At 61.3% G+C, this 94,623-nt stretch carries 89 protein-coding genes and 2 tRNA genes; 78 read left to right on the top strand and 13 right to left on the bottom strand.

Going from position 1 to position 94,623, the window contains the following annotated elements; all coding sequences use genetic code 11:
- On the top strand, positions 1 to 375 hold a 375-nt coding region (locus I2D57_RS01895; RefSeq protein ID WP_195361287.1), incomplete at its 5' end, for a GDP-mannose 4,6-dehydratase.
- A 121-nt stretch (positions 376 to 496) separates the two neighbouring features.
- Positions 497 to 1,951, top strand: coding sequence for a sugar nucleotide-binding protein (locus I2D57_RS01900; RefSeq protein ID WP_195361288.1), 1,455 nt, complete (start codon positions 497 to 499; stop codon positions 1,949 to 1,951).
- Between the two features lie 105 nt (positions 1,952 to 2,056).
- Here I2D57_RS01900 and I2D57_RS01905 read toward each other — a convergent pair whose 3' ends face one another.
- Complete coding sequence (locus I2D57_RS01905; protein ID WP_195361289.1) at positions 2,057 to 3,025, bottom strand: glycosyltransferase family 2 protein; 969 nt, start codon at positions 3,023 to 3,025, stop codon at positions 2,057 to 2,059.
- Positions 3,026 to 3,185: 160 nt separating this feature from the next.
- Between I2D57_RS01905 and I2D57_RS01910 the strand changes: the two genes are divergently transcribed.
- From I2D57_RS01910 to I2D57_RS01920, 3 genes are all read left to right on the top strand, one after another.
- Positions 3,186 to 4,031, top strand: a complete 846-nt coding sequence (locus tag I2D57_RS01910; RefSeq protein WP_233503787.1) for an ABC transporter permease — start codon at positions 3,186 to 3,188, stop codon at positions 4,029 to 4,031.
- A gap of 11 nt (positions 4,032 to 4,042) precedes the next feature.
- A complete protein-coding gene (locus tag I2D57_RS01915; protein WP_022094777.1) occupies positions 4,043 to 4,810 on the top strand; it encodes an ABC transporter ATP-binding protein in 768 nt (255 codons plus the stop codon).
- Between the two features lie 54 nt (positions 4,811 to 4,864).
- Positions 4,865 to 4,941 (top strand) — tRNA-Arg (locus I2D57_RS01920).
- 103 nt (positions 4,942 to 5,044) lie between these two features.
- Here I2D57_RS01920 and aroQ read toward each other — a convergent pair.
- From aroQ to aroF, 8 genes are all read right to left on the bottom strand, one after another.
- Positions 5,045 to 5,482, bottom strand: a complete 438-nt coding sequence (aroQ, locus tag I2D57_RS01925; RefSeq protein WP_055309849.1) for a type II 3-dehydroquinate dehydratase — start codon at positions 5,480 to 5,482, stop codon at positions 5,045 to 5,047.
- Between the two features lie 64 nt (positions 5,483 to 5,546).
- A complete protein-coding gene (locus I2D57_RS01930) occupies positions 5,547 to 6,797 on the bottom strand; it encodes a shikimate kinase (RefSeq protein WP_195361290.1) in 1,251 nt (416 codons plus the stop codon).
- Positions 6,798 to 7,943 carry a prephenate dehydratase gene (pheA, locus tag I2D57_RS01935; RefSeq protein WP_195361291.1) on the bottom strand — a complete coding sequence of 382 codons (1,146 nt, stop codon included), beginning with the start codon at positions 7,941 to 7,943 and terminating at the stop codon, positions 6,798 to 6,800.
- 39 nt (positions 7,944 to 7,982) lie between these two features.
- Positions 7,983 to 9,080, bottom strand: coding sequence for a chorismate synthase (gene aroC / locus I2D57_RS01940; protein WP_195361292.1), 1,098 nt, complete (start codon positions 9,078 to 9,080; stop codon positions 7,983 to 7,985).
- A 1-nt stretch (position 9,081) separates the two neighbouring features.
- Positions 9,082 to 10,401, bottom strand: coding sequence for a 3-phosphoshikimate 1-carboxyvinyltransferase (gene aroA, locus I2D57_RS01945; RefSeq protein WP_195361293.1), 1,320 nt, complete (start codon positions 10,399 to 10,401; stop codon positions 9,082 to 9,084).
- Positions 10,395 to 11,501, bottom strand: coding sequence for a 3-dehydroquinate synthase (gene aroB, locus I2D57_RS01950; protein ID WP_195361294.1), 1,107 nt, complete (start codon positions 11,499 to 11,501; stop codon positions 10,395 to 10,397). Before aroB ends, aroA begins: the two co-directional genes overlap by 7 nt.
- Positions 11,502 to 11,537: 36 nt before the next feature.
- A complete protein-coding gene (locus I2D57_RS01955) occupies positions 11,538 to 12,452 on the bottom strand; it encodes a prephenate dehydrogenase (protein ID WP_035138596.1) in 915 nt (304 codons plus the stop codon).
- Positions 12,453 to 12,455: 3 nt separating this feature from the next.
- Complete coding sequence (gene aroF / locus I2D57_RS01960; protein WP_035138595.1) at positions 12,456 to 13,478, bottom strand: 3-deoxy-7-phosphoheptulonate synthase; 1,023 nt, start codon at positions 13,476 to 13,478, stop codon at positions 12,456 to 12,458.
- Positions 13,479 to 13,682: 204 nt separating this feature from the next.
- Between aroF and I2D57_RS01965 the strand changes: the two genes are divergently transcribed.
- The 19 genes from I2D57_RS01965 to rsfS all read left to right on the top strand — a co-directional run bounded on the left by I2D57_RS01965 (position 13,683) and on the right by rsfS (position 33,562).
- A tRNA-Arg gene (locus I2D57_RS01965) sits at positions 13,683 to 13,759 on the top strand.
- A gap of 76 nt (positions 13,760 to 13,835) precedes the next feature.
- On the top strand, positions 13,836 to 16,559 hold the full coding sequence (locus I2D57_RS01970; RefSeq protein ID WP_195361295.1) for an HAD-IC family P-type ATPase: 2,724 nt from the start codon (positions 13,836 to 13,838) through the stop codon (positions 16,557 to 16,559).
- 103 nt (positions 16,560 to 16,662) lie between these two features.
- The gene (locus I2D57_RS01975; protein ID WP_195361296.1) at positions 16,663 to 17,805 is read left to right on the top strand and encodes a zinc ribbon domain-containing protein; all 1,143 of its coding nucleotides are present in this window, start codon (positions 16,663 to 16,665) and stop codon (positions 17,803 to 17,805) included.
- Positions 17,806 to 17,912: 107 nt separating this feature from the next.
- Positions 17,913 to 18,455, top strand: coding sequence for a peptidylprolyl isomerase (locus I2D57_RS01980; RefSeq protein WP_006236059.1), 543 nt, complete (start codon positions 17,913 to 17,915; stop codon positions 18,453 to 18,455).
- Between the two features lie 11 nt (positions 18,456 to 18,466).
- Complete coding sequence (locus tag I2D57_RS01985) at positions 18,467 to 19,771, top strand: tetratricopeptide repeat protein (RefSeq protein WP_229055572.1); 1,305 nt, start codon at positions 18,467 to 18,469, stop codon at positions 19,769 to 19,771.
- 127 nt (positions 19,772 to 19,898) lie between these two features.
- On the top strand, positions 19,899 to 20,930 hold the full coding sequence (mreB, locus tag I2D57_RS01990) for a rod shape-determining protein (RefSeq protein WP_006236061.1): 1,032 nt from the start codon (positions 19,899 to 19,901) through the stop codon (positions 20,928 to 20,930).
- 78 nt (positions 20,931 to 21,008) lie between these two features.
- Positions 21,009 to 21,950, top strand: coding sequence for a rod shape-determining protein MreC (mreC, locus tag I2D57_RS01995; RefSeq protein WP_195361327.1), 942 nt, complete (start codon positions 21,009 to 21,011; stop codon positions 21,948 to 21,950).
- 11 nt (positions 21,951 to 21,961) lie between these two features.
- Positions 21,962 to 22,528: a rod shape-determining protein MreD gene (locus tag I2D57_RS02000; protein ID WP_022094761.1), complete on the top strand. Its 567-nt coding sequence runs from the start codon at positions 21,962 to 21,964 to the stop codon at positions 22,526 to 22,528.
- Between the two features lie 13 nt (positions 22,529 to 22,541).
- Positions 22,542 to 24,611 (top strand): penicillin-binding protein 2, encoded by a 2,070-nt coding sequence (mrdA, locus tag I2D57_RS02005; protein WP_138374980.1) that lies wholly within the window; start codon positions 22,542 to 22,544, stop codon positions 24,609 to 24,611.
- 9 nt (positions 24,612 to 24,620) lie between these two features.
- Positions 24,621 to 25,847: an FtsW/RodA/SpoVE family cell cycle protein gene (locus I2D57_RS02010; protein ID WP_195361297.1), complete on the top strand. Its 1,227-nt coding sequence runs from the start codon at positions 24,621 to 24,623 to the stop codon at positions 25,845 to 25,847.
- Positions 25,848 to 25,865: 18 nt separating this feature from the next.
- A complete protein-coding gene (locus I2D57_RS02015; RefSeq protein WP_006236071.1) occupies positions 25,866 to 26,795 on the top strand; it encodes a YcjF family protein in 930 nt (309 codons plus the stop codon).
- A gap of 10 nt (positions 26,796 to 26,805) precedes the next feature.
- Positions 26,806 to 28,683, top strand: a complete 1,878-nt coding sequence (locus tag I2D57_RS02020) for a TIGR03960 family B12-binding radical SAM protein (protein WP_055309861.1) — start codon at positions 26,806 to 26,808, stop codon at positions 28,681 to 28,683.
- Positions 28,680 to 29,492 (top strand): TIGR03936 family radical SAM-associated protein, encoded by an 813-nt coding sequence (locus tag I2D57_RS02025; RefSeq protein ID WP_195361298.1) that lies wholly within the window; start codon positions 28,680 to 28,682, stop codon positions 29,490 to 29,492. The genes I2D57_RS02020 and I2D57_RS02025 overlap by 4 nt, the downstream gene beginning before the upstream one ends.
- A 67-nt stretch (positions 29,493 to 29,559) precedes the next feature.
- A complete protein-coding gene (gene rplU, locus I2D57_RS02030) occupies positions 29,560 to 29,934 on the top strand; it encodes a 50S ribosomal protein L21 (RefSeq protein ID WP_035138585.1) in 375 nt (124 codons plus the stop codon).
- Positions 29,935 to 29,967: 33 nt separating this feature from the next.
- On the top strand, positions 29,968 to 30,225 hold the full coding sequence (gene rpmA, locus I2D57_RS02035; RefSeq protein ID WP_006236075.1) for a 50S ribosomal protein L27: 258 nt from the start codon (positions 29,968 to 29,970) through the stop codon (positions 30,223 to 30,225).
- Positions 30,226 to 30,310: 85 nt separating this feature from the next.
- Entirely contained in the window at positions 30,311 to 31,777 is a 1,467-nt protein-coding gene (obgE, locus tag I2D57_RS02040; protein WP_172676293.1) for a GTPase ObgE, read from the top strand.
- A 3-nt stretch (positions 31,778 to 31,780) separates the two neighbouring features.
- Positions 31,781 to 32,458, top strand: a complete 678-nt coding sequence (gene nadD, locus I2D57_RS02045; protein WP_035138584.1) for a nicotinate-nucleotide adenylyltransferase — start codon at positions 31,781 to 31,783, stop codon at positions 32,456 to 32,458.
- An 87-nt stretch (positions 32,459 to 32,545) separates the two neighbouring features.
- Positions 32,546 to 33,079, top strand: coding sequence for a bis(5'-nucleosyl)-tetraphosphatase (symmetrical) YqeK (gene yqeK / locus I2D57_RS02050; RefSeq protein ID WP_193221482.1), 534 nt, complete (start codon positions 32,546 to 32,548; stop codon positions 33,077 to 33,079).
- Positions 33,080 to 33,106: 27 nt separating this feature from the next.
- Positions 33,107 to 33,562: a ribosome silencing factor gene (gene rsfS / locus I2D57_RS02055; RefSeq protein WP_022094751.1), complete on the top strand. Its 456-nt coding sequence runs from the start codon at positions 33,107 to 33,109 to the stop codon at positions 33,560 to 33,562.
- A 95-nt stretch (positions 33,563 to 33,657) separates the two neighbouring features.
- Here the strand turns inward: rsfS and dinB are convergent, their stop codons facing one another.
- On the bottom strand, positions 33,658 to 34,911 hold the full coding sequence (gene dinB, locus I2D57_RS02060; protein ID WP_195361299.1) for a DNA polymerase IV: 1,254 nt from the start codon (positions 34,909 to 34,911) through the stop codon (positions 33,658 to 33,660).
- A gap of 201 nt (positions 34,912 to 35,112) precedes the next feature.
- On the opposite strand from dinB, the gene rpsP reads away from it, so the two are divergent.
- From rpsP to I2D57_RS02190, 26 genes are all read left to right on the top strand, one after another.
- Positions 35,113 to 35,454, top strand: coding sequence for a 30S ribosomal protein S16 (gene rpsP, locus I2D57_RS02065; protein ID WP_022094749.1), 342 nt, complete (start codon positions 35,113 to 35,115; stop codon positions 35,452 to 35,454).
- 42 nt (positions 35,455 to 35,496) lie between these two features.
- On the top strand, positions 35,497 to 35,742 hold the full coding sequence (locus I2D57_RS02070; protein WP_171021534.1) for a KH domain-containing protein: 246 nt from the start codon (positions 35,497 to 35,499) through the stop codon (positions 35,740 to 35,742).
- A gap of 34 nt (positions 35,743 to 35,776) precedes the next feature.
- Positions 35,777 to 36,268, top strand: a complete 492-nt coding sequence (gene rimM / locus I2D57_RS02075; protein ID WP_226812527.1) for a ribosome maturation factor RimM — start codon at positions 35,777 to 35,779, stop codon at positions 36,266 to 36,268.
- Positions 36,269 to 36,278: 10 nt separating this feature from the next.
- Positions 36,279 to 37,037 (top strand): tRNA (guanosine(37)-N1)-methyltransferase TrmD, encoded by a 759-nt coding sequence (gene trmD / locus I2D57_RS02080; protein WP_055285126.1) that lies wholly within the window; start codon positions 36,279 to 36,281, stop codon positions 37,035 to 37,037.
- A gap of 2 nt (positions 37,038 to 37,039) precedes the next feature.
- On the top strand, positions 37,040 to 37,603 hold the full coding sequence (gene lepB, locus I2D57_RS02085; RefSeq protein ID WP_195361300.1) for a signal peptidase I: 564 nt from the start codon (positions 37,040 to 37,042) through the stop codon (positions 37,601 to 37,603).
- A gap of 59 nt (positions 37,604 to 37,662) precedes the next feature.
- Entirely contained in the window at positions 37,663 to 38,574 is a 912-nt protein-coding gene (locus I2D57_RS02090; RefSeq protein WP_006236091.1) for a glycine--tRNA ligase subunit alpha, read from the top strand.
- Between the two features lie 3 nt (positions 38,575 to 38,577).
- Positions 38,578 to 40,674, top strand: a complete 2,097-nt coding sequence (glyS, locus tag I2D57_RS02095; protein ID WP_195361301.1) for a glycine--tRNA ligase subunit beta — start codon at positions 38,578 to 38,580, stop codon at positions 40,672 to 40,674.
- 34 nt (positions 40,675 to 40,708) lie between these two features.
- On the top strand, positions 40,709 to 41,584 hold the full coding sequence (locus tag I2D57_RS02100) for a pyruvate, water dikinase regulatory protein (RefSeq protein WP_195361302.1): 876 nt from the start codon (positions 40,709 to 40,711) through the stop codon (positions 41,582 to 41,584).
- A 297-nt stretch (positions 41,585 to 41,881) separates the two neighbouring features.
- Positions 41,882 to 44,632: a pyruvate, phosphate dikinase gene (ppdK, locus tag I2D57_RS02105; protein WP_271748230.1), complete on the top strand. Its 2,751-nt coding sequence runs from the start codon at positions 41,882 to 41,884 to the stop codon at positions 44,630 to 44,632.
- A 210-nt stretch (positions 44,633 to 44,842) separates the two neighbouring features.
- Positions 44,843 to 45,184, top strand: a complete 342-nt coding sequence (rplS, locus tag I2D57_RS02110; RefSeq protein ID WP_006236098.1) for a 50S ribosomal protein L19 — start codon at positions 44,843 to 44,845, stop codon at positions 45,182 to 45,184.
- A 93-nt stretch (positions 45,185 to 45,277) separates the two neighbouring features.
- On the top strand, positions 45,278 to 46,066 hold the full coding sequence (locus I2D57_RS02115; RefSeq protein WP_055250018.1) for a ribonuclease HII: 789 nt from the start codon (positions 45,278 to 45,280) through the stop codon (positions 46,064 to 46,066).
- 189 nt (positions 46,067 to 46,255) lie between these two features.
- Positions 46,256 to 46,741, top strand: a complete 486-nt coding sequence (locus I2D57_RS02120) for a YraN family protein (RefSeq protein ID WP_035138570.1) — start codon at positions 46,256 to 46,258, stop codon at positions 46,739 to 46,741.
- Positions 46,741 to 48,264, top strand: a complete 1,524-nt coding sequence (locus I2D57_RS02125) for a YifB family Mg chelatase-like AAA ATPase (RefSeq protein WP_195361303.1) — start codon at positions 46,741 to 46,743, stop codon at positions 48,262 to 48,264. Before I2D57_RS02120 ends, I2D57_RS02125 begins: the two co-directional genes overlap by 1 nt.
- The gene (locus tag I2D57_RS02130; RefSeq protein ID WP_195361304.1) at positions 48,264 to 49,196 is read left to right on the top strand and encodes a DNA-processing protein DprA; all 933 of its coding nucleotides are present in this window, start codon (positions 48,264 to 48,266) and stop codon (positions 49,194 to 49,196) included. The genes I2D57_RS02125 and I2D57_RS02130 overlap by 1 nt, the downstream gene beginning before the upstream one ends.
- Before the next feature lie 14 nt (positions 49,197 to 49,210).
- On the top strand, positions 49,211 to 50,548 hold the full coding sequence (gene trmFO, locus I2D57_RS02135) for a methylenetetrahydrofolate--tRNA-(uracil(54)-C(5))-methyltransferase (FADH(2)-oxidizing) TrmFO (RefSeq protein WP_195361305.1): 1,338 nt from the start codon (positions 49,211 to 49,213) through the stop codon (positions 50,546 to 50,548).
- Positions 50,549 to 50,556: 8 nt separating this feature from the next.
- Positions 50,557 to 51,465 (top strand): tyrosine recombinase, encoded by a 909-nt coding sequence (locus tag I2D57_RS02140; protein WP_229055575.1) that lies wholly within the window; start codon positions 50,557 to 50,559, stop codon positions 51,463 to 51,465.
- Positions 51,466 to 51,684: 219 nt separating this feature from the next.
- On the top strand, positions 51,685 to 52,413 hold the full coding sequence (gene rpsB / locus I2D57_RS02145) for a 30S ribosomal protein S2 (protein ID WP_195361306.1): 729 nt from the start codon (positions 51,685 to 51,687) through the stop codon (positions 52,411 to 52,413).
- Between the two features lie 45 nt (positions 52,414 to 52,458).
- Positions 52,459 to 53,328: a translation elongation factor Ts gene (tsf, locus tag I2D57_RS02150; RefSeq protein ID WP_022094736.1), complete on the top strand. Its 870-nt coding sequence runs from the start codon at positions 52,459 to 52,461 to the stop codon at positions 53,326 to 53,328.
- A gap of 117 nt (positions 53,329 to 53,445) precedes the next feature.
- The gene (gene pyrH, locus I2D57_RS02155) at positions 53,446 to 54,168 is read left to right on the top strand and encodes a UMP kinase (protein ID WP_195361307.1); all 723 of its coding nucleotides are present in this window, start codon (positions 53,446 to 53,448) and stop codon (positions 54,166 to 54,168) included.
- 2 nt (positions 54,169 to 54,170) lie between these two features.
- Positions 54,171 to 54,707, top strand: coding sequence for a ribosome recycling factor (gene frr / locus I2D57_RS02160; RefSeq protein WP_006236112.1), 537 nt, complete (start codon positions 54,171 to 54,173; stop codon positions 54,705 to 54,707).
- Position 54,708: 1 nt separating this feature from the next.
- Positions 54,709 to 55,503 carry an isoprenyl transferase gene (locus I2D57_RS02165; RefSeq protein WP_055285137.1) on the top strand — a complete coding sequence of 265 codons (795 nt, stop codon included), beginning with the start codon at positions 54,709 to 54,711 and terminating at the stop codon, positions 55,501 to 55,503.
- 2 nt (positions 55,504 to 55,505) lie between these two features.
- Complete coding sequence (locus tag I2D57_RS02170; RefSeq protein ID WP_253276017.1) at positions 55,506 to 56,405, top strand: phosphatidate cytidylyltransferase; 900 nt, start codon at positions 55,506 to 55,508, stop codon at positions 56,403 to 56,405.
- On the top strand, positions 56,405 to 57,592 hold the full coding sequence (gene dxr / locus I2D57_RS02175) for a 1-deoxy-D-xylulose-5-phosphate reductoisomerase (RefSeq protein ID WP_195361308.1): 1,188 nt from the start codon (positions 56,405 to 56,407) through the stop codon (positions 57,590 to 57,592). The genes I2D57_RS02170 and dxr overlap by 1 nt, the downstream gene beginning before the upstream one ends.
- Positions 57,593 to 57,616: 24 nt before the next feature.
- Positions 57,617 to 58,978 (top strand): M50 family metallopeptidase, encoded by a 1,362-nt coding sequence (locus tag I2D57_RS02180; protein ID WP_195361309.1) that lies wholly within the window; start codon positions 57,617 to 57,619, stop codon positions 58,976 to 58,978.
- A 13-nt stretch (positions 58,979 to 58,991) separates the two neighbouring features.
- Positions 58,992 to 60,074 (top strand): flavodoxin-dependent (E)-4-hydroxy-3-methylbut-2-enyl-diphosphate synthase, encoded by a 1,083-nt coding sequence (ispG, locus tag I2D57_RS02185; RefSeq protein WP_195361310.1) that lies wholly within the window; start codon positions 58,992 to 58,994, stop codon positions 60,072 to 60,074.
- Positions 60,075 to 61,796 carry a proline--tRNA ligase gene (locus I2D57_RS02190; RefSeq protein WP_229055573.1) on the top strand — a complete coding sequence of 574 codons (1,722 nt, stop codon included), beginning with the start codon at positions 60,075 to 60,077 and terminating at the stop codon, positions 61,794 to 61,796.
- A 177-nt stretch (positions 61,797 to 61,973) separates the two neighbouring features.
- Here the strand turns inward: I2D57_RS02190 and I2D57_RS02195 are convergent, their stop codons facing one another.
- Positions 61,974 to 62,738, bottom strand: coding sequence for an aminoglycoside phosphotransferase family protein (locus I2D57_RS02195; protein WP_006236119.1), 765 nt, complete (start codon positions 62,736 to 62,738; stop codon positions 61,974 to 61,976).
- An 88-nt stretch (positions 62,739 to 62,826) separates the two neighbouring features.
- Positions 62,827 to 65,475 (bottom strand): bifunctional acetaldehyde-CoA/alcohol dehydrogenase, encoded by a 2,649-nt coding sequence (gene adhE / locus I2D57_RS02200; RefSeq protein WP_055285142.1) that lies wholly within the window; start codon positions 65,473 to 65,475, stop codon positions 62,827 to 62,829.
- A 332-nt stretch (positions 65,476 to 65,807) separates the two neighbouring features.
- Here adhE and I2D57_RS02205 point away from each other — a divergent pair, with 332 nt between their 5' ends.
- A complete protein-coding gene (locus tag I2D57_RS02205; RefSeq protein ID WP_195361311.1) occupies positions 65,808 to 66,584 on the top strand; it encodes a transposase in 777 nt (258 codons plus the stop codon).
- 196 nt (positions 66,585 to 66,780) lie between these two features.
- Here the strand turns inward: I2D57_RS02205 and rpmB are convergent, their stop codons facing one another.
- Entirely contained in the window at positions 66,781 to 66,969 is a 189-nt protein-coding gene (rpmB, locus tag I2D57_RS02210; protein ID WP_022094725.1) for a 50S ribosomal protein L28, read from the bottom strand.
- A gap of 451 nt (positions 66,970 to 67,420) precedes the next feature.
- On the opposite strand from rpmB, the gene pyrR reads away from it, so the two are divergent.
- From pyrR to I2D57_RS02345, 27 genes are all read left to right on the top strand, one after another.
- Positions 67,421 to 68,005: a bifunctional pyr operon transcriptional regulator/uracil phosphoribosyltransferase PyrR gene (pyrR, locus tag I2D57_RS02215; RefSeq protein ID WP_195361312.1), complete on the top strand. Its 585-nt coding sequence runs from the start codon at positions 67,421 to 67,423 to the stop codon at positions 68,003 to 68,005.
- Between the two features lie 4 nt (positions 68,006 to 68,009).
- Complete coding sequence (locus I2D57_RS02220; protein ID WP_195361313.1) at positions 68,010 to 68,954, top strand: aspartate carbamoyltransferase catalytic subunit; 945 nt, start codon at positions 68,010 to 68,012, stop codon at positions 68,952 to 68,954.
- Positions 68,938 to 70,227 carry a dihydroorotase gene (locus I2D57_RS02225; protein WP_195361314.1) on the top strand — a complete coding sequence of 430 codons (1,290 nt, stop codon included), beginning with the start codon at positions 68,938 to 68,940 and terminating at the stop codon, positions 70,225 to 70,227. Before I2D57_RS02220 ends, I2D57_RS02225 begins: the two co-directional genes overlap by 17 nt.
- A gap of 116 nt (positions 70,228 to 70,343) precedes the next feature.
- Positions 70,344 to 71,111, top strand: coding sequence for a dihydroorotate dehydrogenase electron transfer subunit (locus I2D57_RS02230; protein ID WP_195361331.1), 768 nt, complete (start codon positions 70,344 to 70,346; stop codon positions 71,109 to 71,111).
- A gap of 14 nt (positions 71,112 to 71,125) precedes the next feature.
- Positions 71,126 to 72,034, top strand: a complete 909-nt coding sequence (locus I2D57_RS02235) for a dihydroorotate dehydrogenase (RefSeq protein ID WP_006236128.1) — start codon at positions 71,126 to 71,128, stop codon at positions 72,032 to 72,034.
- The gene (gene pyrF / locus I2D57_RS02240) at positions 72,028 to 72,744 is read left to right on the top strand and encodes an orotidine-5'-phosphate decarboxylase (protein WP_035138533.1); all 717 of its coding nucleotides are present in this window, start codon (positions 72,028 to 72,030) and stop codon (positions 72,742 to 72,744) included. Before I2D57_RS02235 ends, pyrF begins: the two co-directional genes overlap by 7 nt.
- A gap of 239 nt (positions 72,745 to 72,983) precedes the next feature.
- Positions 72,984 to 73,292 carry an integration host factor, actinobacterial type gene (gene mihF / locus I2D57_RS02245; RefSeq protein WP_006236130.1) on the top strand — a complete coding sequence of 103 codons (309 nt, stop codon included), beginning with the start codon at positions 72,984 to 72,986 and terminating at the stop codon, positions 73,290 to 73,292.
- Complete coding sequence (gene gmk / locus I2D57_RS02250; RefSeq protein WP_138374178.1) at positions 73,293 to 73,862, top strand: guanylate kinase; 570 nt, start codon at positions 73,293 to 73,295, stop codon at positions 73,860 to 73,862.
- A 5-nt stretch (positions 73,863 to 73,867) separates the two neighbouring features.
- Complete coding sequence (locus I2D57_RS02255; RefSeq protein WP_035138532.1) at positions 73,868 to 74,149, top strand: DNA-directed RNA polymerase subunit omega; 282 nt, start codon at positions 73,868 to 73,870, stop codon at positions 74,147 to 74,149.
- Positions 74,150 to 75,394: a tRNA uracil 4-sulfurtransferase ThiI gene (thiI, locus tag I2D57_RS02260; RefSeq protein ID WP_195361315.1), complete on the top strand. Its 1,245-nt coding sequence runs from the start codon at positions 74,150 to 74,152 to the stop codon at positions 75,392 to 75,394.
- Positions 75,395 to 75,607: 213 nt separating this feature from the next.
- Positions 75,608 to 76,321: a ComEA family DNA-binding protein gene (locus I2D57_RS02265; protein ID WP_055285147.1), complete on the top strand. Its 714-nt coding sequence runs from the start codon at positions 75,608 to 75,610 to the stop codon at positions 76,319 to 76,321.
- Entirely contained in the window at positions 76,318 to 78,621 is a 2,304-nt protein-coding gene (locus I2D57_RS02270; RefSeq protein WP_195361316.1) for a DNA internalization-related competence protein ComEC/Rec2, read from the top strand. The genes I2D57_RS02265 and I2D57_RS02270 overlap by 4 nt, the downstream gene beginning before the upstream one ends.
- A gap of 78 nt (positions 78,622 to 78,699) precedes the next feature.
- Positions 78,700 to 79,665, top strand: a complete 966-nt coding sequence (gene holA / locus I2D57_RS02275; RefSeq protein ID WP_195361317.1) for a DNA polymerase III subunit delta — start codon at positions 78,700 to 78,702, stop codon at positions 79,663 to 79,665.
- Between the two features lie 130 nt (positions 79,666 to 79,795).
- Positions 79,796 to 80,062: a 30S ribosomal protein S20 gene (gene rpsT / locus I2D57_RS02280; protein ID WP_022094714.1), complete on the top strand. Its 267-nt coding sequence runs from the start codon at positions 79,796 to 79,798 to the stop codon at positions 80,060 to 80,062.
- 96 nt (positions 80,063 to 80,158) lie between these two features.
- Positions 80,159 to 81,970: a translation elongation factor 4 gene (lepA, locus tag I2D57_RS02285; protein ID WP_055285150.1), complete on the top strand. Its 1,812-nt coding sequence runs from the start codon at positions 80,159 to 80,161 to the stop codon at positions 81,968 to 81,970.
- A gap of 4 nt (positions 81,971 to 81,974) precedes the next feature.
- Complete coding sequence (dusB, locus tag I2D57_RS02290) at positions 81,975 to 83,018, top strand: tRNA dihydrouridine synthase DusB (RefSeq protein ID WP_156062754.1); 1,044 nt, start codon at positions 81,975 to 81,977, stop codon at positions 83,016 to 83,018.
- Positions 83,019 to 83,020: 2 nt separating this feature from the next.
- Positions 83,021 to 84,253: a radical SAM family heme chaperone HemW gene (hemW, locus tag I2D57_RS02295; RefSeq protein WP_195361318.1), complete on the top strand. Its 1,233-nt coding sequence runs from the start codon at positions 83,021 to 83,023 to the stop codon at positions 84,251 to 84,253.
- Positions 84,254 to 84,311: 58 nt separating this feature from the next.
- Positions 84,312 to 85,415 (top strand): DnaJ domain-containing protein, encoded by a 1,104-nt coding sequence (locus I2D57_RS02300; RefSeq protein ID WP_195361319.1) that lies wholly within the window; start codon positions 84,312 to 84,314, stop codon positions 85,413 to 85,415.
- Between the two features lie 81 nt (positions 85,416 to 85,496).
- Positions 85,497 to 86,645 carry a molecular chaperone DnaJ gene (dnaJ, locus tag I2D57_RS02305; RefSeq protein ID WP_195361320.1) on the top strand — a complete coding sequence of 383 codons (1,149 nt, stop codon included), beginning with the start codon at positions 85,497 to 85,499 and terminating at the stop codon, positions 86,643 to 86,645.
- A gap of 9 nt (positions 86,646 to 86,654) precedes the next feature.
- Positions 86,655 to 87,947, top strand: coding sequence for a MiaB/RimO family radical SAM methylthiotransferase (locus I2D57_RS02310; protein ID WP_195361321.1), 1,293 nt, complete (start codon positions 86,655 to 86,657; stop codon positions 87,945 to 87,947).
- A complete protein-coding gene (locus I2D57_RS02315) occupies positions 87,928 to 88,914 on the top strand; it encodes a PhoH family protein (protein WP_195361322.1) in 987 nt (328 codons plus the stop codon). Before I2D57_RS02310 ends, I2D57_RS02315 begins: the two co-directional genes overlap by 20 nt.
- Complete coding sequence (ybeY, locus tag I2D57_RS02320) at positions 88,911 to 89,420, top strand: rRNA maturation RNase YbeY (protein WP_156600837.1); 510 nt, start codon at positions 88,911 to 88,913, stop codon at positions 89,418 to 89,420. Before I2D57_RS02315 ends, ybeY begins: the two co-directional genes overlap by 4 nt.
- Before the next feature lie 9 nt (positions 89,421 to 89,429).
- Positions 89,430 to 89,807, top strand: a complete 378-nt coding sequence (locus I2D57_RS02325) for a diacylglycerol kinase family protein (RefSeq protein ID WP_022094706.1) — start codon at positions 89,430 to 89,432, stop codon at positions 89,805 to 89,807.
- A gap of 12 nt (positions 89,808 to 89,819) precedes the next feature.
- Positions 89,820 to 90,890 (top strand): GTPase Era, encoded by a 1,071-nt coding sequence (gene era, locus I2D57_RS02330; RefSeq protein WP_195361323.1) that lies wholly within the window; start codon positions 89,820 to 89,822, stop codon positions 90,888 to 90,890.
- Positions 90,891 to 90,902: 12 nt separating this feature from the next.
- Positions 90,903 to 91,652 carry a DNA repair protein RecO gene (gene recO, locus I2D57_RS02335; protein ID WP_195361324.1) on the top strand — a complete coding sequence of 250 codons (750 nt, stop codon included), beginning with the start codon at positions 90,903 to 90,905 and terminating at the stop codon, positions 91,650 to 91,652.
- 138 nt (positions 91,653 to 91,790) lie between these two features.
- A complete protein-coding gene (gene rpsO / locus I2D57_RS02340; protein WP_006235963.1) occupies positions 91,791 to 92,069 on the top strand; it encodes a 30S ribosomal protein S15 in 279 nt (92 codons plus the stop codon).
- A gap of 150 nt (positions 92,070 to 92,219) precedes the next feature.
- Complete coding sequence (locus I2D57_RS02345; protein ID WP_195361325.1) at positions 92,220 to 94,466, top strand: polyribonucleotide nucleotidyltransferase; 2,247 nt, start codon at positions 92,220 to 92,222, stop codon at positions 94,464 to 94,466.
- Positions 94,467 to 94,623 lie beyond the last annotated feature (157 nt).

The following is a 94,623-nucleotide window of genomic DNA, read 5'->3' on the forward strand; positions in this document are numbered from 1 at the left end:
GAGAACGTCCGCGACTGGATCCACACCGAGGACCACTCCTCGGCCGTCTGGGACATCCTCACCAAGGGCCGCATGGGCGAGACCTACCTCATCGGCGCAAATGGCGAGAAGAACAACATCACCGTGCTGCGCATGATCCTGGAGGCGATGGGAAAGGACCCCGAGGACTTCGACTGGGTCGCCGACCGCCCCGGCCACGACCGCCGATACGCCATCGACTCCACGAAGCTCCAGCGCGAGCTCGGCTGGAGGCCGGCACACACCGACTTCGCCGAGGGGCTGAAGGCCACCATCGACTGGTACGTCGCCAACGAGTCCTGGTGGCGCCCGGCCAAGGAGGCCACCGAGGCCCGCTACCGCGCGCAGGGGCAGTAGGCCGAACCCCGGCGAACCGCACCGCGGGGCGCCCGCGCGGGGCCGCAGGGCATGGGGATGATCCTGCGTCCCCGCGCGGGCGCCCCGGTTTCCCAACCTCTTCGATAGGAGCTTTTCCCACATGGCTGACATCGCATTCGAGAAGGACCTCTCCGTCGCCGAGACCGGCATCGAGGGCCTCAAGGTAGTCGACCTCGCCGTCCACGGCGACTCGCGCGGCTGGTTCAAGGAGAACTGGCAGCGCGCCAAGATGACCGCCCTGGGCATCCCCGACCTCAGGGTCGTCCAGAACAACATCTCCTACAACGACAGCCGCGGCGTCACCCGCGGCATCCACGCCGAGCCCTGGGACAAGTTCATCTCCGTCGCCCGCGGCTCGGTCTTCGGCGCCTGGGTGGACCTGCGCGAGGGCAGCGCCACCTACGGCAAGGTCTACACGACCGTGCTGGACCCCTCCAAGGCCATCTACGTCCCGCGCGGCGTGGGCAACTCCTTCCAGGCCCTGGAGGACGGCACCGCCTACACCTACCTGGTGGACGCCCACTGGTCGCTCGAGCTCAAGAGGACCTACACCTTCGTGAACCTCGCCGACCCCGAGCTCGCCATCGAGTGGCCGATCCCCCTCGACGAGGCCACCGTATCCGAGGCCGACCTCAACCACCCGTACCTCAAGGACGTCGTCCCCATGGCGCCGAAGCGCACCCTCGTTATCGGCTGCAACGGCCAGCTGGGCCATGCGGTCCGCGCGCTGGCGGAGGAGCGCGGCGTCGCCAAGGACTTCGACTTCTGCGACATCGACACCTTCGATATGTCAGACCCGGACGCCTACTCCAAATACGACTGGTCGCTCTACGGCACCGTGATCAACTGCGGCGCCTACACCGCCGTGGACAGGGCGGAGACCCCCGAGGGCCGTGTCATCGCCTGGAAGGCCAACGCGACCGGCCCGGCCCTGCTCGCCCGCACCTGCGCCGGGCACGGGATCACCCTCGTGCACGTGTCCTCCGACTACGTCTTCGACGGCACGGCCGAGGTCCATACCGAGGACGAGCCCCTCAGCCCGCTGTCCGTCTACGGCCAGACCAAGGCCGCGGGCGACATTGCCGTGGCCGGCTGCCCCCGCCACTACGTCATGCGCAGCTCCTGGGTCATCGGCGAGGGGCACAACTTCGTCAAGACGATGAAGGCGCTCTCCGACCGCGTCGCCGACCCGGACGACAAGCTGGACCAGGTCACCGTCGTGGACGACCAGCTGGGCCGCCTGACCTTCACGCGCGACATGGCGCGGGCCATCTTCCATGTGCTGGGGACGCACGCCCCCTACGGCACCTACGACTGCACCGGCTCCGGCGCCGTGAGGTCCTGGGCCGACATCGCCCGCGCCGTCTTCGAGGCCGCCAACGGCAACGGGGACAAGGTCGTGCCGGTCAGCACCGCCGACTACTACGGCGGCGCCGGGGGACCCGTCGCCCCGCGCCCGGTCCACTCCGCGCTCGACCTTTCCAGGCTCGAGTCGGTCGGGTTCCACATGCCCGACTGGGAGGAAGAGCTTGGGGAGTACCTCAAGACGCTCTAGCCGCTATCAACTTTTCGAGAGTAAAAGCCGCCGTTCTTTAACGGCGGCTTTTCTTGTTGATGGCTATCTGCGCAGTGGTGCCAATAGTATTTTGCGGAAGATCTTTCACTCGCTTGGCGTGGTGGCGGACCTGCCGGGCTGGTCATCGTAGGCGTATTTGCTGTACACGTTGACCTCCCACTGCTTTTTTTCGACCTTTGCCACGGAATCGAGGATGAAGCCGGTCGCAAGGCTCAGACCGCACAGGAACATAAACGACGCGGCGAGCATGGCGGTGGGGAAGCGCGGAACGAGGCCGGTCTGGAAATACTCGACAACGATGGGCGTGCCCAAGGCGAGGCCGATCACCGCAAGCAGAAGCGCGACGAGGCTGAAGAACTTCAGAGGGCGGTAGTCCTTGAACAGCGTGCCAATCATCGCAACGACTTTAATGCCGTCGCTTACGGTATTGAGCTTGGACTCGGAACCTTCCGGACGGTCGCGGTACTCGATGGGCACATCCTTGATGCGCCAGCGGTGGTCGACGGCGTGGATCGAGAGCTCGGTTTCGATCTGGAAGCCCTCGGAAAGCACAGGGAAGGTTTTAACGAACGGGCGGCTCATGGCACGGTAGCCGGTCATGACATCATCGAAGCTGTAGCCATAGATCCACTTGATCATGGCACGGACCAGATTGTTGCCAAAGCCGTGGAAGGCACGCTTGTTCTCCTCGGCATAGGTGCCGTTGGAAAGGCGATCGCCTACGGTCATGTCGGCCGTGCCGCTGAGGATAGGCTCGCAGAGGGCTTTGGCCGCCTCGGCGGGGTAGGTGTCGTCGCCGTCGACCATCAGGTAGCAATCGGCGTCGATGTCGCGAAACATCTGGCGGCACACGTTGCCCTTTCCCTGACGGGGCTCAAAGCGGACCGTGGCGCCGTGCTCGGTGGCGATGCGTGAGGTATCGTCCGACGAGTTGTTGTCATAGACATAGACCGTCGCTTGCGGAAGCTCGCGGTGAAAGTCGTCGATGACTTTGCCGATCGTGAGCGCTTCGTTGTAGCAGGGGATGATGACGGCGATAGATTCAGAATTCACTCAATGCTCCTTACACATTCAATCCTTGAAAGTATAGCCGTTTGGGCTTGGCATCCTTAGATGTGGGTTAGTTCTCCAGTTTTGTTGCGCGAATCGTTTGCAGGGCCGTCGGGTCTATACTGTTCGTTTGTCAACGATTACGAGTAAAGGAGTTGCATCCGTGTCGGATCAGACAAAGCAACAAGAAGCTCGCAGTCTGCCTGCGACGTTTGCTAAGAACGAATTTGAGAAGGACGCGTTTATCCTTCGTCAGCTGGTTACCAAGGATTTTAAGATCAAGTATCGCCGTAGCGTTCTGGGCGTCGCATGGTCGGTGCTCAACCCGCTTCTGATGATGATCGTCATGGCCATCGTGTTCTCGACGATTTTTGCCCAGGGCCGCAATGGCTCGATTACGCCCGAGATGTACCCGCTGTACTTGATCGTGGGTAACGTTACCTTTGCCGTCATGTCCGAGTCTACGAACCAGGCCCTGACGTCGATCGTGGGTGCTGCCCCGCTGCTCAAGAAGGTTAAGGTGCACCGTTGGGTCTTCCCAGTACAGAAGGTGCTCTTCTCGCTGGTTAACTTTGCCTTCTCGCTGGTCGCCGTTGCCATCGTTATGCTGTGGTTCCATGTTATGCCTTCTTGGCACCTGATTCTGCTGCCGGTCTGCCTGCTGCTGCTTATGTGCTTCTGCATGGGCTTGGGCATGATGCTCTCGGCCCTCACGGTCTTTTTCCGCGACGTTATGCATCTGTGGAGTGTTGTCATCACGGCTTGGACCTATATCACGCCTATTTTCTGGACGACCGACTTTGTTGCTCAGATGCCGCATATCGTTCGGATCTTGGTGTATGCGAACCCCATGTACAACTACCTGCAGTTTATGCGTGATATCTTCCTGTTCCAGACTACGCCCTCGCTTTTGACGTTTGGTATGTGCGTCGCTTGGGCGGTCCTTGCGCTTGTTATTGGCTACACCGTGTTCCATAAGTCCGAGCGCAAGTTCATCCTCTACATCTAAGGAGTGCTGTGATGACTGAATCTGTTGTTGATTACAGCGAGCAGCCTCTGGCTGTCGAGGTCGACGACGTCACCATGATCTTTAACATGGCGTCCGAGTCGCTGACCAACCTCAAGGAGTACTTCATCAAGCTTGCCAAGCACGAGCTGTTCTTTGAGGAGTTTAGGGCGCTTAAGCACATCTCGTTCGATATTCATCGTGGCGAGGTCGTGGGTCTGGTCGGCACCAATGGCTCCGGCAAGTCTACGATGCTCAAGATTATCGCTGGCGTGCTTGAGCCTAGCGAGGGCAGTGTTAAGGTGCACGGTAACATCGCGCCGCTGATTGAGCTTGGTGCCGGCTTTGACCCCGAGCTGACTGCCCGCGAGAACATCTATCTGAACGGTGCCCTGCTCGGCTATACCAAGGAGTTCATCGACGCCAACTTTGACGGCATTATCGAGTTCGCTGAGCTGCAGAACTTTGTCGATATGCCGCTTAAGAACTTCTCCTCGGGCATGGTGGCGCGTATCGCCTTTGCAATCGCGACGATTACCGAGCCCGATATTCTGATCGTTGACGAGACGTTGTCCGTCGGTGATGTGTTCTTCCAGCAGAAGTGCGAGGACCGTATCCAGCACTTTATCCAGAGCGGCGACGTGACGGTTCTGTTCGTTTCGCACTCTATGGAGCAGGTTGAGCGCATCTGCCAGCGTGCCGTTTGGATTGAGAAGGGTGACCTTCGCATGGACGGCCCGGTTGATGAGGTCTGCAAGGCGTATCGCGAGCAGTTCAACTAGGTTATAATTACTTGCGCCTGACAGGCTTGCGCTTGCTTGGGCGTGCGGCTATTTGCTCCATTAGCTCAGTTGGATAGAGCAGGGGACTTCTAATCCCAAGGTCGACGGTTCGAATCCGCCATGGAGCACCATCGTTTATTAAGCCCAGACCGCTTGTTGGTCTGGGCTTTTTCGTTTTGTATGCTGCTTGAGCCGAGTGCGAGCAAGCCGCTACTGTTCGTTGGGGTTGGCATTTTACTTTTCGAGACGTTCCCTCAGCAGCTCCAGCGCGTGGGCGTAGCCTTGCAGGCCCTCGCCGGTGATGGTGGCGAAGCAGGCTAGGCGGGCGTAGCTCACCTGGCGGAAGTCTTCGCGCGTCTCTACGGCGCTGATGTGTACCTCGACGGCAGGGATGGCGACGGCCTTGAGGGCGTCGAGGATCGCGACGCTCGTGTGCGTGTAAGCTGCCGGGTTGATGACGATGCCGTCGACCTTGCCGTAGGCCTCCTGGATCTTGTCGACGATGCTGCCCTCGTGGTTAGACTGGAAGACCTCGACCTCGTCGAAGCCCTGTGCGGCGCCCGCTTCCTGGCAAATCTGGACCAGGCGGTCGTAGTTGTCGCTGCCGTAGATGCCCGGCTCGCGAATGCCGAGCATGTTTAGATTGGGGCCGTTGATGACGAGTGCTTTCATGGTTGCTTCCTTTGCGGTTGAAAAACCACCACAAAGGTGCCTGTCCCCTTTGTGGTGGTTTTGGTTAGAGAGCGGGTGGGAGGGTGTCGAGGAGGGCATGGGCGGTGTTGGCGGCGCAGTCGCGTGAGTCGATGATGTAGTCGGCCCAGGCGCGGTAGCGCGGCATACGCTGCTCGGCCAGCTTGTCGATGCCGTCGCGCGCGGTGATGGGGCGGCCCTTGTGGGCGAGCTCGTCGAGCTTGCGGTTGAGCATCACGATCTGGCTGTTTTGGTGCAGCAGAGGGTAGTTCTCGTCGCGCGTAACCACGCCGCCGCCGGTGGAGAGCACCAAGCCGCTGCGCTTGGAGATGTCGGCCAGCGCTGCCGTCTCCTGCTCGCGGAAGGCCGCCTCGCCGCACTTGACGATAAAGTCGGCGCAGGGCATGCCCAGGCGCTCCTCGAGGGCGCGATCGAGGTCGATGTGCTCGCGGCCCGTGAGCTTAGCGATCTGCTCGCCCACGCGGGTCTTGCCCGAGCCCGGCATGCCAATCAGGGCGATGTTCTGCTCATGGCGCGACAGGCGCTCCGTTACGTCCAGGATGCGCTCGCGCGGGGTGACCTGGCCGGTATAGCGCTCGACGGCCTGTGCCGCCTGTGCCACGAGCATCAGCAGTCCGCCGATGTAGGGGATGCCGCGGCGCTCGGCCTCGAACATCAGACCCGTGCGGGCGGGGTTGTAGACAATGTCGATGACGCCTTCGAGCGCATCGAGTCCTTCGAGCGTGCAGGGGGCGTCGGGGCAGTGGGGGAACATGCCGGCAGGCGTGCAGTTGACGAGCAGCGCGGCATCGGATTGCTGCGCGATGTTGTCGTAATTGACCTCGCTTGTGCGACCCACGGGTACGACGATGGCGCCCAGGTCGTCGAGTACCATGCTGGCCGTAGTGCCGGCACCGCCGGTGGCGCCGAGCACGAGGGCCTTCTTACTGGCAACCTCTACGCCCAGCTCCTCGACCAGGCACTGAAAACCGAAGTAGTCGGTGTTATCGCCGCGCAGGCGGCCGTCGGGCAGGCGCGTGATGGTGTTGACGTTGCCCATGCGCTCGGCGAGCGGGCTCAGCTCGTCCAGGTACTCCATGACGGCGCGCTTGTAGGGGATGGTCACGTTGGTGCCCTCCCACTCGTCGCCCGTCATAAAGGCCGCGAGGTCCTCGGGCTCGCGCTCAAATCGCACGTAATCGAGCCCAGCGAGCTCTTTGTAGATGGTTGGGGTGTAGCTGTGGCCCAACACGCGGCCCAGCACTCCGTAGGGGCGGGTTGCGGCGGTATCGGTCATCTAGAGCACCTCCGTGTAGCTGCCAAAGTAGGTGAAGCTTTCGCACACGTCGTCGATGGAATCGAGCAGGTCGTCGAGGGCCTTGCTGCCAAAGGGGCAGTCCAGATCAAAGTAGAACATAAACTCAAAATCGCGGCCGGGGATGGGGCGGCTCTCGAGCTTGATGAGGTTGATGTTGAGTGCGTAGAAGCGCTCGAGCACGCGATAGAGGGCGCCCGGCTCGTTGGCCGTGGTGATCATGAGCGAGGTGCGATTAGCGCCGGGGTAGACGCGCGGCTCGCGGCTGATGACGACAAAGCGCGTGTAGTTGTTGTCCGAGTCTTGGATATTGGGCTCCAACACCTCGAGGCCATACAGCGTGGCACAGCTGCGCGATGCGATGGCGGCAACATCGGTGCGTTCGGAGTTGGCGACCATCTCAGCCGACATGGCCGTGTTGGGGTACTTGGTGGCGCGCAGGCCGTGGTTCTCGATAAAGCCGGCGCACTGGGCAATGGCTTGGCCGTGGCTGTAGACCTCGCGCACGTCGGCGAGCTTGGTGCCGGGCTTGACGAGCAAGTTGTGGTCGATCTTGAGGCGAAGCGAGCGCACGATGTGGAAGTCGAACTGGGCGAGCAGGTCGTAGACGGCGTTGACCGAGCCGGCGGTGGAGTTCTCGATGGGCAGCACGCCAAACTCGCAGAAGCCGTCGCGCACAGCGCGCATAACGCCTTCGAAGGTCTCGAAAAACGCGATGTCGGGCACGTCGAAGAGCTTGCACGCGGCGATTTGACTGTAAGCGCCCTCAACGCCCTGGCAAGCGACGGTGGCAGTTTGAGGGAAGGGCGTGTCGGAGGCTGCAGCCGTGGCGTGGGCCTTTTGCGAGACAGTGATGCCCTTGAGTTCGTTGATGTAGCGCTGCTGCTCGGCCTTGCTCATGCTCATGAGGAGACGGAACAGGGTGATGGTCTGCGCCTCGTAGCGCTCGGGCGCGCGGCTGGCGAGGTTGTTGAGCTTGGAGCGCTCGCGGGCGGGGTCGAAGACGGCCTTGCCCATCTCGATTTTTGACTTGGCGACTTCGGTGGCAATGTCCATGCGCTCGATAAAGCTGTTGAGGAGCGTGGTGTCGATGCCATCGATGGCCTGGCGGATGTCAGCAAGGTCCATAGGGACCCCTTTCGTGAATCATTGCCCGGGGTGGGCTGGTTAGCGCTGGGCGGCGTCCTCGAGGAGGGCGTCCCAGATGGCGAGCGCCGCGGCTGCCTCGGCTACGGGGACGGCTCGGGGGACGATGCAGGGATCGTGACGGCCGTGGACCGAGAGCTCGGCATTTTCCATGGCGTCCATGTCTACGGTCTGCTGCTCGCGGCCAATTGAGGGCGTCGGCTTTACGGCCATGCGCCACATGACGGGCGCGCCGGTCGAAATACCGCCCAGGATGCCGCCGGCGTTATTGGACTCGACTTCGATCTCGCCGGTCTCGGCATCGATGCGATACGGATCGTTGTTCTCGCTGCCGCGCATGGCGGCCACGGCAAAGCCCATGCCAAACTCCACGCCCTTTACGGCGGGAATGCCAAACGCGATTTGCGCGATGCGGTTCTCGATGCCGTCGAACATGGGGTCGCCGATGCCCGTGGGAAGCCCGTAAATGCCGCACTCCACGATGCCGCCGATGCTGTCGAGTTCATCGCGCGCGGCCAGAATCTCCTCGCGCATGCGGCCGGCTGCGGCGGCGTCAATGCACGGCAGGTCGTTCGTAAGGATCGCCTTGCGGTCGGCCTCTCGATAGACCATATCGTCCATCGGCAGGTCGGAGATGCCGCCGATCTGCGCGACGTGCGCCATGACCTGAATGCCGCGGGCCTCGAGTGCCTGTAGCGCAATGCCGCCGGCGATGCATAAGGGTGCCGTTAGGCGGCCGGAAAAATGCCCGCCACCAGCAACATCGTGCATGTTGTGATACTTCACGCGCGCGGGGAAGTCCGCATGTCCGGGACGGGGCTTGCAGCGCAGCTCGGAGTAATCATTGGAGCGCGTGTTGGTGTTCTCGATAATCGCGGCAATGGGCGCGCCGGTGGTATGTCCATCGACCACGCCGGCAATGATATGCGCGGCGTCGGCCTCGTGGCGCTTGGTTGCGGTCTCGTCGCGACCGGGGGCACGACGGTCCAAAAAGGCCTGCAGCTGCTCCTGGTCAACGGCGATACCTGCCGGAATGCCGTCGAGTGAGCAGCCGATAGCGGGGGAGTGCGACTGGCCAAAGATACTCAGATGCAAGACGTTGCCAAAGGTCGAGGACATGCTATTCCTCCTCGAGCGTGACCTTGCCGCCCAGCAGGCGGTAGTGGTCAAAGAAATCGGGATAGGACTTGTTGACGGCCTCGGCGCCGTGGATCACAACTTCGCCAGTGGCGCGGCTCGCAGCGATGGCAGCCATCATGGCGATGCGGTGGTCGTTGTGCGAATCGACCTCGCCGCCAGTAAAGGCGTTGACACCCTTGATGATGAGGTCGTCGCCGGCAATGCGCACCTGTGCGCCCAGCGCGGTGAGCTCGCGGGTGGTAGTGGCCAGACGGTCGGATTCCTTGATGCGCAGGCGGGCGCAATCGCGGATGAACGTGCGGCCCTGCGCCAACGATGCCACGGCCGAGATAACGGGCACCAGGTCGGGGATGTCGTGGGCGCTCATCTCAAAGCCGGCGAGCTTGTCGGACTGCACGGTGGCGGCGTTGGTGGAGCGCACGATGCGGGCGCCAAAGCGCGAAAGCGCGGCAAGCACGTTGCGGTCGCCCTGCGCGGAGCTCAGCGACACGCCCTCCACGGTGATGGGGTCGGTGCCGATGGCGCCAGCGCACAACCAAAAGGCGGCGTTGGACCAGTCGCCCTCGACGGCCACGCTGCCGGGCGTGCGGTACGAGCCACTGCTCACGCGGAAGTTCGTGACCTCGGGCTGACCGTCCTTGGCGGGAATGCGCTCGACGTTGACCTCAACGCCAAAGGCCTTCATGGCCTGGATCGTTAGGTTGATGTAGGGGCGGCTCTCGATGAGGCCGGTCACCTGCACGCAGGAGGGCTGGACCAGCAGCGGAGCCGCCAGCAGCAGGCCCGAGATGTACTGCGAGCTCACGTTGCCCGGCAGCACAAAGGTGCCCGGGCGCATGCGGCCGCTCGTCTTGAGCGGAAAACCGCCCAGACCCTGCAGGTCGCAGCCGGCGGCGATGATTTCGTCCGAGAGCGGGGAGAGCGGGCGGGCGCCTAGGCGACCTTGGCCCACAAAGGTGGCCTCCGCACCCAGCGCACAGGCGACAGGCAGCATAAAACGCAGCGTGGAGCCGCTCTCGCCGCAGTCGAGCGTGCCACCGGTAAGGGCCTTGAGCAGGCCAAACTCAACGCTCTTCATAGTGGGGTGGACCTGGAAGCCGTCCTCGGCGGTCTCGATGCGGGCGCCGAGCGCCGTGAGGCAACGCACCGTGGCCTCGATGTCGGCGCAGGTGGTGTTGCAGGTAACGTGCGTCTCGCCGTTGGCAAGCGCAGCGCAGATGATCAGGCGATGCGCCATCGACTTGGACGCGATGGCGGGAACGGTGCCCTTGAGCGGGGACGGGGTAATGCGGGCTAACATGCGGAAGCGTCTCCCTTCTGGCCGAGGCCCTCGGCAATCAAATCGTGGAAGGTGGAAAGCGGCATGCGGTCGATGCTGCAGCGGCCAATGCCGTGCGGAATCACCAGGTCGATGGTGTCGCCCGCGCGCTTCTTGTCGTGGAGCGCCTCGGCAAAGACGGCATCGGCATCTAGGTCGCAGCGGGTCTTGAGGCCATGGCGGGCGCAGAGTTCCTCAATACGATCGGGCAGTGCAGCATCGCAAATGCCGTGCAGGGCCGCGGCGCGCGTGATGATGCCCATGCCGATCGAAACGCAGTTGCCGTGTCCGAGCTCAAAGTGCTCGCAGGCCTCGACGGCGTGTCCGGCGCTGTGTCCAAAATTGAGGAGCTTGCGCTGGTTGGTTTCGCGCTCGTCGGCGACGACCACGGCGCGCTTGATGTCGATATTGCGGGCGATGATGAGCGCTACGCGGGCCACATCGCGGTTGAGCAGCTCCAGCGTGAGCGGGGTCTTCTCCAGCTCGGCGAAAAGCTCCGGGTCGGCGATCACGGCGTGTTTCACAACCTCGCCGCAGCCGTCGGCGAACTGCTCGGGCGTGAGGGTGGCCAGGCACCCCACGTCGGCGATAACCACGCTCGGCTGCCAAAAGGCGCCGGCCAAGTTCTTGCCGGCAGCCAGGTCGATGGCGGTCTTGCCGCCCACCGACGAATCCACCATGGCGAGCAGGCTCGTCGGGATCTGCACAAACTTGCAGCCGCGCATGTAGGTCGCGGCCACAAAGCCCGCCACATCGCCCACGACGCCGCCCCCGAGTGCCACGATCACGTCGGAGCGCGAAAGCTCGTGCTCGGCCACAAACTCCAAAATGGCAACATAGGTTTCGGCGCGCTTATGGGCCTCGCCGGCCTCGAAGGTGCAGATGCTCACCTCGTAGCCTGATGCCTCCAGGCTCTGCTTAACGGGCATCTGGTAGAGCGGGCCTACGTTGGTGTCCGTCACGATGACGGCCTTGGTGCCGCCGGCAGTGGCGCGCACGAGCGGTCCCGCCTGCTCCAGCAAAAAAGTGCCAACATGCACCTGGTAGGGGCGTGCGGTGTCGATATCGATGGTAATCGCCATAAGCTTCGGTCCTTTCGACCTGGCGTGATAGGTGGTCTAGTGGGAGGCCTCGTCGTCGAGTGCGCGCTTAATGCGGTCGCCCTCGGCAAGGAGATTCTCCAGATAGCGCTGGTCGCGGTTCTTGAGCGCACGGCTGTAGGCGCCAAGCGACTCGATCAGATGGTCGATCTCGAAGGCGAGCGCGTCGGCGTCGTCGATCATGAGCTCGGACCACATTTGCGGGTTGAGGTGCGCCACGCGGGTGAGATCGCGGTAGCTACCGGCCGAAAAGCCGTGGTGGACCTGGGCGGTGGGGCTTTTGACGTAGGCGTTGGATACCACGTGCGCAAGCTGGCTCGTGAAGGCGATGACGCGGTCGTGCTCGGCGGCGCTGGTCACGCTGAACTTGCCAAAGCCCAAGGGGCGCACCATCTCGCGCACCTGGCCCAAAAGCTCCAGCTTGAGCGCATCGTCTACCGCGGGCGGTACGAGCACCAGCGGGGCGCCCTGGAACAGGTCGGCACGAGAGTTAGCGTAGCCCGAGAACTGGGTGCCCGCCATGGGGTGCGCGCCCACAAAGTAAAAGCCGTGCTCGCGGGCAAGCTCAAAGGCACGTTCGCACACGATGCCCTTGACGCCCACCGTGTCGATCACCACGGGGCCCATGATGGCGTCGGTGTCGGTGGCGTCGGCGAGCGCCTTGGCGTGCGTCTCGAGCCACTCGATGCATGCCTCGGGGTAGCAAGCCAGGACGATGATGTCGCATTCGCCGAGTGTCTTGTCGTTGAGCTCTCCGGCGACAGTGCCCATGCTGGCGGCCGTCATGACATCGTCATCGGGGTCCCAGGCCAGCACGCGGACGCCCGCCTGTGCATAGCCGCGGGCAAAGCTACCGCCGATGAGGCCAAGGCCGACGATGCCGGCGCACTTGGGGCCGCCCTGGTTAACGCGCGCGTTTCTCACCGTACCCATGGGCTACTCCATGGTCTCTTGGCAGACAACCTCGCGGATGGCTCGGATGCGGCGCATGGTGTCGTCGAACTGATCGGGGGTGAGGGCCTGGGCGCCGTCGGACCAGGCGCGGCTCGGCTCGTCGTGGACCTCGATCTCCAGGCCGTTGGCACCGCAGGCGGTCGCGGCGAGCGCCATGGGCTCGACGTAGCGGGTGTAGCCGGTGGCGTGGCTGGGGTCGGCGACGACGGGCAGGTGCGACAGGTGGTGCAGCACCGGCACGGCGTTAAGGTCGAAGGTGTTGCGGGTGCGGGTCTCGAAGGTGCGGATACCGCGCTCGCACAGGATGACGTTGTCGTTGCCCTCGCTCATGATGTACTCGGCTGCCATAAGCAGCTCGTCGATCGTGCCGGACATGCCGCGCTTGAGCAGAATCGGGGTCTGGGTCTTGCCGACCTCCTTGAGCAGGGGGAAGTTCTGGGCGTTGCGGGCGCCGATCTGCATGACGTCAATCTTCTTGTCAAGGAAGACCTGCACGTCGCGCGGGTCCATGATCTCGGTGACGATCGGCATGTCGAGCTCGGCAGACGCCTCGCACAGCAGGTCGAGGCCGGCGGGGCCCATGCCCTGGTAGGCGTAGGGGGAGGTGCGGGGCTTGTAGGCACCGCCGCGCAGCATCGTGGCGCCGGCGGCCTTTACGCGGCGTGCGATGCGAATGAGGTTCTCGCCCTCGACGGAGCAGGGGCCGGCGATGACTTGGAACTGGTCGCCGCCGATCTTGACGCCGTGGCCGCAGTCGATGACGGAGTCCTCGGGGTGGAACTTGCGGTTGGCACGCTTAAAAGGCTCGGAGACGCGCTGCACGCGCTCGACGACATCCATGGACTCGAGCAGGAACGGGTCGATCTTGGTCGTATCGCCCACCAGGCCGATGATGGTCTCGTTCTCGCCGCGCGAGACATCGGTCTTCAGGCCTTTTTTCTCAATCCAGCTGACGATATGGCCGACGGCCTCGTCGCTGGCGCTTTGCTTTAGAATTGCAATCATGGTGTGCCTCTCACCTCGATGGATAACCCTTGCAAAAACGGCCCGCATCGCGAGCCGTGTATATATGGTGCATGAGAGTTTATACTATCTGACTCGCTTTTGCCTTCTAAAGTGGGCCGTTGCACCGCGTCTTCCTCGGAATTGCAAAGCTTTTTCTTTTTTTTTGATAGCCCGTGGCGCACTTGGGTATAATGCCAAACGTTGGCCCTATTAGCTCAGGGGATTAGAGCGTCTGCCTCCGGAGCAGAAGGCCGTTGGTTCGAATCCAACATGGGGCACCATCGAACGTAAGACCGTCCGAACCTCGCATGGTCCGGGCGGTTTTTCTTATACCGACGCGACGTGATGGGACGTGGTATGGCAGCAACGGATATCGAGCGCGGACTCTCAACCGCCGAGGTCGAGGAGCGCATCGCCGCCGGTAAGATCAACCGCAACATGGAGCTCAAGACCAAGTCGGTCAAAGAGCTCATCATCGAGAACCTCTGCACGCTGTTCAATTTGATCAACGTGATCTTGGCGTTCCTGGTCATTTTGACCGGTTCGTTTAAGAATCTGACGTTCCTGTTCGTGGTGTTCCTCAATACCGCTATTGGCGTCATTCAGTCCATGCGTTCCAAGAAGATGGTCGATAAGCTCACGCTGCTGACCTCCAAGAAGGCCATCGCGGTGCGCGACGGCGTCGAGGTGGAGCTCGACTTGGACCAGATCGTGCTCGACGACATCATCCGCCTGGGGCGCGGCGACCAGATTCCCGCTGACGCCGTGGTGGTTTCGGGTGAGGCGCTCGTGAACGAGAGCCTGCTGACGGGCGAGAGCGACCTTATTAAGAAACAGCCCGGTTCTGAGCTCATGAGCGGCAGCTTTATCGACTCGGGCCTGCTGCGCGCCCGCGTGATTCATGTCGGCGCCGACAACTATGTGGCCAAAATTAATAACGAGGCCAAGTACGTCAAAAAGGTCAATTCCGAGATCATGAACGCGCTTAACGCCATCGTGCGCTTTGCGAGCATCATCATGATCCCGCTCGGTTTGGCGTTGTTTGCCTCGAGTGTGAGCGAGCTGTGGGATGCCGCGGGAACCCCGGGCGATAGCGCGCTTTCGTGGTGCTTCTCCGAGCTGTTGGCTGGCCATGTGCCTTCGTCGGCGCTTCTGTCCACGGTGGGCGCCCTGCTGGGCATGATTCCGCAAGGCTTGGTGCTGCTGACCTCGTCGGTGCTCGCCATCGCCACGGTTCGCCTGGCCCGCCGCAAGGTGCTGGCGCAGCAGCTCTACTGCATCGAGACGCTCGCTCGCGTCGACGTGCTGTGCCTGGACAAGACGGGCACCATCACGTCGGGCTGCATGGAGGTCGAGGGCACGTATCCGCTGCCGGTTGAGGGCGTTAGCCTAGGCGCCGGCTCGGACGAGGCGGTCGTTCCCGCCGATACCACGGTGCTCGATTTTGCGCTGGCTAACGTCGCGCGTGCGACTTCGGCCGATGCCAACGAGACCTGCCAGGCGCTGCTCAACTATTACGCCGATCGCCCGGTCGAGGTGTCTGAGCCGCTGTCGGTCATTCCGTTCTCGTCCTCCAAAAAGTGGAGCGGCGCGTCGTTTGCGCAGGGCTCCTATGTGATGGGTGCGGCGCAGTTTGTGCTCTCTGATCGTGTGTTTCCGCAGGTCGAGAACCGTGTCGCCGAGCTTGCCGATACCTGCCGCGTGCTCGTGGTGGCGCGCGTGGACGGCTTTACGCCCGATGGCGATATGGTGGGCGAGGCCGAGCCCGTGGGCTTTGTGACCATCCGCGACGAGATTCGTACCTCGGCGGCCGAGACCATCGGCTACTTTAACGAGCAGGGTGTGACCCTCAACGTGATCAGTGGCGACGACCCGCGTACGGTGTCGTCGATCGCGCGCGTGGTGGGCGTGCCGGGGGCGGACGCTTATGTGGACGCCACGACGCTCGATACGCCTGCCAAGCTCGATGCCGCAGTGGACCGCTACCATGTCTTTGGTCGTGTGACCCCGCAGCAGAAGCGCGAGCTCGTGCAGGCGCTCAAGCGCCGCGAGCACACCGTGGCCATGACGGGCGACGGCGTCAACGACGTGCTGGCGCTCAAGGAGGCCGACTGCTCCGTCGCCATGGCGGCCGGCTCCGATGCCGCGCGTAATGTGGCCGAGATCGTACTCGTCGACAACGACTTTGCCTCGATGCCCGCCGTGGTGGCCGAGGGCCGTCGCTCCATCAACAACCTGCAGCGTTCGGCCTCGCTGTTCCTGACCAAGACGCTGTTCTCGATGGGGCTGGCGGCGCTGTGCATTGCGCTGCCGCCGTACCCCTTCGAGCCCATCCAGATGACACTCATCAACTTCTTTTGCATCGGCGCGCCGGGCTTTGTGTTGGGCCTGGAGCCCAACAATGCTCGCATGAAGGGTGCGTTTTTGACGAATGTACTCAAGCGTGCACTGCCGGCGTCGATTGCGGTCATTCTGGCTGCGGCGCTCGATATCTTTGTGGCGCGCGTGTTTGGCTTTAGCCAGCTCACGCTGTCTACGATGTGCCTGCTTACGTCGTGCGCGGCGAGCGTCAGCCTGATCTGGCGCATCTCGCAGCCTCTCACGCCCCTACGTGTGGTGCTTTTTGTGTTTGTAGTAGCCGGCATCCTGGTGGGCGTTATCGGATTCCCGGAGCTGCTGTCTATTGCCAACCTGTCGATGGGCCAGATGGTTATCTTGGCTGTCATCGTGGTCTTTACCTGCTCGGTGTTCTTTAAGCTCGCCACGATGATGGATTCGCTCAAGCCGCGTCGTCGTCGTGCCGCAACTGGTTTTGGCCGCGGTGTGCGCGTCCGCCTGGGTCGCGGTGGCGGCAAGGTGAGCTCGACGGGCTCGACGGCCGAACGTTTTGCCAAGCGCGTCGCCGCCGACATGGCGCAGCGCCGCGAAGATCGCACCGCTCGCGAGGCCGAGGCCCGTGCACTCGAGGGCGTGGCTCAGGCCCAGCCCAAGAAAAAGAAGGGTACCGGAGCCAAGCGCTCTCGCGTGACCAAGTCCGCCCAAGGCATCAAAGTCTCGATGCCAAGCAAAAAGAAGAAGTAGCTACGCGCCCTGCCGATGTTGAATTGGTGCCTTGTTCCTGTGGGGCCGTGGCGATGTTATGCTCTAACCTCGATTGTTTGAATTGCTTCGAAAAGAGGATGCCGTGATCTGCCCGCATTGCCTTAAGACTATCGAGGACGGCGCCTCGTTTTGCCCCTACTGCAACGCCTATGTGGGTCCGGGCGATGGTCCCGAGCACACCGAGTTCGTGTTCTGTGAGGGCTGCGGTGCCCGTCTTTCTCCGCATGATCGCACGTGCCCAAAATGCGGACGCCCTGCTCCGGGTATCCTCTCCGAGGACGCGGCCGCATCCGACCTGGCAGCGGGCCGCACAGCGGGCTTTCCGCGCCTAACGCAAGAGCAGATCGATACCGAGGTGCCTCATGCGCCCGCCTCGGCTGCCGCGGTTCTTTCGGACGCCGCCGATCCTAACGAGACCTGCGTGCTGCCGGCTTTCGATAAGGATTTCGGTATCCCCAAGGTCGATATTCCCACGCCCGTTTCCCTGCATGACGATGCTCAAAAACCCAAGCGCAAGGTGCATCCCGACGAGGACGCCTATCACAAGCACAAGCGTCATATCCCCAAGCCGCTCATCGTCATCGCGGTCCTTGCCGTCGTTTGCGGCGGTGCCTATTGGTTCGTGACGGCCGATCCCATGGGTGTCATGCCTGCCTTCTACGACCAGTTTGGCCAGGCTGCGCAGACGACCTTCCCCACGCGCCAAAAGGGCGAGGCGACTGAGGACGATACCAAGCAAGACGATTCTGCCGAGGTGGTCCAGGAAGAAACCGTGCTGACCGATGATCGGCTCTATACCAGGCTCGACGGTCTGTATCAGACCATCGTGTCCTACGGTGACGAGGACCAGATCGGCGAGGTCATCGATTCCTTTAACAACGGTTATCTCCGAACGCCGCTGTCCACCCGTCAGGAGCTGTCGCAGAGTGCCTACGCCCTGCGCGACCAGATCAAAAAGACGCAAGATGAGCTCAACAACCTTAAGTATCAGGACGATACGGTCTATGCGGACGACATCGCCCACTTAAAGCAGCTTGCCGAGTGGATGTACGAGCGTGTCGACGTGATCTGCCAGAGCTGGGATATCTCGCTGGCCATTCCTGATGGTGAGTCGATGAGTTCCCACCAAAGCGAGATCCTGGCGCCCATCGCGCAGAGCGGCAACAGCGCGCTGAACCAGTACGACGCCAATGTGGGCTCCTGGAAGCCGCAGCAGCGTTCCTAAAATTAGTTCGCCATAGTCGGCATAACCTACGTGCGCAATTGATGTAAGCGCATGCTTATTGCTACAATTCGTACAAATATGCTTTAAACGCACGAGGAAGGAACCACATGTTTGGTTTTAAGAAAGAGCTCTACACGCCCGAGTATCAGCTTGCCGGCGACGAGTGCGCCGTTATCGAGACGTCGAAGGGTACCATCAAGGTCAAGTTTGACGGTGAGGGCGCTCCCATTCATGTCGCGAACTTCTGCGAGCTTTCCACGATGGGTTTCTATGATGGCCTTAAGTTCCATCGCTATGTGCCCGGCTTTGTCATTCAGGGCGGCGACCCCAATACCCGCGATATGTCCGGCGCCGACGTCGCTGCCGGTCTTGAGGGCCCTGACGGCATGCCCGGTACCGGTGGTCCCGGCTACTGCATCAAGGGCGAGTTTGCCACCAATCCGCGCAACAGCCATGTCGATGGTGCCCTTGCCATGGCACGCTCCATGGACCCCGATTCCGCGGGTTCGCAGTTCTACTTCTGCCTGGGTGCCCAGCATAACCTCGATTCCGGTTACACCGTCTTTGGTACCACGGTCGAGGGTCTCGATGTGATTTCGCAGCTGCGTGCCGGCGACGAGATCGTCCATGTCGAGATCGTTCACGAGTAAAGGGGACTTCCTTGAATAGCCAGCTGATCCAACAGGGCCGCGCCGCTTACCGCGCGGGTGATTTTTCCGCTGCAGCCCAGATGCTTGGGGCGGCAAAAACTCCCGATGAGATTATGGGCGAGGCCGATCACCTTCGTGGCAACGCCTTGATGCACCTGGGCATGTATGCCGAGGCCGCCGAGGCCTACGCCGCTGCCCTCAATGACGGCACCTACGGCAAGCGCGGCGCGCTGCTCACCAACCGCGGCAAGGCACTCGCCGCCGTGGGCGACTACACGACGGCCGCCCAGGCGTTCTCTGCTGCTACGCAGGATGCTTCCTATGCCACGCCGTTCAAGGCCTATCTGGGCCTGGGTAACGCGCTGTTCCAGTCGGGCGACTATGCCAACGCGGGTACTGCCTTCCGTCAGGCTGCCATCGACGGCGCCAATCCGGCTCCTGCCGCCGCACTGGGCGAGCTTGGTCGTTGCTTCATTAAGCTTGGCCGTCCGGCGGATGCCGTGGAGACCTACCGCACGGCTATCGACTTTGCCGGCCCCCGCGACGACACGCGTGCGCTCAACGCCGGCATGGGTCAGGCGCTTTCTGCCGCCGGCCGTCCCTCCGACGCACTCGACGCCTTTAACGCCGCTACTGCAGATGGCATCTACCAGCTCACCTCCGAGCAGGCCGATGAGCTTGCCCGCGTGCACGATTCGCTTGCCGCGCTGTCTGCCCAGACGGCTATGGCCACGGCTCCGACGCCCGCGATGGACGCTCCTGCCGTCGATCCGCTCGATCCTACGGGCGCGACCGGTCAGTTTATGCCCGATCCCTCGGACACCGGCTTCTTTACGCTGTCCGAGTCCGAGATGGTCCAGCAGGACCGTCAGGATCGTAAGCAGGCCAAGGTCCGTCGTCGCCATCGCCACACGGGTCTCAAAGTCTTCATCGTGCTGCTTCTGCTCATTTTGATCGCCGCGGGCGGTCTGGGCTTTGCCTACACGCGCGGCTTTGGCTTCCCGTCTCAGGAGTCTGTCGTTTCCGATCTGTTCCAGGCTGCCGGGGACGGTGACACCGCAAAGGCCGAGTCTTGCCTGGCCTCGAGTCTGTCCGAGGACGCCAAGTCGATGATCATCTCTTCGATTCCGCAGGGCGCCACCGTGTCCGTCGAGGGCATGGATCAGTCCATGACCGAGACGACCGCTAAGGTGAAGGCATCGCTGTCCAAGGGCGGCGAGCAGGAGTACACCGTCAAATTCGTGCGCTCCGACAACCATATCGGCTGGGCCGTTTCCTCGCTCGATATGGATTTCTCGGCTGCTGACAACCAGTAGTGACCTTATGAGATTTAGCTTTGCCCGGCGCTTCACCGCAAGTGAGGTGCCGGGCTTGCGCTAGTATGATGAGCTAGTAGTTTTCCAGCAATCATCCAACACATCAGGAGTTGCGTTGTTTTCTTTGATGGATATGTTCTTCGGTAGCTATGCGGGCGATCTTGCCATCGACCTCGGCACCGCAAATACGCTTGTCTCCGTGCGCGGCAAGGGCATCGTCATTCGTGAGCCCTCCGTCGTCGCCATCGACAAGAACGACGAGCGCATCCTGGCGGTCGGTATCGAGGCAAAGCGCATGCTTGGCCGTACGCCCGGCAACATCGTGGCCGTTCGTCCCCTGAAGGACGGCGTCATCGCCGACTTCGATGTTACCGAAGCCATGCTTCGCTACTTTATCGACAAGGCTTCCGAGAAGCGCTATCCGTGGACCCCGCGTCCGCGCGTTGTCGTCTGCGTTCCCTCCGGCGTCACGTCGGTCGAGAAGCGTGCCGTCTTTGAGGCCACGATCCAGGCCGGCGCTCGCCAGGCCTATCTGATCGAAGAGCCTATGGCCGCCGCTATCGGCGCCGATCTGCCCGTCGAGGAACCCACCGGCTCCATGGTCATCGACATCGGTGGCGGTACCACCGAGGTTGCCGTTATCGCCATGGGAGGCATCGTCGTCTCGCAGTCCATCCGTATTGCCGGTGACGAGTTCGATCAGGCCATCCTCACGCACGTTCGCGATGCCTATAACCTGGCCATCGGCGAGCGTACGGCAGAGGACATCAAGATCAAGGTCGGCTCCGCCGTGCCGCTCAAGGACGAGCTCGACGTCGAGGTCAACGGCCGCGACGTGATCACCGGTCTGCCCAAGACTGTGCGCATCGAGAGCGAGGAGATCCGTCGCGCGCTCAACAAGCCGCTCGACGAGATGGCCAAGGCCGTCAAGGACGCCCTCGACGCTACGCCTCCCGATCTTGCCTCTGACCTTATGTACTACGGCATTTTGCTGACCGGTGGTGGCGCTCTGCTACGCGGTCTCGACGTACGCCTGCGCGATGAGACCGGTGTTTCGGTCAACGTCAGCCCCACGGCGCTCGATAACGTCGTTAACGGCTGTGCCCGCGTGCTCGAGGCCAATGCGTTTGATGGTGGCTTCGTCCAGACCAATGCTTAATTTCCAAAAGGTGGATTCCATTTGGCACGATCTTCGGGTTTCTCCACAAATCTGAATACCAAGCGACAATCAACGGGTATGCGCCCGTTGATTGTTTTCAGCCTGATTTCGGTGTTGCTGCTCACGTTTTACATCCGCGAGGGCGAGGCGGGACCGATTCATGCCGTGCGTTCGGGCGTAACGACGATTACCTCGCCGGTGCGCTTTGTGGGTTCGGCTGTGGCGGCTCCTTTCAATGTCATTGGCAACGTGTTCTCTAACCTTACGGCGTCGCAGGACACGCTCGACGAGCTCAAGAAGCAAAACGAGGAGCTGACCTCTAAGGTTGCTGAGCTCTCCGAGGCTCAAAAGACCGCCGAGCGTCTGGAGGGGCTGGTCGGGCTGCAGTCGACCTACAACCTCAAATCGACCGCTGCTCGTATCGTTGGTGCCTCGGGCGATGCCTGGACCTCGACCGTAACCATCGACAAGGGCTCTGCCGACGGCCTTACCATCAACATGCCTGTGACGAGTTCGGCCGGTGTTATCGGCCAGATCATCGAAGTCTCGGCCAAGACGTCCACCGTGCGCCTGATTGGCGACGAGAACTCGGGCGTGTCCGCTATGGTGCAGGACACGCGCGCCCAGGGCATGCTGCAGGGTCAGGCTGACGGCACGCTGCGTCTTGAATACGTGAGCGTCGACTCCGATGTTAAGGTTGGCGATATCATCGTGACCTCTGGCATCGGTGGCGTGTTCCCCAAGGGCCTTCCGCTTGGCACCGTCTCGTCGGTTGAGAAATCGGCAAACGACGTGTACTACACCATTGTGGTGCGCGCTCAGACCACGGCCGAGAACAACGAGGAAGTGCTGGTCATCACCTCGCTGACCGACGAACAGTCGGCCTCGGATGAGGACGTGAGCACGGCCAACAGCACGCCGCAGGGAACGTCGCGCGATGCTGCGACCAAGACGAAGGACGAGAGCTCGGATGACAGTTCCGACACGTCCGAGACGACCGATTCTGGCTCGAGCGAATAGGGGGCATGTCCATGGATCTACACGAGCAGGGGATGAGCTCCCGCACGTTTGTAATCGCCGCCATTGTGTGTGTGCTGCTGCAGGCAGGCCTGGCACCGCAGATCTCCATTGCGGGAGGTCGCGTCAACTTCATGATTATCCTGGTGTGCCTAAGCGTGTTCTCGGGCGACCCGACCCGTGCCGTCGTGTGCGGTTTTTGCAGCGGCTTGTTTTATGACCTGTCCGCTGCCGTGCCGGTGGGCGTTATGTCGCTCCTGCTGACCGTGGGTTCTTTTGCCCTGGTGCACAGCGCCGTCGGTCAGACGGGCGGTACCCCGAGTGCGCGCGGCGTCACCGTGGGCGCCTTTGCGCTCGTCATTAATGTGATCTACAGCATCATCTTGCTGTTTATGGGTTTGGAGACGAGCTTTGTCGTGGCGATCTTCGGCCATGCGCTGCCGTCCTCGATCCTGACGGGTCTGGTTGCCATTCCGTTTTTGATGTCCGGCGTCGTGCCGCAGTCCGGCTATGGATTCTCCGCACGTGGCGGACGCCAGACGGGTATGCGCTTTAAGCCCAAGACCCGCAAGCTCAAATAGGGGAGGCCCGTAGATGTCTTCCCAGATGACGGTTATTATCGCCGGTATCGTGCTGGTTGTGGCCATCGTGGTCGCGCTGGTCATCATGCGTCGAGGCGATTCCCGTTTTACCTACGATACACAGCATGGAACGGCCCCGCGCGCCACCGAGGGCGAGGGCAATACCGCGGCGACCGCCTTTAAGGGCCGCTTTTCCATCCTCACCACGGGTGTGGGCGCGATGTTTGCGGCACTTGCCGTCAAGCTGTGGGGCATGCAGATGGTCTCGTCGGACTATTACGAGAAGCAGGCCAATAGTAATCAGACTCGCACCGTTACCACACCCGCTGTGCGCGGCCGCATCCTCGACCGCAATGGCGTGGCGCTTGTCCAGAACCGTCCCTCACTTGCTGTCGTGGCCTACCGCGACCTTGCCGAGGATGAGGTTCTGGTTCGCCATCTTGCCAACGTGCTTGGAATGCCTTATGTGGCGGTCCTTCGCAATATTCAGGACAATACAGAGGGCGCTCAGAGCCTGCATACCATCGCGACGGACGTCCGTCGCTCCACGGTTGCCTATATCAAGGAACACGCCGGCGAGTTCCCGGGCGTCAAGATTGCCGAGCGTACCGAGCGCCAGTATCCATACGGCGAGACGGCATGCCATATCTTGGGCTATACCGGCACGATTACCTCCGAGCAGCTCGAGGCCCAGAATAAGAAAACCTCTGGCGATGATGATGCTTCTGCTGGCAAGATTACGTACCAGTCGGGCGATATCGTGGGCCAGGCGGGCGTTGAGAGCTACTACGAAAACCTGCTGCAGGGTATTCGTGGCGAGCAGACCGTCAAGGTCGATGCCTCGGGCAATGTGACCGGTCAGGCCGGCGCCGTGCCCGCGAAGGCCGGCTCCGACATTAAGCTCACGCTCGACCTTAAGATCCAACAGGCCTGTGAGACGGCGCTGGCGAGCGCTATCGAGCTTGCCAAGACCACTGGCTACAGCAATGCCGGCAACGGCGCTGTGGTGTGTCTCGATCCCAACAATGGCGAGATCCTGGGCATGGCGAGCCAGCCCAAGTTCGATCCGTCCGTCTTTATCGGCGGCGTCTCAAATGACGTGTGGACCGAGCTCAATGATGACAAGGGTTCGCACCCGCTGCTCAACCGCGCCATTAGCGGACAGTACATGTCGGCCTCGACCATCAAGCCGCTCTCGGCACTGGCCGGTCTTGAGTTTGGAACCTACACTTCAACGCAGACAACCAACTGCACGGGTTATTGGACGGGTCTGGGCAAGGCTTGGGGCAAGCGCTGCTGGCTGACGTCTGGCCACGGCACCATGACGCTGCAGTCGGGTATCGCCAACTCGTGCGACCCCGTCTTCTACGACATGGGTAAGGCGTTCTTTTATGACGAGCAACATCCCGAGGGCTTGCAGGAGGTCTTTCGTCGCTGGGGCCTAGGCAAGACCTGCGGTATCGATCTGCCGAGTGAGGGCGCGGGCCGTATTCCCGATGCCGAGTGGAAAGAGTCGTACTTCACCGACGCCTCTGCCGAGGACCGCAAGTGGAATGCCGGCGATATGACCAACATCGCCATCGGCCAGGGCGATATCCTGGTGACGCCCCTGCAGATGGCGTGCGCCTATATGGGTCTTGCCAACGGCGGCAAACAGTACGTGCCTCACGTGTTTTTGTCTGCCGTGTCGCGCGATGGCGACGGCGATGCCTATAAGTACAACGGCAAGGGCAAGAAGAAGCGCCTGGAGGCCAAGATCAACAGCGATTCGGATTTGGCTCTTGTTCGCAACGGTATGCACGACGTGATTTACACGGCATCGACGTCCCTGGCGGCGCACTTTGGCACCCTGACGCCGCAGGTATACGGCAAGTCGGGCACGGGCGAGAAAAGTGGCGAGGACGAATACGCGTGGTTCTGCGCCTATGCGCCGGCCGATGACCCCAAGTATGTCATCGCTACTGTCCTGGAGCAGGGCGGCGGCGGCTCAGATACCGCGATGCATGTCGTGCGCGACGTGCTCGGCGTGATTTATGACGAGCCCGATACCTCTTCGGCCTCGGGCGATTCTTCGGTTCGATAGGAGGTTGCGATGGATTTTTCTCCGGCGGATCTGTTCCGTTCAACCAAGACCGGCTCTCGCAGCAGCCTGGACCGCGTCAACAAGCAACTTTCGGCCTCGCGCGGCACGTTTCGCCAAAAGGTGCATATCGGTGTGCTCGTGGCTACTGTGGCGCTCGTCGCCTACGGTGCCATCATCATCTGGTCGGCTTCGCAGTTTAAGGCCGATGCCTCGTTCTCACGCCATCTGCTGGGAATCGGCATCGGGGCGGTGCTGGCGGTGTTGGTCTGGCGTACCGACTTGCGCGGTATTTCCAATTTCTCGACGGCGTTGCTCGTCATCGACCTGATCGTGATCTTCTCGCCCAAGATTCCGGGCCTGTCCTATACGGGCGGTCTGGGCATGACGGGCTGGATCAAGATTCCCGGTATCGGCTTGACATTCCAGCCGGTTGAGCTTGCCAAGCTCATCACCATCTTCTTTATTGCTACGCTTGGCTCGCAATATAACGGTCGCATCGATACCGTTCGCGACTACGTCAAGCTCTGCGGCATGCTGTCCATTCCGTTTTTGGCCGTCGTTGCCATGGGCGACCTGGGCTCGGGCCTGGTCGTGCTTGTTTCGGGCGCCATCGTCATCTGCATGAGCGGTGCACGCCGCGAATGGGTGCTGTCGACTCTGGCCCTGCTCGTGGGCTTGGTGGCCCTCGTTCTGGCGCTCGATTCGGTCTTTGATTCGTTGCTCGGCCACGATGTGCTCATCAAGCAGTATCAGATGAACCGTCTGACGGTCTTTATCGACCCCGATAATGCCGATTCGGACGATGCCTACAACCTGCAGCAGTCGCTTATCGCCGTTGGCTCGGGCGGCTTCTTTGGTAAGGGTTTGGGCCATGCGACGCAGTCGGCCGGCGGCTTTCTGCCTGAGTTCCACACCGACTTCGTCTTCGCCTTCCTGTCCGAGACCTTTGGTTTTTGCGGTTCTTTTTTGCTCCTGTGCCTCTACGTGCTGCTGATCTTTTCGACGATTCGCGTCGCCTTTAAGTGTGAGTCGCTGTTTTTGCGTCTTTCGTGTGTGGGCATCGTTGGCATGTGGGCGTTCCAGACCTTCGAAAACATCGGCATGTGCATCGGCGTGATGCCGATTACCGGTATTCCGCTCCCATTTATTAGCTTCGGTTCGTCTTCGATGATGATTCAGCTGCTGACGGTGGGTATCGTACAATCCATATGGCGGCATCGTTCGGGCGCCGCGTAACCGCTGGAGGGGTTTGCCATGAAAATTCCCGTAGATAAGCTGACCCGCGCTTTTAAGATGGGCGCGTCCGTTAAGAAGGATTCCGATACACCTGTGCGCGTCTCGGTCTATCTGGATTCGTCCGCCTCGCGCTTTCTGGCCGAGACGGTGCGTGACGCCTTTGTGCCGCAGACGACCTCGGGCATTGTGCGCGTCGAGCGTCTGGGGGAGGAGCGAATTGCTCCAAAGACCGATACCGATGTGGTGCTGGTGCTCTCGTGTGGTTCCGACCGCTTGGAGAGTGCCGTGCAGGAGCTCGTGATCGCCGGCGCGCCCGTGTGCGTGCTTGCCGAGTCTGCTGTGGAGGTGCCGTTTATCGAGGAGTCTACGCCCATGCTCGGCGTGGTAGCGGCAACCGATAAGACGTATCTGCTCGAGACGCTTGCCCGCTGGATTCTCGATCGCACCGACAAGGAAACGGCTTTTGCGGCGAACTTTGCCTTCATGCGCATCGCTGCGGCCAATCGTATCATCACCTCGTGCGCGCTCACCAATATGGCGACCGGTGCGCTGGTGTTTTTGCCGGGCGCCGATTATCCCGTTATGGCGCTGGCGCAGGTGGGCATGCTCTTTGAGCTCGCTGCCGTCTTTGGACGCGGCATTAAGCCTGAGCGCGGCTACGAGGTCGCGGGCGTGCTTGCCGGCGGTCTTGTGATCCGAGCGGTCACCCGCGCACTTGTCAAGCAGACGCCGCATATTGGGTTTGCCGTCAAGGCGCTCACTGCTGCCGCGGGCACCTATGGCATGGGCCGTGCGCTCGTTTCGCTCTACGAGCGCGATGTCGACTACAGCCGTGCCAACGAGGTGGTCACTGCCACGTTCTCCCGCGTTCGCGATCTGGTGACCACGGTCGCGGGCGCTACCCGTCCTATGGCGTCCTATCAGGACGCATCAGATCTCGCTGCTTAGGGGTTTTCCGTTGCGCGTTGCATACCAAGACTGTTTTCATTTAATTGAGCCGTTGCTCGCCAAGGTCGAGAAGCCGAGTCGCTATATCGATCACGAGTGGGGCACGCTTTCCAAGGCCGATGCCGACTACCGTTGCTGCCTGATCTATCCGGATGTGTACGAGGTCGGTCTGCCCAACCAGGGTATCGCCATCCTCTACAACATCCTTAACCAGGCCGAGGGCATCTCCTGCGAGCGTGGCTATGTGCCGTGGCCCGATATGGGTGACGCCATGCGCGAGGCAGGCATTCCGCTGCTCTCGCTCGAGGGTGCTGCCCCCGTCGCTTCGTTTGATATCGTCGGTCTCCATGTGCCGCACGAGATGGCGGTGACGAACTTCCTCGAGGCACTCGACCTCGCTGGCATTCCACTGTTGGCGGCCGACCGAGGCGAAGACGACCCTATCATCATCGCCGGCGGCCCCTCGGTGTACAACCCCGAGCCGTACGCGGCCTTCTTCGATGCCATCCTCATCGGTGAGGGCGAGGAATCGCTGCTCGAGACCTGCCAGCTGCATCGCCGCCTGCGTGACGAAGGGGTCCCGCGCGCGCAGATTGTCGAGCAGCTTGCATCCATTGCCGGCAACTACGTGCCATCGCTCTATGAGGTTCGTCACGACGAGCCCTGCTCGCCGCATGGCTACACCGTGCCGCGTGAAGGCAAGGATGCGCCGACCGTGGTCTACAAGCGCGTCGTCGAGGATTTCGGCGCCACGAATCCGCTGTCGCAGTCGTGCGTGCCCTATGCGCAGCTGGTTCACGACCGCCTGTCTATCGAGATCCTGCGCGGCTGCGCCCGCGGCTGTCGTTTTTGCCAGGCTGGCATGACGTATCGTCCGGTGCGCGAGCGCTCGGCCGACCAGATCGTCTCGTCGGTGATTCAGGGTCTGGAAAAGACCGGCTATGACGAGGTGTCGCTGACCTCGCTCTCCACGACCGACCACTCCTGCATTCGCGACGTGCTCGGCAGGCTCAACCGTCGCCTGGAGGATACGGGTATTCGCGTGTCTATTCCGTCGCAGCGCCTGGATTCGTTTGGCGTGGATATGGCCGAGTCGGTTGCCGGCGAAAAGAAGGGCGGCCTGACGTTCGCGCCCGAGGCCGGTAGCCAGCGCATGCGCGACATCATTAACAAGAACGTGACCGAGGAGGACCTGGACCGTGCGGCCAAGGCGGCCTTCGAGGCCGGCTGGAACCGCATGAAGCTCTACTTTATGATGGGCCTTCCCGGCGAGCGCGACGAGGACATCGTGGCCATCGCCAATCTGGCCGATCACGTGCTGGAGCTCGGTCGTTCCGTGGTGCCCAAGGCTCGTCGCGGCTCGATCTCGGTGTCGATCTCGGTTTCGGTCTTTATCCCTAAGGCTGCCACGCCGTTCCAGTGGTGCCCGCAGCTCGACTACGACGACGTCAAGCGTCGCCAGAAGCTGCTCATCACGAGCGTTCGCAACCGTGCCGTCCGCGTTCATTACCACGATGCCGAGACCTCGCTCATCGAGGCTGCGCTGTCCCGCGCCGGTCGTGACATGACGCCCGTCATCATCGACGCTTGGCGCTCGGGCTCTCGCTTTGACGCCTGGGTAGAGCATTTCTCGCTCGATAACTGGAAGGAAGCTGCTGCCAAAAACGGCATCGACCTCAATGAGCTCGTGCACCTGCCCTACGAGTTGGATTGGCGCCTGCCGTGGGAGCATGTGAGCCCTGGCTGTACGCGCGGCTTCCTCGAGCGCGAGTACCGTCGCTCGCTCGAGGGCGTCACGACTCCCGACTGCACCCGCACGTCGTGCACCGGCTGCGGGATCTGCCCCACGCTCCACGCCAAGAATGTATTGATGGGTGATCGCGCATGAGTGAGCGCCTGACCGACAACCCCTCGCTCTTTAGACTTCGTGTTCGCTATTGCAAGCGCGATCGCCTTAAGTACCTGGGCCATCTCGAAGTGATCCATACCATTGAGCGCATCGTGCGCCGTGCGGGACTTCCCTATGCCGTCACGCAGGGCTTTTCTCCGCACATGCGCGTGGGCTTCTCTTCGGCGCTACCGGTGGGTACGTCGTCGACCTGCGAGTGGTATGACCTGTTTATGACCGAGTTCGTGGCGCTCGACGAGGCGTTTGGGCGCCTGGCTGCGGCGTCTCCGGCCGATCTGGCGCCCATCGAGGCGGCGTACATCGACGTGCGCACGCCGGCGTTGACGGCGCAGCTCACGCGCCTGTCGTATCGCATCGACCTGCACTTGGATCCCGAGGCGCCCGTAAGCGCCGACGAGGTGCGTCGTGCGCTCGACACGCTGCGCGCGGACCATGGCATCGACTACGCGCGCGGAAAAAAGAGCAAGCGCTTGGATTTGGATCACACGCTCGTGGGCTATGAGCTCACGGCGGGGGAGCATGAGGACCATCTGGTCCTCATGCTCGACACCCATGCCGACAACGAGGGCTCCATGCGTCCGGACATTTTGCTTTCCGCTGCTGATGTTTTGTTGCAGGGCTTGACCCCGGGCGTGGATGCACCTATTGTTTCCACCGGTATGCAAGACCTCGTGACCATCTGCTCCTACGATGTCGAGCGTCAGAATCAAGCATGCGAGGACGACGAGGGCCGACTCGTCAGCCCCATACCTGTGCGAACTTGTGGATTTGCTCCACATACTCGTTGACGGGGGTATTTTCGCCTGCTACTATATTCGGCTGTTGCACTAACTGATGCATGAAGGGCAAGTAAACATGTACGCAATCGTTAACACGGGCGGCAAGCAGTACAAGGTCGCCACCGACGATGTCATCACCGTCGAGAAGATCGAGGGCAATGAGGGCGACAAGGTCACCCTGCCGGTTATCTTCCTCAACGATGGTAAGAAGATCGTCACCGATCCCGACAAGCTGGCCAAGGCCAAGGTTACCGCTCAGATCGTTGAGCAGTTCAAGGGCGAGAAGCAGCTGGTCTTCAAGTTCCACAAGCGCAAGCGCTATCGTCGTCTGAAGGGTCACCGTCAGCAGCTCACCAAGCTGAAGATCGTGAAGGTTCAGGCTACCTCCCGCGCCAAGAAGGCTGTCAAGGCAGAGGCTGAGGCTGTTGCCGAGGCTCCCGTCGCCGAGTAGATTACACTCGTAACGAAAGAGTAGGTATACACAATGGCACACAAAAAAGGACTCGGTTCCTCCCGTAATGGCCGTGACTCCCGCGGTCAGCGCCTTGGCACGAAGCGCTATGCCGGCCAGACGGTAACCACGGGCACGATTCTCGTCCGTCAGCACGGCACGCACATCCACCCGGGTGAGAACGTTGGCCGTGGTAAGGACGACACGCTGTTCGCGCTGGTCGACGGTACCGTTGAGTTCCACAAGGGTATCAAGCACAGGGTCAGCGTACGCCCGCTCGCGAACGCGTAATTCACCCTTCATAGAGCACATATGTGGGAGGCACTTGAGTTTTAGGATTCAAGGGTCTCCCTCTTTTTTGTAGGAGGCGATTCTGTTGTCACAGTTCACCGATATCAGCCGCATTAACGTGTGCGGCGGCGACGGCGGAGCCGGATGCATGTCGTTTAGGCGCGAGGCATTTGTCCCCAAGGGCGGCCCCGATGGCGGCGACGGCGGTCGTGGCGGCAATGTCGTCATCCAGGCCGATGCTCAGCTGTCTTCGCTGATCGATTACCGCTTTAAGCATCACTTTCGCGCCGAGCGCGGCACGCACGGGCAGGGTGCCCGTCGTAACGGCAAGAGCGGCGAGGACCTGATTCTCAAGGTCCCTATGGGTACCGTGGTGCGCGAGCTCGATCCCGAGACGCAGACCCCGATGTTTGAGATTGCCGACCTGGTGCACGACGGCGAGCGCGTCGTCGTGGCACCCGGCGGTGCCGGCGGTCTGGGCAACACGCACTTTGTGACGTCGGTGCGTCGCGCTCCGGCCTTTGCCCAGTTGGGCGAACCGGCCGAGGAGCACTGGATCGAGCTCGAGATGAAGCTTATGGCCGATGCCGCGCTCGTGGGCTTTCCCTCCGTGGGTAAGTCATCGCTCATCGCGCGCATGAGTGCCGCCCGTCCCAAGATTGCTGACTACCCGTTTACCACGCTCGTGCCGAACCTCGGCATGGTGCGTGCCGGCGAATATTCTTACGTCGTTGCCGACGTCCCCGGTCTCATCGAGGGCGCGAGCGAGGGCAAGGGCCTGGGTCACCAGTTCCTGCGCCACATTGAGCGTACGGCCCTAATCATGCATGTCGTCGACATGACGGGTGGTTTTGAGGATCGCGATCCGGTCGAGGACTATCGCATCATCAACCGCGAGCTCGAGCAGTATGGCGCCGAGCTTTCGGAGCGTCCGCAGATCGTTGTTGCCAACAAGTGCGACGCGCCGGGCACGGCCGATAAGATTGCCGACCTCAAGCGCGCAGCGCTCGACGATGGACATATGTTCTTTGCCGTGTCTGCCGTGACGGGCGCCGGCCTCAACACGCTGATGCTTGCCGTGGGCGAGCAGGTGGCTAAGCTGCGCGCCGAGTTGGCTGTCTCCGATGAGCCGGTCGTTCTGCGCGACGATGAATGGGAGCGCCGCCGCCTGCAGCGCGAGAAGCGTTTCCGCATTGTCCAGGAAGAGCCCGGTGCCTTCCGCGTGGTCGGTCGTGCCATCGAGCGCATGGTCATCCAGACCGACTGGGAAAACGAGGAAGCCGTCATTTACCTGCAGCATAAGTTTGCGCGTATGGGTGTTGACGATGCCCTCGAGAAGGCCGGTTGCCGTGCGGGCGACGAGGTCCGCATTTGCCAGCGCGCCTTTGACTTTGAGGGTGCCGAGGACTTCTCGGAATACGAGGAGCTCGAGGATGCTGGCGAGGACGTTGCCGTTGAAGCCATTGACGTGGCCGATGCTGCGGATGAGGGCGTCGAGGTTGTCGATGCGGCGGATGCCGCGGGCGATGCCGAGACCTCGGAGGGCGAGTAAGCCATGTCGCTGCGCGGTGGAATCGGTCTGCCCGAGCTTCCTCTAGAGGACGGGCGGGAGTTTAGGCTCGGCATTATGGGCGGCACATTCGACCCGATTCATTACGGGCACTTGGTGACTGCCGAGCAGGCACGCGAGTCGCTCGACTTGGACGCTGTGCTCTTTATGCCGGCGGGCTCTCCTGCCTTTAAGCTTGACAAGCCGGTGACGCCTGCCGAGGACCGTTATGCCATGACGGTCCTCGCCACCGCCGCGAACCCGGCCTTTTTGGCGAGCCGGTTCGAGATCGACCGTCCGGGCGTAACCTATACGGCCGATACGCTTCATGCCCTTCGCGACTTTTACCCGCCGCAGGTAAAGCTCTACTTTATTACGGGCGCCGACGCGATTATCGATATTGTGACCTGGCATGATGCCGAACGAATTGCTGAGCTTGCTACCTTTATTGCGGCGACGCGACCGGGCTTTGATATCGATACGGCGCGTGCCCGAATCAAAGAGTCGGGGCTGCCGTTCGACGTGCGCTATATTCAGATTCCGGCGCTGGCGATCAGCTCGACGAACATTCGCAAGCGTGTTGCCCGCGGTATGAGCGTGCGCTATCTTACGAGCGAGTCCGTGCTCGGCTACATTCGCAAACGCAGGCTATATGCCGATTTGGGCCAAGAAGATTTTGAGTGATGGGGGTCTACGTTGTCGGTAGAGGATCAGTTTGAGGGCGATGAGCGCGCGCTGCTCAAGCGCATTCAAGAGCTGCTCGATGTTCGCATGAAGGATAAGCGCAAGCGCTATGTGCATTCGCTGGGTGTTGCCGAGACCGCACTTCATCTGGCCGAGGTCTACGGCGTCGACCGCTTTGATGCCGCTGCCGCCGGTCTGATCCATGACTGGGACAAAGTGCTCTCCGACGACGAGCTGGTCACGCGCGCTCTGCATTACGGCATTAAGATTGCCGGCTCTCCGTCTGCCGCGACGCCGCTTTTGCATGGCCCGGTTGCCGCCTATGAGCTTCCGCAGCTTTTTCCCGAGCTGTCGCCGGCGGTCTTTCAGGCTGTCGACCGTCACACCGTGGGCGCCTGCGACATGACGCCGCTCGATATGGTGGTCTTTGTGGCCGATGCCATCGAGCCCAACCGCCACGGCGACTATGCGCATGCGCTGCGTAAGATGGTGGGGGAGTCGACGCTAGATGAGTTGTTCTTCTCCTGTTTTGCGCAGGGTCTGGTCTATGTGATCCAGTCCGGGCGCTATCTTTATCCCACGGCTATTACGATTTACAACCATTACGCCCAGCTGCGCTAGCTCGGGCTGTCTAGAAAGAGGTATTCCATGGCCGACGAGACCATGACCGACGAGCAGATTCTTGAAGGTGTGGAGCACAAGAGCTTCGCCGCCACGTCCGACCGCACTGCCGCCTCGCTGTCCGCGAGCGGTGTCGCCGCCGAGGATGTCGCCCGCGCCGCCGCGCAGGCCGCCTACGACAAGAAGGGCGAGGACGTTCAGGTGCTCGACCTGACCGAGCTTTCCGACGTATGCGACTACTTTGTGCTTGCCACCGGTACCAACAACCGCCAGGTCGATTCTATCGTCGACGAGATCGAGGAGAAGGTCGCCGAGGCTTGCGGCGAGCACCCGTTCTCCATCGAGGGTCGCGAGCAGAAGACCTGGATGCTCATGGACTACGGTTCGGTTGTCGTCCACGTCTTCACTCCCGAAGCCCGCGACTTCTACCGCCTAGAAAAGCTCTGGGGCGACGCCCCCCAGCTCCCCCTCAACCTCCTCTAGTAGCTCATTTGGGACGGGGCTTTTTAGCTACCTTCTACCGTTCGCCGGGCAGTTGCATCACTCGCAGCTGCCCGGCTTTCTTTTTGCCTTAGGGACTAATCGTTGAAGCGGGATTGGCGGCCGAAGGATAGGGCGGTGTCGCCGAATTTGTCTCGGACGGCGTCGATGGCGACGGAGAGGTCGCGTCGGTCGCTGGATTGGGCCCCGCGGTCATCGACTTCGCAGAACAGGTCAGTCTGGATGCCGCCCTGATGGTCAAAGTCGCTCATGCCGATGCCTGCTAAGCGCACGTGCATTCCTTCCTGCCAGATGTTGTCGAGCAGTTCGAGTGCAACCGCCACGAAGATGTTCTCATCGTCGGTCGGATGAGGCAGCCGGCGCTGTGCCGAGCGACCGTTTCCATACGAATACTTGAGCTTGAGCGTCACCGTGGCGCCCGTCAGCCCCTGACGGCGCAGGCGGCGTCCCACTGACTCTCCCAACAGCGCAATCGCCGCCTCAATATCCCCGCGCTCAGTCAAATCTTTTGCAAAGGTGCGCTCATTGCTGACCGACTTGACCTCGCGCTCTTCATCGAGACTCGTGACTTCGGAAATTTCGAGTCCCAGCGCACGCTGGCGCATGCGTTCGCCGTTGACGCCAAAAATAGAGGCCAAGGTGGATTCCGGTGCACGTGATAGCTCGCCGAGGGTGTAGATGCGCATGCGGCGCAGTCGCTCCTCGGCCGAGCGCCCGATGCCGCTCATGGCAGATACCGGCAGCGCGGCCAAAAAGCGCTGCTCGGTTCCGGGGCGCACGATGGTCAGCCCAAACGGCTTATCCCGCTCGCTTGCGATCTTTGCGACCGTCTTGTTGCAGCCCACGCCAATGGAGCAGGTCACTCCCAGCGCTGCCACGCGGTCGCTTATACGCCGCGCAACCAGCAGCGGGTCTTCGGGCGCAAAGCGACCCGGTGTGATATCGATAAAGGCTTCGTCGATGGATACGCGCTCAACGCGCGGGGTCTCGTCGGCGAGAATCGCCATGACCTGCGCGCTCACCTCGCGGTAGCGATCAAAGTGCCCGTGCGTCCAAATGGCTTGCGGGCACAAGCGCCGCGCCTCGGCCGAGGCCATGGCAGAGTGCACGCCAAAGCGACGCGCCTCATACGAACACGTGGACACGACGCCGCGCGAATCGGCGTCTCCACCTACGATGAGCGGCTTTCCGCGCCATTCGGGATGATCGAGCATCTCCACGCTCGCAAAAAACGCATCGAGGTCCATGAGGCCCACCGCCGGACCCGTCCAGGGAGGCGGCGTGACGCCCATGGCATCCTCATAACCGTATGTATGTTCGCGTCTTTCCATGTCATGAGTATACCGCGCAGCTCATGTGGGGTGCGTGTATGTGCTTGCAAATCCCGAATTCTTGTCTAAGATATGGATTTGCCCTCGACTACACCGAAGAAGTTGGTCTCACGGACTTCACCTGCCCGCGTCGATGGCGTATTATGTTCAACTGTTTGTTTGTAGTTGCAGCCTAAAGCTGCTTGGTTGGAGGAGTTTCCTTTGGCAGTCAAGATTCGCCTTGCTCGTCACGGCGCTAAGAAGCGTCCGTACTACCGTGTCGTCGTCGCCGATTCCCGCGCCCCGCGTGACGGTCGTATCATCGAGGAGGTTGGCCGCTACAACCCGATGACCGCCCCCAAGACCATCAACCTCGACCTCGAGAAGATCGCCGACTGGCAGTCCAAGGGCGCTCAGCTCACCGACGCCGTCGCCGCTCTGGTCAAGGCCGCCAACGAGGGCGAGAAGACCGAGACCGTCGTCAAGAAGTCCAAGAAGCAGCTCGCCAAAGAGGCCGAGGCCGCTAAGGCTGCCGCTGAGGCCGCTGAGGGCGCCGAGGAGTAAATCGTGCCTGAGGTTGACGCTGCACAGCTCGAGGGTGAGGCAATGCTCTCAGATCGCATCGCCGATCTCGTCGAATATCTCGTTGTTCAGATCGTCGACGACCCGGATTCCGTGAGCCTTGAGGTCATCGATGGTGACGACGCCTCTACGATTGAGGTTTCGGTCGCCGAGGATGACGTCGCTAAGGTCATCGGCCGTCGTGGTCGTACCATCAAGGCCATTCGCACGCTCGCCCGTGCACTGGCCGCTCGCCTCGACACTGCTGTCGAGGTAGAGGTTCTGGGCTAGGACCTTGAGGTCCCAGTACAAAAACATTGCCCGTGTGGTCAAGCCGCACGGAAGGAAGGGGGAGGTCCTCGCGCAGCCGCTGCGGGGGCTTCCTTCTGTATTAGAGCCGGGTATGCGCGTCGCCCTGACGCCGCCGGCGCTCAAGCGCGACCGCTTCTGCACGGTCGTGTCCGTCACCGATACGGGCGATGGCGATCTGGTCTCGTTTGAGGGCATTGACGACTTGACGGCCGCCGAGGGCATCACGGGATGCTACGTGCTGGCAAATCGTGACGACTTTGAGCTCGATTCGCTCGACGCCGCCTATACCGACCTGATGGGTCGCGAGGTGGTCGACGAGCGCTTCGGTTCGCTCGGCACGATCGTCGAGATCATGTCGACGCCCGCTAACGATGTTTGGGTTGTCGAGGGCGATCGGTACGGCGAGGTACTGATTCCCGTGATCGAGCAGGTTGTGCTCGATCTTCCCGACACAGGAACAATTTCCGTCCACGTTATGGACGGCTTGATCGATATGGACAAGTAGGGAGGACAACATGCTGATTGAGACCCTTTCGGTCTTTCCCGAGATGTTTGAGCCCGTCATGTCCACATCGATTTTGGGCCGCGCCCGCAAGGCCGGCCTTTTTGATTTTAAGGCGTATAACCTGCGCGACTGGACGCACGACCGCCATCGCACCGTCGATGACGAGCCGTACGGCGGCGGACAGGGCATGCTCATGAAGGTCGAGCCTATTGCCGAGGCCATCGAGGCCATTAGCGCAGAGGGTCCCAAGCCCACTGTGGTGTTCTTTACCCCCTGTGGCGAGCCCTTTACGCAGCATGTGGCTGAGCGCCTGCTCAAAAGCGAGCGCCTGCTGTTTGTGTGCAGCCGTTACGAGGGCGTCGACGAGCGCGCGTATGCGTATGCCGACGAGCGTCTGTCGATCGGCGACTACGTGCTTACGGGCGGTGAACTTCCCGCTATGGTCGTTGCCGATGCCGTCGTGCGCCTCATTCCCGGCGCCCTTGGTGACGAGATGAGCAACGTCGACGAGTCGTTCTCGACCGCCGAGGACGGAGGCCTGCTCGAGTACGCGCAGTACACCCGCCCCGCCGAGTTCAACGGCGAGGGCGTGCCGCCGGTGCTCGTGAGTGGCGATCACGCCAAGGTTGACGCTTGGCGCCGCAAGAACGCCATCGAGCGCACCTGTCGCTGGCGTCCCGACTTGATCGAGACAGCGCGGCTCACGCCCGAGGAGCGCGCTTACGCGCAGGAGATTTTGGACGCTTCGTATTCGCAGAGCGAGGAGTGAGAATGGTTCCATCGCAGCATTCCGCGTTGAGGGGCGCTTTTGAGTGGATCGCGGTCATCGCGATCGCATTGGTCGCCACCTTCTTGATTCGCTCGTTTGTGGTCGAGCCCTTTGTGGTGCCCACCGGCTCCATGGAGTCCACGATCGAGATTGGCGACCAGATCTTGGCGCAAAAGGTGAGCCTCGAGCTCGGCCAGCCTGTCAGCCAAGGCGATATCGTGGTGTTCCACAACCCCGATGGCACCTCCGAGCATGATGTTCTTGTCAAGCGTGTTATTGCCACGGCCGGCCAGACGGTCGACCTGCAGGATGGCAAGGTGGTCGTTGACGGCCAAGCGCTCGACGAGGACTATACGACGGGCATGAGCTGGCCACTTTCGGTCCAAGCACCCGGCACTCAGGTAAGCTATCCCTACACCGTTCCCGACGGGTGCGTGTGGGTGATGGGCGACAACCGCGAAAACTCTGCCGACTCACGCTACTTTGGTCCCGTCGATCGCTCTGATTTGATTGCTGTGGCACTCGTTCGCTACTGGCCGCTCAACCGCATCGGCGCTATCGACTAAAAACCGCTATAGTACAGTACCTAACCGTGTAATCGTTTCGACGAGGGGATATTAGAGGCATGAACGCTTCATCGCTTTCCTTCCAAGACATCATCCTGCGCCTCCAGCAGTACTGGGGCGAGCAGGGCTGCGTCATTATGCAGCCCTATGACTCCGAGGTCGGTGCCGGTACCTTCCATACCGCGACCACGCTGCGCTCGCTCGGTCCCGCCGAGTGGCGCACCTGCTATGCGCAGCCTTGCCGCCGTCCCGCCGACGGCCGCTACGGCGAGAACCCCAACCGCATGCAGCACTACTATCAGTTCCAGGTGCTCATCAAGCCGTCGCCGGTCAACGCCCAGGAGCTCTACCTGGGGTCTCTTGCCGCCATTGGCCTGGACCCCAACGACCATGACGTCCGCTTTGTCGAGGACGACTGGGAGAGCCCGACGCTCGGCGCCTGGGGCCTTGGCTGGGAGGTCTGGCTCAACGGCATGGAGGTCACGCAGTTTACGTACTTCCAGCAGGTGGGCGGCATCGAGGTCGACCCCGTGCCCGTCGAGATCACCTATGGCCTGGAGCGTATCGCCATGTACGCTCAGGGCGTCAACTCCGTTTACGACCTGGTGTGGAGCTATCTGCCCGACGGAACGCCCATGACCTATGGCGACGTGTTCCTCGAGAACGAGCGCGAGTTCAGTGCCTATAACTTTGAGGTCGCCAACGTCGAGATGATGCGTCAGAAGTTTGACGACTACGAGGCCGAGTGCCACTCCTGCCTGGAGCGCAAGCTGCCGCTGCCGGCGTACGACTGTGTCATGAAGTGCAGCCACGCCTTCAACCTGCTCGATGCCCGCGGCGCCCTGTCCGCAGTCGAGCGTGCCAACTACATCCTGCGCGTCCGCGCCGTCGCCAAGGCGTGCTGCGAGGCCTATATGGCCGAGGTCGCCGGAGTCAACGAGAATGCCGACCAGGAAGGCGAGGTGGCGTAAGCCATGGCAGACGCTAAGGATTTCCTGTTTGAGATCGGTACGGAGGAAATGCCCTCTGCACCGCTGAACAATGCCGTCAAGCAGCTTGGCACCATGATCGCCAAGGGTCTCGACGAGGCCGGTCTGGCCCACGGCGAGGTCCGCGTGATCTCGAGCCCGCGCCGCCTGGCTGCGCTCGTTGCCGACGTCGCCACCGCGACCGACGAGGTTCACGAGGTCAAGCGCGGCCCCGCGGCAAACATTGCCTTTGATGCCGACGGTAACGCCACCAAGGCCGCCCAGGGCTTTGCCCGCAAGTGCGGTGTGGCTGCCGAGGACCTGGTCCGTCGCGAGGACACCGACGGCCGCGAGTACGTGTTCGCCGAGAAGAACATTCCCTCCGCTCCGGCTACGCCGATCCTGACGTCTCTGTGCGAGAAGACTATCGCCGGCCTGCAGTGGCCCAACTACCGCAGCCAGCGCTGGGGCCACGAGCACGCTACGTTTGTTCGTCCGGTCCGTTGGATCTGCTGCCTTTTGGGTGAGGACGTCGTGCCCGTGTCGTTTGCCGATGTGACGAGTAGCAATACCACGCGCGGACATCGCGTTCTGGGCCCCGGTGACCATGTGGTCGCCAGCCCCGCCGTCTACGAGCAGGTGCTCGAGGACGCCGGCGTGCTCTCTGCCGAGCGTCGTCGCGAGGCCATCCTTGCCGGTATCGCCGAGGTCGAGGCTGCGCGCCCCGGCTGCCATGTCGACACGCCTAAGAAGGTCTTTGAGGAGGTCATTAACCTCTGCGAGTGGCCGACGGTGCTTGTCGGTACCTTCGATGAGGAGTTCCTCAAGGTCCCGCACGAGATCATCTGCGAGTCCATGCTCACCAACCAGCGCTACTTCCCGATTTATGACGGCGAGGGCAAGCTCACGCGTGAGTTCGTAGTCGTCTCCAACAGCAAGTCCGAGAATGCCGAGCGCGTGATCGACGGCAACGAGCGCGTCGTGCGCGCCCGTCTGGACGACGCAAAGTTCTTCTACGAGGAGGACCTGAAGATCTCCCTTGATGAGTTCCGCGAGCGTCTGGCCAAGGTCGCCTTCCAGGAGAAGCTCGGTAGCGTGCTCGCCAAGTCCGAGCGTATTGAGCAGCTCGCGCTCGCCATCGCCCGCGAGGCTCACCTGGGTGCCCATCTGGCCGCCGATGCGGCTCGCGCCGCTCACCTGTGCAAGGCCGACCTGGTGTCTAACGCCGTCGTCGAGTTCACGAGCCAGCAGGGCGTGATGGGCGGTTACTACGCCATCGCGATGGGGGAGAACGACGAGGTCGCCCATGCTATCCGCGATCATTATCGTCCCCGCTTTGCCGGCGATGATCTGCCCGAGGGCACCGCTGGCTGCATCGTGGCCTGTGCTGACAAGCTCGATACCATTGCCGGTATCTTTGCCATCGGCGAGCCCCCGACCGGCTCCTCCGACCCCTATGCGCTGCGTCGTGCCGCTATCGGCATCATCAACATCCTGCGCGACCGCCTGCCGATCGACCCCACGTCGCTCATCGACTTTGCGCTCGAGCTCTATAGTGAGCAGGGCATTGAGTTTGACGCCGCCGAAGTCGCCCAGCAGGTTCGCGACTTCTTCCATGGCCGCCTGGTGAGCATGGCCCGCGACGAGAAGATCCCGGCCGATACCGTTGCCGCCGTCTCTGCGGTGCACATCATCGCCCCGTCCGTCTTCTTCGCCCGCTGCGCCGCCCTCGACGAGGCTCGCAAGAACGACGCCGAGACCTTTGACAACCTGGCGACGGCCTATGCCCGTGCCGCGCATATCTCCAAGCCCGAGCTGGGCGCGGAGTACGACCGCGCCCTGATGGGCGAGGTCGAGCTCGCGCTTGCCGATGCCTCCGAGGCTGCTCAGACCGCTGTCGACGCCGCCCTTGCTGCCGAGGATTACCCGGCCGCATTTGCGGCCCTTGCCGCCCTGCGCGCCCCCATCGACCGCTTCTTCGATGAGGTTATGGTCATGGACAAGGACGAGCAGCTCCGCGATAATCGTCTTAAGCTGCTCAACCGCTTCGAGGCCGTTTTCTCCGGCATTGCCAACATCGGTGAGCTTGCCCGCAAAAAGTAAGCCAGCCTGTGCGTAAGCGCAAAAGGAGCCCCGCATGGATTGCCCGGTCACCGCTCGTCCCACCGTTATCGTTATCTCCGACTCGCTCGGTGATACCGCTTGTGAGGTGGTGCTTGCGGCGTCCGGGCAATTTGATGAAGGGGCTTTTTGTGTTTTGCGCCTGCCTAAGGTGACTTCTGTGGAGCAGGTCAAGTCATTTGTGGGGCCGCGCGTCGATGCCGACCATCGCGATATCGCCGTGTTCCATACCATCGTCGACCCGGCGCTACGTGCTCGTGTGCTCGATTACCTGGGCATGCTGCATATTCGCTCGGTCGACCTGATCGGCCCGACGCTCGCCGTGCTGTCGTCGCTCATCGGTGTGCCGCCCAAAGGCGTTGCGGGCGTGATTCACAGGACCGATGACCGCTATTTCCATCGTATCGAGGCCATGGAATATTTCGTTGAGCACGATGATGGACGCGGCTGCGACGACCTTTCGGGAGCCGATATCGTGCTGCTGGGCGTATCGCGCACGTCCAAGACGCCGCTGTCGATGTTTTTGGCCTTTCAAGGTTACAAGGTTGCCAATGTTCCGTTGGCCCATGGCATGGAGCCGCCCAAGTCAATTTACGAGGTCGACCCGATGCGTTTGTTTGGCCTGATTTCGACCGTCGACGTTATTTCCGAGATTCGCGATAGCCGCTTGGGCGATGACTACGCCCGTGCCGTTGCCGGCTCCTATGCCGAGCCCGAGAGCGTGCGCAGCGAGCTCGAGGAAGCTCGTGCCCTCATGAAGCGCCTAGGCTGCTTTGTGGTGCGTACCGACGGCAAGGCCATCGAGGAAAGCGCTGCCGAGATCATTAGCCACTTGGAGGAAATCCAAGAAGCCCGCGCCCGCCGCGCCGCCAGTCGAGTGCAGCAAAGTTAGCTCATTGGAGTAGTTAAAAAGCCCCGTCCTAAATAGACTACCTCAAAATAATGCACGATAATGATAAAGCGATTTAGCAAGAAACTTGCATCTGACCCGCATTTCTCTTGCAGTGGTATCTTCATAAGGTAACCACCTTTATCTACCGTTTACCGCCAGTTTTAGCACGTTTACCAAACCGCGCACCCTCTGCTCAAGCCTGCCCAAAACGCGCCGTATAGTTCCCTCACGGCCCGCATCCGGTGGGTCGATTCGTTACCACGGTCGTGCGCGTAAGTGCATGGAAGGGGAAGTATCGTGAGCGATTGCAAGAGGGTTTACCGTTTTGGAACCGACGCCCAGGGCACCTGTGTCACTGAGGGCGACAAGTCCATGAACTTCGTGCTTGGCGGCAAGGGCGCAAACCTTGCCGAGATGAGCCGCATCGGCCTGCCGGTTCCCGGTGGCTTTACCATTACCTGCCAGACTTGCGTCGAGTACTCCGGTGCCGGCAACGTGTGGCCCGGGGGCGCACTCGATGAGATCGTTGCTGCCGAGGCGGACCTCGAGACCCGCTGCGGCAAGAAGCTCGGCGACGCCTCCGATCCGCTGCTCGTGTCGGTTCGCTCGGGCGCTCCGTTCTCCATGCCCGGTATGATGGACACGGTCCTCAACTTGGGCCTCAATGACGATTCCGTCCAGGGCCTCATCGCGCAGACGCAGAACCCGCGTTTTGCCTGGGATAGCTACCGCCGCTTTATCCAGATGTTTTCCAATGTCGTCATGGGCGTTGACGCCGACCTGTTCGAGAACGCCCTGACCCAGGCCCGTCTGGTCGCCGGCGTTCGCGTCGATTCCGAGCTTTCGGCCGAGGACCTGCAGGAACTCGTCGAGACCTTTAAGGGCATCTTCTCCGAGAACGTCGATGCCTCCCTGTATCCCGAGCTCGAGGTCGCTGACGGCAAGCCCGTTTTCCCGCACGACCCGGAGCTTCAGCTACGCCTTGCAATCCAGGCCGTCTTTGGCAGCTGGATGAACGAGCGTGCCTGCATCTACCGCAAGCAGCATGGCATTTCCGACGACCTCGGCACCGCCGTCAACGTACAGGCCATGGCCTTTGGCAACAAGGGCGAGACCTCTGCGACGGGCGTCGCCTTTACGCGTAATCCGGCCGACGGCACCAAGGAGTTCTACGGTGACTTTTTGGTCAACGCCCAGGGCGAGGACGTCGTCGCCGGTATCCGCAACACCGAGCCCATCGCCGACCTCAAGGCCACCCCGGGCCTCGAGTCTGCAGGTGAGGAGCTCGAGCGCGTGTTCCTGACGCTCGAGGACCATTACCGCGATATGTGCGATATCGAGTTCACCATCGAGCAGGGCAAGCTCTGGATGCTCCAGACCCGCGTGGGCAAGCGCACTGCCACCGCCGCCCTGCGCATCGCCATCGAAATGGTCGAGGAAGGCCTGATCACCCGCGAAGAGGCCGTGAGCCGTATCGATCCCGCGCAACTCGACCAGCTCCTGCACCCGCAGTTTGACGCCTCCAAGAGGTACGAGGCGCTGGCCAGCGGTCTGAACGCCAGCCCCGGCGCCGCCGTGGGCGAGGTCGTGTTCTCGAGCGATGACGCCGTCGCGCGCGCAAACGAGGGTCATAAGGTTATCTTGGTCCGTTGGGAGACCAACCCCGACGACTTGAAGGGCATGGTCGCCGCCGAGGGCATCCTGACCAGCCACGGTGGCAAGACGAGCCATGCCGCTGTTATCGCCCGCGGTATGGGTACGCCCTGCGTCTGCGGCGTTGAGCGCTTCCACATCGATGCCGCCGAGAAGGTCGTGCGCATCGAGGGCAGCGACCGCGTGCTGCACGAGGGCGACATCATCTCCATCGACGGCACCCAGGGCATCGTCGTCGACGGTCCCGTCGACCTGGTCTCCGCCGAGCTCACTGGCGATCTGGACACCATCCTGTCCTGGGCCGACGAGATTCGCCTGGACGAGACCTGTGGCCACGCCAACCATGTGCGCGTCAACGCCGACAACCCTGAGGATGCCGAGCTCGCACTCGAGTTTGGCGCCGAGGCTATTGGCCTGTGCCGCACCGAGCACATGTTCCTGGGCGACCGTAAGAACATCATCCAGAGCTTTATACTGTCCGACGATGAGGCCGTGAAGCAGCGGGCCCTCGCCGATCTGCTCAAGGTTCAGACGGAGGACTTCCTGGCCATGTTCAAGACCATGTCCGGTCGCGATGTGGTCGTTCGTCTGCTCGATCCGCCGCTTCATGAGTTCCTGGATAATCCTCGCGAGTTCGAGGTTGCCATCACCAAGAAGGAGGCCGCTGGCGCCAGCGAGGAAGAGCTTGCCGCCCTGCGCGCCCGCCTGCGTCGCATCGACGGCATGGTCGAGTCCAACCCGATGCTCGGCCTGCGCGGCGTGCGCCTATCCGTCGTCTTTAGCGATCTGCCGCTCATGCAGGTTCGCGCCGTCGCCACGGCTGCTGCCTGCCTTATCAAGGAGGGCGTCGACCCGCGTCCCGAGATCATGGTTCCGCTCGTCTCCATCACGGCCGAGCACGTCCAGACCCGCGAGGTCATCGAGCGCGTGATCGCCGAGGTTTCCGTCGAAGAAGGCGTCGAGCTCAATATTCCCGTGGGCACGATGCTCGAGCTGCCGCGCGCCTGCATGGTCGCTGACGAGATCGCCCACCATGCCGACTTCTTCTGCTTTGGCACCAACGACCTCACCCAGACGACCTTCGGTTTCTCGCGTGACGACGCCGAGGCTAAGTTCATCCCGCTGTACATGCATAAGAAGATTCTGAAGGACAACCCCTTCGAGACCATCGATACGGCAGTACTCGAGCTGGTGCGCATGGCCGTCGAGAAGGGCCGTGCCACCAACCCCGACATGCACTTTGGCGTGTGCGGTGAGCACGGCGGCGACCCCAAGTCCATCAAGGGCCTGTTTAACGTGGCCGACGTGGACTACGTGTCCTGCTCGCCCTACCGCGTGCCCCTCGCGCGCTTGGCTGCCGCCCAGGCCAAGCTCGAGGCCAAGCGTCCCGCCTAACGTTTTGGGCGTAGACGCCTAGTGTAGCCCCCCTTCATGCCGCCCGTCTCATTTGTGAGACGGGCGGTTATCATGTGCGGGTTTTGTCTTTTTGTCTGCGTAAAAAATTGTTCTTGCAGCAGAAACCCGCGCGTGTATACTCGAATACGTTTGTTCAACTACGTGCCGGCCATGGTGGTACGGCACCTCTAGAAGAGTAAGGAATTGCACATGGATTACATCCGCGCAATCGAGCGTCAGCAGATCCGCGAGGACATTCCTCAGGTTCGCGTCGCCGACAACGTCAAGGTTCACTACCGCATTAAGGAAGGCGACCGCGAGCGCATCCAGGTCTTCCAGGGCGACGTCATCCGCATGGCCGGCGCCGGTGCCCGCGAGACCTTCACCGTCCGCAAGATGTCCTTCGGTGTCGGTGTTGAGCGTACCTTCCCGCTTCACAGCCCCAAGATCGCCAAGCTCGAGGTCGTTCGTCATGGTCGCGTCCGTCGCGCCAAGCTGTACTACCTCCGCGACAAGGTGGGCAAGGCTGCTCGCATCCCCGAGAAGCGCTAAGAAGATCGCAGCGTCTGTCCACTCGTTTGGACGTAAGGGTCACCTTCGGGTGGCCCTTCTTTTTATCCGATTTGCATGCAAGGAGGGCCTGGTATGGCCAATATGACGAGCTCGGTTTCGGCATCGCAAGTTGCTGGCGAGCTGGCGAGCGCTACGTTTGAGGAGATTCCCGCCCTCGTGGAGCATTATCGCGAGGATCCGCGCCAGCAGGTGATCAAGGCTTGCGAACGCGCCCTCAAACGCCATGCCAAAGAGCTTGCCGAGCGCGAGCGCGTCAATGACATGTACGAGCTTATGCATGAGCTTGGCGGCGATGGGGTGGTCGTTGGTGTCGACGAGGTGGGTCGCGGATCGGTGGCCGGTCCTTTGACGGTATGCGCTGTCTGCCTTCCTATGGAGCCGCGCGTCTGGGGCATCAACGATTCCAAAAAGCTCACGCCGGCGCGCCGTGAGTTGCTCTCAGTGAAGATTGCCGAGGTGGCGACGGCGATCGGTTTTTGTCATATCGCGCCTAAGGATATCGATGAGATGGGCATGGCCCGTGCTATCCGTACCGCCGTTGCAGGCGCCGTGGCCGATACGGGGCTCGAGCCCGATTGCGTGCTTATGGATGGCAACCCCTTGGGCGCCGTTCCTAACGAGCGCGATGTGGTGAAGGGCGATGCCAAGATCGCCTGCATCGCCGCGGCGTCCATCATGGCCAAGGTCACGCGTGACGAGATGATGGTCGAGTACGACGCCGAGTACCCCGAGTACCATCTGGCCGAGTCGAAGGGCTATGCAAGCCCCGAGCATATCGAGGCCATTCGCAAACATGGACTTTGTCCGCTGCACCGCGTGAGCTTTTGCGGAAACTTTCTGCAGACTGAGCGCCTTTTCTAGGCCAATTGTGGAGACAGGGACCTCTGGGGTTTTATAAACCTGCTGGTAGCGGGCCGTATGCAACACCATTGCTGCGTACGGCCCGTTTTTTGAAGGCATTTGGTCAGCTTTTGGTTTGCTTCCGGTACTTACCCGCATGAAAGGTGCCCTCATCATCGGGGCAATGCAGTGTGCGGGAAAGGAGACCCCATGAGTGCCGCAAGCAAAAAGAGCAAGACGCAGCAGCTCAAGGAGCGTTGGGAAAACGGCGAGCTCGACTGCGGGGCGATGACGCCCGAGTTTATCAAGGGACTCAGTCCCCGCGAGCTGGGCATGCTGGGCGAGCTGATCACCATCGACTACTTTAACGAGCGCGGCTACACCTTGCTGGAGCAGGGTTATCGTTGCACCGAGGGCGAGGCCGATCTGGTGCTGCTCGATGAGCTCGACGATGTCGTGGTGATGGCCGAGGTCAAGACCAGACGCGTCGCACTGGATTGCAGCACGCGGGTCTTTCCCGAGGAGGCCGTGGACGCCCAAAAGCAACGCCGCTACCGCCGCATCGCAAGTTGCTATCTCATGGAGCATTATCCGCTCAAGGCGATTCGCTTCGATGCCGTGGGCGTCACCATTCGCGGCGGACATATCGCCGAGATCGAGCACCAGTACAACGCGTTCGATTGGCAGGTGTCGTGATGGCGTTCGAGACGTTTGCCGTTCACGCGGCCTGCATCCGCGGCGTCGAGGCGATTCACGTCACGGTCGAGGTCTCGCTTGCCGGTGGCGTTCCGGGCATCCAGATGCTCGGCATTCCGAGTATGGAGGTGATGGAGTCACGTGGTCGTATTCGCTGCGCGATGCGCTCCGCCGGGTTCGAGATCCCGCGCTCGGGCATTACCGTTAACCTGGCACCCGGCGATATCCGCAAGACCGGTAGCGGCTTTGACCTGCCCATCGCCATCGCGGTTCTAGCGGCCGATGGGCAGATTCCCCGTGACAACCTCGATCGCTGCCTTATCGCAGGTGAGCTTGGTCTGGACGGTACGGTGCTTCCCGTCAAGGGCGAGGTGGCGTTTCAGCTGCTGGCTCGCGACATGGGGCTGTCTTTTATCGCCGGCAGGTCCGACCAGCATGTGCCGCTTGCTGGCGTTGACTGCGGATTTATCGATCATTTGTCTCAGCTTGCTCATGGTATGGGCGATGCCGCGCGGCACTACCTGGATTCTGAGGGCGTCGAGGCGACCTTTGAGCCTGAGCTCGACTATGCCGACGTACTGGGGCAGGAAGTCGCTAAACGCGGCATGGCGCTTGCGGCGGCAGGAGAACTCGGCTTGCTCATGATCGGGTCCCCGGGATCGGGCAAGACGATGCTCGCGCGTCGTATGACCGGCATCCTGCCCGAGCTTTCCGTTGAGGATCAACAGGAGGCGCTGTGCATCCATTCGGTTTTGGGTGAGAACATTGATGGCTTGTTGGCGGGGCACCGGCCCTTCCGCAGTCCCCATCACAGTATTTCAACGGCGGGCCTCATTGGCGGAGGACGCCCGGTGCACCCAGGTGAGATCAGCCTTGCTCATGGCGGCGTGCTCTTTTTGGACGAGCTTGCCGAGTTTCCCACGGGTGTACTGCAGACGCTCAGACAGCCTATCGAGCGCGGCTACGTGAGGATCGTACGCGTCGATGGGGCTTTTACCTTCCCGTCGCGCTTTCAGCTGCTGGCTGCGAGCAATCCCTGCCCCTGCGGCTTTTTGGGCGATCGCGAGGTGCCGTGTCGCTGCTCGGCGGCGATGGTCGAGCGCTATCGGTCTAAACTGCGCGGTCCTTTGGCCGACCGTATCGACATGATGATCGATGTGACCCGTCCCGACCCTCAAGTGATTATCGAGGGCGCAGAGGGTATGTCGTCGGCCGAGTTACGTGACTACGTTGTGCGCGGTCGCGCTTTTCGCGCTTGGCGCGAGTCCCGTATGGACGATGCGGATGCCGAGGCCGAGGATGACGAGACGCGGTCCATTGACGGCGTCGTTTCGACCTTCGAGCTCGATGATGCTGCCAAGAAATGCGTACTCGGCCTATCCAAACGCACGCATCTCACGGGCCGCGGCATCGTACGCCTGGTGCGTATCGCGCGTACAATCGCTGACGTCGCCGAGAGCGAGCAAGTGACGCAGGACCACGTGCTCGAGGCGGCGATGTACCAGGGAAGGAGGGACCAATGATGGCCGAGGGGACCTTTGAGCTGCATCCAGGTGATGCATTGTATCCCGAGACCGTTTTGGAGCTTTCTGATGTACCCCAGACGCTCTATGTGTGTGGCAACCCCGAGGTGCTTTCGACGCCCGCGCTCTCCATCATCGGCGCGCGTAAGGCCTCGCCGTATGGTCTTGCCGTGGCAGAGCTTGCGGCAAAGGTGGCGGTCGAGGCGGGAGTGACGGTAGTTTCGGGCGGCGCGGTCGGTTGTGACCAGGCCTCGGGTTGGGCTGCGGTCAACGCCGGCGGCAAACACGTCGTGGTGCTGGGGACGGGCGCCGACGTGGTCTACCCGCGTTCGAGCGCGGGGCTTATTACGCGCACGCTCGATACGGGTGGCGCGGTCGTGTCGATCTCTCCGTGGGGCATGGGTCCGCGCAAGTTCGCCTTTCCGCGCCGCAATCGCGTGATCGCGGCCCTGTCGCAAGCCCTCTTTGTATCCGAGGCGGGTATGCCTTCTGGGACGTTTTCTACAGCCGAGGCTGCTATGGATTTGGGGCGCGAACTTCTTGCCGTGCCGGGGTCGATCCTATCGCCCGAGTCGCGTGGCACGAATTACCTCATTGCGAACGGTGCCTGCTGCATCATCGACGAGGAATCTATCGAGATGGCTATCTCACGCATCTACGGAACCCTGCGCTACTCGCGTCCCGATGCGCCCGGTATCGCCGATCTGGACCCCATGCAGCAGACCGTGATGCATGCGCTCATCGCCTCTCCGCTCAAGGTCGACGACATCGCGGCACTCGTGTCGCTCGATGCAGTCGGCGTACTCAAACTCTTGGGTTCGCTTGAACTCGAGGGCCTTATCGAGCGCATGATGGATGGAAGGTATGCGCCCTCCAAGTTTGCCCTTCACGCCCAGACGCCCTTCGGTCACAATGGAAAACGTGTCAATTAGAAAGGTGTTTGCAGATGCAGTTCGATCAGGTGACGGTTATCGGTGGCGGTCTGGCGGGTTCGGAGTGCGCGATCCAGCTGGCAGACCGCGGGTTTGCCGTAAAGCTGTGCGAGATGCGCCCCCAGGTGAGCTCCCCGGCCCACCATACCGATCACCTGGCAGAGCTCGTCTGCTCCAATTCGTTTAAGTCGACCCGTCCGGATTCTGCGGCTGGTTTGCTGAAGGCCGAGCTTGAGCGCATGGGTTCAGTCCTGCTCGATTGCGCCCATCGCGCCGCTGTTCCCGCCGGTGGTGCCTTGGCGGTCGACCGCGTCAAGTTTTCCGAGCTTGTCGAGGCCGAGGTTGCCGCCCGTTCCAATATCGAGATCATTCACGGCGAGGTCACGCAGATTCCCGAGGGTCACGTGGTCATTGCCGCCGGCCCCTTGTGCTCGCCGGCGCTGAGCGAAGAGGTCATGAAGCTCGTCGGTGGCGACGCCCTTGCGTTCTTCGATGCCGCGGCGCCGATCGTCGATGCCTCCACGCTCGATATGGACGTGCTGTTCTCGCAGTCGCGCTACGAGGAGCAGGGGAGCGGCGACTATCTCAACGCTCCGCTCAACAAGGAGGAGTACGAGGCCTTTATCGAGGCGCTTACCACGGCCGACCGCGTGGTGCTCAAGGATTTTGAGGGCGGCGATCTGTTCCAGGCCTGCCAGCCTGCCGAGGAGGTTGCACGCACCGGCAAGGACGCTATTCGCTTTGGCGCCATGAAGCCCGTCGGCCTCACCGACCCGCGTACCGGACGTCGCCCCTGGGCGGCGATTCAGCTGCGTGCCGAGAACAAGGAGAAGACCGCCTATAACCTGGTGGGCTTCCAGACCAACTTGACCTTTGGCGAGCAGAAGCGCATCTTCCATATGGTGCCGGGCCTGGAGAACGCTGAGTTCTTCCGCTACGGTGTCATGCACCGCAATACCTTTGTCGACGCCCCACACGTGCTTGATGGCACCTTTGCCGTGCCCGGTACCGGTGTGCGCCTGGCCGGTCAGATTACCGGCACCGAGGGGTACATGGAAGCCGTGGCGACCGGTCTACTCGCGGCGCTCAACACCTATGCCGATGCTATCGGTGCCGCGGGCGTCGAGTTGCCGCGTGTGGGCGCCCTGGGTGCGCTCGTGGGCTATGCGACCGATCCTGCCACCGTTGGCTATCAGCCCATGCATGTCAACTTTGGCCTGGTGCCGCCACTCGAGGATGGTAAGCGCCGCAGCAAGCGCGACCGCTACCAGGCCTATGCGGACCGTGCGCTCGAGGCCCTTGATGCCTATCTGGCCACTCGCCCCGATTTGTTTGGAGGCGACCGGTCATAGCCTTTGACCTGTACGACACCGTCGACTCGTTTATCGCCTATATCGCACGTGTCGAGGGGCTTTCTCCCAACACGGTGACTGCCTATGGCTCGAGACTGGAGCGCTTTGCTGCCTGGTGCGAGCGCGAGGATATCGATGCTTTCGCTGCCGACGTGCGCACCATTCGTCGCTATCTTGCCGAGCTTTCGCGTGAGCAGGTGGCTCCCCGAACGCTTGCGGCGCATCTGTCTTCCATTCGCTCGCTCTATCGCTGGATGGCTGCCGAGGGGATTGTCGAGGGCGATGCGGTCTCGGCGATCGCGTCGCCCAAGCTGCCGCGTGACCTGCCGGGCGTCCTTACGACCCAGCAGGTCGAGGCGCTGCTCAAGACGCCTGATACCTCAACGCCCGCGGGACTGCGCGATGCGGCGATGCTCGAGTTGCTCTATGCCTCGGGTGCCCGCATCTCAGAGCTTTCGGCGCTCAATGTGGAATCCATCTCATGGTCCGAGCGCACGCTGCGCCTGTGGGGCAAGGGAAGCAAGGAGCGCATCGTTCCTCTGTATCGTCGTGCGCTCGATGTGACGCGTCTCTATATTGAAGAGGGGAGGCCGGAGTTGCTCGCTCGGGCAAAGCGCCGCGACCTCGCTACCGGGCCGCATCCGCTGCTTATATCGGCGCGCGGCAATCGCATGAGCGCCGCGATGCTCCGGCGGCGGTTCCATACGCTGGCGACGTTTGCCGGCATTCCGGCTGACATCGCCCCGCATGCGATGCGCCATACCTTTGCGACCGACTTGCTCGAGGGCGGTGCGGACCTGCGCTCGGTTCAAGAGCTGCTAGGTCATGCGAGCCTGTCCACGACGCAGATCTACACGCATCTCACACCCGATCGGCTTAAGCGGGCTGTGGCTCAAGCCCATCCCCGCGGCGAATAGTGGCTGGGACGTCCCGCGCCGCACTCAGGTGTGTGGTTTTGATTGCGGGTTGGCAGGAAGAGGCATTCCTGCTATCATTCATCGGGTTGCTTCACGGCAACATGTTTTTATCACGCACGCGCGGCTACTTCATACCGTGGTGCCCGGGCTTTGGTAGCACATGTCCGGGTTGGTTTTGGAGGATGACCCCGCGCGGAGGCAAACCACAGGAGGTTTAACATGGCTACCAAGATTAATATCCGCACCCTGCTCGAGGCCGGCTGCCACTTCGGTCACCAGACCCGTCGCTGGAACCCCAAGATGAAGCCGTTCATCTTCGGTGAGCGCAACGGCATCTACATCCTCGACCTCAAGCAGACCATCCTCGACGCCGACCAGGCCTACACCTTCGTCAAGAACGTCGCCAAGGGCGGCAACGTGCTGTTCGTCGGCACCAAGAAGCAGGCTCAGGAGGCCGTCAAGAACGCTGCTGAGCGCGCCAACATGCCTTACATCAACCAGCGTTGGCTCGGCGGCATGCTGACCAACTTCGTCACCATCCGCTCCCGCATCAACCGCATGGAGGAGCTCGAGGCCATGGTCGAGGACGGACGCATGGCTGTTCTGCCCAAGAAGGAGCAGGCTGTTCTCGGCAAGGAGCTCACCAAGCTCCAGACCAACCTCGGTGGCGCCCGCGACATGAAGGGTCTGCCCCAGGCTCTCTTCGTCATCGACACCAAGCGCGAGGAGAACGCCATCAAGGAGGCCCAGCGCCTGAACATCCCCGTCGTCGCTCTGATCGACACCAACTCCGATCCCGACGAGGTCGAGTACAGCATCCCCTGCAACGATGACGCTATCTCCGCTGTCACCCTTATGTGCGAGCTCATGGCTGACGCCTGCCTCGCTGGCTCCGGCAAGGAGCAGGTCTCCGAGGCCGAGATGGCCGCTGAGCCCAAGGCCGAGTAAATCAGTCTTAGTTAATTCTTTTTCATCTCTTTGAAAGGAACCACAATGGCCCAGATTACCGCCGCTATGGTCAAGCAGCTCCGCGAGATGACCGACTCCCCGATGATGGAGTGCAAGAAGGCTCTCGTCGAGGCTGACGGCGACATGGACGCCGCTGTCGACGTTCTGCGTAAGAACGGCCTTGCCAAGGCTGCCAAGAAGGCTGGCCGTGAGACCAACGAGGGCGCTGTCGCCGCGTTCGTCTCCGAGGATGGCAAGACCGGCGCTCTGCTCGAGCTCTCCTGCGAGACCGACTTCGTTGGCTCCAACGCCAAGTTCACCGGCTTTGCTTCCAAGGTCGCTGAGGTTGTCGCTACCACCGAGCCTGCTGACGTCGACGCTCTGCTCGAGAAGCCGATGGGCGAGGAGACCGTTTCCTCCGAGCTCACCGAGATGATTCACATCATGGGCGAGAACATGAAGATCTCCCGCTTCGCTGCCCGCAAGGCTGAGAACGGCGCGCTCGCTTCTTACATCCACATGGGTGGTAAGATCGGCGTCCTCGTCGAGTTCGCTTTCGAGAAGGCCGAGACCGCTCAGGCTGAGTCCTTCAAGACCTTCGCTCACGACGTTGCCCTTCAGGTTGCCGCCGTCGCCCCGATCTGCGCTACCCGCGATCAGGTTCCGGCCGAGACCGTCGAGCACGAGAAGCAGATCTACATGGCCCAGGCTGCCGAGTCCGGCAAGCCCGAGGCTATCCAGGAGAAGATGGCTGTCGGCCGTCTGGAGAAGTTCTACAAGCAGTCCGTGCTCACCGAGCAGGAGTTCATCAAGGACAGCTCCCTCACCATCAAGAAGTACGCTGAGCAGGTCTCCAAGGAGCTCGGCGACACCATTACCGTCGTTGCCTTTGACCGTCTGGTCCGTGGCGAGTAAATAAGCTCTTGTAGCTGGTAATGAGCAGGCTGTGGGTTTTACTCACAGCCTGCTTTTTCATGGCTCTTATGAGAGCCTTTGATATCATATTGAGAGTCTAATTAAAGGAGGATCGCTTTGTCCGACATCCGATATAAACGCGTGCTTCTTAAGCTTTCCGGCGAAGCACTCATGGGCGACGGCCAATATGGCATCGACCCCAAGGTTACCGACCATCTTGCCAAGCAGGTCAAGGAGCTGCTCGTCGTTGGCCATGAGGTCGGCGTCGTTGTCGGCGGCGGTAATATTTTCCGCGGCATGGCCGGCGCTGCCGGTGGCATGGAGCGTGCTCAGGCCGACTACATGGGCATGCTGGCAACCGTTATGAACGCGCTCGCCCTGCAGGATGCCTTCGAGCACAACGATGTTCCCTGCCGCGTTATGAGCGCTATCCAGATGAACGAGATCTGCGAGCCCTATATTCGCCGTCGCGCCATCAACCACCTTTCCAAGGGCAACGTTGTTATTTTTGCCGCCGGTTCGGGCAATCCGTACTTTACGACCGACACCGCCGCGGCTCTTCGTGCGTGCGAGATCGGCGCCGAGATTCTGATTAAAGCCACCAAGGTTGACGGCATCTACGACAAGGATCCCGTCAAGTGCGCCGATGCCGTCCGTTTTGACAAGATTACCTATCACGAGGTTCTCGTCCGCGGTCTGCAGGTTATGGATTCCACGGCTACGGCACTGTGCCAGGATAACCGTATGCCGATTTTGGTCCTCAACATCGATGGCGAGGACACCGTCAAGCGCGCGCTCGCGGGTGAGCCCGTCGGCACGCTCGTCTATCAGGAGGATTAAGCATGGCAGAGAACATCACCGCCCATATGGACAAGTCGCTCGAGTCCCTCAAGCATAACTTCTCCAAGGTCCGTACCGGCCGCGCCAATGCCAACATTCTGTCCGACATCACCGTCGATTATTACGGTGTTCCCACGCCGGTCACGCAGGTTGCCGCCGTCAAGACCCCCGAGGCCCACATGCTGCTCATCGAGCCGTGGGACAAGGCACTCATCAATGCTATCGTCAAGGCCATCGGCGCTTCCGATCTGGGTATTACCCCCAACTCCGATGGCACCGTCGTTCGTCTTCCGTTCCCGGCTCCCACCGAGGAGCGCCGTCGCGAGCTCGTCAAGGAGTGCCGCGAGTACGCCGAGCAGGCCAAGGTGTCTATCCGTAACATCCGTCGCGACTTCAACAACAAGCTCGAGCGCGATGAGGAGCTCACCGAGGACGATGTCCGTCGCGAGCAGGCCAAGGTCCAGAAGCACACCGATGAGTATGTCGCCAAGGTCGAGGAGCTTCTGAAGGAAAAAGAAGCCGAGGTCATGGAGATCTAAGGTGCAATACGACGAGCATAAACTGGTCGAGTACTTTGCCGACGCCCCTGCGGGCGTCGGTTTTTCCGACCTTGACCTCAATAACATTCCGCACCATATCTCGTGCATCATGGACGGCAACGGTCGTTGGGCCACGTCGCGCGGTCTTGCACGCACTGAGGGCCACAAGGCGGGTATCGTCTCGCTGCGCGAGATCATTACCGCCTGCGTGCGCCTGGGCGTCGACGTGCTTTCGGCCTATGCGTTTTCTACCGAAAACTGGAACCGCCCGCAGCATGAGGTCAACGTCTTGATGCACCTGTTTGCCAAGACGTTCATCGACGAGTTGCCGCTTCTGAAGCGCGAAAACGTGCGCGTTGTCTTTTTGGGTGATATTTCCGCGCTGCCCAAGAAGACCCGCGACGTTTTTGAACGCGGTCTTGCCGAGTGCGCCGATCACACCGGTATGACGCTGGCGCTTGCCGTCAACTACGGCGCGCGTGCCGAGATTACCCGCGCTGTCCGTCAGATCGCACTCGACGTTGCCGCCGGTAAGATCGATCCTGCCGCAATTGATGACGACATGGTGGCTTCCCACCTCTATACCGCCGGTCTTCCCGATCCTGAGCTTGTGATTCGCACCTCTGGTGAGCTGCGCCTTTCGAACTATCTGCTGTGGCAGGTAGCTTATTCCGAGTTCTACGTCACCGATACCTATTGGCCCGACTTTGATCGTTGGGGCCTTGTCGACGCCATTTTGGCCTATCAGGGCCGTGACCGTAGGTTTGGTGGACTGAGCAAGACCGAGGAGGCTTAATCGTGTCCGATCGTCCCAAGGCATCTGCTCCCAAGACGCCTGCGCGTAAAGCTGCCACTGCGGGAGCGCCTGCAGCGAAGAGCGGTTCCGGTTCGTGGCTGGCGGGCTTTATTACCCGTGCCGCCGCCGGTATCGTCTACGCCGTTGTCTTTATCCTGTGCCTGGTTTTGGGTATCGTGCCCACGGCCATCTTTGTTTCCGTCATGAGCGGTCTGTGCTGCTATGAGTTTTTCCGTATGACAAGGCTCGATGGCAAGATGGCTAACGAGCGCATGGGTATCGCTGCCGCCGTGCTCTTTCCGCTGTCGGCGTTGGGCGATTCGATGCTGCTGAATGCCCTGCTTTTTGCCCTGATGCTCGCTGTGGGCATTTGGTATGTCTGGTCGCCGCGTACCCGCATATCCGATGTTGCCGTGACACTCATGGGTCCCATCTACACCGGTTTTATGCTGTCGGCTATCGTGCTGCTGCGCGATGCCGTGCCCGGTTTTGCCGGCGCCCTGCTTTCGGTGGGTGTTTGCGCGTCTCTCTGGGTCTCCGATTCGTTTGCCTATATCGTGGGTAGCCGTATCGGCAAACACAAGATGGTTCCCAAGATCTCTCCCAAAAAGAGCTGGGAGGGGTTTGTTGGCGGCATCCTGGGCTCGGTTTTGATTTGGCTCATCCTGTGGGCGACGCATTTCTTCAAGCTCAGCCTGCCCTATGCGCTGCTGTGCGGCGTGGTCGTGTCCATTCTGGGCGTTATCGGCGACCTTATCGAGTCGCGCATCAAGCGCGGTGTGGGCGTCAAGGATTCCGGCAACCTTATCCCGGGCCACGGCGGCATGCTCGATCGTAGCGATTCGCTTATCTTCGGCTGCATCACCGCGCAGCTGATGCTGATGATCGGAGGCGTGCTGTAATGTCATTCCAGACGACGTATGGCCCCGATGGACGCCTCCGTGTTGCCATCCTGGGTTGTACCGGCTCCATCGGCACCCAGGCGCTTGATGTGTGCCGCCAGCATGCCGATCGCCTGCAGGTGACGGCGCTGTCCGTTAACTCCAGCACCTCCGAGCTTGTTGCCGCTGCCCGCGAGTTCTCGGTTCCGGCGGTTGCCGTGGCCGATGTCGCTCATGGCGATGACGCCGTGCTGCAGGAGTTGCCCGAGGGAACGAAGCTTGGCCTTGGCGCGCAGGCGGTTTGCGAGCTCGCGCGTCGCGACGATGTCGACTGCGTACTCGTCGCTATTGTGGGTGCCGCCGGTCTCGAGGCGAGCCATGCGGCCTTGACCTCAAATAAGCGCCTTGCCCTTGCCAACAAGGAGTCCCTCGTCGTCGGTGGCGACTTGCTTATGCCGTTGGCGCAACCGGGCCAGCTTATTCCAGTCGACTCTGAGCACTCCGCCATCTTCCAGTGCTATCTGGGGGAGAACCCACGCGAGGCTCATCGTATTTGGCTCACCTGCTCGGGCGGTCCGTTTTTTGGCCGCACGCGCGACGAGCTCGACCGCGTGACGCGTGCCGATGCCCTCGCACACCCCACGTGGGCCATGGGCGCCAAGATCACCATCGACTCCGCCACCCTCATGAACAAGGGCCTGGAGCGCATTGAGGCCATGCATCTGTTTAACTGCGACCTCGATTTCATTAACGTGGTCGTGCAGCGTCAGTCCAAGATTCACTCTATGGTCGAGTTCTCCGACGGCTCCGTGATGGCGCATCTCGGTGCTTCCGACATGCGTATTCCCATCCAGTTCGCGTTCTCGTATCCCGAGCGTTGGGATACTCCGGCGCCTCGTATCGATTTTCGCGAGTTGGGGCAGCTCACGTTTGATGCTGCCGACATGGATACCTTCCGCTGTCTGGCACTGGCCGAGCGTGCCGGCAAGACGGGTGGCACCATGCCGTGCGTGCTCAATGCCGCCAACGAGGTCGCCGTCGATGCCTTCCTGCGCGATGGCTGCAGCTTTACCGATATCGATCGCATTGTGGAATCCTGCATGGATGCCCACGATGTGCAGGCGGTCGATTCGTTTGAGCAACTTCACGATATCGATGCGTGGGCGCGTGAAAAAGCTGCGCAGGTGCTCGCCGCAACCCGTTCCTAACCATAAGGATTGCTTTTTCGTTTTATGGATACTGTTCTGAGCGTTCTCTCATCGGTCTTTTGGGGCCTGCTGATGCTTTCCGTCCTCGTGTTTTTGCACGAGGGCGGCCACTTTTTGGCGGCGCGTGCCTGCGGCGTCCGTGTGACCGAGTTCTTTTTGGGCCTGCCGTGCCGCTTTGACATCCATTACACGTCGCGTCGCATTGGAACCAAGTTTGGCGTGACCCCGCTGCTGTTGGGTGGCTACGCTGCCATTTGCGGTATGGATCCGACCGACGTCTCGTGTGCCGACCGCGTGCTCGCGGCTATCTATCGTCATGGTCGCGTGACCGTGGCCGACCTTGCTGTCGAGCTCGAGCTATCCGAGGAGGTTGTGCTCGAGGCATGCGCCTTGCTCTTGGGTTGGGGCTCTATCGCGCCTTGGTATGAGGAAGGGGAGAAGCCCTCGCCGAGCTACTATCCCACCAAGTATCAGACGCTGCCGCGAGACGCGGCGGGTTTCACCACCTTTGACGGCCGCCGTTTCGATCGAGAGCATGCGACTACCGAGGGCGATGTGTGGGAGCTGCCGTGCGGCGAAGCCGAGTTCCTTGCGCAAGAGCGTTCGCATACCTATCTGGGCCAGGGTTTTCTCAAGCGCGCCTTTATGCTGCTCGCGGGCATTCTCGTCAATATCCTGACGGGCTTTTTGCTGCTTATGAGCATCTATTCTATTGCGGGTGTCACCGTGCCGATGGATACCAACGTGATCGGTCAGGTTGACGAGGGGTCTATTGCCGCCAAGGCGGGTATCGAGGGCGGCGACGCGATCCTTTCGGTTGACGGAGTATCGTGCTCTACCTGGATGGACGTTTACGATGCCATCGGCAAGGCCGCCGGTAAGGACGATATCGCCATTGAGTATGAGCGCGACGGCAAGCAGCATTCGACCTCGGTTGCGCTCAAAGAGGACGAGCGCCTAGGTGTGTATGCCTCTACGCAGGTGGTCCGTTTAGACCCCATCACGTCGGCTCGCCTTTCGTTCTCCTATGTCGTGCAGACAGCGGAGGGCGTGATGCGCCTGCTCCAGCCGCAGCATACGATGGAGATTCTCGATCAGTCTTCTTCGATTGTGGGCATTAGCGTTATGTCCTCACAGGCTGCTGCTGCCGGCCCTGCCACGTTCCTTTCGTTTGCCGCCCTCATTTCGTTCTCGCTTGGCTTTATGAACCTGCTGCCCATCCCACCACTCGATGGCGGCAAGCTGGTCATCGAGATCATTCAAAAGATTGCTGGCCGCGAGCTTCCGCTCAAGGTCCAGACGATTGTGAGCTATGTGGGCATCGCGCTCTTTGCGCTGCTGTTTGTCTATATGCTTCGTTCCGACGTCCTTCGATTTATCCTGTAGGGGAGTGTTTGGATTGTCTTTATCCCATCCTTTGCCTCGCGAGTTGACGCGCCCCGTGCATGTGGGCGGTGTGCAGATCGGTGGCGGTGCGCCGGTGGTGGTCCAATCCATGACCTGCACCGATACCGCTGACGCCCAGGCAACGCTTGCGCAAGTGTGCGCGTTGGCGCAGGCTGGCTGCGATATCGTGCGTGTGAGCGTGCCCACCGAGGCCGCGCTTGAGGGTTTCCGCACCATCTGTGCCGAGTCTCCGGTGCCGATCGTCGCCGATATTCACTTTAACCATAAGCTCGCCATCGGCGCCGTCGAGGCTGGTGCCGCCAAGCTTCGCATCAATCCCGGCAATATCGGCGATTGGGCTAAGGTCGATGCCGTGATCGATGCCGCGGGCGCCGCTGGGTGCGCGATTCGTATCGGCGTCAATGCCGGTTCGCTCGAGCAGGATATCGCCGAGCGCGACGACCTCACGCAGCCCGAAAAGCTCGTTATGTCGAGCGAGCGCTTCGTCAAGCACTTTGAGGACCGCGGTTTTACGAACATTGTGCTTTCGGCCAAGGCCCATAGCGTGCAAACGACGCTTGATACCTATCGAGCCCTGTCGCGTGAGATTCCCCACGTTCCGCTTCACCTGGGCGTGACGGAGGCGGGGACCAAGCTCCAGGGCACCATCAAGAGCTCTGTAGGCTTGGGTATCTTGCTTTCCGAAGGCATTGGCGACACCATGCGTGTGTCGCTCACAGCCGATCCGGTTGAGGAGCCGCCGGTTGCCTGGGGTATTCTGCAGTCGTTGGGCCTGCGTCGCCGTGGCCCCGAGATTGTCTCGTGCCCCACATGCGCCCGCTGCCAGGTTAACCTTATTCCCATTGCCGAGGAGGTTACCGAGCGGCTTAAGAACTACTCCGCTCCGCTTTCGATCGCTGTGATGGGATGTGCCGTTAATGGTCCCGGCGAGGCTTCTGATGCCGATCTGGGCGTTGCTTGCGGACGTGGTCAGGCCTTGCTCTTTTCGCATGGCCAGATCATTGGTAAAGTAGCTGAGGACCAAATTGTCGACGCGCTTATGGCCGAGGTCGACAAGCTTATTGAGGAGAAATAAATGACCCGAGCAATGTATATGTCTAAGCTTTATGCGCCGACGCTTAAAGAGGATCCGGCGGACGCTGAGCTCGCCAGCCACCGTCTGCTGCTCCGTGCCGGCATGATCCGCAAGGAGGCCGCCGGTCTCTATTCCTACCTGCCGCTTGCTTGGCGCTCGATTCGCAAGATCGAGAACATCGTGCGCGACGAGATGGACGCCGCCGGCGCCCAGGAGCTTATGATGCCTATCATGGTCGATGCCGAGTTGTGGCGTGAGTCCGGCCGCATCGACGCCTATGGCAAGGAGCTTGTGCGCTTTGACGACCGTCACGGTCGCGAGTTCGTCCTGGGCCCCACGCACGAGGAGACCGTCACGGCCCTGGTGCGCAATGAGCTGCGCTCCTACAAGCAGCTACCCGTTAACCTCTACCACATCCAGGATAAGTTCCGCGACGAGTTTCGCCCCCGCTTTGGCCTGATGCGCGGTCGCGAGTTCATCATGAAGGACGCCTACAGCTTCTCCGCCACGCAGGAGAGCCTGCAGGAGGAGTATGACAAGATGAAGCAGGCCTACGCTAACATCTGCGAGCGCTGCTATATCAAGGCCCTGCCCGTTGTTGCCGACTCCGGTGAGATCGGTGGCGATACCTCCGTCGAGTACATGGCTTTGGCCGACGCCGGCGAGGCTTCGCTCGTCTACTGCGACGATTGCGGCTTTGCTGCCGATGACGAGGCGGCAAGCACCAAGGTCGTCGTGACCGAGGGTCCTGGTGACGGTACGCTCACCAAGGTTGAGACTCCGGGCATGGGCACCATTGAGGCTGTTGCTAAGTTCTTTGGGTTCCCCGAGAACGGCACGCGCAAGTCGCTGGCACTCATCGACGCCGAGGGCAAGCCGGTCGTGGCCATTGTTCCGGGCGATCACGAGCTCAACGATTGCAAGGCCGAACATGTCTTTGGCAAGGGCTATCGCATGATGACCGACGAGGAGCTTCAGGCGAACGGTCTGCACAAGGGCTTTATCGGACCGGTTAACCTGCCCGAGGGCATTCGTCTGGTGTGCGACGAGAGCCTGCGCGAGTCCAAGCAGTGGGCCTGCGGTGCCAACGAGGTCGATTATCACTTTACCGGTGCCTGCCCCGAGCGCGACTTTACCGTCGATGAGTGGGCCGACCTGGTAACCGTCGTTGCCGGCGACCCCTGCCCGCACTGCGGCAAGCCGCTCTCCGCTGCCCGCGGCATCGAGGTCTCTCAGGTCTTCCAGCTGGGCACCAAGTATTCCGAGGCCATGGGTGCCACCTTTATGGACGAGGACGGCAAGGAGAAGCCGCTCATCATGGGTTGCTACGGCGTTGGTGTGTCCCGCTCGCTTGCTGCCGTCGTGGAGCAGCACAACGACGAGCATGGCATCGTCTGGCCGGTCTCCGTTGCCCCGTACGAGGTCGCGGTGATTCCGCTCGATCCCAAGAAGGAGGAGTGCGCTACCGTCTGCGAGCAGATCGTTGATGGCCTGTGTGCCGAGGGCATCGAGGTCGTCGTCGACGACCGCGACGAGCGTCCCGGCTTTAAGTTTGCCGACAACGACCTTATGGGCTTCCCGTATCAGGTGGTGCTCGGCAAGCGCGGCCTTAAGAATGGCACCATTGAGCTCAAGGACCGTGCCACGGGCGAGCGCGAGGATGTGGCGATCGACGAGATCGTCGCCAAGGTTGCCGAGCTTGTTAAGGCGGCCCGCCGTTAATCGACGATTGCGCTTGTAGTTCGATATGTGGGGCGGCCCCGCATTTCTCCAGATCGGGGAGATGCGGGGCCGTCCTATTATCTTGTGGCATCCTTGATATCAAAAAGAAAACCCCACAGCCCATATGAGCTGCAGGGTTTTCCTTGTGCCTCCGATGCGAAATAAATCGCTCAGATATTACTGATAATCGACGACGTCGATCCAGTTCTTCAGGAACTCATCGTTCACGTTGCGCTTACGAGCGAGCTCGGAAGCGGCGACGATGCTCGTCCACTGACGCACGACCTGCATGGGCATGTCGGCGCGGTCGCAGTAGAGCTCCAGGTAGGCCTCGGCCTGATCCTTGCTGTTGAGGGCGAAGAGCAGGTAGGTGGTGGCAACGTCGGCAGCAGGGGAGCCCTGGGTGGCGTGTGCCCAGTCGCACACATAGAGCTGGCCGTCGTCGCCGACGATGACGTTGGAGGGGTTGAAGTCGCCGTGGCAGACCTTGAACTCCTTGGTCATGCCGTCCAGACGCTCCTGAAGGTTGTAGCGCGTGGTGGCATTGAGCTGATCAAGGCTGTCGATCATGCGAGCGAACTTGTCGCGCTGACGGTTGAGCAGCGGGGAGGTGTAGCCGTGGATCTCGATCTGGAGGTCGACGAACATCTCGAGGTACTCACCAAAGCGCTGGGGCTCGGCAGTCATCTTCTCGGCAAGGGTGGTGCCCGGAACCTTCTCGGTCACGAGCGCCCAGCCGTTGGCGTTCTCGAGCTGGGAAACCTCGAGAGCCTTGGGGCTGCGGATGCCGCACTCATTGATGCGGGCAAGATTCAAAGCCTCGTTGAACACGTCGGAGACAGGCTTGGTCTCGTTAAAGACCTTGACAATCTTGTCGCCCAGGTCGTAAACGACCTTGTTGCCACGGCGGACGAGCTCGGTCTTGGAATCGGGTAGCAGCATGGTTGCATCCTTTCAACGATGCGATAGAAGCGACGGCGGGGGTGTGTGAAACACCCGTGCACCCCCGCCGTTAAAAACCGTGCTAAAACTAGCAGACGGCGTAATCCTGGGGCTCGCGGCCGTAGTAGGCGTCCAGGTAGAGCTCCTTGATCTCGCTCATGAGCGGGTAGCGCGGGTTGGCGCCGGTGCACTGGTCGTTGAATGCCTGCTCGGTCATCTCGTCGAGGGTGTCGAGGAAGTACTGCTCGTCAACACCGTAGTCGGCGATGGTCTTCTTGACACCGATGAAGTCCTTGAGCTCCTCGAGCTTCGTGATGAAGTTCTCGAAGACCTCCTTGTCGTCCTTGCCCTCGATGCCGCAGTACTTGGCCATCTCGGCGTAGTTGTGCAGCGCGTTGGGGTAAGGATACTGGGAGAAGGTACCCATCTTGACGGGAGCCTCGGCGGCGTTGTAGCGCATGACGCGGGTCAGGATGACGGCGTTAGCGATGCCGTGGGGCAGGTGATGGAAAGCGCCGAGCTTGTGAGCCATGGAGTGGTTGAGGCCCAGGAAGGCGTTGGCGAAGGCCATACCGGCCATGCAGGAGGCGTTGTGCATCTCCTCGCGGGCGTGCGGGTCCTTGGCGCCGTTCGTGAAGCTGGAGGGCAGGTTCTCAAAGACGAGCTTGGCAGCGCGCTCGGAGAGGCCCTTGGTGTAGTCGGAAGCCATGATGGAGACGTAGGACTCGATGGCGTGGGTCATGACGTCGATGCCGGAGGCAGCGGTCAGGCCGCGCGGGGCGGTCATGCAGTTGTCGGCGTCGACGATAGCCATGTTGGGGAGCAGCGCGTAGTCGGCGAGCGGCCACTTGATGCCGGTCTCCTTGTCGGTGATGATGGCGAACGGCGTGCACTCGGAGCCGGTACCCGAGGAGGTCGGGACGGCGACGAAGTAGGCCTTCTTGCCCATCTCGGGGAAGGTGAAAATACGCTTGCGGATGTCCATGAAGTCCATGGCCATGTCCTCAAACTTGCACTCGGGGTGCTCGTACATCATCCACATGATCTTGCCGGCGTCCATAGCGGAGCCACCGCCGACGGCGATGATGACGTCCGGCTCAAAGAGAGCCATCTGCTTGGCGCCGCGACGTGCGCACTGCAGCGACGGATCGGGCTCGACGTCGTAGAAGCAGTCGTGGGCGATGCCCATCTCGTCGAGCTTGGCCTCGATGGCGCGGGTGTTGCCATTCTTGAAGAGGAACTGGTCGGTGACGATGAAGGCGCGCTTCTTGCCCATGACGTTGCCAAGCTCGTCGAGGGCGACGGGCGTGGAACCCTTCTTGAAGTAGACCTTCTCGGGAGCGCGGAACCACAGCATGTTCTCACGGCGCTCGGCCACAGTCTTAACGTTGATCAAGTGCTTCACCCCAACGTTCTCGGAGACGGAGTTGCCGCCCCAGGAGCCGCAGCCCAGGGTCAGAGACGGCTTCATGCCAAAGTTGTACAGGTCACCGATGCCGCCGTGCGAGGACGGGGTGTTGATGACGATACGGCAGGCCTTCATGACGTGCTCGAACAGGCTGATCTTCTCGGCCTGGGCGGGGTGCACGTACAGAGAGGCGGTGTGGCCCGGGCCACCGGCGAGCACCAGGTGCTCGGCCTTGTCGACGGCTTCCTGGAAGTCCTTGGCGTGGTACATGGCCAGGACCGGGGAGAGCTTCTCGTGGGAGAACTCCTCCTTGGCGGGGTCGGTGGAGGTGACCTCAGCGATCAGGATCTTGGTCTTGGCGGGAACCTCGATGCCGGCGAGCTCGGCGATCTTGGCAGCGGCCATGCCGGGGATGCGGTGATCCAGGGCGCCGTTCTTGAACATGGCGGCACGCAGGGCCTCCATCTCGGCACCCTGCTTGACGAAGTAGCAGCCGCGCTTCTGGAACTCGGCCTTAACCTGGTCATAGATGCTGTCGATGACGGTCACGGACTGCTCGGAAGCGCAGATCATGCCGTTATCGAAGGTCTTGGAGTGGATGATGGAGTTGACGGCGAGCAGCACGTCGGCGGTGTCGTCGATGACGACCGGGGTGTTACCGGCGCCAACGCCCAGGGCGGGCTTGCCCGAGGAGTAAGCGGCCTTGACCATGCCCGGGCCACCGGTGGCGAGGATGATGTCGACGTCGCGCATGACCATGTTGGTCAGCTCGATGGAGGGGACATCGACCCAGCCGATGATGCCCTCGGGGGCGCCGGCCTTGACGGCGGCGTCAAGCACGAGCTTGGCGGCGGCGATGGTGCACTTGGCGGCTGCCGGGTGCGGGGAGATGATGATGGCGTTGCGGGTCTTCAGGCTGATCAGCGTCTTGAAGATCGCGGTGGAGGTGGGGTTGGTCGTCGGGATGACGGCGCCCACGATGCCGATGGGCTCGGCGATCTTGGTGATGCCGTAAGCCTCGTCGCGCTCCAGAACGCCACAGGTCTTGGTGTTCTTGTAAGCGTTGTAGATGTACTCTGCGGCGTAGTGGTTCTTGATGACCTTGTCCTCAAGAACGCCGCGGCCGGTCTCCTCGATGGCCATCTTCGCCAACGGGATACGAGCCTTGTTGGCGGCCATGGCGGCTTCATAGAAGATCTTGTCGACCTGCTCCTGCGTGTACGTAGCAAAAAGCGCCTGGGCCTCTCGCATCTGAGCGAGCTTAGCCTCAAGCGCCTCTACGTTGTCCACAATTGCGGGAGTAGTGTTTTCCGGTGACTTTTTCACCATTTGTGTCTCCTTGCGATCGGAGATTTACCCTACGCCTTGCATGATAGCAAGAAATTATTCGGCGAACGGTAAGATTCCTGTAAAAGGCACACTAAAACGCTTCAACCAAATGAAACGATTCAACTAAATCTATCTGCCCAATGCACCGTCCCACTCATTGAGGACAGACTTACATGAGTGCTTTCACTCATTTGGGACAGACATCGTTTTGCCATTTTGCCGTTCTGAACCAGTTTTTGCCGCTCATTGGATATAAATAGGTCACAGGCTCAGCATTTCGCGTTCCTTCTCTCCTTTTAGGTGTTGCCTGTTCGGTTTTGAAAGGAGAGATTATGCCTCGATGCGCCCGCGCCGTTTCGCTCACCGGCTATTACCACGTCTTTGACCGTGGCAACTCCAAACAAATTATTTTTGAAGATGATTCTGACCGATATCGTTTCTTATCGGACATCTCGGACAGGTTTGCACGCCATAAAGTGGCGGTGTTGGCTTGGTGCCTTATGGACAATCACTTCCATTTGATGATTGATGATCCATTTGACAATCTTTCAAAGGCAATGCAGTGTGCGTTGACAGCATATGCTAAGTATTTCAACGGGAAAACGGGGAGAACGGGGCATCTGTTTGATAATCGCTATTCGCGGGTCGCGGTTGAGTCGGACGTGCAGGCGGTGCAGCTGCTCGACTATATTCATCTCAATCCCGTGAAGGGTGCGCTTGACTCGCTCGAGGCGTACCGCTGGTCAAGCTATAAGGCGTATCAGCTGGGCTATGATCCCTTTGACATCTGTGATGCGGCCCCTATGCTCGATATTGTCGGAGGCTCCCGTTGCTATTGCGAGCATCTCGAGGAAGTTGCTGGGCGCATCTGGGCAATGGAGGTTCTTCCACGCCGGCGGATCTCCGATGAGGAGGCCCTTTCCGTTGCGCGCGAAGTTCTGCCGAGCATAGATCCTGCGCTGCTCAAGGCCCTGCCACGCCCCGAACGCGATGCCTGCCTGCTGAGGCTCAGACGGGCACATCTCACGGTTAAGCAAATTGCTCGTATCACCGGTATCGGCGCCACGAGCGTGACCAAGGCAACTGCAGGCTGGAAGGATGCAGCGTGAGGCAGGGGCCGGAGTCAGTCGGTGCGCCGCATACGTACGTCATGTCTGTCCCCAATGCGTGAAAACACTCATGTAAGTCTGTCCCCAATGAGTGCAAAAAAGCGCCCTCCGTAGGGGAGGGCGCCTTTGGTAAGTTCTATATGAACGCGAGGTCTTTGACCCGGAGAGTCCGAGGTACTTGTTGGTAAGACCTTATTTAGGAGCGCGCAACCTTGCCGGACTTGAGGCAGGTGGAGCAAACGTTCATCTTGCGACGGTGACCATCGACGACGACGTAGACGCGCTGGATGTTGGGGCGGAACTTACGGTTGGTGACGCGGTGAGAGTGGCTGATGGAGCGACCGGCAACGGGGTGCTTACCGCAAACTTCGCAAACTTTGGACATAACTGACCCTCCTTGGGCGACAAACGAACATGTCGCGTTAACAAACAAGCCTGAACTATAGCACAGAAGTCGCTCCCTGTGCGCAATCTACACAGAGATATTCCTCTTTTGGCGATAGTGCCCACGCTACGGCCCTGGACGTAGATCCGATTTGCGTGCAGCAGAGGGGATTATGCCAGCTCGTGCGTGTGTTTTCAAGCTCGTCCCACAAATATATATAGGTTTATGGAGCATTGGGCTCCGTTTACGGATTGCTCTGTATTTATGCTCGCAATTAAGCCCGAGGTTGGCTACACTATCCCTTGACCATTAAAGGGGTACGAGATGCCCACATGGAATTACATAGCTGCCAAAGAGCAGCCTTTCCTGTGGGTGTCTGGTCCGCTTTAAGCGGTCGGGCATCTATTTTTTTGACTGTGTCAGCAGTCAAGACATGTGAGGAAGGAGATCGATGGGCACGACTTCCCCCAAGGCGGTCATCATGGACGAGACCGCCGTCAATCGAGCGATGACCCGCATCGCGCACGAGATTCTCGAGCGCAACGAGGGCTGTGAAGACCTCGCTCTGGTCGGCATCGTCACGCGCGGCGACCTTCTGGCAAAGAAGCTCGCCGAGGAGATCAAGGAGATCGAGGGCGTCGACGTTCCGCTCGGCAGCCTCGACATCAGCTTCTACCGCGATGACTATGCGACCAATTTCGCTCCCGCGATCCACGCCACCAACATTCCCTTTAGCGTCGACGGCAAGCGCGTCGTGCTGGTGGACGACATCCTGTATACGGGCCGTACCATTCGCGCCGCTCTCGACGCCGTCATGGACCTGGGCCGTCCGAACCGCATTGAGCTGGCTGTCCTCGTTGACCGCGGCCACCGCGAGCTCCCCATCTCGCCGGACTTTGTCGGCAAGAACGTTCCCTCGTCGCATGAGGAGAACGTGCACCTATATATGAAGGAAGTCGACGGCCACACCGCCGTCGAGATTAACGACGTCGCGCCGGGTTCCCACGTGGGCTCCGCGCCGCTGGGAGGTGAGTAGTACCGTGGCGTTCAACCATAAGCACCTGATCGACATTACCGAGTACTCCGAAGAGGACATCAAGCTCATCCTCGAGACTGCCAAGGCGTTCTCCGAGGTTAACGAGCGTGCGATCAAGAAGGTCCCTACGCTCAAGGGCAAGACCATCGTCAACATGTTCAACGAGCCCTCGACGCGCACCCGTAGCTCCTTCGAGCTCGCCGAGAAGCGTCTTTCGGCCGACAGCCTCAACTTTGGCGGCTCCTCGACCTCCACGGTCAAGGGCGAGAGCCTCGTCGATACCGTCGAGACCCTCAACGCCTATAAGATCGACTGCATCGTTGTGCGCGACAAGCACGCCGGCGCTCCCTACATCGTCACGCAGAACTCGCCCGCGAGCGTCATCTGCGCCGGTGACGGCAAGCACAACCACCCCACGCAGGCCCTGCTCGACCTGTACACCATCTGGGAGCACAAGGGTGACTTCCACGGTCTGAAGGTCGCCGTCGTCGGCGATATCGCGCATTCCCGCGTCTGCGGCTCGCTGATCCCCGCCCTTAAGATCATGGGCTGCGAGACCTACGCCGTCGCCCCCGGCACGCTGCTGCCGCCGTCGCCCGAGGTCCTGGGCTGCGACCACGTGACGAGCGATCTTGATTCCGTCCTGCCCGAGCTGGACGTCGTCTACATGCTGCGCGTTCAGCAGGAGCGCCTCGAGGGTGCCCCGTTCCCGACCATTCGCGAGTACCACAAGCTCTTCGGCCTGACCAAGGACCGCGAGAAGCTCATGAAGCCCGACGCGATCATCTGCCACCCGGGCCCCATCAACCGCGGCGTCGAGTTCGACTCCTATATGGCCGACCACCCGCAACGCTCCGTCATCCTGGAGCAGGTCTACGCCGGTATCTGCGTGCGTATGGCTATCCTGTATCTGCTGCTTGGAGGTGCCGATAATGGCCTTACTTCTTAAGAATGCCCACGTCGTCGACCCGTCCGTCGAGCTTGACGGTGTCGTTGACGTCCTGATTGACGGCGACAAGATCGCCGAGGTCGGCGAGAATCTCGCCGTCGATGGAGCCGAGGTCCGCGACCTTTCCGGCAAGTACCTCGTCCCTGGCCTGGTGGATATGCACGTTCACCTTCGCGAGCCCGGCTACGAGGTCAAAGAGGACATCGAGAGCGGCACCCGCGCAGCTGCCAAGGGCGGCTTTACCGGCGTGTGCGCCATGCCCAACACCGATCCCGTCACCGATAACGGCACCGTCGTGGAGTTCGTCAAGTCTCGCGCTGCCGAGGTCGGTCACTGCCGCGTCTATCCGTCGGGCGCCATGACCCGCGGTCTTAAGGGTGAGGCCATGTCCGAGATGGGCGATATGGTCGCCCACGGCGCCGTCGCCTTCACCGACGACGGTCGCGGCGTGCAGGGCGCGGGTATGCTCCGTCGCTGCATGGACTACGGCAAGATGTTCGGCAAGGTCTTTATGAGCCATTGCCAGGACGAGGACCTGGTCGGCCACGGCCAGATCAACGAGGGCAAGGTCTCGACCCGTCTGGCTCTCGAGGGCTGGCCGGCTGCCGGCGAGGAGCTCCAGATCGCCCGCGACATCGAGATCGCCAAGCTGACCGGTGCCAAGCTGCACATCCAGCACATCTCCACCGCTCACGGTCTCGAGCTCGTGCGTGCCGGTAAGGCCGCTGGCGTCCAGGTGACCTGCGAGGCCACCCCGCACCACATGTTTCTGACCGAGAACGACTTGGACGAGACCTACAACACCTCGCTCAAGGTCAATCCGCCGCTGCGCACCGAGGAGGATGCCGAGGCCATCCGTCAGGGCGTCATCGACGGCACCGTCGACGTTATCGTCACCGATCACGCTCCTCACACCCCGTGGGAGAAGGCCCGTGAGTTCGAGCTTGCGCCCTTTGGTATGATCGGCCTCGAGACCTCGCTGTCGCTCGTACTCACCGAGCTGGTCAACACGGGCAAGATGAGCATGGGCCGCATGGTCGAGCTCATGGCCATCAAGCCGCGTGAGATCCTGGGTCTCGACCAGGTTCAGGTCAAGGCGGGCTCCGTTGCCGACCTGACCGTGTTCGACGCGTCCGCCACCTGGACGGTTGGCGAGGACGGTTACGAGTCGCGCGCCGAGAACTCCGGTTTTGCCGGCCGCACGCTCACCGGTCGTGCCACCGATGTGTTTGTCGGCGGTAAGCAGACGCTTGCCGACGGCTGCATCTGCTAGCATAGCCTTATCGCTTTTGTGCGCGGCGCCCTTGCGGTGCCGCGCTTTCTGTTCGTTTGGACCATGCAACCGCATGGGGGATTGGAGCGTCTATGCCCACACCTTCCACTGCACGCATGCACGACTTCGAGGTCGTCTCGAACCGGGAGATTGCCGACGGCATCTTCTCGCTCGTCATCTCGGCCCCCAAGCTTGCAAGTGCGCTCAAGCCCGGTCAGTTTGTGAACATCGCCGTACCCGGCGATGCGTCCTCGCTGCTTCGCGTGCCCCTGAGCTACTACCGCGCCGACGCCGAGGCTGGCACCGTCGAGCTGTGGTACGCCGTCGTGGGCGACGATACCCGTCGTTTGTCCCAGATGGGCCCTGGCTCCACCTCTAACCTGCTGGGCCCCGGTGGCCGTGGCTGGATGGTACCCGAGGGCACCAGGAAGGCCCTGCTCGTCGCCGGTGGCATCGGTGTTCCGCCCGTGCTGTGCCTTGCCGACAAGCTTGCCGAGCAGGGTGTAGCCGTCGACGTGTGCCTGGGCTTTGGCACCGCGTCCAAGGCCGTGGGCGTCGATGAGTTCCGCGCGATGTGCGATACGGTTAACGTGTGCACCGATGATGGCACGCTGGGCACGCACGGTTTTTGCACCGACCCGGCAGCCGAGCTGCTCGGCGAGGGCGGCTACGACTATGTGGCCAGCTGCGGCCCCGCCGTCATGATGAAGAAGGTCGCCGCCGCTGCCGCCGAGGCCGGCGCGTACTGCGAGGTGTCGCTCGAGCGCATGATGAGCTGCGGCTTTGGCGCCTGCAACACCTGCAATGTCGAGACGGTCGACGGTATGAAGGGCGCCTGCATGTGCGGCCCCGTGTTCGATGCTTCCAAGGTGGTGGTCTTCTAGTGGGTACCGTGAACATGGCCGTCGATTTCGGCGGCGTCAAGATGCAAAACCCCATCAACACCGCAGCCGGTACCTTTGGCTACGGCTGGCAGTTCCAGAACTTCTTTGATGTCTCCCAGCTGGGTGCCATCACCACCAAGGGTTGCGCTGCCGAGCCCTGGCCCGGCAATCCCGCGCCCCGCATGGCCGAGATTCCCGGCGGTATGATCAACTCCGTGGGCCTTCAGAACCCCGGCGTGGCCGCCTTTGCCCGCGAGTCCGGTCCGTGGCTCGAACAGCTGTCCAAGGACGGCTGCCAGGTCATCTGTCAGGTTGCCGGCCACTCCGTTGACGAGTTTGTCCGCGCACTCGAGATGTATGTCGAGCTGTGCCCCTGGGCTGCCGGCTACGAGATCAACGTGAGCTGCCCTAATATCGCCGCCGGCGGTGCCGCCATGGGCTCCACGCCCGAGGGCGCCTCTTCCGTTATGGCTGCCTGCCGCAAGGTGACCGATAAGCCGCTGTTCGTGAAGATGGCTCCGGTCAACGTCGCCGAGATCGCCAAGGCCCTCGAGGCTGCCGGCGCCGACGGCCTTTCAGTCATCAACTCCATTCAGGGCATGGCCATCGACGTCCATACCCGCAAGTCCCGCGTGGCCAAGCCCAAGGGCGGCCTTTCGGGCCCGCTGTGCCACCACATCGCCGTGCGCATGGTCTGGGAGGTTGCCCAGGCCGTCGATATCCCCATCAACGGTGTCGGCGGTGTCATGACCGGCGAGGATGCGGCTGAGTTTATCCTGGCCGGCGCCACCTGCGTGTCGGTCGGCATGGCCAACTTCGTCGATCCGTGCGCTTCGCTCAAGATCGCGCATGAGCTCGAGGCCTGGGCCGAGTCCCAGGGCGTGAAGGACATCAACGAGCTGGTAGGTGCTTTCGAATGCTAGAGACCGATGCCCGCGACCGCGTTATCGTCGCCCTCGACTGCGACCGTGAGCGTGCGCTCGAGCTCGCCCATGAGCTTTCGGGCCATGCCGCTTGGCTCAAAGTTGGCATGACGCTCTATTACGCTGAGGGCCCCGAGATCGTCAAGACCTTTAAGGACCTGGGCTTTAAGGTCTTCCTTGACCTTAAGTTCCATGATATTCCGCATCAGGTTCGCGGTGCCGCCCGTTCGGCCTCGCTTGCTGGTGCCGACCTGCTTTCGGTTCACGGCTTGGGTTCGGGCGCCATGCTCGCTGCCTGCCGCGAGGGTGCCGAGGAGGCGCGCGAGGACCGCGCCAAGCTCGTCGCCATCACCGTGCTCACGAGCATGAATCAGGATGCCTTGAGCGAGATTGGCGTCGAGTCGCCGGTGGCCGAGGAGGCCGCCCGCCTGGCAAAGCTCGCTCAGGCCAACGGCATCGATGGCATCGTGTGCTCGCCGATGGAGGCTCACGACATGCGTGAGCTGCTGGGTCCTGATGCCCTGATCGTGACTCCGGGTGTGCGTCCGGTAGGCGCCGCCCTTGGTGACCAGTCCCGCGTGGCGACGCCTTCCCAGGCTATCGAGCGTGGCGCCAGCCACATTGTGGTGGGCCGTCCCATCACCGGTGCCGACGATCCGGTTGCCGCCTTTGACGCTATCGTCGCCGAGCTGGTCGAAAACGTCGCGTAAAAGATTCCCCTAAGTCACCACTTTTGGGTCTCATTAGCACAAAATAGCCCCTGTGCCTGCGTAAACTTTCCCATCCTTTGTGTGGAATCGCAGGTCAGGGGCTTAACTTTGGGCGCAGTATATTGCACTTTTTGCGGGTATCGTCTAACCTATGGACCCGCAATTGGGCATTTTGTACGTTCTACGTGCTAAAATGCCAATTATTGAATCAGATATAACCCAACTATTTGGAGGTACGAATGGCACTCCCTCAGCTTACCGATGAGCAGCGTAAGCAGGCTCTTGAGAAGGCTGCTGCCGCACGTCACGCCCGCGCTGAGCTTCGCGAGCAGATCAAGAAGGGTGAGAAGTCCCTCGAGTCCGTGCTCAACTCCGATGACCCCATCGCTTCCCGCATGAAGGTTTCCACCCTCATCGAGTCTCTTCCTGGTTATGGCAAGGCCAAGGCCGCCAAGATCATGGAGGAGCTCGGCATCTCCGCTACCCGTCGCGTTCAGGGCCTTGGCGTCCGTCAGCGCGAGCAGCTCCTCGAGCAGCTGACCAAATAAGTGAGCGCTCAGGATTCAAAGCTCTTTGTGATTTCTGGACCGTCAGGCGCGGGCAAGGGCACGCTCGTCACTCGTGTGCGCGAGCGTCGCTCTAACCTGGGCCTGACGGTTTCGGCTACCACGCGAGCCCCACGCAAAGGCGAGGTCGATGGCGTCAATTACTTTTTCCTGACGCGTGAGGAGTTCGACCGCCGCGTGGCAAACGGTGAGTTTGTTGAGTGGGCCGAGGTCCACGGTAACTGCTACGGCACGTTGGTGAGCGAGGTTCAGTCCAAGCTCGCCTCTGGTTCGTCTCTCATCTTGGAGATCGATGTCCAGGGTGCCCTGCAGGTGAAGGAGCGTTTCCCCGAGGCCGTGCTGATCTTTATCAAGCCGCCTTCGCTTGAGGTACTCCGCGAGCGTCTAGTCGGTCGCGGTACCGAGACGCCCGAGACGATTGAGCTGCGTATGGCAAACGCTGCCGATGAGCTTGCCCTTGCCGACCGCTACGACGACGTAGTGGTTAATGACGATCTCGACCGCGCGACCGATGAGCTCGTTCGCGTTCTCGATATGCATGAAAGGATCTGAGGTCCGTGTCCGTTGTAAAGCCTTGCATTGACGATCTTCTGGAGAAGACCGATCACAACCGCTTCCTGCTCGCTTCGCTTGCTTCCAAGCGCGCCTGCGACATCAATAGCATGCTGCGTGGCCAGCACAACCGCGTGCTTGCCGTCCAGGATGTCGATGACATCACCATCGGGCTTTCCGGTGCCGATACCATCTCGATGGCTATGGACGAGATTGTCGACGGCGACATCTCTTACGACGAGGCCCGTTATGAGAAGGCGCTCGGCCACAAGGTTGCTGAAGCCTAAATGGCAGCTCGCGTCTGCCTGGTCCACTATCACGAGGTTGGACTGAAGGGCAAGAACCGCGCACATTTTGAGCATATCCTCATGGATAACATCAAGGCGGCCTTGGCCGCCTTTTCCGTGAATGCCGTGTCTCGAATTTCCGGTTATATCCTCGTGACCTTTAACGAGCATCAAGCCGACGAGGCGGCGCGTGTCATTCGCACTGTTCCCGGCGTTGCTCGTGTATCTTTGGCGTATCACACCAACCGCGACCCGCAGGAGTACTGCGCCGCTGCCGTGAAGGCGCTGCGCGAGTTTGGTTCCTTCGATTCGTTTAAGGTACACGCCAAGCGCTCCAATACCGACTACGAGCTCACCTCGATTGACATCAATCGTCAGGTGGGCGAGGTGCTGTGTGAGGCCTTCCCCGATAAAAAGGTTCAAATGCACGACCCCGATGCGATGGTGCACGTACTGGTGGTCCAGGGTAGCGTTTATGTGTACGCGCGCTCCGAGCGCGGCGTGGGCGGTCTGCCGGTTGGTTCTGCCGGCAAGGTCGTGACGCTGCTGTCGTCGGGTATCGATTCTCCGGTGGCGACCTGGATGCTCGCGCGTCGCGGCGCGGTGTGCGTGCCGGTGCATTTTTCCGGTCGTCCACAGACGCCCGATACGAGCGAGTATTTGGTGCAGGATATCATCCGTGCGCTTGAGCCGGGTGTCCAGATCGGCCGCCTGTACGTGGTACCGTTTGGCGACTGCCAGCGTGAGATTTCGGTCACCTGCCCCAGCAACCTGCGCGTGATCATGTATCGCCGCATTATGTATTCGGTTGCCGAGCGCATTGCACACATCGAGGGCGCCAAGGCCATCGTTACGGGCGAATCGCTTGGGCAGGTTGCCTCCCAAACGCTTGAGAATATCATGGCCGTCAACGAGGCCGTGAAGATCCCCGTGTTCCGTCCGCTCATCGGGTCCGACAAGCAGGAGATTATTGCGCGCGCTCAGGAGATCGGCACGTTCGATATTTCTACTGAGGCGGCGCCCGACTGTTGCACGCTGTTTATGCCGCGCCGTCCCGAGACGCACGCCAAACTCGATGCCGTGCACGAGGCCTGGGAGCTGTTCGACCACGAAGAGATGATCGAGCGCCTGCTTAAGCAGACCGAGTATATCGACTTCATGAGCAACACGTATAAGGCCCCTAAGACCTTAAAACGCAAACATTCCGAGCTCGCTCCACGTGAGATTTACCAAGATCACGAATAATGTTGTGTATAGACCGGCGGCGCATTTGCATCGTCGGTCTTTTTCTATCTGGGCATTAGGCGACAAACGGTTCATCTGTCGACGTGTACCTGAATAAATGGACACTTTTCCGCAAGGTTTTGGTCAGCTTCTGGTTTGACCGAGAAAACCGGTTTTGGGGCGTGGCTGTTGCGGAGTTCCTTTCCTGACACGATGGTGTTGGGAGGTTTTGCTATGGCGCAGCGCGAACAACACGAACGGGTCAAACGGATGGACCGCTTGGCGGACAAGCTGTTCGGTCATAAGGCGGTGGTCGTGGCGATACTGGTCGTCATTGCGATGGCGAGCGGCTTGGCGATGGCGAACCTTGGCGGCGGTGCTGGCGGCGTGTCGTTTGAGCGCACTGACGGTTCAGGCTCATTGGTGGAGCCGGGATCCGGCGATGCCTCGAGCGGAAAGACATCCGAAGGCTCTTCGCCTAAGGCGTCTGCCGCGGCAGAGGTTTATGTCGATGTTGATGGCGCCGTTGTGTCTCCCGGTGTATATCGCCTCAAGGATGGCGCGCGGGTGGCTCAGGCGATTGATGCCGCCGGCGGGCTGGCGCCCGAGGCAGACGTTACGGGGCTTAATCGGGCATCTAAGGTCGTCGATGGGCAGAAGATTCATGTTCCAACGGTAGGGGAACAGCAGACGTCCATTGCGGAAGCCGGTGTTGATGGTGGGACTTCCGCATCATCGGGCGTGAGTGGCGCAACAGGACTGGTAAACATCAATACGGCAAGCGCGGCAGAGCTGCAGACGCTCTCGGGTATCGGTCCCTCCATGGCACAGTCGATCATCGATGAGCGGACAAAGAACGGTGCTTTTGCCTCGGTTGACGATCTGATGCGTGTGTCGGGAATCGGCGAGAAGAAGCTTGCCAAAATCAAAGATTGCATCTGCGTATGAGTGCGACCGAGCGCGAGCATGTGATGCCTCCGCGGCCCCTGATACCGTGGACGATGGCCCTGTGTGCCGGCATGTGCATGAGCTGCGCCTTGGTGCTCAACGTGGCCGCTGATGCGCTGCTGAGGGAGCAGGCGCCGGCGGTCGGGCCGCTATGGGCCATTCCCGTTGCGGCGGCGGTATTCGTTGTGCTGGCGCAATCTTGTGCGCGGCTTGCCCCTTTGAAGCGGTGGCTGTATGCCGCGTCCGTGGGTCTCGTGGCGGGATCGGTCGTCTCGGCGTGGTGGGCTGTGGGCGCGCTCAGCGCCTCGAAGGCGCTCGACGGTCGAGCGGCAAGCAGCCTCGAGTTTGTCGTGCAGGGCGATCCATCCATAAACGACGACGTGTATTCCTATACCTGCGAGGCATGCGCGGACGGTAAGAACTTGGCAACGGTTCGCCTATCGTGTGACCGCGAGCTCAAGGTCGGGGCGCACGCGCGTGTTATCGGTCGCGTTTCACGTTTTGAGAACGATGCATATGGACGATCGCGCGTGCTCCGAGGCGAGGTGCGCAAGGTTAAAGCCGTTCGGATTGTGTCGGTCGATGAGGGCTCTCCGGGGCCGCTGCTTCGGCTGCGAAATGGGCTGCTTGCGTCCATCGCGCCTGCGACCGACCCGGCGCGTGCGCTCATAGCCGGTGTCGTCTGTGGTCGTTCGGCCGAGCTGCGCGCCCAGCCGGCGGGCGACTGGTTTTCGGTGACGGGAACGGCACATCTTATCGCCGTCTCGGGCAGCCATTTGGCTATAGTGGGGTTTGTAATCGAGGGTGTATTGCAAAAGACTCGGTGCTCACGTGGTCTTCAGCGGGCGATATTGGCGATAACGCTTGTGGGCTACGCTGCCTTTACGGGCGCGTCTCCCTCGGCCGTGCGCGCGTGCTGCATGGTGTTCGCTACGCTTGTTGTAAACGGCGCGGGGCGTCGCCGGCACGGCGCATCGGCACTCTTCGTAACCATGTCCATCTTTGTGCTACTGCGACCGACGGTGCTGTTCGAGATGGGCTTTCAGCTTTCATGTGCCAGCGTCTTAGCCATTCTGTGCTTTTGCCCCTATGCGACCTACGCTTTGGGTGAGCTGGGTGTGTCATCGGGCGTTGCCAGCATGCTTTCCGTCACGCTGTGCTCGCAACTGGCGACTCTTCCCATTACCATTCCCGCCTTCGGTACGTTCTCGCTCATTGCTCCGCTGGCAAATGCGGTCATCGGTCCGGTGGTGAGCGTGCTGCTTGCTGTGTCCATCGTGCTGGTTCCCTTTTCGCTCGTGGCGCCGTTGCGGACTTGGGCGCTCGTTGTGCCCATGATTGCCGCCCGTTGCGCGCTGTTCTTCGAGCAGCTGTTTGCCGCCGTGCCGGGTGCATCCGTGAGCGTGCCGCCCGATAGCATGTGTATTTACCTAGTGCCGTGTGTGCTGGCGGTTCTGCTGGTCTGGTGGCCGCGTCCCCGCGCACGTCCTATGGCGGTGGGGCTTGCATGCCTGGTGCTCTTGGCTGCGATTCCGTACGTCTACTGGGATCGATTCGCGCCGCCTTCGGTGACGGTGCTCGATGTGGGCCAGGCCGATGCGATTCTTATTCGCCAGGGCAGCGCAGTGGCACTCGTCGACTGCGGGCTCGACGAGCGCGTGGTGGCGGCGTTGGTTCGCAATAACGTGCACCATATCGATGCCGTCTTTGTTACGCATTGGGATGAGGACCACTGGGGTGGTCTGCCTGCCGTGCTCGAACAGTTTTCGGTCAGAACGATTGCCGTGGCGGCGGATGCGCTGGAGGATGCTCCTGCCGAGGTATTGAACCGACCTGGCGTGGAGTATCGGCAGGTGCGCCGTGGGGATACGGTCGACATCGGCTCATTTTGCGCCCGCGTGATGTGGCCATTCGAGTCCGTGGATGGCGAGGGAAATGAGGACTCGCTTGTCCTGCTGCTCTCTTATGTTCAGGAAGGCAAGGGCCTGCGTGTGCTCCTCACCGGTGATTCCGAGCTCGATCAAGAACGGGAATTCGTGCAGGAGGTGGGAGATATCGATGTACTTAAACTTGGGCATCACGGCTCTAAGGTTTCAGTCGATGGTGAGTTGCTGGACGTCCTGAAGCCCGAGCTTTCCCTCGCGAGCGCGGGCGAGGGGAATCGATACGGCCATCCGTCCGATGCCTGCATCGATGCCGTTAAGGAAGCGGGCGGCGTGTTCGCGTGCACCATCGAACACGGCGACATTACCGTCACGCCGACTGCGAATGGCTTTGCGATGCGATGCCAGCGACCGTGACGACGTCGTTGGCGTGTGGTGGGCCCCTGGGCTAGAATGGCACGGAACGAATACGAAGGCCTGCGGGAGGGGAGCGCAATGTCCGAAACCGGTCTGCTGCCGGCATATCTGATCGTCGGTACCGACGGAGTCAAGCGCGATCACGCCGTCTCGCGTATGAAAGCGCGTCTGGAAAAGTCGGGTATGGTCGAGTTCAACCTCGACGAGCGCGATATGACCAAAGACCCCGATATCGAGTCGATTATCGGATCGCTCAACACCTTTCCCATGGGCAGCGAGTTTCGCCTGGTAATCCTCGATGGCTGCTCTAAGCTCGCCAAGGCGGTCTCCGAGCCGCTTGTCGAGTATTTGGCGAGTCCCAGCCCCACAACGGTCTGTCTCATCATCGCCGACTCGCTTGCCAAGAACACGCGCCTGTATAAGGCGATCGCCAAGATCGACAAGAAGGCCGTGATCGACTGTTCAGGCACTAAGCGCTGGGAGCTGCCGCGTCGCGTGCAGCAGATGGCGACGCAGCACGGAAAGTCCATCTCGACGGCGGCTGCCGAGGAGCTCGTTTCGCGCTCGGGCGAGAACACCCGCATGCTCGATAATGACCTGGCAAAGCTCGCCCAGATGGTCGAGGCGCCCCAGATTGAGCTTGCCGACGTTGAGCGCTGGATTGTACGTACGGCCGAGGTTCAACCCTGGGACTTTCTCAATGCGGTCTCGGCACGTGACATGCGCCGCTCGCTCGAGCTCTTCAATCTACTGCCCTCCAAGAGCTACGTGTGGACTTACACATTGCTGTGCGGCCGCATTCGCGAACTGATCGTTGCCAAGGCGCTCGATGCGCGCGGGCAGGGGCGTGAGCTCGCTGCGACGCTCAAGCTCCAGTCCTGGCAGGTCAAGAATCACCTGACCTGGGCACGTCGCTTTTCGATGGCAGAGCTCGTCGCAGCGCTCGAGGGGGCAGTCGATGTGGAGCTCGCGCTCAAGGGTTCGGCCGATTCTCGGACCGCGCTTTTGCTCTGGATTACGAACATCTTGAGAAAATCGTGTTGATACCTGCCTTTTTGGCAAATTCGTTCTATCCCTTTGAGGGGGAGCGTGCTATAGTAGGCGCTTGCATGACCTCACCGTGTCTCAGAGGTGTCATACATTTTTTGCAAGGAACTCGAAAGGAACTCCAGAAGTGGCAAACATCAAGTCTCAGAAGAAGCGCATCCGCACCAATGAGGCAGCTCGCATGCGTAACAAGGCTGTCAAGTCCGAGCTCAAGACGCTGACCAAGCACGTCCAGTCCGCCGTCGCCGAGGGCGACGCCGAGAAGGCCCAGGCTGCCCTCAAGACCGTCACCAAGCGTCTCGACATGGCTGCCGCCAAGCATGTTATCCACAAGAACCAGGCTTCCAACCGCAAGTCCGGTCTTGCCAAGCTCGTGAACAGCATCAACGCCTAAGTTGTAAATTTCACACCACACAGATTACGCGCATAAATGGAGCCTGTTTTATGGAACAGGCTCCATTTTTTGTGCCGCTCGGGTAAGATAGTCCGCATGAATACTTCAATTGACATTTCCCACATCCGCAACTTCTCAATCGTTGCGCACATCGACCATGGCAAGTCCACGATCAGCGATCGCATCCTCGAGCTCACCCATACCGTCGATGAGCGCGACATGGAGTCGCAGCTGCTCGACACCATGGATATCGAGCGCGAGCGCGGCATCACGATCAAGTCCAATGCCGTTCGCGTGTCCTATGACGCCGACGATGGCGAGACGTATCAGTTCAATCTGATCGATACGCCGGGCCACGTGGACTTTACCTATGAGGTCTCGCGCTCGCTGGCAGCCTGTGAGGGCGCGGTGCTCGTCGTCGACGCCACGCAGGGCGTTGAGGCACAGACCGTCTCCAACGCGACGCTCGCCATGAACGCCAATCTGGACATTGTGCCGGCCATCAACAAGATCGACCTGCCCTCGGCTCATCCCGACGAGGTTAAGACCGAGATCGAGGATGACCTGGCGATCCCTGCCGATGATGCCGTGTGTGTCTCGGGCAAGACCGGCGAGGGCATCCACGATCTGCTGGAGTCCATTGTCTTTCTGATCTCTCCGCCCAAGGGCGATGCGAATGCGCCGCTCAAGGCACTCATCCTGGATTCATACTTCGACGAGTATCGTGGCGTCGTCGCCACGGTGCGCATCTTTGACGGCTCCATCAAAAAGGGCGATACCTTGCGCATGATGCAGGCAAAGGGCGACTTTTTGGTCGATGGCGTGGGCGTCAAGCGTCCCGCCGAGACGCCGGTCGACGCGCTGACGGTCGGCGAGGTCGGATACGTGGTCACGGGCCTGAAGGACCCCGAGGCCGTTCGCGTGGGCGACACCCTTACCTGGGCGTCGAACCCCTGCCCCGAGCCGCTTCCCGGCTACCGCGAGGCTAAGCCCATGGTCTATACGGGCCTGTTCCCGATCGATAACAAGGACTACGAGAACCTGCGTGACGCGCTCGATAAGCTGCATGTCAACGACCCGTCGTTGGTGTGGGAGCCCGAGACCTCGGTGGCGCTCGGCTTTGGCTTCCGCGTGGGCTTCTTGGGCCTACTGCACATGGAGGTCGTCAAGGAGCGCCTGGAGCGTGAGTTCAATCTTGACCTCATTGCCACGAGCCCCTCGGTGGACTATCACGTCTACAAGACCGACGGCGAAATGATCGATGTCCGCAGCCCGCAGGACCTTCCCGAGGCCACGCGCATTGAGCGTATCGAGGAACCCTACCTCAAGGCAAAGATCATCTGCCCGCCTGAGTACACGGGTGCCGTTATGCAGCTCGCCATCGAGCACCGCGGCGTTACGACCGACATGATCCACCTGACGAGCAAATCGGTCGAGATGCGCTTCGATATGCCGCTCGCCGAGCTCATCTTGGACTTCTTTGACCAGCTCAAGAGTCGTACCAAGGGCTATGCCTCGCTCGACTACGAGTTCAACGAGTACCGTCCCTCCGAGCTCGTTAAGCTCGATATCTTGCTTTCGGGCGACGAGGTGGACGCGCTGTCGTTTATCGTCCATAAGGACAAGGCCTATGGCCTGGCCCGTGGTCTGTGCGACAAACTTAAGGAGATCATCCCGCGTCAGCTGTTCGAGGTTCCCATCCAGGGTGCTATCGGCAACAAGATCATCGCCCGCTCCACCGTTAAGGCGCGCCGCAAGGACGTGCTGGCCAAGTGCTACGGCGGCGATATCTCGCGCAAGCGCAAGCTGCTCGAGAAGCAAAAAGAGGGCAAGAAGCGCATGAAGGCCATCGGCTCGGTCGAGGTTCCGCAGGAGGCCTTTATGGCGATTCTCAAGGTGGACGAGTAGGTCTATGGCGCTTTCTGAATACAGCAAGCGGCTGCTGGGCGCTTATGCCGAGCAGCCGTTCCTTATGGCTCCCATGGCGGGCGTAACCGACCCCGCCTATCGCATCATGTGCCGACGCCGCGGTGCCAACCTTGCCTACAGCGAGATGGTGAGCGTTGCAGGTCTTGCCTACGCCAGCAACAAGACGTGGCGCCTGGTGTTGCCGGCCGACGAGGAGCAGCAGATTTGCGTGCAGCTCTTTGGTTCCAAGCCCGATCAGTTTGCGAGTGCCGTCGCTGCCGTCGAGGAACGCGTGGGCGACCGCCTGTCATTGATTGATATCAACATGGCCTGTCCGGCTCGCAAGGTCGTTACCAAGGGCGAGGGCTCGGCGCTTATGCGCACGCCCGACCTGGCCGAAAGAATCGTCGAGGCAGCGGTGGGCGCGGCGCATGTTCCCGTGACCGTGAAGATCCGCAAGGGTTTTTATGCCGAGGATCGCAATGCCGCAACGTTTGCCCAGATGCTCGAAGGGGCGGGCGCCGCTGCAGTTGCCGTGCACGGTCGTTGCGCCACGCAGCTCTATACGGGCCAGGCCGATTGGTCTGTCGTCGATGAGGTTGCCGACGCTGTCGAGATTCCCGTGATTGGCTCGGGCGATGTGTTCTCGGCCGAGGACGCTGCCGAGCATCTGCAAGACTCGGGTGCCAGCGCGGTGTTTATCGCGCGCGGCATCTACGGCAATCCGTGGGTGTTCGGCGATGCACGGGCCCTTGCACTCGATGGCACGCCGGTTCCTTCTCGCTCCTCGGTCGAGCGCCTGGAGGCTCTGCGTGAGCACCTGACGCTCACGCACGAGCTTCTGCCGCTTATGTCGCGCGCTCGTACGTATGCAAGCTGGTACTTAAAGGGCATGCCCCATGCCGCCGCCTGGCGCGCTCAGGTGGTGCGCTGCTCCACGTACGAGGAGTTTATGGCGCTGGTCGATGATATCGAGCGCGACGTGGTGGTCTGCGAGGCCGCACTTGCCGCCGGCGAGTCGGTGCCTGCTCATCCGCTGGAGGCTTAAGGGTGGCCGTTACCGCGCTGTATGTGCACGTGCCGTTTTGCGCTCAAAAATGCCGCTATTGCGACTTTGACTCGCGCAGCGTGGCGCCGTGCGACCTGGAGGCTGCGCTCGATGCTTATTTTGAGCAACTGTATGCGCGGCTCGATGCCTTTGGCAACGCTGGGGCACTCAGACAGATCCGTACGGTCTACGTCGGCGGCGGCACACCGTCGCTGGCGGGGGAGCGTCTGGTGAAACTCGCCCGTCGTATCTCCATGTGGTGTAAGCCCGTTGAGTTTTCTTGCGAAGCCAATCCAGAGTCGCTGACCGCTGGGCTCGCCACCGCACTTGCCGAGGCGGGTGTCACGCGCATCTCTTTGGGTGTGCAAACCCTCGACAATACCGAGTTGGCTGTCATTGGCCGCATCCATAATGCCGAACGGGCGCTTGAGGCTATCGCGACGGTGAAGGATGTTGGGCTCGATGTGTCGTGCGACCTCATGTGTGGGCTTCCCGGACAGACTATGGCGAGCTGGCAGTACGCGCTTAATGGCGTGCTCGCGGGGGCCCCGCACCATGTGTCGGTCTATCCGCTCACACTCGAGGAGGGCACGCCGCTTTACCGCATGGCGTGCCGTGACGAGTCGCTTGAGCCCGATGAGGATTTCCAGGCCGCATGCATGGACGTCGCGCGCGAGCGGTTGAGTTCGGCGGGCTACCATCCGTATGAGGTGGCGAGCTACGCGCTCGATGGGCATGAATGCGCTCATAATATTGCCTACTGGACTGGTCAGGGCTATCTGGGTTTGGGTCGTTCTGCCGCGGGTATGCTCGATGCCGAGGATTTCGATCGCTTGGCCGGGCTGTTTCCCGGCGTGGCCCCCCGTGGTGGCTTTCACCGCGTGCGTCTGGTGCAACGCGACGATGGCGCGACGGCGTTTGAGGCCGAGTACCTGACGCCGCGCGAGGCTGCGGCCGAAGATCTGATGCTCGCCTGCCGCATGACGCGCGGCGTTGCTTCCGACCTGTTGGTTCGCGCGGCTCGTGTCGTCCCTGCCGATGAGCTGACAGCTGCTTGTGACCGCGCTCTTGAGCTTGGGCTTGCCACTTGGGTGCCCGAGCAGGGTGATGCCCATGTGGGGTCTATCGCCTCTGTCGATGTCATCGACGGCCACACCTGTGCCCGCCTGGCGCCGACCCACCTGGGTTGGCTCGATGGAAATGTGCTGTTCGAGCTGTTTTGGGGTCTAGCTTAGGCCGCTCGGGTAGAATGACCGCAAGATATACGCTGCTGTGAGCAGGAGGTTGCCGCGCATGGCGACGATGAACGAAAAAGATTACTACGAGATTTTGGGTGTCTCCAAGGATGCCACCTCTCGTGATATACAGAAGGCCTTCCAACAAAAGGCCCGCAAGCTCCATCCGGACGTCAACAAAGAGCCGGATGCCGAGGAGAAGTTTAAAGAGGTTTCCGAGGCCTACGCCGTGCTCTCTGACGAGCAGAAGCGTGCGCGTTACGACGCCATGCGGTCGGGCAATCCCTTTGCCGGTGCACCGACGGCTTCGCCCTATGGCTGCGGCTATGCCGGCAGCGCCGGTTACGGTAACCCCTTTGACGGCGGTTTCCCCTTCGGGGGCGCCTGGGGCCAGCCCCGTCGCGGCCAGGCGGCCTACAACCCCGAGAGTGGCGCCAACGTGGTTGTCGATATCAAGCTCGACGCCAAGGAGGCCAAGAGCGGTGCCCACAAGACCGTTCGCTACACCCGCTTTGACACTTGCGGACATTGTGGCGGATCGGGCTCCGTTTCGTCAGAGCATGCCCACACCTGTCCGAGCTGCGGTGGTCGCGGCCATATCGATGTCGACCTGTCCTTCCTGTTTGGTGCGGGCACGTTCCAGACGGTTTGTCCTGAGTGCGGCGGTTCCGGCAAGGTCGTTGCCGACCCGTGTCCCGATTGCGGTGGCAGCGGCCGTATCCGTGTGACCTCCGAGCAGACGATTGAGTTTCCCGCCGGCACGCATGATGGCGACGAGGTGCGAATCCCCAACATGGGTCACGCCGGCACGAACGGCGCTTCGGGCGGTGACCTGGTCGGTCGTGCGCACGTTGAGGCCGAGCGTCTGGAGGGTAAGGCTCGCACCGGCTTCTACCTCATGGGTATCATCGCGCCGTTTTTGGTACTGTCGGCCATCTCGGGCGTATTCTCCGCCTTTGCCATGATGTGCTTCATTCCGTTTGCCATGGGCCTGTTCATGGTGGTCTCGGACGGCGTGCTTCATCGCAGCCTGCTGTGGTGGAAGCGCGGTGCGATGCAGTTTGCCAATGGATTTGCCAACGGTTTTATGTTCGCGCTCGTGTCGGTTTGGTTCGCGAGCTGCTCACAGCGGGCCGTGCTTTCGCCGTACGGAGCTCAATAACATCAAACCCTCTGTTTGCGCCCGGCCCAGCTTGGGTATAGGACGCACTGTGACAATAATGAAAGTTGGAAGGATTCGGTCGTGTCGGAAAATAGGGATTACTACGAGGTACTTGGCGTTGACAAGGATGCCGACGCGCGAACGATTAAGCGCGCGTTTCTAAAGAAGGCCCGTACGGTACACCCGGATGTTTCGGACGACCCCGAGGCCGAGGCCAAGTTTAAAGAGCTCAACGAGGCCTATTCCGTTCTTTCCGACGAGCAGAAGCGCGCTAACTACGACCGTTACGGCACTGCGGACGGCCCCGGTGGTTCTGGCTATGTCGACATCAACGATATCTTTGGTGGCATGGGCATGGACGACCTGTTCTCGTCGTTCTTTGGCGGCGGCGCCGGCGGTGGCGCTCGCAGCCGTCGCGAGCGCCGTCGCGGTCGCGATATGGCCATCTCCCTTTCGGTGACGCTCGATGAGGCGGCGCTCGGCTGCAGAAAGACGATCAGCTACGACCGTCTTGCCCCTTGCGATGACTGCAATGGTACCGGCAAGGCCGAGGGCGCGACCGAAAAACAGTGCAGCCGTTGTCACGGCACAGGCTATGTGACGACGGTCCAGCGTTCTTTCCTTGGCCAGGTCCAGTCCTCTTCGCCCTGTCCCGACTGCCACGGCGAAGGCACGGTCATCGATCATCCCTGCGACACCTGTGATGGCCAGGGCCGCACGCCTTCTCACGAGAAGATTGACATCGATATTCCCGCCGGTGTTTCGACCGGTCGCCAGCTGCGCGTGAGTGGTTTTGGCGAGGCCGGCCTTCGCGGCGAGCCGTCGGGCGACCTGATCGTCAACGTGCATGTCGCTGACCACGAGCGTTTTAAGCGTAATGGCGATGACCTGTATCTGGTGAGCGATATCTCGATTGCGCAGGCCGCGCTCGGTTGCGAGATTGAGGTCGAGGGCATTATGCCTGACGAGGTCGTCAAGGTGTGCGTCCCCGCCGGCACACAGTACGGTGACACCGTGAGCGTCAACAATTACGGCATGCCGCGTATCGGCGGTGGCGGTTCGCGCGGTCGTCTGATCGTGCAGCTGCGCGTGGTCATCCCCACCAATCTCTCCAACAAGCAGCGCGAGCTGCTTCGCGCCTTTGCCGACGAGATGGGCGATGACGTCGCATCCGGTAAGAAGTCGGTGACCGACCGTATCAAGAGTGCCCTCGACGACATCCTCGATTAAGGAGCCCGTGTGCTCGCACCCCATATTTCCGTCGTCAACCTCGGTTGCCGTGTCAACCGGGTTGAGTCCGACCGTATCACTGCCGATCTTATGCGCCTGGGCTTTGCGATGGTGGAGGCACCGGACGCCGATCTGATCGTTATCAATACCTGCGCCGTGACGGGGGAGGCCGAGGCCAAGACCCGTAAGGCCGTCCGCCATGCGCTGGCCTATTCGGGCGAGCCTTACGTCGTCGTAACCGGCTGCGTCGTCAACTTGCATCCCGAGGAGCTGCTGGAGCTCTCCGATCGCGTGATCGCCGAACCGTCCAAGATTGACGTCGCCGCGCGCGTCTGCGAGGTGCTGGGTGTCGAATCCGATAGCGTGCCCGCCTGCAGCGATGGTGACGTGGTCGATGCGCTCGGTCGTTCGCGGCTGGGCGTGAAGATCCAGGACGGCTGCAACCACCGCTGCACCTATTGCATCGTGTGGAAGGCCCGCGGCCCCGAGCGTTCCGTGCCCGTCGAGTCCGTGCTCGAACAGGTGCGTGAGGCCCAGGAGGCCGGCGTGCCTGAGGTCGTGCTGACCGGCGTGAATCTGGGTGCCTATGACGGCAAGAGCGCGACCGACGAACATGTCGAGATCGATGAGCTGCTCCAGGCCATCATGGAGCGCACCGAGATCGCCCACGTGCGCATCTCCTCGGTGGAGCCCATGGACATTTCCGAGCGCCTACTCAAGGTGATGGCTCGTTATCCGAAGCGTATCGCGCCGTTTTTGCACCTGCCCGTGCAGTCTGGCTGCACGGCGACACTGCATCGCATGGGCCGTCCCTATAGCGCCGAGGCCTTTGAGGATACGGTGCGCATGATTCGCGCTAACCTGCCACAGGCTGCACTTTCGTGCGACGTCATCGTCGGTTTTCCTGGCGAGACGGACGAGGAGTTCGAGGAGTCGCTGGCCCTGTGCCGTCGCGTGGGCTTTTCGCGCATGCACGTGTTCCGCTATAGCAAGCGCCCCGGCACCCTCGCCGCCGACATGCCCGACCAGGTACCCCCTGAGGTCATGGCCGAGCGCAGCCGCCGCATGCGTGCGGCGGCTCAAGAGTTCGCGGTTGCCGATGCCCGCCGTCGCGTGGGCACCGTCGAGCGCGCCGTGCTTGAGTACGGTGACAATGTGACGCTCGGCTCGTTCCATCATGCCCGTCTTGATGATACCTGTGGACTCACAGCCCCGTGCCTGCTCGATGTTGCTATCATCGGAGTCGATGATTCCGGCTTGGTCCATGCACGCAGGGAGGTTCATGGAAGCCTCGAAGATTAGACTTACCGTTCCCGAGGGTATCGACCCCTCGCGCGTTTTGGGCGCCGGCGACGGCGTCCTTCGTGCACTCGAGAACTCGGTACGCGCCCATGTGGTTGCCCGCGGTGACAGCGTTGCCGTGAGCGGCGATCCGGACGAGGTTGAGCTGGTCGCGCGTTTTTTCGAGCATGCCTTTCGTGAGGCTGCTGCCGGGCGCACGCTTTCTGCCGATGATGTCTCGCGCTGTCTGGCCGTTCTGCGCGACGGCGAGCATGATGCCTCGTCGCTGCGCGATGACGTGCTGCTGTCGTATCGCGGTCGCGTCATTCGCCCCAAGACGCTCGGTCAAAAGCGCTATGTGGATGCCATTCGATCTTCTACCATCACGTTTGGCCTCGGTCCCGCCGGTACCGGTAAAACCTATCTAGCCATGGCGCTCGCCGTCGCCGCGCTCAAGCGCCATGAGGTAGGCCGCCTGATCCTGACGCGCCCGGTTGTCGAGGCGGGGGAGAACCTGGGCTTTTTGCCCGGCACCCTCGAGGAAAAGATCGACCCGTATATGCGCCCACTCTATGATGCCCTCTTTGACATGATGGATCGCGAACGCACCGATGAGCTTATGGAGCGTGGCGTGATCGAGATCGCTCCGCTCGCCTACATGCGCGGTCGAACGCTGAGTGATGCCTTTGTGGTGCTCGATGAGGCACAAAACACGACGCCCGAGCAGATGAAGATGTTCCTGACGCGTCTGGGTTTTAATTCCAAGTTCGTGATTACCGGCGACCTGAGCCAGCGTGACCTGGTGGGTCGTCGCGGCGGTCTTGCCGATATCGAAAGGATTCTGGGTCGCGTCGACGATGTGACGTTTTCTCACCTGGAGCGCGCCGACGTGGTGCGCCATGCCCTGGTGGGCCGCATCGTTGAGGCCTATGATGCATACGACGATGTGCGCGAGCAGCGCGCACGCGATCGAAAGGAGTCCCGTTGAGTGTATTGACCAGCAACGATGCCGAGCTCGATACGCTGCTCGATGCCCGGGAGGTGGAGCACATCTGCTCAGTTGTGCTTGTCGCCGAGGGTGTTGAGCGTGAGGTCGAGATTTCCCTTTCGTATGTCGATGAGGACGAGATGCACGAGCTCAACCTTGAGTGGCGCGGCATCGATCGCACGACCGACGTGCTCTCGTTTGAATGCGACTCGGCTTTTGACGAGGACATTCCCGCCGACGAGACGCTCGAACTCGGCGATATTATCCTGGCCCCGCAGGTTATTGCCCGCCAGGCCCCCGGCTTTGGCAACAGCCCCGCCGATGAGTGTCGACTGATGCTCGTGCACGGAATGCTGCACCTGCTGGGTTACGACCACATCGAAGACGATGAGGCCGAGGTCATGGAGGCGCGCGAGGATGCCATCCTGCGCGACCTGGCGCTTGAGCGCGGCGAGGACCCCAAACTCGTCCACGTCGGCCCCATAACCAATCATGCCCACGACTAGGAGCCGTCTATGATTCCCGGATCGAACAAGGACCATCCGTCCTTTTTAAAGTCGTTCTCATACGCTATGGAGGGCTTCGTCACCGCCGTCAAGACCGAGCGCAATATCAAGGTCATGCTCGTGGCGGGCGTGTGCACCGTCATTGCCGGCTGCATCGTGGGGCTCGATATTGCCGAGTGGGCCACGGTCATCATCTGCTGCGGCCTGGTGATTCACGGTGAGCTGTGCAATACCGCCATGGAGGCGATTGTCGACCTGGCGACCCAGGAGCTGCATCCGCTGGCCAAGCGCGCGAAGGATATCGCCGCTGCCTCTGTATACGTTCTTTCCATTACCGCCGCGATCGTGGGCTTGCTTGTCTTTGCCCACGCGCTCGACTTTATTTAGAAAGGGGTTCCCATGTCCGACAATATGCAGCCTACCGATGAAGTTTTGGATGACGTGGTCCTGGATGAGGCCGAAGGTGTCGATTCGTTTGACGAGGTCGAGGAGTTCGACCCGTTTGAGGGTATGAGCGACGAGGAACTCGATGCCCTGTGCGACGAGGATGAGGGCCTCGCGGGCTTTGGCGACGTGGAACCCGGTTTCCGCAGCGGCTTTGTGGCCCTGGTCGGTCGCCCTAACGCCGGCAAGTCCACGCTGCTCAACGCCTGTTACGGCAAGAAGGTCGCCATCACCTCTCCGGTGGCCCAAACGACCCGCCGCCGCATGCGCGCCGTGGTCAACCGCCCCGGCTATCAGCTGGTTTTCGTTGACACGCCGGGTATCCATAAGCCCAAGGACGGCCTGGGCTCCGAGCTCAACAAGAGCGCGTTGTTCGAACTGAACGATGTCGATGTCGTCGCGTTTCTGATCGACGCCACCAAACCGATCGGCAGGGGAGACGCTTGGGTTGCCGAGCGCGTCAAGAGCGCGCGTTCCAAGAAGGTCCTGGTGCTTACCAAGGCCGATGAGGCCGACCCCGCACAGGTCATGGAGCAGCTTAAGGCTGCTCACGAGCTCATGGAATACGACGATGAGATCGTGACGTCGTCGGTCAAGAACTTCAACGTCGATGCGTTTATCGAGACCGTCGCTCACTTTTTGCCCGAGGGCCCGCGCTGGTTCCCCGAGGACATGGGCACCGACGCGTCCGACGAGACCCTCGTGGCCGAGTTTGTGCGCGAGAAGGTCCTACGTCGCACCCGCGACGAGATCCCTCACTCCGTGGGCGTCATCTGTGACGCGCTCGAGCAGACTAAGAAGGTCCTGCGCGTGCACGCCACGATTTATGTCGAGCGCGAAGGGCAAAAGGGCATCATCATCGGCAAGGGCGGCGAGATGATCAAGCATATCGGCATCGATGCCCGTCGTGACCTTGAGCGCATCTTTGACACTCAGGTCTTTTTGGAGCTTGACGTGAAGGTCAAGGCCGGCTGGCGCGATGACGAGGCGCAAATCCGCCGCTTTGGCTACAATGCTGAAGATTAAGCCCCGGCGTTCATGGCAGCCTCTCGCACATATCGCACAAAGGTGCTCGTCCTCGACAAGACGAAGCTCAAGGAAACTGACCTGATCTTGACGATGCTCGACGAACGTGGGCGGCAGGTGCGTGCCGTGGCCAAAGGCGCACGTAAGCCTGGCGGTCGCCTTGCGGCCCGCTGCGAGCTCTTCTGCACCGTTGATATGCTGTTGGCGCATGGTCGCTCGCTCGACGTGGTTTCTCAGGCGGAGCTTGTGGAGGCGCCGCTCGGTGCTGCTCCTGACTACGAGACGACCTGTGCCGCCAGCGCGATTGCCGAGGTTGCGCGTGTGTGCTCGTTTGAGGATGCCGAGGATCCATTTACCTTTGCGATCACGCAGCGGGCGCTCACGCTTGTCGGCAGCGGGCTCGACTCGGCACATATGGACCTGCTCGTAGCGGCCTTTGTCTTTAAACTGCTGTCGCACGTTGGTTACCGACCCGATTTCTCGGCTTGCGTCTCGTGCGGCGATCCCATGCTGTCTTATTTTTCGCCTCAGGCGGGCGGTCTCATGTGCGGGTCGTGCGCGTCGAGCGTTCCGGGTGCCGAGCTGGTGTCGACCGGTGAGGTCGCATGGCTGCGCGCCCTTATGTCCATGACGTTCGATACCCTTATGGACGAGCAGATCGATCCGCATACGGCTGCGTTTTTGCTGGGGCTTTCGCATGTTTGGGCCGCCACGCACACCGATCAGCGGCTCCGTGCGATGGAATTCATGTTAGGTCGGTGATGATGCGCAGGCGCGTGCCGCTTGTGGTAATATACCGGCCTGTTGGTACCTCGACCTTGGATGCTCGCTCCACCGGCGGCCTCCCAGTCCGAGGCGAATAGAGTCGCCCACGGGCGACGCGAAACGAAAGGTGAAACAATGACTGTTTCCAAAGAGCGCAAGGCGGAGCTGACCGCCCAGTTCGGTAACTCCCCGGTCGACACCGGTAACCCCAAGGTTCAGGTCGCCATCCTGTCCGAGCGCATCAAGGAGCTGACCGAGCACATGAAGTCCCACCAGAAGGACTTCCACACCCGTCGTGGCCTGCTCATGCTCGTCGGCCGTCGTCGTCGTCTTCTCTCTTACATCAAGAAGAACGACATCGTCGAGTACCGTGAGCTCATCAAGGCTCTGGGCATCCGCGACAACATCCAGTAAGGATTTGTACATGCTAAGAGCGTCCTGCGCAGCGGGGCGCTCTTTTTGTGTAAGGGCGTGAACAATCACGCTCTGAAGCGTGGCGGGGGCAGGGGGCCCGCGTCACATGAGAAGCCCGCAGGCAAGGGGCCTGTGGGGTAAAGGAGAACAATGACACTCGTATCCAAGACCTTTGAGCTGTACGGCAAGACCTACACCTTCGAGTCCGGCGAGCTTGCCAAGCAGGCCACCGGCGCTTGTCTGGTCAAGCAGGGCGACACCACGATGCTCGACACCGTGGTCGTCTCCAAGGAGCGCAAGAATTACGACTTCTTCCCGCTGACCGTCGACTTCAATGAGAAGATGTACGCTGCCGGCCGTATCCCGGGTGGCTACCTCAAGCGCGAGGGCCGCCCCAGCGAGAAGGCCACGCTCACGGCTCGTATGATCGACCGTCCGATCCGCCCGAGCTTCCCGGACGGCTTCCGTAACGAGGTACACATCGTCGCCACCTCGCTCGTCGCCGACCAGGTTAACCCCTTCGACGTCATCAACGTCATGGGCGCCTCTTTGGCTATGACGCTCGGCGGCGTGCCCTTCGAGGGTCCGCTTGCCTGCGTGCGTATCGGCCGCAACGTGGAGACCGGCGAGTTTATCGTCAACCCCACCTATGAGGAGCGCGAGAACTCCGACCTGGACCTGGAGCTGGGCGGCTCTGCCGACTTCATCTCGATGGTCGAGGCCGGCGCCGAGGAGATCTCCGAGGACGACATGCTCGCCGCCATGAAGTTTGGTCAGGAGGCCCTCGCTGCCTTCTGCCAGGCCCAAGACGAGTTCGTCGCCGAGTGGGAGCAGGTCAACGGCGCTATCGTTAAGAAGGAGTACCCGCTCGACCAGCCCGTCGAGGAGGTCCAGGAGCGCATCTTCGCCCACTACGACGAGATGGCCACTGCCCTGCGCGACGCCGACAAGCTTTCCCGCATCGGTAAGGTCGAGGCTCTGAAGGAGTCCATCCGCGCCGAGTTCACCGACGAGGAGCAGGCCGCCTGGGAGCGCGAGATCCCCGTGGCGCTCAAGAAGCTCGAGAAGAAGGCCATGCGCACCATGGTCGTCGAGACCGGCGAGCGCGTCGACGGTCGCGCCGCCGACGAGATTCGTCCCATCATGGTGAAGGACAACTACCTGCCGCTCGTTCACGGCTCCGGCCTGTTCCAGCGTGGCCAGACCCAGGTGCTCTCCGTCCTGTCGCTTGGTATGCTCAACGAGGGCCAGCGTCTGGATACCATCGAGCCCACCGAGGGCAAGCGCTACATGCACCACTACAACTTCCCGCCGTTCTGCACCGGCGAGACTGGCCGCATGGGCAGCCCCAAGCGCCGCGAGATCGGTCACGGCAACCTGGCCGAGCGCGCTCTGCTCCCGGTGCTTCCCGACGAGAACGAGTTCCCCTACGCCATCCGTGTGGTCTCCGAGGTCATGGAGTCCAACGGCTCCTCTTCGATGGCTTCGACCTGCGGCTCTACGCTCGCCCTTATGGACGGCGGCGTGCCCATTAAGCGCCCGGTCTCCGGTATCGCCATGGGCCTGATCCAGGAGGAGGGCAAGACCGTGGTCCTGTCCGACATCCAGGGTCTCGAGGACTTCCTGGGCGACATGGACTTTAAGGTCACTGGCACCACCGAGGGCATCACTGCCCTGCAGATGGACAACAAGGCCACCGGCCTCACCTTCGACATCTTGGCCCGCGCCCTGCAGCAGGCCAAGGAGGGTCGCGCCTTCATCCTGCAGAAGATGCTCGACGTGATCCCCGATCCGCGTCATTCCACGCGCAGCACTGCTCCGCGCATCGTCTCCATCCAGGTTCCGACCGATAAGATCCGTGACGTCATCGGTTCCGGCGGCAAGGTCATCCGCGGCATCCAGGACGAGACCGGCGCTTCGGTCGACATCCAGGAGGACGGCACCGTCTTTGTCGGCGGCACCGGCGAGTCCGTCGATCAGGCCGTCGAGCGCATCAAGCTCATCATCAAGGTTCCCGAGCCGGGCGAGGAGTACACCGGTCGCGTTGTCTCTATCCAGCCGTTCGGCGCCTTCGTGAACCTGCTGCCCGGTAAGGACGGCCTGCTGCACATCTCCCGTGTCGCCAAGGGTCGTGTGGAGAAGGTCGAGGACGTCCTCAACGTGGGCGACGAGGTCAAGGTTGTCGTCATCGAGGTCGACGATCGCGGCAAGATCTCGCTCGATCGTCTCGACAAGCCCGAGGCCCCGGCTCGCGCCGAGGGTGCCTCCGAGGGTGACGGCGAGCACTTCCAGCGTCGTGAGCGTCCGCGTCGCGAGCGCTCCGAGCGCAGCGACCGTCCGCGCCGTCCCGGCGACAACGGAGGCCGCAAGCCCCGCCGTCACCACGACGCCGAGTAACAGCCGCACATAAGCAGCTCAACAAGGGCGACTCCGGACAGGGGTCGCCCTTTTGCTATTCCCGGCGGGGTCAGCGGGTAAAGTTTCCTGCTCTACAGTCCTGCTCACGACGGAGGCCACATTAAGTGGCCTCCTGTTCGTGCGGAACTCGCGATAA

It is taken from the genome of Collinsella aerofaciens, assembly GCF_015553355.1.
Classification (GTDB): Bacteria; Actinomycetota; Coriobacteriia; order Coriobacteriales; family Coriobacteriaceae; genus Collinsella; species Collinsella aerofaciens_V.

What these genes read in the sequence shown, in the direction of transcription:
- adhE (WP_055285142.1), bottom strand. Translation starts at nt 65,475, where the DNA reads ATGGTGAAAAAGTCACCGGAAAACACTACTCCCGCAATTGTGGACAAC.
- I2D57_RS02300 (WP_195361319.1), top strand. Translation starts at nt 84,312, where the DNA reads ATGGCGACGATGAACGAAAAAGATTACTACGAGATTTTGGGTGTCTCC.
- I2D57_RS02235 (WP_006236128.1), top strand. Translation starts at nt 71,126, where the DNA reads ATGGCCGTCGATTTCGGCGGCGTCAAGATGCAAAACCCCATCAACACC.
- I2D57_RS02010 (WP_195361297.1), top strand. Translation starts at nt 24,621, where the DNA reads ATGGATTTTTCTCCGGCGGATCTGTTCCGTTCAACCAAGACCGGCTCT.
- frr (WP_006236112.1), top strand. Translation starts at nt 54,171, where the DNA reads ATGGCAGAGAACATCACCGCCCATATGGACAAGTCGCTCGAGTCCCTC.
- I2D57_RS02025 (WP_195361298.1), top strand. Translation starts at nt 28,680, where the DNA reads ATGAGTGAGCGCCTGACCGACAACCCCTCGCTCTTTAGACTTCGTGTT.
- glyS (WP_195361301.1), top strand. Translation starts at nt 38,578, where the DNA reads ATGGCAGACGCTAAGGATTTCCTGTTTGAGATCGGTACGGAGGAAATG.
- I2D57_RS01900 (WP_195361288.1), top strand. Translation starts at nt 497, where the DNA reads ATGGCTGACATCGCATTCGAGAAGGACCTCTCCGTCGCCGAGACCGGC.
- rpmB (WP_022094725.1), bottom strand. Translation starts at nt 66,969, where the DNA reads ATGTCCAAAGTTTGCGAAGTTTGCGGTAAGCACCCCGTTGCCGGTCGC.
- trmD (WP_055285126.1), top strand. Translation starts at nt 36,279, where the DNA reads ATGCTGATTGAGACCCTTTCGGTCTTTCCCGAGATGTTTGAGCCCGTC.
- mreB (WP_006236061.1), top strand. Translation starts at nt 19,899, where the DNA reads ATGGATATGTTCTTCGGTAGCTATGCGGGCGATCTTGCCATCGACCTC.
- rpsO (WP_006235963.1), top strand. Translation starts at nt 91,791, where the DNA reads ATGACTGTTTCCAAAGAGCGCAAGGCGGAGCTGACCGCCCAGTTCGGT.
- rplS (WP_006236098.1), top strand. Translation starts at nt 44,843, where the DNA reads ATGGATTACATCCGCGCAATCGAGCGTCAGCAGATCCGCGAGGACATT.
- I2D57_RS02070 (WP_171021534.1), top strand. Translation starts at nt 35,497, where the DNA reads ATGCTCTCAGATCGCATCGCCGATCTCGTCGAATATCTCGTTGTTCAG.
- nadD (WP_035138584.1), top strand. Translation starts at nt 31,781, where the DNA reads ATGTCGCTGCGCGGTGGAATCGGTCTGCCCGAGCTTCCTCTAGAGGAC.
- I2D57_RS02195 (WP_006236119.1), bottom strand. Translation starts at nt 62,738, where the DNA reads ATGCTGCTACCCGATTCCAAGACCGAGCTCGTCCGCCGTGGCAACAAG.
- I2D57_RS02115 (WP_055250018.1), top strand. Translation starts at nt 45,278, where the DNA reads ATGGCCAATATGACGAGCTCGGTTTCGGCATCGCAAGTTGCTGGCGAG.
- I2D57_RS02230 (WP_195361331.1), top strand. Translation starts at nt 70,344, where the DNA reads ATGCACGACTTCGAGGTCGTCTCGAACCGGGAGATTGCCGACGGCATC.
- I2D57_RS02090 (WP_006236091.1), top strand. Translation starts at nt 37,663, where the DNA reads ATGAACGCTTCATCGCTTTCCTTCCAAGACATCATCCTGCGCCTCCAG.
- pheA (WP_195361291.1), bottom strand. Translation starts at nt 7,943, where the DNA reads ATGGACCTTGCTGACATCCGCCAGGCCATCGATGGCATCGACACCACG.
- tsf (WP_022094736.1), top strand. Translation starts at nt 52,459, where the DNA reads ATGGCCCAGATTACCGCCGCTATGGTCAAGCAGCTCCGCGAGATGACC.
- I2D57_RS01970 (WP_195361295.1), top strand. Translation starts at nt 13,836, where the DNA reads ATGGCAGCAACGGATATCGAGCGCGGACTCTCAACCGCCGAGGTCGAG.
- dinB (WP_195361299.1), bottom strand. Translation starts at nt 34,911, where the DNA reads ATGGAAAGACGCGAACATACATACGGTTATGAGGATGCCATGGGCGTC.
- aroQ (WP_055309849.1), bottom strand. Translation starts at nt 5,482, where the DNA reads ATGAAAGCACTCGTCATCAACGGCCCCAATCTAAACATGCTCGGCATT.
- I2D57_RS02270 (WP_195361316.1), top strand. Translation starts at nt 76,318, where the DNA reads ATGAGTGCGACCGAGCGCGAGCATGTGATGCCTCCGCGGCCCCTGATA.
- thiI (WP_195361315.1), top strand. Translation starts at nt 74,150, where the DNA reads ATGGCAGCTCGCGTCTGCCTGGTCCACTATCACGAGGTTGGACTGAAG.
- trmFO (WP_195361305.1), top strand. Translation starts at nt 49,211, where the DNA reads ATGCAGTTCGATCAGGTGACGGTTATCGGTGGCGGTCTGGCGGGTTCG.
- I2D57_RS02120 (WP_035138570.1), top strand. Translation starts at nt 46,256, where the DNA reads ATGAGTGCCGCAAGCAAAAAGAGCAAGACGCAGCAGCTCAAGGAGCGT.
- I2D57_RS02205 (WP_195361311.1), top strand. Translation starts at nt 65,808, where the DNA reads ATGCCTCGATGCGCCCGCGCCGTTTCGCTCACCGGCTATTACCACGTC.
- mihF (WP_006236130.1), top strand. Translation starts at nt 72,984, where the DNA reads ATGGCACTCCCTCAGCTTACCGATGAGCAGCGTAAGCAGGCTCTTGAG.
- I2D57_RS02130 (WP_195361304.1), top strand. Translation starts at nt 48,264, where the DNA reads ATGGCCGAGGGGACCTTTGAGCTGCATCCAGGTGATGCATTGTATCCC.
- lepA (WP_055285150.1), top strand. Translation starts at nt 80,159, where the DNA reads ATGAATACTTCAATTGACATTTCCCACATCCGCAACTTCTCAATCGTT.
- dusB (WP_156062754.1), top strand. Translation starts at nt 81,975, where the DNA reads ATGGCGCTTTCTGAATACAGCAAGCGGCTGCTGGGCGCTTATGCCGAG.
- rpsB (WP_195361306.1), top strand. Translation starts at nt 51,685, where the DNA reads ATGGCTACCAAGATTAATATCCGCACCCTGCTCGAGGCCGGCTGCCAC.
- lepB (WP_195361300.1), top strand. Translation starts at nt 37,040, where the DNA reads ATGGTTCCATCGCAGCATTCCGCGTTGAGGGGCGCTTTTGAGTGGATC.
- I2D57_RS01915 (WP_022094777.1), top strand. Translation starts at nt 4,043, where the DNA reads ATGACTGAATCTGTTGTTGATTACAGCGAGCAGCCTCTGGCTGTCGAG.
- yqeK (WP_193221482.1), top strand. Translation starts at nt 32,546, where the DNA reads ATGAAGGATAAGCGCAAGCGCTATGTGCATTCGCTGGGTGTTGCCGAG.
- I2D57_RS02325 (WP_022094706.1), top strand. Translation starts at nt 89,430, where the DNA reads ATGATTCCCGGATCGAACAAGGACCATCCGTCCTTTTTAAAGTCGTTC.
- I2D57_RS01980 (WP_006236059.1), top strand. Translation starts at nt 17,913, where the DNA reads ATGTTTGGTTTTAAGAAAGAGCTCTACACGCCCGAGTATCAGCTTGCC.
- rpmA (WP_006236075.1), top strand. Translation starts at nt 29,968, where the DNA reads ATGGCACACAAAAAAGGACTCGGTTCCTCCCGTAATGGCCGTGACTCC.
- holA (WP_195361317.1), top strand. Translation starts at nt 78,700, where the DNA reads ATGTCCGAAACCGGTCTGCTGCCGGCATATCTGATCGTCGGTACCGAC.
- I2D57_RS02100 (WP_195361302.1), top strand. Translation starts at nt 40,709, where the DNA reads ATGGATTGCCCGGTCACCGCTCGTCCCACCGTTATCGTTATCTCCGAC.
- I2D57_RS02265 (WP_055285147.1), top strand. Translation starts at nt 75,608, where the DNA reads ATGGCGCAGCGCGAACAACACGAACGGGTCAAACGGATGGACCGCTTG.
- mreC (WP_195361327.1), top strand. Translation starts at nt 21,009, where the DNA reads ATGCGCCCGTTGATTGTTTTCAGCCTGATTTCGGTGTTGCTGCTCACG.
- I2D57_RS01955 (WP_035138596.1), bottom strand. Translation starts at nt 12,452, where the DNA reads ATGGGTACGGTGAGAAACGCGCGCGTTAACCAGGGCGGCCCCAAGTGC.
- rplU (WP_035138585.1), top strand. Translation starts at nt 29,560, where the DNA reads ATGTACGCAATCGTTAACACGGGCGGCAAGCAGTACAAGGTCGCCACC.
- aroC (WP_195361292.1), bottom strand. Translation starts at nt 9,080, where the DNA reads ATGTCCTCGACCTTTGGCAACGTCTTGCATCTGAGTATCTTTGGCCAG.
- I2D57_RS02180 (WP_195361309.1), top strand. Translation starts at nt 57,617, where the DNA reads ATGGATACTGTTCTGAGCGTTCTCTCATCGGTCTTTTGGGGCCTGCTG.
- recO (WP_195361324.1), top strand. Translation starts at nt 90,903, where the DNA reads ATGGCAGCCTCTCGCACATATCGCACAAAGGTGCTCGTCCTCGACAAG.
- I2D57_RS02190 (WP_229055573.1), top strand. Translation starts at nt 60,075, where the DNA reads ATGACCCGAGCAATGTATATGTCTAAGCTTTATGCGCCGACGCTTAAA.
- aroB (WP_195361294.1), bottom strand. Translation starts at nt 11,501, where the DNA reads ATGGCGATTACCATCGATATCGACACCGCACGCCCCTACCAGGTGCAT.
- I2D57_RS02000 (WP_022094761.1), top strand. Translation starts at nt 21,962, where the DNA reads ATGGATCTACACGAGCAGGGGATGAGCTCCCGCACGTTTGTAATCGCC.
- I2D57_RS02345 (WP_195361325.1), top strand. Translation starts at nt 92,220, where the DNA reads ATGACACTCGTATCCAAGACCTTTGAGCTGTACGGCAAGACCTACACC.
- pyrR (WP_195361312.1), top strand. Translation starts at nt 67,421, where the DNA reads ATGGGCACGACTTCCCCCAAGGCGGTCATCATGGACGAGACCGCCGTC.
- I2D57_RS02125 (WP_195361303.1), top strand. Translation starts at nt 46,741, where the DNA reads ATGGCGTTCGAGACGTTTGCCGTTCACGCGGCCTGCATCCGCGGCGTC.
- dxr (WP_195361308.1), top strand. Translation starts at nt 56,405, where the DNA reads ATGTCATTCCAGACGACGTATGGCCCCGATGGACGCCTCCGTGTTGCC.
- I2D57_RS01930 (WP_195361290.1), bottom strand. Translation starts at nt 6,797, where the DNA reads ATGACCGATACCGCCGCAACCCGCCCCTACGGAGTGCTGGGCCGCGTG.
- pyrF (WP_035138533.1), top strand. Translation starts at nt 72,028, where the DNA reads ATGCTAGAGACCGATGCCCGCGACCGCGTTATCGTCGCCCTCGACTGC.
- aroF (WP_035138595.1), bottom strand. Translation starts at nt 13,478, where the DNA reads ATGATTGCAATTCTAAAGCAAAGCGCCAGCGACGAGGCCGTCGGCCAT.
- I2D57_RS02225 (WP_195361314.1), top strand. Translation starts at nt 68,938, where the DNA reads ATGGCCTTACTTCTTAAGAATGCCCACGTCGTCGACCCGTCCGTCGAG.
- I2D57_RS02015 (WP_006236071.1), top strand. Translation starts at nt 25,866, where the DNA reads ATGAAAATTCCCGTAGATAAGCTGACCCGCGCTTTTAAGATGGGCGCG.
- I2D57_RS02315 (WP_195361322.1), top strand. Translation starts at nt 87,928, where the DNA reads ATGGAAGCCTCGAAGATTAGACTTACCGTTCCCGAGGGTATCGACCCC.
- era (WP_195361323.1), top strand. Translation starts at nt 89,820, where the DNA reads ATGTCCGACAATATGCAGCCTACCGATGAAGTTTTGGATGACGTGGTC.
- mrdA (WP_138374980.1), top strand. Translation starts at nt 22,542, where the DNA reads ATGTCTTCCCAGATGACGGTTATTATCGCCGGTATCGTGCTGGTTGTG.
- aroA (WP_195361293.1), bottom strand. Translation starts at nt 10,401, where the DNA reads ATGTTAGCCCGCATTACCCCGTCCCCGCTCAAGGGCACCGTTCCCGCC.
- rsfS (WP_022094751.1), top strand. Translation starts at nt 33,107, where the DNA reads ATGGCCGACGAGACCATGACCGACGAGCAGATTCTTGAAGGTGTGGAG.